The sequence below is a fragment of the Micromonospora sp. CPCC 205546 genome, from assembly GCF_036902715.1.
Taxonomy (GTDB): Bacteria; Actinomycetota; Actinomycetes; order Mycobacteriales; family Micromonosporaceae; genus Micromonospora.
Window position 1 is genome coordinate 57,019 of record NZ_JBAKHL010000009.1, and the last position, 97,936, is coordinate 154,954.

The window sequence follows — 97,936 nt, forward strand, 5'->3', positions numbered from 1 at the left end:
TCGGCGACCGGCCATCCGCAGCACGCCGATGACCGCGTGGTAGAGGTCCTCGGTCTTGATCTGGAACAGCTCGTCGCGCGGGTAGGTCTCCAGGATCTGCAGCAGGTCCTTGCCGGAGTGGCTGCGCTGGCTCAGGCCGGAGCGGTCCAGCACCTCGGCCACCTTGCGGCGGACCACCGGCAGCTCCTGCACGCTGGTGCGGTACGCGGCCGTGGAGAACAGGCCCAGGAAGCGCCGCTCCCCCACCACCTGACCGGCCTCGTCGAAGATCTTGAAGCCGATGTAGTCCAGGTACGCGGAGCGGTGCACGGTGGCCCGCGAGTTCGCCTTCGTGATGATCAGGAGGCGCTTCTCGGTGACCTTGTCGTGCGCCTCGGGCGTCATCGACGACAGCGGTCGGGCCTCCGGGGAGTCCTGGCGCAGGATGCCCAGCCCGGTGCCGAGCACCGCCTCCAGGGCCTGGCCGCTACCGCGCTCCTCGCCCGACGCGCCGGCGTCGACCAGCCGGTACTCGCGGTAGCCCAGGAAGGTGAAGTGGTCGTGGGCGAGCCAGCGGAGCAGCTCCACCGAGTCCGTGATGTCCTTCTCCGGCACCGGCGGCCGGTTGTCCGAGGTCCGCGCGGAGGCCAGCTCGTCGGCGAGGGCGAGGGCCCGCTGGCGCATCTTCGGCCAGTCCTCCACCGCCTCCCGGACGTCGGTGAGCACCCGCTGGAGCTCCCGGCACAGCCGGTCCCGCTCGGCGGGGTCGCGCACCGGGTCGACCTCGATGTGCATCCAGCTCTCGACCAGGTCACCGGCGATGGCGTCGTCGGGCTCCACGTCGGCGGAGACCTCGACCAGCCGGCCCAACGGCTCGCGCCGGACCACCACCAGCGGGTGGACCAGCAGGTGCACGTCCAGGTGGTGCGAGTTGAGCAGGGCGGTCACCGAGTCGACCAGGAACGGCATGTCGTCGGTGACGATCTCGATGACGCTGTGGTGCTGTTCGGCGTCGGGCTCGTGGATGCGCAGCTTCAACTCGCCCGGTACGCGCTGCTGGGCGAGGTCGCGGTGCGCGCGGGCCGCCTCCAGCATCTCCTCGGCGGTGAAGCCGATCAGCTCCTCGTCAGGTGCGAACCGCCAGAAGCGGCTGACCAGGGTCGCCGCGTCGTGGTCGTCGCCCGCCAGCGCGACCGCCTGGGCGACGAGGCGCTCCACGTTGGGAACGGGCTCGTCGAGCTCGTTGTCCTCCACGTCGTCGGCCAGCGCGTCGGCGGGCAGGCCCAGATCGTAGAGGGTGTCGATACTCGAACCGGTCATCCCGGTCACTCCTGTGTCGAGGCGGCCGAAGCCGTCCCCGTCGGTCGCCGAATCGAAGCTGTCGTCCCGGCCGGTGTCATCCTGCCGGAGGTCGGGTCCCGGTTTGATCGCCGGACGCCGGTCCATCGGTGCCACTCCCCTCGACCCACCGCATTGTGGGTCACTCTGCCGCCCAGCCTAGGCCCTGCCGTTCCGCCCCTTGCTCGGCGGACCACAGTGCGGACGTCCGGTTCGGGACTTCGTCCTTTCACCCGTTGCGGGTACGAGGTTGGCCGGTTCGGGAGTACCCCGCCTCCAGTCGTTCATCACCCCGGCGCCGGCTCCTCTTTCCGCACGTCCCGGTGCGGGGGGACGGTGCGAACGGTGCCGTCGTACTAGCGTGCAGGGCAGTGCCGAGATCGGAGATCCGCTCCCATGCGCCTGTCGTACCCCCGTCGCCCCCGCCGCAACCCGTTCCGCCCGCCGCTGGCGCTGCTCACCGCGACCGCGCTCGCGGCCGGCGCCCTCACCGCGTGCTCGGGCGGTGACGGGCCGGAGCGCAGCGTCGACGCCTTCCTCGCCGGCTGGCGCTCGGGCGACCTCCAGGCCGTCGGCTTCGTCGACCCCATGGGCGCCAAGGTGCCGGCGGCCGACGTCGCCCGCGAGCTCAAGGAGCTCTCCGGCGAGCTCGCGGCGACCCCGCCCACGCTGACCCGCCGGGGCGAGGCGAAGGCCACCAAGGACGTCGCGACCGCGGTGGTCAAGGTCGACTGGGCCCTCCCGGGCGGGATCCGCTGGGCGTACGAGCGTCCGGTGCGACTCACCCGTGGCGGCGACGAATGGCGGGTGATCTGGGAGCCGCAGCTGGTGCAGGAGCAGCTCACCCGGGGCGACCGGCTGGGGTTGCGCCGCGACGCCGCCACCCGGGCCGCGCTGTTCGACGACGCCGGTCGGCCGATCGTGGCGCCCCGCCCCGTGGTGCGGGTCGGGCTCCAACCGAGCGAGGTCAGCGACCTGCCGGGGCTGACCCGGAAGCTGGACGCGGCCTTCCGGGCGATCCGACCGGCGATCACCCCACGGGTGGACCTCTCCGACCTGCCCAAGCGGCTCGCCGACGCGGATCCGGGCGCGTTCGTCGAGGTGGTGACCCTGCGCGAGGAGGCGTACCGGCAGATCAAGTCGCGCATCTACGACCTGCCGGGCACGAAGTTCCGCAGCGACAAGCTCGACCTGGCCCCCACCCGCGAGTTCGCCCGGGCGGTACTCGGCTCGGTGGACCCCGCCCAGGCCGACGACCTCGCCCGGCACCCCGACCGCTACGAGGCCGGTGACCTCGTCGGCCACGGGGGTCTCCAGGGCCGTCACGACGAGCGGCTCCGCGGCACGCCGGGGCTGACCGTGATCACCGAGCACGCCGGCCCGGACGGCACGCTGGTGCCCACCGGCACCGAGGTGTTCCGCAGCGAACCGAAACCGGGGCAGCCGGTGAGGACCACGCTCGACGTGGCCACCCAGAACGCGGCCGACGCCGCCCTGCGCGGCGAGAAGCGCCGGGCGGCGCTGGTGGCCGTACGGATCAGCGACGGCGCGGTGCTCGCGGCGGCCAACGGTCCCGGCGCGGCCGGGGAGAACCTGGCCTTCACCGCCCAGGTCCCGCCGGGCTCCACGTTCAAGATGGTCAGCGCGCTCGGCCTGCTCGACCGGGGCGCGGTGACGCCGGACGCGACGGTGGCCTGCCCGAAGACGTTCGTCGTCGACGGGCGGCCGTTCAAGAACTCCGACAACTTCGCGCTGGGGCCGGTGCCGTTCCGCACCGACTTCGCCAAGTCCTGCAACACCGCGTTCACCGCGCTGGCGCCGAAGCTCGGCCCCGACGGGCTGGCCGTGACCGGCCGTTCCCTGGGGCTGGAGGGTCAGTGGGACGTCGGTCTGGACGCCTTCACCGGCAAGGTGTCGGCGAACGGCGGCGCGACCGAGCAGGCCGCCGCCGCCATCGGCCAGGGCACCACGGTGGTCAGCCCGCTGGCCATGACATCGGCCACCGCGGCGGTCGCCCGGGGCCGCTTCGAGCAGCCGAAGCTGGTGCTCGACCCCGCTCCGGCCCAGCCCGCCGCCCCCGGCCCGCAGCTCAAGCCGGAGTCGGTCGAGGCGGTACGGGCGATGATGCGGGAGGTGGTCACGGCCGGCACCGGCAGCGCGTTGCGCGACGTGCCGGGCGACCCGGTGCACGGCAAGACGGGCACCGCCGAATACGACGACGACCCGGCACACACGCACGCCTGGTTCGTCGGCTGGCAGGGCGACGTCGCGTTCGCGGTCTTCGTCGAGAAGGGCGGCGCCAGCACCGCCACCGCCGTCCCGGCCGCCGAGCGCTTCCTCCGCGCACTCCCCCGCTGACCGGAGCACCCGAACGCGCCCTGGCAGCCCGGCTCGCGCAACGCTGTCGAGCTGCCCCCACGGACGGGGCACGCGCGGACACGGCACGCTGTCGAGCCGCCCCCACGGACGGGGCACGCGCGGACACGGTCGGACGCACTGCGCCCGCAGCGGCGGGAGATCCGCACCGGGGACGGCCAGGTCGAATGCCGCGGAGACGGCCGACCCGGCCCGCCCGGCTGCGGCGAACCCGTGGCGCCGCGGCGAGCCCGTGGCCGACCACTTCCGGCCGGGGACGCCCCGGCGGTCAGGCGATGCCGGCGGCGGACGGCGGGGTGCCGTCCTCGGGCGCGGGCAGCGGGTCGTCCGGGTCGAGACCCACGAGCGGCGCCCGGCGCAGCAGGCCCGGGCCGGCGGAGGCGGGCGGGCCGACGGGCTCCGGCACGGGCGGGTGGTCGTGCACGGCAGCCACCACAGTCCCTGTTCCGGCCGCGCGGACCGGCCCGGGCGACCCCACCGCCCCGAGCGACCCCACCGGCCCGGCCGCCCCGAGCGGCCCGGCCGCCCCGGCCGGAGCCTCCTCGGCGCCGCCCGGGGCACTGTCGTCGCCGCCCCGCTCCGAAGCGGGAACGAAGGCAGGTTCGGAGGCGGCCGGGGACGTGATCGGGGCCTCCGGACGACCGGTGCTCCGCCGCGCCGAGGGGACCGACGACGGCAGCAGTCGGGGCGGCGACGCCGTCGGCGCGGAGACCGGGCGCAGCCCGGCGACCACGGTGTTGACGATCTCGGCCGCGTACGCGCCGTCGGGGTCGTAGTCGGGGTCGAAGACGGTCAGCTCGACGCCGAGGCAGTGCGGGGTGTCGACCAGCCCGGCGAGCAGGATCTCCAGCTCGGCGAAGGCGATCCCGCCCGGGTCGGGGGCGTCGACGGCCGGCATCACGGCCGGGTCGAGCACGTCCACGTCGATGTGCACCCAGTAGCCGGCGCAGTCGGCGAGCTGCTCGTGCGCCCACTGGGCCGTACGCGCGGCGCCCTCGGCGCGCAGCGCCGGCACCGGCCGGGTGGTGATCCCGGCGGCCTGGAGGTCGAGGCGGTATTCGTCCTGCGCCCGGATGCCGAGCACCACCACGTCGATGTCCCGGAAGTACGGCCGGCGCCCCTCGATGGCGGCCAGGTCGGCCTGCCCCCGCCCGGTGACCAGCGCGAGGTCCTCGCCGGCCGCCGCGCCCACGTAGGAGGCGTTGCCGGGGTGCCGGAAGTCGGAGTGGCCGTCGACGAAGACCAGCCCGATGCGCCCGCCGACCGCCTCGCCGAGCCGGTGCATGGCCAGGGCCGAGCCGAGCAGGATGGAGCAGTCGCCGCCGAGCACCAGCGGGAACTCGCTGCGGTCGATGATGGCGCCGATGCGCTCCGCGAGCTCGACCGAGTAGTCGGCGATCTCACGGGCGTGGCACACCCCGTCGCCGGGGCGCCAGTCGCCGGGGTCGTAGCGGGGCGCCGTGAGACAGCCTGCGTCGCGGGCCCGCAGCCGGGCGAGCAGCCCCTGGTCGCGCAGCGCGCCGGGGGCCTTTCCACAGCCGGGGACCGACGTGGACGTGGGTGGGCGCAGGCCGAGGTTGCTGGGCGCGTCGAGGACGGCGATCCGGCGCATCATGGGCTCCCGTCCTCGAGGTGTCGGGCGGGCCGGCCGGAAAGCCGGCCCGCGCTGGCGTGCTACGTATTCACAAGCAGGGCGTGGTGCTCAGAACAGGGCGCTGGCCAGGGCCCGGCGCGCCGAGGCGACCGCGGGGTCCTCCGGCCCGGCGACGGTGAAGAGGCTGACCAGGTGCTGGCGTACCTTCTCCCGCTCCTCACCGGCGCTGCGACGGACCAGGCCCACCAGGCGGGCGTACGCCGCCTCGGCCTGACCGCTGAGCACCTCGATGTCGGCGGCCAGGAGCTGGGCCTCGACGTCGTCGGGGTTCGCCTGGGCGGCGGCGACCGCCGCGCCCGGGTCGGCCCCGGCCACCCGGCGGGCGAGCCCGACCTGGGCGAGACCCGCCTCCGCCGCCGCGTCCGCCGGCGACTCGGCGAGGATCTTGCGGTACGCCCGCTCGGCCTCGTCGAGGTCGCCGCTCATCAGGGCGTCGTCGGCCTCGTCGAGGCGCGGGTCCTCCGGCTCGGCGACGCTCACGCCACCGGCCTTCAGCACGGCCTGGATCCACTGCCGCAGCTGCGCCTCGGGCACCACCCCGGAGAAGGCGTCGATCGGCTGGCCGCCGACCACCGCGTAGACCATCGGGATGCCCTGCACCCGGAACATCTGGGCGATCCGGGGGCTGGCGTCCACGTCGACCTTGGCGAGCACCCAGGCGCCGCCACCCTCCGCGGCCAGCCGCTCCAGCACGGGGCTCAGCTGCTTGCACGGCTCGCACCACTCGGCCCAGAAGTCCACGACCACCGGTGTGGTGAGCGAGCGCTCGAGAACCTCCGACTGGAATGTCGCCTCACTCACCTCGATGACGGCGACGCCGCCGCTGGCGGCGGTGCCGGGCAGCTCGGCGGAGGGGGCGGACTGGGCCGGGGTGGCCGGGCGGGCGGGGGTCGGTGCGGGGGTGCGCAGCGCGCTGAGGTCGACCGCGCCGCGGGTGAAGATCGACGAGGTGATCCGTGGGTCGCTCATGGTTACCTAGTCTCGCACGCGACCCGCCGAACTCAGATCAACCGCGACGGCGACAGTTGCGACTGTCACGGCTGCTCCCGCCCCTGGCGCGCCCCTGCCCGCCCTACCGCCCGGGGGCGCGCGACCCCGCACCTGCGCGCCCCCGGCACACGCCGCCTACGCGGAGTGCGCCGGGGGCGCGAGGGTGCCGGATCGTGGGGGTGCGGGAGGAGACCGGTGGGGCCGGAAACGGGTCAGAAGCGGGCGGGTTCGCGGTAGACGCCCCACTCGGCGCGCAGGGCGTCGCAGATCTCGCCGAGGGTCGCCTCCGCGCGGACGGCGTCCAGCATGGCCGGGATCATGTTGCCGTCGGTACGGCCGACGGCGACCATCCGCTCGATCGCGGCCTTGACGGCGGCCCCGTCGCGGCCGGCCTTCCGCTCGGCCAGCACCCGGCGCTGCTCCAGCTCCACCTCGTGCGAGATGCGCAGGATCTCCAGGTCCTTGGCGACCGTGCCGGTGTGGCAGTTGACGCCGACGATCCGCTTGTCGCCCTTCTCCAGCGCCTGCTGGTAGACGAAGGCGGACTCGGCGATGTGGCCGGTGAACCAGCCGTCCTCGATCCCGCGCAGGATGCCCGAGGTCATCGGCCCGATCCGGTGCGGGCCCTCGCCACCGAGCTGCCGGATCCGGGCGAAGATCTCCTCCGCCTCGGCCTCGATCTTGTCGGTGAGCGCCTCGACGTACCAGGACCCGCCCAGCGGGTCCGCCACGTTGGTCACCCCGGTCTCCTCCATCAGCACCTGCTGGGTACGCAGGGCGATCTCGGCCGACTCGTCGGTGGGCAGCGCCAGGGTCTCGTCCAGGGCGTTGGTGTGCAGCGAGTTGGTCCCGCCGAGCACCGCCGCGAGTGCCTCCACGGCGGTACGCACCACGTTGTTGACCGGCTGCTGGGCGGTCAGCGAGACCCCGGCGGTCTGCGTGTGGAACCGCAGCCAGAGGGCCTTCTCGCTGGTCGCGCCGTAGACGTCACGCAGCCAGCGGGCCCAGATCCGGCGGGCGGCGCGGAACTTGGCGATCTCCTCGAAGAAGTCGACGTGCGAGTCGAAGAAGAAGCTCAGCCCGGGGGCGAAGACGTTGACGTCCAGCCCGCGCGAGAGCCCCAACTCGACGTAGCCGAAGCCGTCGGCGAGGGTGTACGCCAGCTCCTGCGCGGCGGTCGAGCCGGCCTCGCGGATGTGGTAGCCGGAGACCGAGAGCGGCTTGTAGCGCGGGATCTCCCGGGCGCAGTACTCCATCAGGTCGCCGATCAGGCGCAGGTGCGGCTCCGGGTCGAAGAGCCACTCCTTCTGCGCGATGTACTCCTTGAAGATGTCCGTCTGCAGCGTGCCGTCCAGCGTGGACAGGTCGGCGCCCTGCCGCTCGGCGGCCACCAGGTACATGCAGAACACCGGCACGGCCGGCCCGGAGATGGTCATCGACGTGGTGACCCCGGCCAGGTCGATGCCGTCGAAGAGCGCCTCCATGTCGGCGGCGGTGTCGATGGCGACGCCGCAGTGGCCCACCTCGCCGAGCGCCTGCGGGTCGTCGGAGTCCCGGCCCATCAGCGTGGGCATGTCGAAGGCGACGGAGAGGCCGCCGCCGCCGGCGCCCAGGATCATCTTGTAGCGCTCGTTGGTCTGCTGGGCGTTGCCGAAGCCGGCGAACTGCCGGATCGTCCAGGTCCGCCCGCGGTAGCCGGTCGGGTAGAGGCCCCGGGTGTACGGGTACTCGCCCGGCCAGCCGATGCGCTCGAAGCCCGGGTAGGCGACCCCCTCCGGCGGCCCGTAGACCGGCTCGACGGGCATCCCGGAGAGCGTGGTGAAGTCGGCGTCCCGCTTGCGCGCGGCGTCGTAGCGGGCCTGCCAGCGTGCCCGTCCGGCTGCGATCTCGTCGGCGTCCATCGGCGGGGCTCCTCCTCGAGTCCTCGACTGCCCTCCGAGTGTAGAGCCCCGACCTGAACGATCGCTAAGTAAGTTCGTACCGGCAGGTAACTACGGCCGCCGGACGCCTCAGGCGACGGGTGCGGCGGGACCGCCCAGCGCCACGTCGTCGACCCTGATGTTGATCTCGTCGACCCGCAGCCCGTACGCCTCGACCGCCCCGGTCACCTGCGCCCGCACCTCGGCGGTCACCTGCGGCACCGGGCGGCCGGCCTCGATGACGATCACCAGGTTGACCACCGCCGCGCCGTTGGTGACGTGCGCCGAGCAGCCCCGCCTGGCGTCACCGACCTGGTCGAGGCCGACCTTGTCGAGCACCGCGTTGAAGAACCGGGCCACGTCCCCGCCGAGTTCGACCACCCCGGGCACGGACCGCGCGGCGGCGACCGCGATCTTCTCGACCACCTCGTCGGAGACGTGCGTCGTACCGCCCGCCACCGCGTCCGGCGTCACCGTCAGTTCCTGCGTCGCCTCGTCGCCCATCGTCTCCCCACTCCGCCGCGCACCGCCCCACGCCGACCGTGGGGCGGTGCGAGCGTACTAGTCGCGGGGACTCCTCAGGGGCCGAGTTGGGCGAGCAGCTCGTCGGCCGCCGCGTACGGGTCGAGGGAGCCCTCGGCCACCTTCGTGGCGAGCGCCGGCAGCTCCGTACCGTCACGCAGGGAGCCGATCCGGGCGCGGAGCACGCCCAGCGCGATCGCCTCGACCTCGGCGGCGGCCCGCGCCTCCTGGCGGCGGCGCAGCTCACCGTGCTCGACGAGCCAGCCACGGTGCTTGTCGATGGCGGCGGCGATGTCGTCGATCCCCTCGCCCCGCGAGGCGACCGCGCGGACCACCTGCGGCCGCCACTGGCCCGGGCCGCGCTCGCCCAGGGCGATCATGCCCTGGATGTCGCGGTAGGTGGCGTCGACGCCGTCCCGGTCGGCCTTGTTGACCACGAAGACGTCGGCGATCTCCAGGATGCCGGCCTTGACCGCCTGGATCGCGTCGCCCATGCCCGGGGCGAGCAGCACCAGCGTGGTGTCGGCCAGCGAGGCGACCTCCACCTCGGCCTGCCCGACGCCCACGGTCTCCACCAGCACCACGTCGCAGCCGGCGCCCTCCAGCACCCGCACCGCCTGCGGCGTGGCCGCCGACAGCCCGCCGAGGTGGCCCCGGCTCGACATCGACCGGATGTAGACGCCCGGATCGGTCGCGTGGTCCTGCATCCGGACCCGGTCGCCGAGGATCGCCCCGCCCGTGAACGGGCTGGACGGGTCGATGGCGAGCACGCCCACCCGGCGACCGCGGGCGCGCAGCGCCCGGACCAGCTCGTTGGTCGTGGTCGACTTGCCGACCCCGGGCGAGCCGGTCAACCCGACCACCTGGGCCTGGCCGGCGTACGGCGCGAGGGCCGCCGCGATCCGCGGCAGCGTCTCGTCGCCCGACTCGACCAGGGTGATCAGCCGGGCCACCGCGCGGGGATCGCCCGCGCGGGCGCGCTCGACCAGCATCGGCACGTCCCGGCTTCGGCGCACCGGGGGTGCGCCCGCCGCCGGGACGTCGTCGACGATCTCGCTCACTGTGCTGCCTCTACGGGATCGGCCGGCCGGCGGTCAGTGACCGCTCTCGCCGGGGGCCGGAACGTGGATGATCAGAGCGTCGCCCTGGCCGCCGCCGCCGCAGAGCGCCGCCGCGCCCGTGCCGCCACCCCGGCGCTTGAGTTCCAGCGCGAGGGTGAGCACCAGCCGGGCGCCGGACATGCCGATCGGGTGGCCCAGCGCGATCGCCCCGCCGTTGACGTTGACCTTGTCCGGGCTGATCCCGAGATCACGGGTGGACTGGATGCCGACCTGGGCGAACGCCTCGTTGATCTCGATGAGGTCCAGGTCCTCGATGCCCAGCCCGCCCTTCTTGAGCGCGTGCTGGATCGCGTTGGACGGCTGCGAGTGCAGGGAGTTGTCCGGGCCCGCGACGTTGCCGTGCGCGCCGATCTCGGCCAGCCAGGTCAGCCCCAGCTCCTTGGCCTTGGCCTTGCTCATGACGACCACCGCGGCGGCGCCGTCGGAGATCGGCGAGGCACTGCCGGCCGTGATCGTGCCGTCCTTGGCGAACGCCGGGCGCAGCTTCGCCAGCGACTCGACGGTGGTGTCCGGGCGGATCCCCTCGTCCTCGCTGATCACCAGCGGGTCGCCCTTGCGCTGCGAAATGACCACGGGGGTGATCTCGTCGGCGAAGTGGCCGTTCTTCTGTGCGGCGGCGGCCCGCTGGTGGCTGGCCGCGGCGAACGCGTCCTGCTCCTCGCGGGTGATGCCGTGGCGGCCGTTGTGCCGCTCGGTGGACTCGCCCATCGCGCAGCTGTCCCACGCGTCGGTGAGACCGTCGAGCGCCATGTGGTCCTTGACCACCACGTCGCCGTACTTGTAGCCGCCGCGCTGGCCGAGCAGCAGGTGCGGGGCGTTGGTCATCGACTCCATGCCGCCGGCGACGACGACGTCGAACTCGCCGGCCCGGATGAGCTGGTCGGCCAGGGCGATCGCGTCCAGGCCGGACAGGCAGACCTTGTTGACGGTCAGCGCCGGCACGGACATCGGGATGCCCGCCTCGACCGCCGCCTGGCGGGCCGGGATCTGCCCGGCGCCGGCCTGGAGCACCTGCCCCATGATCACGTACTGGACCTGCTCGGGAGCGACGCCGGCCCGCTCGAGCGCCGCCTTGATCGCGATGCCACCGAGCCTGGTCGCGGGGAGGTCCTTGAGGTTGCCCAGCAGGCGCCCCATCGGGGTCCGCGCGCCGCTGACGATCACCGAAGCCATGCCTGCCTCCGAGGGGTGCCGACCTGTACGCCTTAACGATTGTTCGGTCAGACTAGCGCCATGGCTGAGAACTCCCCCGTCGAGACCGCTGCCGACTATGTCACAGACATCGGCCTGCGCCGCATCGACCACGTCGGGGTCGCCGTGGCCGACCTGGACGCCGCGATCGACTTCTACCAGCGCACCTTCGGGATGCGCTGCGTGCACACCGAGGTGAACGACGAACAGGGCGTACGCGAGGCGATGCTGGCCGTCGGCCCGGACGCCGAGGGCGGCTGCGTGCAGCTGCTCGCCCCGCTGACCCCGGAGTCGACGATCGCCAAGTTCCTGGACAGGAAGGGCCCGGGCGTGCAGCAGGTGGCGTACACCGTGGCGGACATCGACGTCGCCTGCGCGAAGCTGCGCGAGCGGGGCGTGAAGCTGCTCTACGACACCCCGAAGCGCGGCACCGCCAACTCGCGGGTCAACTTCGTGCACCCCAAGCACGCCGGCGGGGTGCTCGTCGAACTCGTCGAGCCCGCAGGCACGCACTGACATCGATATCCAGGCCCCCGCCACCTGGGCGGGGGCCGGTGCGATCGAAGCCCGCCGAGCGCGTCCCTGCGTGGTTCGACCGCCGCCCGGACACCTCCACGCATCGGCCAATGCAGTTTTTCACAGATGACTTCCGGCCCTAGCTACCGTTCAGTAACGTCCCGCCCCACAGGAGCGCGGCCGGCACCGGATATGTCGGATGCCGACATGGTGGCCGACCGCAACCGACGCCGACGATGGCAGCACCCGGGCCCGCGTGGGCGGGGTGCGGACGAACGGGAGGTCGACGTTGCAGGACATCCTCGAAGCGATCATGGCGGCGGAGGGATCCGACCGACCGGAGCGGGAACTCGCGGCGATCGCCGGCCTGCCGGTACCCGGGGCGTACCGGGGCGTGGTGGTGCGCGCCGACGAGACCCGGATGTTCGACGGCCTGGCCACCCGGGACAAGGACCCGCGCAAGGCGCTGCACGTGCAGGAGGTGCCGACGCCGCAGCTGGGGCCGGGCGAGGCGCTGGTCGCGGTGATGGCCAGCGCGATCAACTACAACACGGTCTGGACCAGCATCTTCGAGCCGCTGCCGACCTTCAAGTTCCTCCAGCGCTACGGGCGGCACTCGGAGCTGACCAGCCGCCACGACCTGCCGTACCACGTGGTGGGCTCCGACGCGGCCGGCGTGGTGCTGCGCACCGGGCCCGGGGTGACGAAGTGGAAGGCCGGCGACGAGGTCGTCGCGCACTGCCTCTCGGTGGAGCTGGAGGACGCGGCCGGGCACGACGACACCATGCTGGACCCGCAGCAGCGGATCTGGGGGTTCGAGACCAACTTCGGCGGCCTCGCCGAGCTGTGCGTGGTCAAGGCCAACCAGCTGATGCCCAAGCCACGCCACCTGAGCTGGGAGGAGGCGGCCAGCCCCGGGCTGGTCAACTCGACGGCGTACCGGCAGCTGGTGTCGCACCACGGGGCGAACATGAAGCAGGGCGACGTGGTGCTCATCTGGGGCGCCTCCGGCGGCCTCGGCGGCTACGCCACCCAGATGGCCCTCAACGGCGGGGCGATTCCGGTCTGCGTGGTCTCCTCCCCCGACAAGGCGGAGCTGTGCCGGAAGATGGGCGCCGAGCTGGTCATCGACCGGGTCGCCGAGGGATTCCGGTTCTGGAAGGACGAGCAGACGCAGGACCAGGACGAGTGGCGGCGCTTCGGCGAGCGGATCCGGGAGCTGACCGGCGGCGAGGACCCGGACATCGTCTTCGAGCACCCGGGCCGGGAGACCTTCGGCGCGAGCGTCTACGTGGCCAAGCGCGGCGGCACCATCGTCACCTGCGCCTCCACCAGCGGCTTCCTGCACCAGTACGACAACCGCTACCTGTGGATGCACCTGAAGCGGATCGTCGGCAGCCACTTCGCCAACTACCGGGAGGCGTGGGAGGCCAACCGGCTGGTGGCGCTGGGCCGGATCCACCCCACCGTGTCGAGGACCTACGCGCTGGAGCAGACCGGCCAGGCCGCGTACGAGGTGCACCGCAACGCGCACCAGGGCAAGGTCGGCGTGCGCTGCCTGGCTCCCTCCGACGGCCTCGGCGTACGCGACCCCGAGCTGCGCTCCCGGCACGAGGAGGCGATCAACCGGTTCCGCGGTCACTGACCCGGCGGATGAGGCGCCGCCGACCATTGCGGTGAACGGCGATTGCCTTTCCGTCGAGGTGCGGCGCGCTCATTCGAGTGACCAGGACCATGACGTGACAAAGGGCCGCGGGGTGGTCCCGCGGCCCTTTTCCGATGTCACTCTCCGTGCCGTCCGACCCGCCCGGGACCTGCCAAGATCGGCGATCCGTCCGGTCGTCGGCGGTGCCACAGTTGACCATGTAAAGAGGACACGAAAGCTCGGTACCGCTCTTGCGAAGCACCCTGGGGAGTCTGCGAGTATGTCCCAATGCCCCAGCAGTCCTCCCCTCTTGCGTTCTTCGATAACGCGAACTCGCAGCCCGATTTCACCGTCGGCCTGCGCGGCTACAACGTCCACCAGGTCGACGACTTCCTGGGCCGGATGACCGCCGCGCTGACCCAGTCCGAGCAGGCCCGCGCCGAGGCCGAGCAGCGGATGAACGACGCCCAGCGTCGGCTCCGCCAGGCCGAGCAGCGCATGAGCGCGCTGGAGCAGAAGCTCGCCGACACCAACAAGCAGCTCGAGGAGAACAGCCGGCCCACCCTCTCCGGCCTCGGCACGCGCGTCGAGCAGATCCTCCGGCTGGCCGAGGAGCAGGCCAACGACCACCGCAACGAGGCCAAGCGGGAGTCGGAGGGCATCCTCTCCGCCGCGCGCCTGGAGGCGCGGGAGATCACCGACAAGGCGCGCGCCGAGGCGGCGGCCATGAAGGCCAACGCCGAGCGGGAGGCGGGCAGCGTCCGCACCGCCGCCGAGCGGGAAGCCGCCGAGGTCCGCGTCCAGGCCCGGCGCGAGGCCGACACGCTGCGCGCCGACGCGGACCGGGAGACCAAGCAGCTGCGCACGGTGACCGCCCACGAGGTCGCCGAGCTGAAGTCGACAGTCGAGCGCGAGGTCGCCACGCTGCGGGCCACCGCCGAGCGGGAGATCACCCAGCAGCGGGCGAAGGCGGCCCGCGAGGCCGAGGAGAAGCGCGCCGAGGCGACCAAGCTGCTCACCGACGCCCGCGACAAGCGCGACAAGGACCTCCAGGCCCTGGAGCTGCAGCTCGCCGAGCGGCGGGAGAAGGCCGAGCGCGAGGAGTCCGAGCGGCACGCCGCGCAGGTCGCCCAGACCCAGAAGCTGGTCAGCGAGGCCGAGCAGCGCGCCCACGCCGCGCAGGAGCGGGCCAAGGAGATCGAGCAGCGCGCGGAGGCCCGCCGGGTCGAGTCCGAGCGCACCGCCAACGAGACGGTCGACAAGGCCAAGGCGCTGGCCGACAAGACGCTCACCGAGGCGAAGGCCGAGGCGAACCGCCTGCTCACCGAGGCGCGCACCGAGGCCGAGCTGACCACCCAGGCGGCCCGCCGCGAGGTCGAGGACCTCACCCGGCAGAAGGACGCCGTCACCTCGCAGCTCGGCCAGATGCTCTCCGGTCTCGCCGGCATCGTGCCGGGCGTGCCCGCCTCGCCGCCGGCCGCCCAGCCCAAGCCGGAGGCGAAGAAGGCCGACGGGGCCGACGAGCGGGGGAGCGCGGAGACGTCCAACTGACCAGAGCGACCCACCCGACCGGGGCATGATTCGCGGCGCGGGGTGACACCGGGTGACCGGTGCGCCCCGCGTCGTATCCGTTTTCCCGCCAGACGAATTGCCCGGGCGTGTCGGCAGTGAAGTAGGTCCTATCCGGGGCGTCCGTATCGCCCCAGCCGGACTGGTCGCGTGTGAGGATGGGGACATGTCGCACGGCGAGGAACTGTTCGCTCTCGGCGGGGACGTGACGACGGAGCCCAGCTTCGAGTCCGCTCTGCGGGGGTACGAGAAACGACAGGTCGACCGGTACGTCGCTCGCGCGGAGCACGAGATCGCGGCCCTGGCGGCCGAGCGGGAACAGGCCTACACACAGATCCACAAGCTGGCCGGCCAGGTCGAGGTCCTCCAGCGGGACCTCGCCCAGGCGCGCAAGTCGTCGTCCGGGGCGCTGGAGAACGTCTCCTACCGGCACCTCGGCCCACGGGTGGAGCAGATCCTCACCCTCGCCGAGGAGCAGGCCGACGCGATCCTGGCCTGCGCCAACGAGGAGATCGAGGCTCGGCGGGCCGCCGCCGAACACATCGTCGACGAGGCCCGCGAGCAGGCCGCCACCGCTTTCAAGGACTTCGAGATCGCGCTGGCCGCCCGCCGGACGGAGGAGGAGCGGCACAGCGCGGCCCGCAAGGCCGAGGCGGAGGCCGCCGTCCGGACGGCGAAGGAGGAGGCCGCCCGGCTTCGCAAGGCCGCCCAGGAGGCGCTGGCGAAGGCACAGCAGGAGGCCACCCAGCTACGGGACGCCGCCAAGGAGATCCACCACCGGGCCCAGCAGGAGGCGGCCAAGCTGCGCGAGGCGGCCAAGGAGGTGCACGCCAAGGCCCAGCAGGAGGCCACCCAGCTGCGCGAGGCCGCCAAGGAGGTGCACGCCAAGGCCCAGCAGGAGGCCAAGCGCCTGGTCGATCAGGCCACCGAGGCGGGCCGGGCCACCCACGCCAAGGCCCAGCGGGACGCCAAGCAGATCATCGACGACGCCGCCGACGCCGGCCGGGCCACCCGGGAGAAGGCCCGCCAGGAGGCGGAGCGGCTCACCACCCAGGCTGCCGAGACGGCCAAGCGCAACCGCGCCGAGACCGAGGCGTACGTGCAGCGGATGCGCACCGAGACCGAGGCGTACGTGCAGCACGCCCGGGCGCAGACGCAGCAGGAGCTGGGCGCCTGGCGGGCCGGGGTCGAGCAGGAGGTCAACAACCGGCGCGAGGCCGCGGACCGGGAGTTGACCCAGCGCCGCGCCGCGGCCGAGGAGGAGTTCACCACCCGCCGCGACGAGCTGGAGAAGCAGTACAAGACCCGCCTCGCCGAGCTGGAGACGCAGCACACGAGCCGGCACGACGAGCTGGAGTCGGAGTTCGCGGCGCGCCGCACCGCCCTGGAGGCGGAGTACGTCGCCCGGAAGAACGAGATCGAGCAGGGTGCCGCCGCCATACGCCAGGCGGCCGAGCAGGACGCCCTGACGATGCGCCAGCGGGCCGAGGAGGAGGCCGCGGCGCTGCTGGGCCGGGCCGAGTCGGAAGCGGCCGAGAAGCGCCGCAGTGCCGACGAGCACGTGGCGACGTCGCGCCGGCAGTTCGAGGAGTACGCGGCCACGACGCAGCAGCACCTGGCCACCACCCAGCAGCACCTCGCCGCCACGCAGCAGGAGGCCGCCTCCAGTCGTCAGCAGCTCGCCCAGGTCATGCTGGAGATCGCCCAGGCCCAGCAGCAGCTGGCCGACCTGCGGCAGGAGACCTGGAAGTCCCGGCAGGAGTCCGACGAGCTCCAGCGGCAGGTGGCGGAGCTGCGGTTGGGCCTGCTCGGCGCGACCGACCGGCCGGGTGGCACCGACGGCGCCGCCGCCATGTCGACGGCCGGCACGCCCGCCACGGCGAACGGCGGAAAGCCCCGCCCCGACTCGGACAAGGCACCGGCGGGCACGGCCGACAAGGCACCGGTCGGCACGGGCACGGCCGACAAGGCACCGGCGGGCACCGACAAGGCCACGGTCGGCGCGGGCGAGAAGCCCGCCGCCGGCAAGGTCGAGCCCGAGGACGCCGGGCAACCGGCCAAGGGCCGGATCGAGCCGGCGGACGCCGGACAGCCGGCCAACGGCAAGGTCGCCACCGTGACCACCGTCGACGGGGGCACCGCCAGTGCCGGCGTGGACGGGGAGCCGACCGTGGCGGCGGTGCCCGGCGAGGGGGGCCGGGACGCGACCCCGACGAAGATCACCAGCACCGGCGAGAGCGGCAAGCGCCCGGCGAAGCCGACCACGGACGAGCGCAGCGCCAAGCCGAGCAAGGTCGTCGTCGAGAAGGACTGACCCCTGACCGCCCGGGTCGCCGGGTAGATCTTGGTAGGAAACGGCCCCTGTAGGGGCCGTTTCCTACCAAGATCTCTGGATTCGGCCCTGCCCATACCGCAGGGGCGCAGGGGCGGTGAGGGGTTCCGGTGGCACACGCCCGACCGGGCTCGGCGGGGTGGGCCGAGACGGATCGGGCGGGTCGGGTCGGCGGCGGGGTCGGCGGGTCGGTTCGGACGGATGGGGTCGGCGGCGGAACGGGACGCGCCGGGCGGATTGGGCGGCGGGTCGGCGGGTCGGCGGGTCGGCGGGTCGACCGAGGTGGGCGGCTCGGGTGCGCGGCGTACGCTCCCGGGTGGAATCGCCGGAGTGAGTCGTGGTCGGGCCCGCCCGGCGGGGATCGATCAGGGAGGTCCGATGGCAGACGACGGACCGACGGCGTCGAGCGGTGACGGTGAACCCGGCAGCGCGCCGGGACCGGACGACGGGAGTCGGAAGCCGGAGCAGGCCACCGCCCCCGGACACGCCGACAGGGCGACGGGCGGCGACGAGCCGGCGACGAACGGATCGAGCAGGTTCGGCACGCCGGGGCGGCCGCTGAAGCACAGCAGTTTCCTGGTCGGTTTCACCGGCGCGGCCGGCGTGCTGCTGGCGTACGCCCTCTATCTGGGCCTGCGCAACGCGGCGGGCATCCTGGTCCTGGTGGTCATCGCGCTCTTCCTCGCGGTCGGCCTGCACCCGGCGGTGGTCCGGTTGCGGACCTGGGGGCTGCCGCACGGGATGGCCGTGACGGTGGTCGCGCTGACGGTCGTGCTGCTCCTCTGCGGCGGCGTGTTCGCCCTGGTGCCACCGGTCGTCACGCAGACCGGGCAGTTCATCGACCAGCTACCGAGCTACCTGCAGGCGTTGCGCCGCAACGAGACGATCAACGACCTGGTGGAGCGGTACGACCTCATGCAGCGGTTGCAGAGCGCCGTCAACGCCGACACGGTCGGCCAGGCCCTCGGCGGGGTACTCGGCGGCGCCCAGCTCATCTTCGGCACGGTGTTCCGGGGGCTCACGGTGCTGGTGCTGACCATCTACTTCCTGGCCTACTTCGACCGGCTGCGCGACCTGGGCTACTCGCTGGTACCCCGCTCGCGCCGGGAGCGGGTGCAGCTCATCGGGGACGAGATCCTGACCAAGGTGGGCGCGTACATGGTCGGCGCGCTCAGCATCGCGGTGCTGGCCGGGATCTCCACGTACGTGTTCGCGCTGATCGTCGGGCTGCCGTACCCGTTCGCGCTGGCGGTGGTGGTCGCGGTGACGGACCTGATCCCGCAGATCGGCGCGACCCTGGGCGCGGTGATCGTCAGCCTGGTCGGGTTCGCCACGGACCTGCCGGTCGGCATCGCCTGCGCGGTGTTCTTCCTGATCTACCAGCAGGTGGAGAACTACCTGATCTATCCCAAGATCATGCGGCGGTCGGTGTCGGTCAACGAGGTGGCCGCCCTGGTGGCCGCCCTGCTCGGGGTCTCCCTGCTGGGCGTGGTGGGCGCGCTGATCGCGATCCCGACGGTGGCCGCGCTCCAGCTCATCCTGCGCGAGGTGGTCCTGCCCCGGCAGGAGTCCCGCTGACCCCGACCGGACCCGCCCGGTCGCCGTGAACCGACCCGCCGAATCCGCGGGGCGGAGACCGGTCGGGTCCGCGGGGCGGAGACCGGGTCAGCCGGCCTGGCCGGCCGGCGGGCCGGGCACCGGGCGGTCCGCGAAGGAGGCGACCGTGCGGTCGGCGTACGCGCTGACGTCGCCGGTCTCCATCGGGCCGTCCCAGGTGGTCGGCAGCGGCACGGCGGCGGCCGGGTTGACCCGGCGGACCACCTCGTCCAGCACGGTCTCGGCGTCGCCGACCCAGAGGTGCTTGGCGCCGGGCACCCCGACCACCTCGGCCTGCGGCACCGCCGCGAAGCGCTCCCGGGCCTCGTCGGGGCGCAGGTAGTCGTCGAACTCGGGCACCAGCGCCGTCAGCGGCTTGCCGGACTCCGCCCAGTGCTCCAGGTCCGCAGGGGCGGAGAAGCGCAGCGGCGGCGAGAGCAGGATCGCCCCGACGACGGCCGGGTCGCAGCCGTACTTCAGGGTCAGGTCGGTGCCGAACGACCAGCCGAGCAGCCAGACGTTCGGCAGCTCGTGGAACTCGGCGTACTCGATCGCGGCGGCGACGTCGAAGCGCTCGCCGACCGCGTTGTCGAAGGCCCCCTCGCTGGTGCCGCGCAGGCTGCTGGTCCCCCGGGTGTTGAAGCGGAGCACCGCCAGGTCGGCCAGGGCCGGCAGTCGCCACGCCGCCTTGCGGAACACGTGGCTGTCCATCATCCCGCCGTGCGTCGGCAGCGGATGCAGACAGACGAGGGTGCCCACCGGCTCACGGTCCAGCGGACGGGCCAGCTCGCCGACCAGCCGCAGGCCGTCGGCGGTGTGCAGCTCGATGTCCTCGCGGTGCCCGGGCAGGATGGAGGACGCGCGGATCGGTGTGCTCACCCCACCAGTCTGGCCGGTGCGCGCGGGAACCGCCGGGCGGGGCGCAGACAGCGTGATCCAGATCGCTCAGCCGTACCGGGGAGCGCCACGGCCGCGCTGCACGGCCGGCCCGCGCCGGTCCCGGGCCCGCCAGCACCCGCTGTGCCAGTGCCGGCGGTCGGTCAGGTCGCCCCGCCCGTCCGCCGGCCACGCCACGAGGTGCGCCACCCCGGGCCGGATCTCCTGGTCGCAACCGGGGCAGCGGTATGTCTTGGTGGAGGCGCCACCGCTGATCCCGCGTACCTGCCAGTCGCCGTCGCGCCACTGCTGCACCGAGGCGACGCCCTGGCGGGCCCGGTCGGGGTCGAGGTGCGCGGCGTCATCGCGGCGGGGTCGGTTGCGACGGGGGCTCACGCTTGCCAAGCGTACGGGCCGACGGCGGGGCCGGCCCGGGGGCGCTCGGGCCGGCCCCGCCGACCGCGGTCAGTCCCAGGTGCGCGGGTCGGCGAGGTCGGCGGCGACCCGCGACCCGCCCAGCACGACGGCGGCGTCCGCCTCGGTGAAGCCGTGGCTCGGCCAGCCGAACCGGGCCGTCAGGTGCGCCTTCCGGAAGCCGAGCAGCTCCAGCTCGTCCCCCTTCGGGTAGAGGTAGGCCGCCCGGTCGCCGATCGTCCGGTTTCCCTCGGCACGGCTGCCAGCCATCTCGCGGTGGTGCTCCAACCGCACCTGCATCCAGCGCCCGCCGGGTCGGGCGACGCGCAGCACGACGTCGAGCGAATCCGGGAAGCCGACCGCGTTCACCGCACAGCCGGCGAGCCAGGCGTCCGGCGGCAGCGCGCCCAGCCGCAGCGGGGACGCGCACCGGTGCGCCGCGTCGAGACGCAGCGCCGACTGTGCCGCCCGCAGCACCGAGTCGTCGTCGGCCACGGTGTACACCCGGGCGTAGAGCCCGGGCACCGGCTGCCAGCGCAGGAACCACCCGGGCTGCGCGCCCGGCCCGGGAGAGGGCACCTGCCGTACCTGACCGTCGAACGCGTCGGCGCCCGCCGACGCGGCCGGGTAGGTCATCCCCTCGTGGCGCATGTCCTCCACCGCCGTCACCGTCCGGGCGAGGTCGAACGCGACCTGCCGGCCACCGCCGAGGTCGAGACGGGCGCCCTCCGCCCCGGCGATGGACTGCCAGGTGAGCCAGCGGGCCCGGGCCGGGTCCACGGTGAAGTGCAGCAGCTGCGGGTCGTTGCCGACGAGGTCGGGCCGGGCGGCGGCGCCGGGCACCCCGGGCACCCGGGCCGGCGCGGCGACGGCGACCGTCGGCTCGGCGCCCGGCCACCGCGGCCCGGGTACCGGCCCGAGAGCGCCCACGGCGGCGGACCCGAGCAGGGCCACGACCCCCAGCGCGCTGGCCGCGCCGATGCGGCGACGTCGGCGGCGGGCACGCCCCAGGGCCACCGCCCGCGCGGTGAGCCGGTCGGTGTCCACCGTTCCCCCGGCGCGTTCCCGCAGCGTCCGTACGATCCGTTCGTCGAGGTCGATCACGGCCGGCTCCCGTTCGTCGTCGGGACGCCGCAGCGCTCCCGGAGATGGTTGAGCGCCCGCATGGCATGGGTGCGGACGGTGACCGGCGAGCAGCCGAGGATCTGGGCGATGGTGGCGTCGTCGAGGTCCTCGTAGTAGCGCAGCACGAGCACCGCCCGCTGGCGGTCCGGCAGCCCGAGGATGAGCCGCCACACGGCGTCCCGGTCGGCGGTCTCGCCGCCCAGGTCGCCGTGCTGGGGTCGTTCGGCGAAGTCAGCGGTGGCCAGTTCCCGGTTCACGCGCCGGCGCCACCAGGAGTTGTTGGCGTTGACGAGCATCCGGCGCACGTACACGTCCGGCCGGTCCGCCCGGGCGATCCTCCGCCAGTGCACGTACGCGCGGGCCAGGACGTCCTGGGTGAGGTCCTCGGCCCGATGTTCGTTCCCGGTCAGCAGCCGGGCCAGCCGGATCAGGGCCGGGCCCCGGCTGCTGACGTACTCCTCGAAGGTCACACCCACCAGACGCCGTCACCGGCGTACGGTGTTGACCCCGTTCATCGACCGGTGTGGTCGCGGAAGCCCCGGCCGCTCTTGCGGCCCAGGTAGCCGGCCGTGACCAGGTGCTCCAGCAGCGGGGCGGGCGCGAAGCCCGGCTCGCGCAGCTCCAGGTAGAGCTCCCGCTGGATGGCCAGCGAGACGTCCAGGCCGACCACGTCGAGCAGCTCGAACGGACCCATCGGGTAGCCGCAGCCCAGCTTCATGGCGTGGTCGATGTCGTCGGCGGTGGAGTAGCTCGCCTCCAGCATCTTCACGGCGTCGTTCAGGTACGGGAAGAGCAGCGCGTTGACGATGAAGCCGGACCGGTCGCCGCAGACCACGCCCGTCTTGCCCAGCGCGGCGCAGACGGCGCGGGCGGTGGCGGTGGTCTCCGTCGAGGTGCGGATGGTCTCCACCACCTCGACCAGCGGCATGAGCGGCGCCGGGTTGAAGAAGTGCAGCCCCACCACGTCGGCGGGCCGCTGGGTGGCCATCGCGACGTCGATCACCGGCAGCGACGAGGTGGTGGTGGCGAGCACGACGCCCGGCTTGCAGATCTCGTCGAGGCTGGCGAAGAGGGCCTTCTTGACGCTGAGCTCCTCGACCACGGCCTCGACGACGAGGTCGACGTCCGCGAGGTGCTCCAGGGTGGCCGACCAGTTGATCCGGCCGAGCGCCGCGTCGCGGTCGGCCTCGCCGAGCTTGCCGCGTACCACGCCCTTGTTGAGCGAGGTCCTGACGGCCTCGAAGACCTTGGCGGACTTCTCCGCGCCCCGGGTCACCGAGACGACCTCGTAGCCGGCCTTGGCGAAGACCTCGATGATGCCGGTGGCCATCGTCCCGGAGCCGACGATGCCCACCTTCGCGATGCCGCGGGCGCCGTCGGCGAGCGCGGCCTCCGTCGCCACCGGCGTCTGCTCGTCGGCTACGACGACCGGGGAGCCCGGCCGCTCGTAGGTGTAGAAGCCCCGACCGGACTTGCGGCCGAGCAGCCCCGCCGTGACCATCTGCTTGATCAACGGCACCGGGGCGTGCCGGCGGTCCCGCCCGCCGCGCCGGTACATGGTGTCGAGGATCTCGTACGCGGTGTCCAGACCGATCAGGTCCATCAGCGCCAGCGGACCCATCGGCAGACCGCAGCCGAGCTTCATGGCGGCGTCGATGTCCTCGCGCGTGGCGTAGTGCGCCTCGAACATCCCGACGGCGTGGTTGAGGTAGCCGAAGAGCAACGCGTTGGCGATGAATCCGGCCCGGTCGCTGATGGTGACGTCGACCTTGCCCAGCCGCTTGCACAGGGCCTCGACGTCGGCGACCACGTCACTGGAGGTGACCACCGTCCGGACCACCTCGACCAGCTTCATCACCGGGGCCGGGTTGAAGAAGTGCATGCCGATCACCTGGTTGGGCCGCGTGGTGGCGACCGAGATCTCGGTGACGCTGAGCGACGACGTGTTGGTGGCCAGGATCGCCTCGGGCTTGCAGACCCGGTCCAGCTCGGCGAAGATCCGCTGCTTCAGGTCCAGGTGCTCGGGCACCGCCTCGATGACCAGGTCCACCGAGTGCAGCGCGTCCATCCCGACGGCGAACCGTACGCGGCTCAGCAGCGCGTCCCGGTCGGCCTCGGCGAGCTTGCCCTTGGCCACGGCCCGGTCCGTCGACCCGGTGAGGATGGCCCGACCGCGTTCCAACGCGCCCTCGGAGACCTCCACCGCGACGACGTCGACCCCGTTGCGCGCGAAGACCTCGACGATGCCGGCACCCATGGTGCCCAGCCCCACAACGCCCACGCTGGTGAAATCGCGCGCCACGACCAGCCTCCTCGATGTTCCGCACGGTCGCGTGAACGACCATTAAGTTTATGCGCGCGAGTCTGCCACGTGACGCTGGGTTGTCGAGGCGCCGTGGGAAATTTCACGAGCCCAGCGGGGCTGCGCGCGCCCGCCGCGGGGCCGGTCGACCCGCCCGTCGCCCGGCGCGCCCGCCAGGCTCACTCCGTCGGCCGGCGCACCGCGTCCGCCAGGCTCAGCAGCTCGGCGACGAACTCGGTCGGCCGCTCCAGGTGCGGGCTGTGCCCGCAGCCGGGCAGCAGCACCTCGCGGTACGCCCCGCCGGCCGCCGCGTACCGCGTCAGCACCGCACGGGTCTGCCCCACCATCGGCTGCGCCGGGCAGGCCGTCTCCCCCGGCCAGCCGGGCAGCACGCCCAGCGAGCCCAGGTGGGCCAGGTCCATCATCGCGGTGTCCGAGACGATCACGTCGGCGTCGCCGTGGATCCAGGTGATCGGCGGCTTGCCGGCCACGGCGACCAGCTCGTCGGCAACGCGGAAGTGCGCCGGGGAGAGGGCGTTGAGCACGCCGCGTCGGCCCGGGGCGGTGCCGGGCCAGTTCGCCGAGGGCGCCGCCGTACCGGGATAGTTGTCGTCGCCGGTCGCGGTGGAGAGCAGGCTGTCCAGCAGCAGCTCCTCGTCGTCGCCGAGCGACGCCGGGTCCGCCACGTAGCTGGCCCGCAGCACCGCGCGGGGGCTGGTCGGCGCGTCCGCGTCCCGGTCGCCGGCGGCCAGCCGCCTGACGAAGTCCAGGTTGGCGGTGCCGCCGCCGGTCCCGGCGAAGTCGGGCGTGGTCGGCGTGCCCGTCAGGTCCCGGGTGCCGCCGTAGCCGTACGGCGAGACGGGCGCGGCGAGCAGCAGCGCGCCCACCCGGTCGGGGTGGTCGACGAGCAGCCGCATGGCCACCCCGCCACCGAGCGAGTGGCCGACGACGACGGGCCGGGCGCCGGGCGCGAAGAGGGACGGATCGTCGAGCAGCGCGGCGACGTCGTCGACGAAGTCGCCCAGGCCCCGGGTGGCGTCCACCGGGGCGGTGGCGGTGAGCCCGTAGCCGCGCAGGTCGGGCGCCACCACGCGGAGGGTGGCCGGCAGCCGTCGCACCAACGGCTCCCAGAAGGCCGCCGACGAGCAGTTGCCGTGGACCAGCAGTACGGGAACGCCGTCCGGCGGCCCGGCCACCCGTACCGCCTGGGTGATTCCGTTCGCCGACACCAGCCGCTGTCCGGTCTCCACCCGCCGGATGTTGCCACGGCGGCGCGGGGCGGGTCCATGGGCCTCCCCGCCACTTTGCGGTGCCGGCAGGTGTGGGCCGGCACCCGCCGCCGCCCGGTCAGGACGGGGCGGGCAGCACCGCCGCGACCGCCACGGGTGGCGGCGCGTGGACACCCGGTGCGGCCGGCGCCGCGATCGGCAGCGGCAGGGTCGGGCGGCGGTCCCGGCGCGGCGTGTTGAAGCTGAACCCGACGGGATCGGTCCGCGCCACACCGGGATCGAAGACGCGCAGCTCGGTGCGGCCGAGCCGGATCACGTCCCCGTCGGCCAGCCGTTCCACGCCGGTTATCCGCCGGTCGTTCAGCCAGGTGCCGTTGGTGGAGCCCAGGTCCGCCAGGGCCGCCCCCTCGCCCGTCAGCCAGACCTCGGCGTGCCGGCGGCTCAGGTGGGCGTCGTGCACCACGATGTCGGCGGTCGGCGCCCGACCGATGACCTGCCGCTCGGGGCCGACGCGGACGCTCAGCCCCCGCATCGACCCACCGGCCACCGTCAACAACGGTCTCAGTTCCGGATGCTCCTCCATGGACAGTCCGCCTCCACCCCGCACGGTCACCCTGTGCGCCAGCCTGCCATCAGAGGGTAGTCGCCCTCCACCGCCGCATGGTCACCTCCGCGCCCCCGGCCGGACATCCCGCGTTCGGCGGTTCGGCGCGCATCGGCGAAGGAATCATCACAAGCCCGGCCGGCGGCCGTCCACCCGGTCCCGGTTCCACGACGCGGCCCACCGGGTCCGCCCGCGGCGTCCGGGGCCCTCCGGCGGCGCGCGGCCGCCGTCGTCGACGACCCGACCGGGACGGGCGTTCGGGGAGGCCGGGGACGCTTCCGCGCGGCCGGTCCGGCGGACGGGACCGACGCCCGCGGCCCTACCGGCGAGTAGTTCTCGGGTCTAGACTTCCGTCATGACGGCTGTGCGTGTCCCGGGTATCCCGGTCATCGAGGACGGGCGGCTGGTCTCGACGAGCCCCGCGACGGGCGCGGAGGCCGGGCGCCTGCCGGTCGCCAGCGCCGAGGACGTCGCCCGCGCCGTCGAACGGGCCCGCGAGGCCGGCGAGTGGTGGGTCGCGCTCGGCTCCGGCGCGCGCCGGGAGCGGCTGCTGCGCTGGCGCGCCCTGCTCGCCCAGCGGATCGAGGAGATCGCCGAGCTGGTGCACGCCGAAGGCGGAAAGCCGGTCGCCGACGCCGTCGTCGAGGTGGTCTCCGCCGTCGAGCACGTCGACTGGGCGGCCCGCAACGCCCGCCGGGTGCTCGGTCCCCGCCAGGTCCGCTCGCGGCTCGTCCTGGCCGAGTTCTCCGCGCACCTCGAATACCAGCCGTACGGTGTCGTCGGCGTGATCGGCCCCTGGAACTACCCCGTCTTCACGCCGATCGGCTCGGCCGCCTACGCGCTGGCGGCGGGGAACGCGGTCGTGCTGAAGCCCAGCGAATACACCCCCGCCGTCGGTCAGTGGCTGGTCGACACGTTCGCCGAGGTGGTGCCGGAGCAGCCGGTGTTCACCGCGGTGCACGGCCTGGGCGACGTCGGGGCGGCGCTCTGCCGCTCCGGGGTCGACAAGGTGGCCTTCACCGGCTCCTCGGCGACCGCCCGGAAGGTGATGGCGGCCTGCGCCGAGTCGCTGACGCCGGTGCTGCTGGAGGCGGGCGGCAAGGACGCGATGATCGTCGACGCCGACGCCGACCTGGACGCCGCCGCCGAGGCGTGCGTCTGGGGCGCGATGACCAACGCCGGCCAGACCTGCATCGGCATCGAACGCGTCTACGCGGTCGAGCCGGTCTTCGACGCCTTCGTCGGCAAGGTGGTCGAGCGGGCCGGCCGGTTGACCGTCGGGCCGGACGACGCGGACATCGGCCCGATCACCATGCCGAGCCAACTCGACGTGATCCGCCGGCACATCGACGACGCGCTGTCGAGGGGCGGCCGGGCCGTGCTCGGCGGCGCGGACGCGGTCCAGGCGCCGTACGTGCGGCCGACCGTGCTGGTGGACGTGCCGGAGGACTCCGCCGCCGTACGCGAGGAGACGTTCGGTCCGACCCTGACCATCAACCGGGTCCGCGACGCCGACGAGGCCGTCGACCGGGCCAACGCCCTGTCGTACGGCCTGGGGGGTTCGGTCTTCGGCCGGCGGCGCGCGGTGGCGATCGCCCGGCGGCTGCGCTCGGGCATGGCCTCGGTGAACTCGGCGCTGACCTTCGCCGGGATGTCCACACTGCCCTTCGGCGGCGTCGGCGACTCCGGTTTCGGGCGCATCCACGGCGAGGACGGGCTGCGGGAGTTCAGCCGCGCCAAGGCCATCACCCGGCGGCGGGCCCGGTCGCTGCTGCCCTCGACGACATTCGAGCGGACGCCGGCCGACGTCGCCCGCCTCGTGAAGGCCATCAAGGTCATGTACGGCAGGTGAGTGTCGGATAACCGATCACGAACGCCCTCGCGTGTGTCCAACGTGGTGGGAGCGGTACATTGCGTTAAATGCGCCCCCATCTATTGCGCTTCCACCTCGTCGACAGCGACCGGTCGTGGAGTGCCCGGCAGCGCCGTCGCCGCGCCGACTGGCTGGCCCGGACCTTCCCCGACCTGGAGAAGATGCACGTCATCGACCTGGGCGGCCGGCTCGGCACCTGGACCCGCGCCGACGTGCGGCCGGCGCGCGTGCACGTGGTCAACCTGGAACGGCCGCCCACGGACGTCCCCGAGTGGGCGGAGGTCGACCGCGCCGACGCCTGCGAACTGCCGGCCCGGATCACCTCTCGCCGCTACGACCTGGTCTTCTCCAACTCCGTGCTGGAACACGTCGGCGGGCACGAGCGGCGACTGCGGTTCGCCGACGCCGTACGCGGCCTCGGCGACCGGCACTGGGTGCAGACGCCCTACCGCTACTTCCCCATCGAGCCGCACTGGATCGCGCCGGGGATGCAGTTCCTGCCCGTACGGCTGCGGACCGCCTTCGCCCGCCGCTGGCCGCTCGGGCACAAGCCGACCCGCACCCACGAGGCGGCCATCCACCAGGTGCTCTGGACGGAACTGCTCGACCGCTCGCAGATGCGGCACTACTTCCCCGACTCGCGGATCCTCGTCGAGCGGGTGGCCGGCCTGCCCAAGTCGCTGATCGCCGTCCGCGCGGACGGTCCGGCGGATCCGCCCCGCTGACGCCCGGACAGGCCGGTCCCCCCTTGCCACCGTCGGACGGAGCGGGCGGGAGGAGTGCGGGCGGCGCCTCAGAAGAGGGTCAGCTCGTCGCGCTCGATGCCGCGCAGCCTGTCGTAGTTCACGACCACGCAGCGGATGCCCCGGTCCATCGCGAGCACGCGGGCCTGCGGCTTGATCTCCTGCGCCGCGAAGACCCCGGCGACCGGGGCGAGCAGCGGGTCCCGGTTGAGCAGTTCCAGGTAGCGGGTGAGCTGCTCCACGCCGTCGATCTCGCCCCGGCGCTTCACCTCGACGGCGACGGTGCCGGACGCGGCGTCGCGGCAGAGCAGGTCCACCGGGCCGATGGCCGTCATGTACTCCCGGCGGATCAGCGTGAAGCCCTCGCCGAGGGTCTCCGGGTTGGCCGCCAGCAGCTCCTGGAGATGCGCCTCCACACCGTCCTTGCGCAGGCCCGGATCGACGCCCAGCTCGTACGAGGTGTCCTGGAAGATCTCCTCCAGGGTGATCCGCAGTTCCTCGCCCGCCTTGTTGACGACCCGCCAGACGCCGGGGGCCTCCTCCAACCGGCAGGGCGGGCTCATCCAGTTCAACGGCTTGTACGCCCGGTCGTCGGCATGGATCGACACCGACCCGTCCGCCTTCACCATGAGCAACCGGGTGGCCGGCGGCAGGTGCGCCGAGAGCCGTCCGACGTAGTCCACCGAGCACTTCGCAATGACCAACCGCACCCGACGAGGGTAGCCGAGACGCCGGCCCACGCCAGCGAGCGGCACTGGCGTGCCGGTGCCATGCTGAGACGGTGCTCGAAGTTCTCACCGGTACCGGACTCGCCGCCTCGGCGGGGCTGAACGCATACATTCCCCTGCTCACCATGGGGTTGCTGGCCCGCTACACCAGCGTGATCGACCTGCCCGGCGGATGGCAGTGGCTGGGCAACGGCTGGGTGATCGCGATCCTGGCCGTGCTGCTGGTCGTCGAGGTCGTCGCCGACAAGGTGCCGGTGGTCGACCACGTCAACGACGTCGTGCAGACCGTGGTCCGGCCGACCGCCGGCGGCCTGGCGTTCGGCGCGGGCTCGTCGTCGGAGACGGTGACGGTCAGCGACCCGGGCAGCTTCTTCTCGTCGAACGAATGGGTCCCCGTGGTGACCGGGGTGGTCATCGCCCTCGGCGTGCACCTGCTGAAGTCCGCCGCCCGACCGGTCATCAACGCGACCACGGCCGGCGTCGGCGCTCCCGTGGCCAGCACCGCCGAGGACGCCACCAGCGTGGTCATGTCGGTGGTGGCGATCATCCTGCCGGTGCTGGTGCTGGCGTTCCTGCTCGGCCTCGTCGCCTTCCTCTTCTGGTTCCTGCGCCGCCGCTCCGACCGCCGCCGGGAACGTCAGGCGGCCCGGGCCGCCGGCTTCCGCGTCTGACGACTCCGGACATGCGTCTGGCCGGCACCCCGGGTGGGGTGCCGGCCAGCGGCGTTCATTCATTGCTGTCAGCTGTTCCAGTGTTCGGCGACGAGGTCGGCGGCCTGCTGCTCCCACTGGGCGTAGTGGTCGGGGTACACCGACACCTGCACCGTCTGCACAGGTTTCGCGGCACGGCAGTCAGCGGGAAGCGTGCGCGGCGAAAGAATCGGACGCCGAGCGTGGTCGAACTTCACGATCAACGAGACGTGCAACGGTAGGGCGGGTGGGCGGTGGCGGTGGCGGTGTCAGTCTGGGGGGCGGTTGCGGGCGAGCTTGATGAGCAGCACCACCAGCAGACCGATGCCGAAGAACACGATCAGGCAGCAGTCGAAGCCACCGAACCCGGCCTTGGCGGGGCGTGCGTTCTGTCCCGCCCGCACCACGATCTCGCCGCTGCCCGACGACGCCCAGGCCGCGACCGGTATGAACACCGAGAGCCCGACCGCACCGAGGACCGCGCCCAGACGGCCCCGCCACTTGTTCCACGCAGACATGGCCCCATCCTCGCCGGGACCCGCAACCGGAGCGCGGCGGACCACACCGGGCCTGCACGGCACGCACAGGCCGTCCAGACGCCGAACTGGCCGGGGCCCCGAGGTGCGGGGTCCGGCCAGTCGGGCGTTGGTTCTCACCACGGGGGTACGGGTCAGCTGTTCCAGTGCTCGGCGACGAGGTCGGCGGCCATCTGCTCCCACTGGGCGTAGTGGTCCGGGTACGCCGACACCTGCACGGTCTGCGCCGCCTTCGTCAGGGGCATGTCCTGCCACCCGTCGACCTGCTTGAGGCCCTTCAGGAACGCCGTCGTCGAGTACTCCGGGTCGGTGATCTGCTCCACGGTGCCCCAACCCGAGGACGGACGCTGCTGGAACACAACCGGCGCACCGGCCCCGCCGGCACCTCCGAGATCTTGGCAGGTAAACGCCCCTCAGGGGGCCCTTACCTACCAAGGTCTCCCCGAGCACCCGGGCAGGCGGGCAGGCGGGCAGGCGGGCAGGCCGGCAGGCCGGCAGGCGTCGATCATGCAGTTGTGGCGCCCAAAGAAGGGCGCAATTCAGGGCACGACGCCCACCACAGCTGCATGATCGACCCCGGGCGGAGCGGGGCACGGCGGGCCACACCCACCCCACGACGCACCGCACACCCACCCCACGGACGCACCGCCCCCACCACGACGCACCGCACATCCACCCCACGGCGGCCACACGACGCAGCGCAACCACCCCACGGCGGGCACACAGGAACTGTCGGGCGCTGACATCATCTCCCGGTGCACGTGAAGATCCCCCGCGTTCCGCTCGTCGCGACCGTCGCCGCCGTGGTCGCCGCCGCGGCCCTCCTCGCCGCCCCGGCACCGGTGCGTACGCCGGCCAGTGCCGGCATCGTCCGCGTCGCGGCAGGGGGCCGAGCCCCGCAGACCTCACCCGCCCCGCAACCGACGACCGCGGACCCCGCCCCGCAGCCGACGGTCACGGACCCTGCCGCGCCCGCGGCGACGGTCCCCGGCGCGACTCCGGTCGGGACCAGGCCGCCCGTCGTCGACCACGGGCCGCGTACGGGGAACAAGGTCGCGCTCACCTTCGACGCCGACATGACGGACGCGATGCGGTACCAGCTGCGCAGCGGTGCCGTGCGGTCGTACGCGAACCTGAAGATCATCGACCTGCTGGAGCGGGATCGGGTGCCGGCCACCTTCTTCCTCACCGGCAAGTGGGTGGAGCAGTACCCGGACGTGACCCGCAGGATCGCCGGCAACCCGCGGTTCGAGTTGGCCAACCACACGTACGGGCACCTGGCCTTCACCCCGGACTGCTACGGCCTGCCCCGCATCGCGGAGCGGGAGATGACCGCGGACGTGGCCCGGACGTTCGACGTGGTGGCCGCGTACGGGGGGCGACAGACCCGGTACTTCCGCTTCCCCGGGCTGTGCCACGACCGGAAGGCGCTGGCCGCGCTGGCCCCGCTGGGGGTGACGGTGGTCGACGGCGACGTGGTCAGCGGGGACCCGTTCGCGAAGTCCTGGCGGCCGGTGGTGCGGGCGGCGCTGGACGGGGTGCGTCCCGGTTCGGTGATCGTCCTGCACGTGACGGAGGCGAACGCGCCGATGACGGACGAGGCGCTGCCACACATCCTGGCCGGGCTCGCCGAGCGTGGCCTTGAGCCAGCTCCGCTGTCGGAGGTGCTCGGGGTGGGCTGAACCGGGTTCGGCAAAACCTACAAAAGCCTAAAATCGGGGCAAGACTCTATAGGAGGTCACCATGACCGCAGCAGTGGAGATGCCCCGCGTCCAGGAATGTGTCGTGGCGGCGTGCTCGTACAACCACACCAACGACTGCCACGCCTTCGCCATCACCATCGGCAGCCCGGACCACGCGCACTGCCACACCTTCATCGAGATGCCGTCGGTGCGTGGCGGGGTGGACGGCGGCATGACCGCACAGGTCGGCGCCTGTCAGCGCGCGGACTGCCGACACAACGAGCAGCTCGAATGCCACGCGCCGTCGATCAAGGTCGGTCCCGACAACGACATGGCCGACTGCATGACCTACGTCAGCCGCTGACCGGGCACGGGGCGCGCCGGGTCGGCGCGTACCCCGGGCGAGGCCGCACCATTCGACGGACAGGGCCCCTGGCGACGCACCTCCTCGCCGGGGGCCCTCCTTCAGCGCAGGCCGTTGGCCTCCCGCACCACGGTGACCAGCTCGTCGATGATCCCGGTCAGGGCGAAGTCCTTGGGCGTGAAGACCCGGGCCACCCCGGCGGCGCGGAGCTGCTCGGCGTCGCCGGCCGGGATGATCCCGCCGACCACCACCGGCAGGTCCGCCCGGCCGGCGGCGCGCAGACCGTCCAGCACCGCCGGCACCGCCGCCAGGTGCGAGCCGGAGAGCACCGAGAGGCCCACCAGGTCCACGTCCTCCTCCACGGCGGCGGCGACGATCTGCCCGGCGGTCAGCCGGATGCCCTGGTAGATGACCTCGAAGCCGGCGTCGCGGGCGCGTACCGCGATCTGCTCCGCGCCGTTGGAGTGCCCGTCGAGCCCCGGCTTGCCGACGAGCAGCCGCAGCCGGCCGCTACCCAGCTCGCGGGCGGTGGCGGTGACCCGCTCCCGGACGGCGACCAGGGTCGCGTCGCCACCGGCCCCGGCGGCCCCGGTCAGGCCGGTGGGCGCCCGGTACTCGCCGAAGACCTGACGCAGCGCCCCGGCCCACTCGCCGGTGGTCACCCCGACCCGCACGCACTCAAGCGTCGCGGGCATCAGGTTCGTCGTGGTCGCGGCGTCCGCGCGCAGCCGGGCCAGCGCGGCGTCGACCGCCGCGTCGTCCCGACCGGCTCGCCACCGGCGTACGGAGGCCGTGGCCGCCGCCTCGACGGCCGGGTCGACCTGCTCGACGGACTCGGCGCCGGCGGCGGTCAGCGGCGACGGTTCGGTCTCGGTGAACCGGTTGACGCCCACCACCACGTCGGCGCCGGACTCCATCCGGCGACGCCGCTCGGCCAGCGAGGCGACCAGCGCGCTCTTGAGGTAGCCGGACTCGACGGCGGCCACCACGCCGCCCATCTCCAGCACCTTCTCCAGCTCGACCCGGGCGCCGGCGACGATCTCGTCGACCAGCGCGGTCATCACGTGCGAGCCCTCGAACAGGTCCGGGTACTCCAGCAGGTCCGACTCGTACGCGAGCACCTGCTGCATCCGCAGCGACCACTGCTGGTCCCACGGCCGGGGCAGGCCGAGCGCCTCGTTCCAGGCGGGCAGCTGGACGGCGCGGGCGCGGGCGTCGCGGGAGAGGGTCACGCCGAGCATCTCCAGCACGATGCGCTGGATGTTGTTCTCCGGCTGCGCCTCGGTCAGGCCCAGCGAGTTGACCTGCACGCCGTAGCGGAACCGCCGCTGCTTCGGGTCCCGCACCCCGTAGCGCTCGCGGGTGATCTCGTCCCAGAGCGCACCGAAGGCGCGCATCTTGGCGATCTCCTCGACGAAGCGCACCCCGGCGTTGACGAAGAAGGAGATCCGCTGCACGACGTCGCCCATCCGGTCCGCGGGCACCTGGCCCGAGTCGCGGACCGCGTCGAGCACGGCGACGGCGGTGGAGAGCGTGAAGCCGACCTCCTGCACCGGCGTCGCGCCGGCCTCCTGCAGGTGGTACGAGCAGATGTTCACCGGGTTCCAGCGGGGCATCTCGCGCAGCGTGTACGCCACGACGTCGGCGGTCAGCCGCAGCGACGCCGCCGGCGGGAAGATGTGGGTGCCCCGGGAGAGGTACTCCTTGATGATGTCGTTCTGGGTGGTGCCGGAGCAGCGGGACAGCTCGGCGCCCTGCTCCGCGCCGACGGTGCCGTAGAGGGCGAGCAGCCACATGGCCGGCGCGTTGATGGTCATGGACGTGTTCATGTCGGCCAGCGGGATGCCGTCGAAGAGGGCCCGCATGTCGCCGAGGTGTGCCACCGGGACGCCGACCCGGCCCACCTCCCCGGCGGCGAGCTCGTGGTCGGGGTCGTAGCCGGTCTGCGTCGGCAGGTCGAAGGCGACCGACAGTCCGGTCTGCCCCTTCGCCAGGTTGCGGCGGAAGAGCGCGTTCGTCGCGGCCGCCGAGCTGTGCCCGGCGTACGTGCGCATCACCCAGGGGCGGTCGCGCTCGGGCAGCCGGCCGGGGGAAGCCTTCTCGTCCATGGCGGGAGTCTAAGTTACCGTTCAGTCACCAGAGCTGTGGAAAACCACACAGCTCCATGGAGTGGAAACCCGGGTGCGAAGCACCCGACATGGGCGCGACCACCACACCCCGGCCGGCCCGCCGCCGCGGCCAGGTCGCACACTTGACACATGCATGACGAGCTGGCGATCTCCGTACGGGGGCTGCGCAAGGCGTATGGCGAGAACGTCGCCGTGGCGGGCGTGGACCTCGACGTCCACCGCGGCGAGGTCTTCGCCCTCCTCGGCCCCAACGGCGCCGGCAAGACCACCACCGTGGAGATCCTGGAGGGCTACCGGCGGCGCGACGCCGGCGAGGTCGACGTCCTCGGCAGCGACCCGGCCCGTCCGGCAGCCGACTGGCGTTCCCGGGTGGGCATCGTGCTCCAGGGCACCGGCGAGTTCGACGAGCTGACGGTCGCCGAGGTGGTGCGCCACTTCGCCGGTTTCTACGCCGACGCGGACGATCCGGACAAGGTCGTCGAGCGCGTCGGGCTGGCCGGCAAGGCCAAGGCGCGTACGCACACCCTCTCCGGCGGGCAGAAGCGCCGGCTCGACGTGGCGCTCGGCATCGTCGGCCGCCCCGAGCTGCTCTTCCTCGACGAGCCGACCACCGGCTTCGACCCGGAGGCGCGCCGCGAGTTCTGGGAGCTGATCCGCGACCTGGCCGCCGCCGGCACCACCATCGTGCTCACCACCCACTACCTCGACGAGGCCGAGGCCCTCGCCGACCGGGTCGGCGTGATCGCAGGCGGCCGGGTGGTCGAGGTGGCCCCGCCCGACCAGCTCGGCAACCGGCGGGAGGCCCTGGCCACGGTCTCCTGGCGTACGCCGGAGGGTGCGCGACGGACGGCGGAGAGCGCGACGCCGACGGCGCTCGTGGCGGAGCTGGCGGCGCGTTTCGGCGGCGAGGTCCCGGGCCTGACGGTGACCCGGCCGACCCTGGAGGACATCTACCTGCGCATGATCGGACACCGATGACCACCACGACGAAGCCGGCCGCGCCGGCCACCACGGCACCGGCCCGGCGCCCCGGCCCGGTCACCCTCAGCCTGCGGCAGAGCCGGCTGGAGATCACCCAGTTCCTGCGCAGCCGGGAGTCCGTCGTCTTCACGATGGGCTTCCCGATCATCATGATCCTGATCTTCGCGGCGATCTTCGACGACGAGATCGCCCCCGGGGTCAGCTACACCCAGTACTTCATCACCGGCATGATCGCCACCGGCCTGATGACGGTCAGCTTCCAGAACCTCGGTATCTGGATCCCGATCGAGCGGGACCGGGGGGTGCTCAAGCGCTACCGGGGCACGCCGATGCCGAAGTGGGTGTGGTTCGCCGGCAAGGTGATCATGGTGGTGGCGATCGGCATCGCCGAGACCGTGCTGCTGCTCGCCGTCTCCGTGGCGCTGTTCGACCTGGAGCTGCCCGCCACCGCCGCGAAGTGGCTGACCTTCGGCTGGGTGTCGGTGCTCGGCGTCACCGCCTGCACGCTGTGCGGCATCGCCATCTCGTCGCTGGCGCGCACCGCCCGCAGCGGCTCAGCGGTGGTCACCCCGGTCGCGCTGGTGCTCCAGTTCATCTCCGGGGTCTTCTTCGTCTTCACCGAGCTGCCGACGTGGATGCAGCAGGTGGCGGCGATCTTCCCGCTCAAGTGGATGTGCCAGGGCCTGCGCTCGGTCTTCCTGCCGGCGGCCTTCGGCGCCCGCGAGCCCGGCGGCTCGTTCGAGCTGGACCGCGTCGCCCTGGTCCTCGTCGCGTGGTGCGTGATCGGCCTGGTGCTCTGCCTGACCACGTTCCGCTGGACCACCAAGCGCGACGGCTGACCCGGACGGGCAGCCCGCACCGCCGGCGGCCGGGCGACCCCGCTCACCCGCCGGCGGTGAGCGCGTCGCCGAGCGACGTACGCCAGTAGAGCACCTCGCGCCCGGACCGCCGCTTGCCGACGGCGCCCGCGTCCAGCAGCACCCGCAGGTGGCCGCTCACCGTGCCGAGGGACAGCCCGGTCACCACCCCGAGCTGCGAGGTGCTCAGCGGCGTGTCCAGCCTGGCCAGGATGTCGGCCCGGTTCGCGCCGATCAGCCGGGCGAGCCCGTCGGGTGCCGGTGAGATGGGATCGACCAGGATCCCGCGCACCGGGTACACCATCCCGAACCGGGTCGGCTTGTCCCAGACCACCCAGCCCCGACGGCAGTGTGCTGGGAGGAAGACGAGCTGCTCGGCCTCGTCCAGCGACAGCGGCGGCTCCGGGTAGTCGTTGACCTGGAGCCGGCCGTCGCCCAGCCAGCGCACGTTGCGGTTGAGGTCGGCGAACACCCCGGCCCAGCCGCCCGTGCTCAGCGCGGCGGTGCGGGCCACGATGTCCGCCCGCAGCCGGCGTTCCCGCTCCGGCCACTCCGGCTCGACGGTGTGCGTCCAGACCCAGTCGAGGAGCTCCACGACCTGCCCGGCGAGGCCGTCGGCCAGCAACTCGGCGGCGAGCGGCTCCGGGCGGGTGGCGCGCAGGTCGGTCCGGATCCGCTCGTCGGAGAACCGCCCGACGGCCGCCAGCTCCGCCGCGAACGTCGGTTCCGGCGAGGCGGGCGCGACGGTGAGGAAGTCCGCGGTCCACCGGGGGTGGAACGACGCGGGCAGCAGCGCCCGGGCCACCGGTCGACCGGCCAGCATCCGTAGGAACGCCGCGACGTGCAGCTCCCGCCAGGCCCGCTGCCACGGGTTACGCGGGTGGTACAGCGCGCGCAGCGCGGCGACCGTGTCGACCATCGGCGAGACCGTGAAGCGGCTGCGCGCGAGGAGATCCGACGGCACCTGCCAGACGGCCATGTTTCGCCTCCAGACGTAACTCTAGGAGATCCACCCGGCACCCCACACGCTCGTGCCCGTGAGAACGTACGCAGACCTGTTCGCGGTCCGGGAGTTCCGTAACCTGTTCCTGGCCAACTGCGCGGGAATCGCGGCGCACACGACGTCGGCACTGGCGCTGGGCTCGCTGACCTACGCGTCGACCGGCTCGGCGCTGCTCACCGCGCTGAGCATGTTCGGCGCGCCCCTCGCCGGCGTGCTCGGCAGCCTGACGTTGCTGTCGGCCGCGGACAGCCTGCCGCCCCGCCGGGCGCTGACCTTCGCCGCCGTGCTGGTCGCCGCCGGAGCGGCACTCCAGGCCGTGCCCGACCTGCCGCTGTGGGCCCGGTTCGCGATCATCTTCACCGGCGCGTACGTCAGCTCGATCACGTCCGGGGCCCGGTGGGCGCTGCTCACCGACATCCTGCCGGCCGACGCCTACGTGCTGGGCCGGTCCACCATGAACACGAGCGTCGGGGCGATGCAGATCGCCGGCTTCGGCCTGGGCGGCGTCCTGTTGGTCTGGCTGGACCCGTACGAGGTGTTCCTGCTCGCGGCGGTGCTGCGGACGGTGGCGGCGGCAATCGGGTGGTTCGGGATCTCGGAGCGCCCGGCCCGGGCCACCGCCCGGACGACGGTGGGGCGCACGCTCCGGGTGAACCGGGAACTGTGGACGGATCCCGGCCGCCGCTCGCTCCTGCTCAACCTGTGGCTGCCGCCCGGCCTGGTCGTCGGCTGCGAGGCGCTGTTCGTGCCGTACGCCGGGGACCGCGCCGGCTTCCTCTACGCCGCCGCGGCCCTCGGCATGCTGGCGGGCGACGTCGTGGTGGGACGGTTCCTGCCGCCGGCCCGGCGCAACCGGCTGGTCCCCGCCCTGCGGCTGCTGCTCGTCCTGCCCTACCTGGTCTTCGCGCTGTCGCCGACGCTGCCGCTGGCCATGCTGGTCGCGGTCGTCGCCTCGGTGGGATTCGCCGCCGGGCTGCCGTTGCAGGAGCGGCTGGTCGCCCACTCGCCTGCGGAGAGCCGGGGCCAGGTGCTGGGCCTGCACCACAACGGGATGATGGCCGCGCAGGCGTTGTGTGCCGTGCTCGCCGGCACGGTCGCGGACCTGGTCCCGGCGGGCTGGGCCGTCGCGCTGCTCGCCACGGCGGCGCTGGCGGCCACGCTGATGCTCACCGCCGGGCTGCGACGGACCGCCCCCGCGCCGGCGGAGGCGGTCCGCTGAGCGGCCGGGGGACGTCGCACCCCCGGCTGCCCGTCAGTACGTGTAGAAGCCCTTGCCGCTCTTGCGGCCCAGGTCGCCCGCGGTGACCATGCGCTGGAGCAGCTCCGGCGGGAAGAACTTCTCGTCCGCCGTGTCGGTGTAGATGTTCTTCGAGGCGTGCAGCAGCACGTCCACGCCGGTCAGGTCCGTGGTGGCCAGTGGCCCCATGGCGTGGCCGAAGCCGAGGCGGCAGGCGGTGTCCAGGTCCTCGGCCGACACCACGCCCGACTCGACGAGCTTGACCGCCTCGACGACCAGGGCCGCGATCAGCCGGGTGGTGACGAAGCCCGCGATGTCGCGGTTGACCACCACGACGGTCTTGCCGATCTCCTCGGCGAACGTCTTCACCGTCGCCAGGGTCTCGTCGCTGGTCTTGTAGCCGCGCACCAGCTCACAGAGCTTCATCATCGGCACCGGCGAGAAGAAGTGGGTGCCGACGACCGCCTCCGGGCGCTCGGTCACCGCGGCGATCTGCGTCACCGGGATGGCCGAGGTGTTGGTCGCGAGCACCGCGTCGGCCTTGCAGATCTTGTCCAGCGCGCGGAACACCTCGTGCTTGATCTCCAGCCGCTCGAAGACCGCCTCGACCACGATGTCCGCGTCTGCCGCCGCCTCCAGGTCGGTGGTGGGGGTGATCCGGCCCATCGTCGCCTCGACCTCGGACGCCTCGATCCGGCCCTTCTCGGCGAACCTGGTCAGCGACTTCCGGATGCCGTCCATGCCCCGCCCGGTGGCCGCGTCGTCCAGGTCCCGCAGCGTCACCTGCCAGCCCGCCTGCGCCGCCACCTGGGCGATGCCCGAGCCCATCAGCCCGGCACCGACGACCGCGAGTCGACCCGCCATCTGCTTCTCCCTCGCCTGATTGAGTGTCTGCCAGCACCCTAGTCGGCGGGCCTGAACGGATGCTAAGGCGTGTGGCCGGAGGTGACGGCCCCGGCGGGATCCCCGAGCCCCGGATGGCGAGGTGCCGGTCGGGCGCGACGGCTCAGATGGTCAGGTCCGGCTCCTGCGGCGCGGTCCCCCGTTCCACCTCGACCCCGAGCGCGCGCAGGTCGGCGGCGAAGTCGGGGTAGCCCCGGTCCACGTGGTGCACGTGGGACACCTCGGTGACCCCCTCGGCGCAGAGCCCGGCGATGATCAGCCCGGCGCCGGCCCGGATGTCGGTGGCGCGTACGGGCGCGCCGGAGAGCACCTCCCGGCCCCGGACCACGGCGTGGTGGCCGTCGGTCTTGATGTCCGCGCCCAGCCGCATCATCTCGTTGGCGAACATGAACCGGCCATCGAAGATGTTCTCGGTGATCAGGGAGGCCCCGTCGCTGACCGCCGCCAGCCCGATCGCCATCGGCAGCAGGTCGGTGGCGAAGCCCGGGTAGGGCAGCGTGACGACGTCCACCGCCTTCGGCCGGTCGTCCATCCGGATCCGGAACGCGTCGCCCCGGGTCTCCACCAGGCCCCCGGCGGAGACCAGCTTGTCGAGCGCGACCTCCAGGAACGCCGGCTCCACGCCGGTCACGGTCACGTCCCCCCGGGTCATCGCCGCACCGAACGCCCAGGTGCCGGCCACGATCCGGTCCCCCACCGTGGCGTGGCGCACCGGCCGCAGCCCCGGCACCCCCTCGATGTGCAGGGTGGAGGTGCCCGCGCCGGAGATCCGCGCCCCCATCTGGTTCAGCATCGTGCAGATGTCGACGATCTCCGGTTCGCGGGCGGCGTTGTCGATGAGGCTCGGCCCCCGGGCCAGCACCGCCGCCATGACCAGGTTCTCCGTCGCCCCGACGCTGGGGAAGTCGAGCACGATCTCCGCGCCGTGCAGCCCGTGCGGCGCCGACGCGATCACGAAGCCGTGCTCGCCGGAGATCTCGGCGCCCATCCGGGTCAGCCCGGAGACGTGCATGTCCAGGCCCCGCGAGCCGATGGCGTCGCCGCCCGGGTGGGCCACCCGCACGTACCCCCGGCGGGCCAGCAGCGGGCCCAGCACGCAGATCGAGGCGCGCAGCCGGCGTACGAGGTCGTAGTCCGCCTCGGCGCCGGGCCGCTCGGGCACGTCGATGACGACCGACCTGGACCGGGCCACCCTGTCGTACGCGACCATCGGGTCGACCGGTTCGTCGGCGTCGAACCGGACGCCGCAGCCGAGCCGGCGCAGCACCTCGCCCATGATGGCGATGTCGGTGATCCGCGGCACGTTGGTGATCACGCTGCGCCCCGGGGCGAGCAGCGCGGCGGCCATCAGTTTCAACGCCGAGTTCTTGGCCCCGACGACGTGCACCGTGCCGGCGAGGCGCGCGTCACCGCGCACCCGGATGACGTCGAGGTCGTCGACCGCCGGGTCCCGGGCGTCGCCGGGGCCCGTTGCGACCGGTCTGAGGGCGGCGCCCCCCGGGCGCTCCGGGATCGTCAGGTCCGCTGTCCGTAGGCTGTGCGTCATGGCCGTCCACCTCACGCGCATCTACACCAAGGCCGGCGACGCCGGCATGACCAGGCTGAGCAACAACGAGCAGGTGCCGAAGAACGATCCGCGCATCTCCGCGTACGCGGACGTCGACGAGTGCAACGCCGCTATCGGCGTGGCGCTCGCCCTGGGGCAGCTCGACGACGAGCTGCGCGCCGTCCTGGCGTCGATCCAGAACGACATGTTCGACGTGGGAGCCGACCTGGCCACCCCGGTCGAACCCGATCCGAAGTACCCGCCGCTGCGGGTCACCGAGGCGTACGTCGAGCGTCTGGAGGGCTGGTGCGACGAGTACAACGCACGCCTGAGCAACCTCGACTCCTTCATCCTCCCCGGCGGCACCGCGGGTGCGGCGCTGCTGCACGTCGCGCGCACGATCGCCCGGCGCGCCGAGCGGGCGGCGTGGGCACTGGTCGCGCACGACCCCGATCGGACCAGCTCGCTCCCGGCAAAGTATCTCAACCGGCTCTCCGACCTGCTCTTTATCCTGTCAAGAACGGCAAATCCGGACGGAGATGTGCTATGGGTGCCCGGCGGTAACCGCTGACCATACGGCCCTCGTGCCCGCCGGAGACCCCGGTGGGCACGCTGCACCACGTCGAGGTCTGGGTGCCCGATCTGAACGCCGCCACACGCGGCTGGGGCTGGCTGCTCGGCGAGCTGGGCTGGACGCCGTTCCAGGAGTGGCCGACCGGCCGCTCCTGGCGGCTCGGCCCGACGTACCTGGTGCTGGAGCAGTCGCCGGCCCTGCGCGGGCGGCGGCACGACCGGTTGGCTCCCGGCCTCAACCACCTGGCCTTCCACGCAGGCCCGCCGACGGCCGTGGACCGGCTTGTCGAGGCCGCGCCGGCACACGGTTGGACGCTGCTCTTCCCCGACCGCCATCCGCACGCTGGCGGCACCGACACGTACGCCGCCTACCTCACTGACAACCAGGGGTACGAGGTGGAACTGGTCGCCTCCCCGAACCGGTAACGGTGCAAGCTCGAACCCCGCCCGTCCGACGGACCGCAACACGGAGAGGGTTTCCGCCGGGGCCCGCTCGCGGAGGGATCAAGCCTGACCGCCCGGAGCGAGTGGGCCCCGGCGGAAACCCCGACGGCGAGGCACGGTCAGGCGGCGGGCCAGTCCTGGGAGGCCATACGCGGCGAGACCGCCCCCGGAGGGGCGGCCTCGAGCCAGGAGAGGAACCCGGTGACGGTCGACCGGGCCATGGCGATCTCCACCGGAGCGTGCTCGCTCGTACAGCGGAGGATGACCCAGTCGGCGGGCATCGAGAGGCGCTCCTGCCCCTCGGGGAGCCTTCGCCGCTCCACGGCCAACTCCTTGCGGGAGAGCACGCGGGTGGGCCGGATGGCGAAGCTGAACAGCCGGTACCAGCGGAGTTCGTCGCCGACGAAGCGACCGAAGCCAGGAGACCAACCGCGGCCGTCGAGCATCGTGGAGGTCCGGACACCGAGCCGGATGATGCCCCCGCTACGGGTGACGACGGCCCGCCGGGCGAAGAGGATCAGAAGTGCGCCGAGGATGACGGCGACGCCGATTCCGATCCCCTCGACGATCTCCATCGGCGCTTCGGCTCAGCGGCTCTGCGCGGCGGACACCGGAGTGGCGCTCTCGGCCAGGACGGTGACGCCCTCGCCGGTCACCGACAGGAATCCGCCGGCCACCTCGTAGGAGACCTGCTCGCCGCCGGGAAGCTTGATGCGCACCTGGCCGGGCTCGGCAAGCTGGCCGAGCAGGGGCGCGTGCCCCGCCAGCACACCCAGCTCGCCCTCGGTCGTGCGGGCGACGACCATCTCGGCCTCGCCGGACCAGACCTTCTCCTCGACGGCTACGAGCTCGACGTGAAGCTGCTTTGCCACGCTGTCTCCTTGCTGCGGCGGCGGATTGTCGAAAGTCTAGTCGTGCCGCCGGTGCGTCCCCAACGCGGGTGGCGAGACCTGCGCCACGGCTACTTCGCCTTGTTCTGGAAGTCGGGGTGCTCCAGCAGGAACGCGTCGAGCTGCCCCTTCTGCAGGGCGGCGAAGAAGTCGTCCACGGCCGGCTGGAAACGTTCGCCCCGGTACTTGCCGTTCTCGGTGACCGAGCCGCCCGGCAGCTTGACCATCTGGATCGTCTCCGGGCGGATGTCCTTGAGCGCCAGGCCGAAGTCGACCACGCTGTGGCCCCGGCCGCTGAAGATCAGCGACTCCCCGGCCGCCCGCAGCACCCGGTCCAGCTTGACCGGGTTGGTCACCACGTCGGCGCTGAGCGCCTGACCGGCCATCGCCTTGACGAACTGCTGCTGGTGGCGCTGCCGGCCGTAGTCGCCGTCGGGGACGCCGTTCTTCGGGTAACGCTGTCGGACGTAGTCCAGCGCCTGCCAGCCGTTGAGGTGCTGGTTGCCCTTCCTGTAGACCGCCTGCGGGCCGACGTAGCCCTCGCCGTTCGGGTTGCCCTTGCGGTGCTTGCCGTCCGGCTCGCGGTGCTCGGAGCGCACCTCGCGTTCGATGTACATGTCGACGCCGCCCATCGCGTCGACGATCTTCTTGAAGCCGTTGAAGTTGATGATCGCGCCGGCGTCGAAGCGCGTGATGCCGGTGACGTTCTGCACCGTCGTGGCCAGCAGCTCGAAGCCGCGCGCCGCGTCCGGGTTGCCGCCGGGCACCCGGCTGCCGTACGACATGGCCGCGTTGAGCCGGTCGGTGCCGCCGCCGAACTCCGCGCGACTGAACTCCGGGATCTCCACGATGAGGTCACGCGGCATGGAGAAGAGGTAGGCGCGGTCCATCCCCGCCGGCACGTGCAGCACCATGACCGAGTCGGCCAGCGGCGGCATCTCCGGACTGCGCGGGTCGATGCCCACCAGCAGGATGTTGAGGGGACCCTTGATGTCGCTCTTGCGTTCCTTCGCCCCGGCCGCCTGGTCGCCGAAGAGGTCGGCCTTGCCGACGGCGCCCTCGTAGCGGGCTATCAGCGCCTCGGCGCCGACCAGCACCGCGCCGCTGAGCAGCATCAGGACGGCACCGAAGACGGTGCAGACCCGGGCCCAGCGCGGCACGCCCGCCCATCTGGACGGCCCGCCTCCGCCCTTGCCGGCCTTACCCACGATCATCTCCGTTCGTCACGCCCACGATCAGGAGACGGGCGCACGCAGCCGATCCGTTGCGGATCGACGCCCACGTGAGTGGGCGGATCGACGGTACCTCGGGTACGGCATGATCACCGACCACGCGGAACCGGGCAGCGGCGATCTTCGACACCCGAAGACGGACGAAAGGCCGCCCCGGCGTTGCCGGGGCGGCCTTTTCCGTTCAGGGCTGACAGGTCAGCTCTTCATCAGCTCCGCAGCCTTGCGCTCCAGGTCCTCCAGGCCACCGCACATGAAGAAGGCCTGCTCGGGGAAGTGGTCGTACTCGCCCTCGCTGATCTTCTTGAATGCCTCGATGGTCTCCTCGATCGGAACCGTCGAGCCCGGCACACCGGTGAACTGCTCCGCCGCGTAGGTGTTCTGCGACAGGAAGCGCTCGATCCGCCGCGCGCGCTGCACGGTGATCTTGTCTTCCTCGGAGAGCTCCTCGATACCGAGGATGGCGATGATGTCCTGCAGGTCCTTGTACTTCTGCAGGATCCGCTTCACCTCGGTCGCCACCGCGAAGTGCTCGGCGCCGACGAACTCCGGGGCGAGGATCCGGGACGAGGACGCCAGCGGGTCCACGGCCGGGTAGATGCCCTTGTCGGAGATCGACCGCTCCAGGTTGGTGGTCGCGTCGAGGTGGGCGAACGTGGTGGCCGGGGCGGGGTCGGTGTAGTCGTCCGCCGGCACGTAGATCGCCTGCATCGAGGTGATGGCCTGGCCCCGGACGGAGGTGATCCGCTCCTGGAGCTCGCCCATCTCGTCGGCCAGGGTCGGCTGGTAGCCCACCGCGCTCGGCATCCGGCCGAGCAGCGTGGAGACCTCCGAGCCGGCCTGGGTGAAGCGGAAGATGTTGTCGATGAAGAGCAGCACCTCCTGCTTCTTGACGTCGCGGAAGTACTCCGCCATGGTCAGCGCCGACAGGGCGACCCGCAGCCGGGTGCCCGGCGGCTCGTCCATCTGGCCGTAGACCAGCGCGGTCTTGTCGATGACGCCGGACTCGGTCATCTCGGCGATGAGGTCGTTGCCCTCACGGGTGCGCTCCCCCACGCCGGCGAAGACCGAGGTACCACCGAAGTTCCGGGCGACACGGGTGATCATCTCCTGGATGAGCACCGTCTTGCCCACGCCGGCACCGCCGAACAGGCCGATCTTGCCGCCCTTGACGTACGGGGCGAGCAGGTCGATGACCTTGATGCCGGTCTCCAGCATCTCGGTCTTCGGCTCCAGGTCCGCGAAGGCCGGGGCCTTGCGATGGATGCCCCAGTGGTCGTCGGGCTGGAGCGTCTCGCCCTCGGTGAGGTTGAGACACTCGCCGATCGCGTTGAACACGTGGCCCTTGACCGTGTCGCCCACCGGAACGGTGATCGGCGAGCCGGTGTCGCGCACGTCGGTGCCGCGGACCAGACCGTCGGTCGGCTGCATCGAGATGGCGCGGACCATGTTGTCACCCAGGTGCTGGGCGACCTCCAGGGTCAGCGTCTTCTCGCCGCCGGAGAGCGTCACGTTGACGTGCAGGGCGTTGAACAGGGCCGGCATGGCGTCGCGCGGGAACTCGGCGTCGACGACCGGGCCGATGACCCGGACCACGCGACCCGTGGCCGTCTTGGTCTCTACTGGGGCAGTCATCACACTTCACTTCCCGACGCGGCGAGCGCGTTCGCGCCGCCGACGATCTCACTGATCTCCTGGGTGATCCCGGCCTGGCGGGCCGAGTTCATCTCACGCGTGTACTTCTCGATCATCTCTTCGGCGTTGTCGGTGGCGCTCTTCATCGCCCGCCGACGGGCCGCCGACTCGCTCGCCGCCGACTCCAGCAACGCCGCGTAGATCCGCGTGTTGATGTACTTCGGCAGCAGCGCGTCGAGCAGCGCCTCCGCGTCCGGCTCGAACTCGTAGGCCGGCAGCGCGCCCTCGGAGCGCGGCCGGTCCTCCACCTGCATGGGGCCCATGATCCGGGTGACCGGGGTCTGGGTCATCAGGGAGTGGAACTCGGTGTAGACGATGTGCAGCTCGTCCACGCCGAGCACCCCGTCCGCCCCGGCACCGCCGTCGACGTCGTCCGCACCGGCGGTGAACGCCTTGATCAGCGTCTCACCCACGGCGCGGGCGTCGGCGAAGGTCGGCTGCTCCGAGAATCCGGTCCAGTTGGCCTCGATCGGCCGGTCGCGGAACCGGAAGAACCCGACGCCCTTGCGCCCGATGACGTAGAGCACCGGCTCCTTGCCGTCGGCCCGCAGCCGGGCGATCAGCGACTCGGCCATCCTGATGGCGTTGGAGCTGTAGCCGCCGGCGAGGCCGCGGTCGGAGGTGACCAGCAGGACGCCCGCCCGCCGCACCCGCTCGCGCGGGGTGAGCAGCGGGTGGTCGATCCGCGCGTTGGACGCCAGCGCCGTGAGCACGCCGGTGACCGCCTGGGCGTACGGCAGGGACGCCTCCACCCGGGCCTGTGCCTTGGCGATCCGGCTCGTCGCCACGAGCTCCATCGCCTTGGTGATCTTCTTCATCCCCTTCGCCGAGCGGATCCGTTGGCGAAGAACGCGAACCTGGGCCGCCATGAATCAGCCCTTACCGCTTCTCGGCCGGGCGGTCGCCCGTGCCGTCACGGAAGCGGCTCACCGTCTCGCGGTCCTGCTCGCCCTCGAGCGGCGCGGCCGGCGCGTCGTTGATCCGCCGCTCGTCCTCCTTGCCGAGGAAGACCTGCTTGAACTCGGCGATGGCGGAGTCCAGGGAGTTGATGATGTCGTCGTTCCACTGGTGGTCGGCGATGCTCGCCAGGACACCCTCGTGCTTGTGCCGGAGGTACTGCAGGAACTCCGACTCGAAGCGACGGATCTCGCCGACCGGGACGTCGTCCAGCTTGCCCTCGGTGCCGGCCCAGACCGAGACGACCTGCTCCTGCACCGGGTACGGCGAGTAGTTCGCCTGCTTGAGCAGCTCCACCAGGCGGGAACCGCGGTCCAGCTGGGCGCGGGAGGTCTTGTCCAGGTCGGAGGCGAAGGCGGCGAACGCCTCCAGCTCGCGGAACTGGGCCAGGTTGAGCCGCAGCGAGCCGGCGACCTTCTTCATCGGCTTCACCTGCGCGGCGCCACCGACCCGGGAGACCGAGGTGCCGACGTTGATGGCCGGCCGGACGCCCTGGTTGAACAGGTCGGTCTCCAGGAAGATCTGGCCGTCGGTGATGGAGATGACGTTGGTCGGGATGAAGGCCGAGATGTCGTTGGCCTTCGTCTCGATGATCGGCAGGCCGGTCATCGAGCCGCCGCCCATCTCGTCGGAGAGCTTCGCGCAGCGCTCCAGCAGGCGGGAGTGCAGGTAGAAGACGTCACCCGGGTACGCCTCGCGGCCCGGCGGGCGGCGCAGCAGCAGGGACACGGCGCGGTACGCCTCGGCCTGCTTGCTCAGGTCGTCGAAGACGATCAGGACGTGCTTGCCGCCGTACATCCAGTGCTGCCCGATGGACGAGCCGGTGTAGGGGGCGAGGTACTTGAAGCCGGCCGGGTCGGAGGCCGGGGAGGCGACGATGGTGGTGTACTCCATCGCGCCCGCCTCCTCCAGGATGCCCTTGATCGAGGCGATCGTGGAGGCCTTCTGGCCGATGGCGACGTAGATGCAGCGGACCTGCTTCTTCGGGTCGCCGGAGCGCCAATTGTCCCGCTGGTTGAGGATGGTGTCCAGCGCGACGGTGGTCTTGCCGGTCTTCCGGTCGCCGATGATCAGCTGACGCTGGCCACGGCCGATCGGGGTCATGGCGTCGACGGCCTTGAGGCCGGTCTGCAGCGGCTCGTCGACCGACTGCCGGGCCATCACGTTCGGGGCCTGGAGCTCCAGCTCGCGGAAGCCCTCGTTGGCGATGTCGCCGAGCCCGTCGATCGGCTGGCCGAGCGCGTTGACCACGCGGCCGAGGAAGGCGTCGCCGACCGGCACGGAGAGCACCCGGCCGGTGCGCTTGACGCGCTGCCCCTCTTCGAGCTTGGCGGAGTCACCGAGAACGACGACACCGATCTCCCGGACGTCGAGGTTCAGCGCCACACCCAGCGTGCCGTCCTCGAACTCCAGGAGCTCGTTGGTCATGGTCGAGGGGAGGCCCTCGACGTGGGCGATGCCGTCGCCGGTGTCGGCGACGGTGCCGACCTCCTCGCGGGAGAGTTCGGACGAGTAGGAGGAGACGTAGCGCTCCAGGGCGCCGCGGATCTCCTCCGTCGAGATGGTCAGCTCGGCCATCCTCTGCTTCCTTAAGTATCAGGGGCCCGGGATACCTAGTACCGACCGGTCCGAATGGCGTCTATGTCACAGGCACTGGGCGGCGCTGCCGCCTCAGCGCTTCGCGAGCGCGTTGCGGCTCTCGTTGAGGCGGCGCAGGACGGTGCCGTCGTACAGGTCGGAGCCGACCCGTACGCTCACGCCACCGAGAACCGAGGGGTCCACCGTCTGCTTGACGGAAACCTCTCGACCGTATATCGCGGAGAGGCTGGCGCCCAACCGGCGCTCCTCCTCTTCACTCAACGGGGCCGCGGCGGTCACGTACGCCACCTGCCGGTCCCGCCGCTCGGCGGCCAGCTCGACCAGCCGGCTGAGCGCACCGGAGAGGTTGCGTCCACCGAAACCGGCGAGCGCGACCCCGATGAGGTAGCCGGTGATCGGCCGGGTCTTGCCGGCGAGCAGCTGGTCGACCAGCGTGGCCCGCCTCTCGGCGGGAACGCCCGAGTCGGAGAGCGCGCTGGACAGCTGCGGCGAACCGGCGACGACCTGCCCGAAGCGGAACAGCTCGTCCTCCACCTCGCCCAGGTCGCCGGCGGAGTCGGCACTCGCCAGGAGCGCGTCGATGCCCAGCTGCTCGGTGGCGCCGAGCAGCTCCGACGGCACCGACCAGCGGCCGGCGACCAGGGAGGCGACCAGGTCCAGCGCCTCGGCGCCGACCTTGCCGCGCAGCACCTCGCCGAGCAGCCCGGCACGGTCGGCCCCGGAACGGGCCGGGTCGGAGAGCGCGCGGCGCAGCCGCGGTTCGCGCCGCAGCAGGTCGGCGACGGAGAGGATGTCGCCGGCGGTGGTGGCCACCGCCGACGGCTCCGCGCCGCGGACGTACGCGTCGAGGTGCTCGACCGCGACCTTGTACGACTCCCGGCTGGCGGCCTGCATCAGCGGGCCCCCGCGCTCTCGAGGTTGCTCAGGAACCGGTCGACGGTGCCCTTGCGACGCGCCTCGTCGGCGAGCGACTCCCCGACGATCTTGCTGGCCAGGTCGACCGCGAGGGTGCCGACCTCGGTGCGCAGCTCGCGCACGATGGTGGCGCGCTCGGCGGCGAGCTGCTCCTTGCCGGCGGCGACGATCCGTTCGGACTCCTCGCGCGCCTTGGCGAGGATGTCCTGGCGGATGCCCTCGGCGTCGGCCCGGGCGTCGTCCCGGATCCGGGCCGCCTCGGTGCGCACCTCGGCGAGCTGGGCCCGGTACTGCTCGAGCACCTGGTTGGCCTCGGCCTGAGCGGCCTCGGCCCGCTTGAGCCCGCCCTCGATGGCGTCGACCCGCGCCTGGTACATCGCCTCCATGCGGGGCATGACGAACTTCAGCAGGACGAAGCAGAGCAGGGCGAAGGCGATGGTCCCGACGACCATCTCCTGCCAGATGGGCAGGATCGGGTTGTGCTCCACACCTTCTGCGGCGATGAACATGTCAGACCTCCGGGTCGGAAGAAAGCTCTCGTCAGCCGCCGACAGCGAAGGCGAGCACCAGGCCGAAGAGCGCGAGCGCCTCGACCAGGGCGAAGCCCAGGATCAGCCAGGTGCGGTTGTAGCCGGCGGACTCCGGCTGGCGCGCGCTCGACTGGATGTAGGCCGCGAAGACCAGGGCGACACCGATACCGGGGCCGATGGCGGCGAGGCCGTAGCCGATGGTGTTGACGCTACCGCCGATCTCGGCAAGAACAGTCATTGCGGGTATTCCTCCTGTTCGACGCGTGAGGTCTCACGCGTACGCGGGTCGGTACCAGAAGCTTGGTCGGGCCGGGTGGCCCGCCGAGCCCGATCAGTGCTCGTCGGCGAGCGAACTTCCGATGTAGTTCGCGCTCAGCGTGACGAAGACGTAGGCCTGCAGCACGGCGACCAGCACCTCGAAGAAGGCCATCACGATCGCCATCAGGAAGGAGAAGACCGAGGTCACCTGGATGAACAGGCTGCTCGAGTTGAGCATCACGAAGCCGCCGATGGTGAAGACCAGCAGCAGCAGGTGGCCGGCGAACAGGTTGGCGAAGAGCCGCAGCGCCAGCGTGACGGGCCGGACGATGAACGTCTGCATGAACTCGATCGGGATCAGCAGGATGTGCATGGGCCACGGCACGTTCGGGATGATCAGGCTCATCTTGAGGTACTTGCCGAGGCCGTGCTTGCGGGCGCCGATGTAGAGGTACATCACGTAGGAGACCGCGGCGAGCACGATGGGGAACGCGATGTGCGAGTTCGGCGAGATCTGCAACCCGGGCACGATGGCGAACAGGTTGGTCAGCACGATGAAGCTGAACAGCACCGTGAAGTAGGGCGCGAAGCGGATGCCCGCGTTGCCCATCTGCTCGCGGGCGATGTTGTCCCGGACCAGGCCGTAGACCGACTCGGCGTACCACTGGGCCTTGCCGGGGACCAGCTTGGGCTTCCGGTAGGCGAGCATGAAGAAGACGATCAGCAGCGCGACCGCGAGCCAGATCATGATCCCGAACTTGGTGACCCAGGGGCCAGCCACGTCCGGCGGGTAGAAATCTCCGACGCTGGGGGGCCAGGGAAGCCCCTCGGCGGCGACGAGCTGTCCACTCACCGTGTCATCCTCCGCACTCGACAGACCCGGGCGTGCTGGCACTCAAGCACTGAGCCTCTTCATGATCAGGTAAATCGCTCCGGCCGCGCCGAAGATCATGCCGAGGGCGACCCCGACGCCGGTTCGCAGATCGAGAAAGCGCTCCGCCAACCACCCGAGGAAGCCCCACACCACGATGCCGGCGAGTAGGTAGCCCAGAACGGCCCCTGCCGCGCCTTCCGACGAAGGGTCGTCGGACCTGCGGGGGTGTGGGTCTTCGGCCATGACGTGGCGAACAATATCAGCAGGCACGCGCCGGAGTGTGCGGCACCCCCCACACTGCGGACAGCGTGCGGGCCGTGGTGCGGGCGCGAAAGTCGTTGGTCAGGTTACTCCCGTGCGGCCCGCGGCGGCAGCCCGAAATGCCGGACACGGATCCGACAGAACGCTCACTCACCGCGTCGCTCGAATGTGGGCAGTGGCGAGCGCAGGGCCCAGGTGAGGTGGGCGCCGGTCCAGACCACCACGGCCGCGATGATCGCCACCCCCATGTCGGGCAGGCCGGGCCAGCCGGTGGCCGCCACGGCGGCCATCGCCACCCCGAGCACCACGATCTTCGTGGCGTAGGTGACCAGCCCCACCGACATGATCATCCGTGGATTGACGGCGTCGGCCCAGGCCACCGAGACGCCGGAGACCAGGTAGCTGACGACGACCAGCGCGATCCCGGCGGCCACGCCCGCCGCCCCGGTGCCGCCGCGCAGCACCGCCGCGGCCGGCACCGCGACCAGCGCGAGCACCGCGCAGGCCAGCAGCGGCAGGCGGAGGTGCGGCAGCCGGGCCCGGATGGCGCCGGGCTCGCCCGCGCGCGGCTCGCTCATCGGGGGTACGCCGGGAAGGCGGCGGCCAGTTCGGCGACCTCGCCGGCGATCCCGGCGAGGGTGTCGGCGCCCCCGGGAGCGGCGGGATCGGTGCGCACGGCGCGGGCGATCAGCGCGGCGACCTGGCGCATCTCCGGCTCGCGCATGCCCTGGGTGGTGACGCTCGGCGTGCCCACCCGGATGCCCGAGGCGACCATCGGCTTCTGCGGGTCGTACGGGATCGCGTTCTTGTTCAGGGTGATGGTGGCGGCGTCGCAGCGCGCCTCGGCGTCCGCGCCGGTCACCCCGACCTCGCGCAGGTCGATCAGGGCGAGGTGCGTGTCGGTGCCCCCCGAGACCGGGCGCATCCCCTCGTCGGCCAGCCCGGCGGCGAGCGCCCGCGCGTTGGCCACCACCCGCTCGGCGTAGGCCCGGAACTCGGGCTGGGCGGCCTCGTGCAGCGCGACCGCCTTGGCGGCGACGGCGTGCATCAGCGGACCGCCCTGGGTGAACGGGAAGACCGCCTTGTCGATGCGCTGGGCCAGCGACCCACGGCAGAGGATCATGCCGCCGCGCGGGCCTCGCAGCACCTTGTGCGTGGTGAGGCAGACGACGTCGGCGTGCGGCACCGGCGACGGGACGGCCTTCCCGGCGACCAGCCCGATGAAGTGGGCGGCGTCGACCATGAGGTACGCCCCGACCTCGTCGGCGATCTCGCGGAACCGCGCGAAGTCGATCAGCCGCGGGTACGCGGTCGCGCCACAGATGATCATCTTGGGGCGGTGCGCGAGGGCGAGGTCGCGTACCTCGTCGTAGTCGATGAGCTCGGTGTCGCGCCGGACGGTGTAGCCGACGGTGTGGAACCACTTGCCGGAGAAGTTGACCCGGCTGCCGTGGGTGAGGTGGCCGCCGTGCGGCAGGTCCATCGCGAGCACCGTGTCCCCCGGCTGCACCAGCGCGGCGTACGCGGCCAGGTTGGCGCTCGCCCCCGAGTGCGGCTGGAGGTTGGCGTGCTCCGCGCCGAAGAGCTCCTTCGCCCGGGCGATGCCGATCTCCTCGGCCCGGTCGACCTCGGCGCAGCCGCCGTAGTAGCGCCGCCCCGGGTAGCCCTCGGCGTACTTGTTGGTCAGGGTGGAGCCGAGCGCGGCCAGCACCGCCGGCGAGGTCAGGTTCTCGCTGGCGATCAGCTGCAGCCCGCCCCGGAGCCGGTCCAGCTCGCCGAGCACCACCGCGGCGATCTCCGGGTCGGTCCTGTGGAGCTGCGCGAAGTCCGGCCCCCAGAAGGTGCTCGTCTCAGTAGCCACAGCGCCAGAGTCTATTGGGCCGCACACTGGAGACCGTGAGATGCCTGGTCACCGGAGCGACGGGTTACATCGGCGGGCGGCTGGCGCCCCGACTGCTGGCCGAGGGGCACACGGTGCGCTGCCTGGCCCGCAAGGCGGGACGGCTGCGGGACGTGCCGTGGGCGACGCGGACCGAGATCGCCGAGGGCGACCTGCGCAGACCGGAGACGCTGCCCGCCGCGTTCGCGGGCGTGGACGTCGCCTACTACCTGGTGCACTCGCTCGGGCAGGCCGGCTTCGAGGCCGCCGACCGGGAGGCCGCCACCGGGTTCGCCGAGGCCGCGCGGGCCGCCGGCGTACGCCGGATCGTCTACCTCGGCGGGCCGGAGCCGGCGGCGGACCGGGAGGTCCCGTCGGCGCACCTGCGCTCCCGGGCCGAGGTCGGGCGGATCCTGCTCGACAGCGGGGTGCCGACGGCGGTGCTTCGGGCCGCGGTGATCATCGGCTCCGGGTCGGCGTCGTTCGAGATGCTGCGCTACCTGACCGAGCGGCTGCCGGCCATGGTCACCCCGCGCTGGGTCCGCAACCGGATCCAGCCGATCGCCGTCCGGGACGTGCTGCGCTACCTGACCGGCTGCGCCGACCTGCCGCCGGAGGTCAACCGCGCGTTCGACATCGGCGGGCCGGACATCCTCACCTTCGAGGAGATGATGCAGCGGTACGCGCGGGTGGCCGGGCTGCGCCGGCGGGCCATCGTGCCGGTGCGGCCGCTGACGCCCTCGCTCTCCTCGCACTGGGTCGGGCTCGTCACGCCGGTGCCGAACGCGATCGCCCGGCCGCTGGTGGAGAGCCTGGTGCACGAGGCCGTCGCCCACGAGCACGACATCGCGACGTACGTCCCCGACCCGCCGGAGGGGCTGACGGGCTTCGACCAGGCGGTCGCGGCGGCCCTGACGAAGGTGCGCGACGGCGAGGTGGAGACCCGCTGGTCGACCGCGAGCGGGCCCGACGCGCCGGCCGAACCGCTGCCCAGCGACCCGGAGTGGTCCGGCGGGACCGCCTACACCGACGTCCGCGAGCGGGCCGTGCACGCCCCGCCGGAGGACCTGTGGCGGGTCGTCGAGGGCGTCGGCGGCGAGCACGGCTGGTACTCGTTCCCGCTGGCCTGGTCCGTGCGGGGCTGGCTGGACCGGCTGATCGGCGGCGTGGGGCTGCGCCGCGGCCGGCGCGACCCGCACCACCTCCAGGTCGGCGAGGCGCTGGACTTCTGGCGGGTGGAGGAGATCGTGCCCGGCGAGCTGCTGCGGCTGCGCGCCGAGATGCGCCTGCCGGGCCGGGCCTGGCTGGAGATGCGCGTGGTCCGGGTGAACGGGGAGAGAAGCCGCTACCAGCAGCGGGCGGTGTTCCTGCCGCGCGGGCTGCCCGGGCACGCGTACTGGGGTGCGGTGGCGCCCTTCCACGCGGTGGTCTTCGGCGGAATGGCCCGCAACATCGCCCGCCAGGCCGAGCAGTCGGCCCGCCGGCCCCTCGCCCCGTTCCTGCGCCGCTGAGCCGCCGCCTGCGCCGGGCCCGGGTCCGGTCGTCGGCGGCGCGGGCTCGGCCGTCGCCGCGGGCTCAGTTGCCGCCGCGGGAGCCGGTGAGCTGGAAGGCGGTCGCCTCACCGGGCGGCACGAAGTCGCGCACCGGCTCGTCGCGCAGCGCGAAGGCGAGCACCTCCCCCACCGCCTCGACCAGCTGCCGCTGCACCCGCTGACCGACCGCGTCGCGCGGGTCGTCGGGGTTGGCGGCGATCGAGGCGACCGCGAGCTGCGGGGTGAAGGCGACCACGGTCTCCGTCGCGTACCCGTCCGAGCTGCCCGTCTTGCCCGCCACCGGCCGGCCGAGCTGCTGGCGCAGCCCCTCGGCGGTGCCGACGCTGCACTCCTGGTACATCGACTGGTCGCCCACGGGGCAGCGGGCCGCGTCGGCCGCCGCCCGGGCCACGTCCGCGTCGACCACCTGGCGGCAGTCCGGCCGCGCGGCGGCCACCGGTCGGCCGGCGCCGTCGGCGATCGAGACGACCGGCAGCGGCGCGCACCACGAGCCCTCGGCCGCCACCGCGGCGTACGCGCCGGCCAGGTCGAGGGGGGTGGTGGCGGAGACGCCGAGGGTGAACGGACCCCACTCGCGCGCACCGTGGCGGGCCAGCCGCGCGTCGTCCTCGGAGCGGAAGACGATGCCGAGCCGCTCGGCCATCTCCACCACCCGGTCCGCACCGACCCGCCCGGTCAACCAGGCGAAGTACGTGTTGACCGACTCGCCGAAGGCGGTCCACATGGTGTGCCGGCCGTCCATGGAGGCGCTGGCGTTGCGCGGGCACCAGTACCCGTCGCAGCTCGCCGTCGCCTCCGTCACCGAGTAGTCCGTCACGATCCGCTCCGGCGCGTCGAACTCCGTGGCCAGCGGCAGCCCGGACTCCAGCGCGGCCAGCATCGTGAAGAGCTTGAACGTGGAACCGGCCTGGTAGCCCTCGATGGCTCCGCCCCCGGCGACCAGTTGGTTGACGGTGTTCGGGTGGTTCTTCTGCCCGTCCGGGTTGGCGGCCACGCCGTAGTTCCGGTTCACCGCCATCGCGAGCACCCGGCCCGTACCCGGCTGGACCACCGCCGTCGGCGCCGCCCGCCGGTCCTGGACCGGGTAGACGCGGCGGACCTGCTCGGTGGCCGCGCGCTGCACCGCCGGGTCGAGCGAGGAGACGATGGAGAAGCCGCCCCGGCGCAGCGTGAGCTGCCGCTCGTCGACCGTCGCGCCGAACGCCGGCTGGTCGTTCCACCACCGGGTGAACCAGTCGCAGAAGAAGCCCCAGTCGTTGTGCTCCGCCGGCACCGCCGTGCAGTCGTTCGGCGTCTGGCTGGGCCGCAGCCTCAACTGCTCCGCCCCGGCCCGGGCCGCCGCCTCCGCGTCGACCTGCCCGGACTCCACCAGCCGGTCCAGCACGTACCCCCGGCGGGCGAGCGCCGCGTCCGCGTCGCCGTTGATCGGATCGTCGGTGTGCGGGGAGCGGACCAGCCCGGCCAGCAGCGCCGCCTCGGCCAGGGTGAGCTCCGCCGGCGGCTTGGAGAAGTAGCGTCTGCTGGCGGCGGCCACCCCGTACGCGCCCGCGCCGAAGTAGGCGATGTTGAGGTAGCGGGCGAGGATCTCGTCCTTGGTGAGCTCCCGCTCCAACGCCAGCGCGTACCGCATCTCCTGGATCTTGCGCGCGGTGGTCAGCTCGGTGGCGGCGGCGCGCTGCCGCTCGCTCAGCCGCGGATCGTTGCTGAGCACGTTGCGGACGTACTGCATGGTCAGCGTGGACGCGCCCTGCCTCGTCGTCCCGTCGCGTTGGTTGACCGTGAAGGCCCGCACCACGCCGCGCAGGTCGACCCCGCTGTGCTCGTGGAACCGGGTGTCCTCGGCCGCGATGATCGCCTGCCGCATCACCGGCGCCACCTCGGTCAGCGGCACGTCCACCCGGTCCTCCTGGTAGAAGGAGGTGATCAGGGTGGTGCCGTCGTTGGCGTAGAGGTTCGAGCGCTGGGCGGTGGGCGGCGTGCGCAGCGTGTTCGGCAGTTCCGAGTACGGCCCGGCGAGCGCCGAGAACCCGATCCCGAAGACCAGCGCGGCCGGCAGGGCCGCCACCGCCAGCACCAGGCCGGCCAGCACGCCGGCGATCAGCACGGTGAACAGTTTGTCGAGGCGTGCCCGGGTCATCAGCTCTCCCCGCAGGAGCCGGTCAGGACCCACCCAGAATGACCTGAAAGTCCCTCTTGACCGTCCCTTTCCCCCAAACCCGCAGGAAACTCACGCGCGGGGGTACCCCGGGCGGGTTACGGCAGGAGCACGGCGGCGAGGGGGTGGACGGTCTCCTCGATCTCGTCGGCGACCCGGCTGAAGCACTGGTCGCCGCGGCCCCACGGGTCGTCGAGATCGTCCGTGGGCAGCGTGCCGGCGCCCAGGCGGGCGGCGTGGGCGGCCTCCACCAGGGCCACGCCGCGCGCGTACACCCCCTCGGGGGTCGCCTCGGCCGCCGGCAGCCCGGCGGCGTCCACCCCGGCGAGCAGCCGGCCGAACTCGCCCAGCACGAACGTGCGCGACGCGGCGTCGGGGCGCAACGCCACCACGTAGTCCTGCTGGTCGGCGGTGGCGGTGAGGACGAGGTCGGCGGCGTCGATGTGGTCCGACCGCAGCTTGCGCGCGGCGAAGCCGTCGGCGCTGCCGCCCCGCGAGGTCACCTGGCGCGACGCCGGCGGGTTCATCTCCTCACCGGCGTGCCAGCCGCCGGTGCCGGCGCTGTGGCTGTGCAGCAGCTCGTCGGCACGCCCCGGGTCGACGTCGCGGCGGGCCAGCCGTTCCCGGACGGCGAGGGCCAGCAGCCGCTCGGCCATCGGGGACCGGCAGATGTTGCCCATGCACACGTGCAGCACGGTGAACGGAGGCACTCAGACCCCCTGGTTCACGAGGATGTCGGGCACCACGTCGCGCAACTTCTCCAGCCCGACGGCGCCCTGGCGCATGACCTGCGGCACCTCACCGGTCAGGTCCACGATCGTGCTCGGCACCGGTTCCGGGCAGGGCCCGGCCTCCAGGTAGGCCCGCACCGAGTAGGAGAGCTGGTCGCGGGCCTCCTCGGCGGTGAGCGCCGCCGGCTGGCCGGTCTTGTTGGCCGAGGCGACCGCCATCGGGCCGGTCTCGCGCAGCACCTCCAGCGCCACCGGATGCAGCGGCATCCGCACCGCCACCGTCTGCGAGGAGTCGCCGAGGTCCCAGCGCAGGCTGGGCGAGTGCGTCACGATGATGGTCAACGCCCCGGGCCAGAACGCCTCGACGAGGTCCCGGGCCGCCTGGGGCAGCGAGTAGACCAGGCCGTCGAGGGTGTGCCGGGAGCCGATCAGCACCGGTGGCGGCACCTGACGGCCGCCCTTGGCGTCCAGCAGGGCCGTGACCGCGTAGGGGGTGAACGCGTCCGCGCCGATCCCGTAGACCGTGTCGGTCGGCAGGACGACCAGCTCGCCGTTCTTGACCGCCTCGATGGCAGCGGCGATGCCGCGGTCCCGGTCGGCGGGCGACCGGCAGTCGTAGAGCATCACGAGGAGTCAGTCTGCCACGTCGCCCCGGCGGGGGCGTGCTGGCCGTCCGCCCGGCGGGACGCGGTCGCGAAGCGGGGACGCCCGGTCAGGTCCGGATGGTCGGCGACCGCCTCGAACCGGCCGTCCGCGGCGAGCAGGTCGGACACCGCCGTGGCGTGCGTGTCGTCGTGCTCGACGCCGAGCACCCCGCCCGGACGCAACAGCGCCGCCGCCCGGGCGAGGACCGGGCGGATCACCGCCAGGCCGTCCGTGCCGCCGAAGACCGCGTCCGCCGGGTCGTGCCGGCCCACCTCCGGGGGTACGGCGACGTCCGACGGCACGTACGGCGGGTTGCACAGCAGCACGTCGACGCGGCCCACCAGGTCGGCGAGCAGGTCGGCGGCGGTGACGTCGGCCGCCACCACCTCGATCGGCCGGTCCCCGGCGGCGGCCCGGGCCGCCGCGTTGCGCCGCAGCCAGGGCAGCGCCGCCGCCGACCGTTCCACCGCCACCACCCGGGCCGTCGGCAGTTCCTGGGCGACCGAGAGGGCGATCGCCCCCGAGCCGCTGCACAGGTCCACCACCAGTCCGGCGCCCAGCCGTCGGCCCTGCGCGATTCCCCAGCCGGCGAGCAGCTCCGTCTCCGGCCTGGGCACGAAGACGCCCGGCCCGACGGCCAGCTCCAGGTGCCGGAAGCCCGCGCTGCCCGTCAGGTGCTGCAACGGCTCCCGTCCGGCGCGCCGCGCGACCAGCGCGTCGAGGCGGTCGAGCTGCTCGGCGGTGAGGTCGTCGGCCAGCGCCAGCCGGCCCCGGGGCACCGCCAGCACGTACGCGGCCAACTGCTCCGCCTCGGCCCGGGCGGAGGCGATCCCGGCGTCGGCGAGGGCCCGGGACGCGCGGGCCAACGCCACGGAAGGTCGCTGCCGTCTCGTCCCTTCGGACGGGTGTTGCGGCACGGTGGTCACGAGATAATCATGGGGCGTCGCGCTGGACATCACGAGCGGATGCGTCCGGACGCACACCGACAGGAGGTCGCGGTGGGTTGGCTCGACCGGGTCACCGACCAGGTTGACGCCCTGACGCGCGCGCGGGCCCTCCAGGAGTCCAGCCGCTCCGCCGAGGCGTACGCGATCCTCGACCGGGTCGCCGCCACCACCACCGACCCGTACGCGCGCGCCGACGCCCTGGTCCAGCGCCTCTCCGCGGTGATCAACCTGGGCCGCACGGCGGAGTACACCCGGGCCGTCGAGGAGGCCTCCACCGCCGCCCGCGACCTCGCCGAGCCCTACCTGCTCGGGCACCTCAACGCGCTGGCCGCCCTCGCCGCGCACCACCAGGGCGCACCGGACCGCTGCGTCACCCACCTCGTGAAGGCGGCCCGGGCGCTGGGCGCGGTGGCGGACCCGGACCGGGACACCGCGTGGGGCTGGCACGACCTGGCAATGGCCTACTCGTACCTCAGCTTCCACGGCTACGCTCTCGGCGCCATCGAACGCGCCCGCCAGCTGGGCGGCGCCGCCGACATCCCCGAGGAGACCTTCGCCGCCCCCGGCATCCGGCTGCGCAACGCGGTGGCACTGGACCACAACGGCGACAGCGACGGCTGCCTGCGGGTGCTGCGGGACGTCGCCGCCGACCTCGACCGGTTCCTGCGCAGCGGGCGGGCCGGCAGGCTGCGCCCGAGCAGCCTGGCCGCGTACGGCTACGCCGCCGCCCGCCGGGCCGCCCTCGGCGACCGGCTGGACGTCGACACGGAGGCCGCCCCCGCCCGGCTGCTCGGCCACGGCGGCGACAGCGCCCGCGCCCGCGACATGCGCCAGCTCGGCCAGGTCTGCCTGGCCGTCGCCGAGGGACGGCCGATCGAGGCCGTCGCCCGGCTGGACACCGTCCAGGTCTCGACCGAGACCCTGGGCGCGGCCGAACCGGCCCGGCTGCGCAGCATCGCCCTGGCCCGCGCCGGCGACCACGCCGGGGCGCACCGGGCCGACCGGCTGGCGTTCCGGCTGGCCGCCCAGCGCAACGACCGGCTCCGGGACGTCTACATCGACGGCATCGCCGCCCGCATCGACCACGAGGAGATGCGCCGGGAGGCGGCCCGTTTCGAGGGCGAGGCGTTGACCGACCCGCTGACCGGGCTGCCCAACCGGCGGCGGCTGGAGCGCTACATCGCCACCGTGGTCGCCCACGGCGACCGGGTGGTGATCGGCGTCTGCGACCTGGACGGCTTCAAGGCCGTGAACACCCGGCACGGGCACCACTCCGGCGACCTGGTGCTCCAGCGCGTCGCCGGGGTGATCAACCGGGTGATGCGCCGGGGCGACTTCGTGGCCCGCTACGGCGGGGACGAGTTCGTGGTGGTGCTGCCCGGCGCCGGGATGGCCGAGGCGGCCGAGGTGGGCCGCCGCATCGACGCGGCGGTGCGCACGGAGGACTGGGAGTCGCTGGTGCCCGGCACCCCGGTCGGGGTCAGCGTCGGCTTCGCCGAGGTGGGCGCCACCGACCCGGGCCTGCGCGACGCCCTCGGCACCGCGTTCGAGGCCGCCGACCGCGAGATGCTCCGCGCGAAGACCCGCCCCCGCGCCTCCTGACCGCGCGCCGTGGCGCGCGGGGTCAGCGGCGGGTCAGCTCGGTGTCGCCGGCCAGGCGGGCGGCGCGGTCGGCCTCGGCGAGGGCGTCGAGGACCCCGTCCAGGTCGCCGGCGAGCGCCAGGTCCAGGTTGTACGCGGTGTAGCCGATCCGATGGTCGGTGATCCGGTTCTGCGGGTAGTTGTAGGTGCGGATCCGCTCGGAGCGGTCCACGGTGCGCACCTGCGCCTTGCGGGCGTCCGAGGCGGCCGCGTCGGCCTGCTCCTGGGCCGCCGCCAGGAGCCGGGCGCGCAGGATCCGCATCGCCTGCTCCCGGTTCTGCAACTGGGACTTCTCGTTCTGGCAGGAGACCACGATGCCGGTCGGGACGTGCGTGATCCGGACCGCCGAGTCGGTGGTGTTCACCGACTGACCGCCCGGCCCCGACGAGCGGAACACGTCGATCCGCAGCTCGTTCGGGTCGATGGTGACGTCGACGTCCTCGGCCTCCGGGAGCACCAGCACGCCGGCGGCGCTCGTGTGGATGCGGCCCTGCGACTCGGTGACCGGTACGCGCTGCACCCGGTGCACGCCGCCCTCCCACTTGAGCCGGGACCAGACGCCGTTGCCGCCCTCGGGCACGCCCTTGGTCTTGATCGCCAGCGAGACGTCCTTCACCCCGCCCAGGTCCGAGTCCTGGGCGTCGAGCACCTCGGTGAGCCAGCCACGCCGCTCGGCGTAGCGCGTGTACATCCGCAGCAGGTCGCCGGCGAACAGGGCGGACTCCTCGCCGCCCTCGCCCGCCTTGATCTCGACGATCACGTCCTTGGCGTCGTGCGGGTCGCGCGGGATCAGCAGCTCCGCCAGCCGTTCCTCCAGCGCCGGCAGGCTCGCCGCGATCGACTCCGCCTCGGCGGCGAAGGACGCGTCCTCGGCCACCAGCTCGCGGGCGGCGGCCAGGTCGGCGCGGGCCTGCTCCAGCTCCCCGGCCGCCTTGTGCAGCGGCACGAGTTCGGCGTACCGGCGGCCGATCCGGCGGGCGGCGCCCTGGTCGGCGTGGATGGCCGGATCCGCCAGCCGCTTCTCCAGCTCGGCGTACTCGTCGAGGAGGGCGGCCAGACGCTCGCTGCTCATGCGGGGGAGGCTCCTTCGACGACGTGGGCGGGACCGGGGGAATACGGACGACGCCCGCGTCCGGCACGAGACCGGGCGCGGGCGCCGAACGAGGAGCTACTTGGCCTTCTTGGCCTGAACCTTGGCGTACTTCTGCTGGAACTTCGCCACCCGGCCCGCGGTGTCCAGGACGCGCTGCTTGCCGGTGTAGAACGGGTGGCAGGCGCTGCAGGTCTCGACGTGGATCGAGCCGCCCTTGGCGGTGCTGCGGGTGGTGAACGTGTTGCCGCAGGAGCAGCTGACCTCGGTGGTCACGTACTCCGGGTGGATGTTGGACTTCATCTCGCCTCGGTCCTCTCGTGGGTGGTCGCCGGGTCGCCGTCGGTTGTCCGTCGCGCGTGCGCGACGGGCTCGGGCGTGAACCGGAACCGGTGGCCGATTGACCAGTGTGCCATGGGCGCGCGCCGACCCGGCAGTCGGGCCGTACGGCTGGTCCGGCATCGACAACGCACGCCGCACCTCCCGCATTCCCGCCGCGTGGCCGGGCATTCACCCCGGCACGGCCGCCGTCCGGACGTGCCCCGTGCGGGGCACGGCCCGGGTGGCGGAGGGACCACCGACGACGTCCGACCCGGAGGAGCCGATGGCCCGCCTGATCGCCACCCGGGGGCTGCCCGCCTCCGGCAAGACCACGTTCGCCCGGACGCTCCAGCCGTCCGTGGTGCGGATCAACCGGGACGACCTGCGCCGGATGCTGCACGGCGAGCGGCTGTTCACCCAGTGGGCGGAGTGGCAGGTCACCGTCGCGCAGCGGGCACAGGTCGAGGCGCTGCTGCGGGCCCGGGCCGACGTCTGCGTCGACGACACCAACCTGCGCTCGCGGACCCTGCGCGACTGGGCGGACCTGGCGGCGCGGCACGGCGCCGATTTCGAGGTGCACGACTTCACCGACGTGCCGCTGGCGGAGTGCCTGCGCCGCGACGCGGCCCGCCCCGAGGCCGACCGGGTCGGCGAGGCGTGGATCCGCCGGCTGCACGAGCGCTACCTGGAGGGTCGTACGCTGCCGCTGCCCGTGCCGCAGGCCCGCACGGGGCGGCCCGCCACGGTGCACGCCCCGTCGACCGAGCCGCCGGAGATCGTGCTGGTCGACATCGACGGCACGGTCGCGCTGAACGTCTCGCGCAGCCCGTACGACATGACCCGGGTCGGCGAGGACGAGCCGAACCCGGCCGTGATCGCGGCGGTCCGGGCGATGCACGCCGCCGGGTACGGGGTGGTGTTCTGCTCGGGCCGGGACGCCACCGCCCGCGCCGCCACCGAGGCGTGGCTGGCCCGGCACGTCCGCGTCCCCTACCTCGGGCTGCACCTGCGGGCCGTCGGCGACAGCCGCAGGGACTCCGTGGTCAAGCGGGAGATCTACGAGCGCGGGATCGCCGAGCGCTACCGGGTGGTCGGTGTCTTCGACGACCGTCAGCAGGTGGTGCGGATGTGGCGCGCCCTCGGCCTCACCGTCTTCCAGGTGGCCGAGGGCGACTTCTGAGGCCGGCACCGGGCTGCCGGTGCGTGCCCCTGGGCACCGGTGCGGGCCCCGCGACAGCAGGAGGGCCCCTTCCCCGGTGCGCCGGGGAAGGTGCCCTCCTCGTGCCTCAGGCCGCGGGAGCCGCGGCGGCGGCCGTCAGGGTGACGGTCGCCTCGGCGCGTGCGCCGTTGACGGCGACGGCGAGCTTGACCTGCGCGCCGGGGCGCAGGGCGGTGAGCTTGCCGGTGGCCGGGTCGAGGCGGGCCACGTGCCAGGGCTTCAGCCCGAGGATCGAGCCGACGTGCACGTTCGGCGAGGCGGACCAGTCCGCGCTCACCGGCGCGGCCACCGGCACCGTACGCCCGCCGGGTTGGGTCACCGTGGCGGTGACCGTCGCCGGGGCGCCGACCGCGACGCTGGCCGGGGCGGCCAGCGCGAGCGCGTCGACGTGCGCGTGGAACTCGACGGCGACCCAGCGCGGGCCCTCGACGAGGGGGTTGCGCCGGGCCCGGTCGGCCTCGGCCGGGCTCACCGGGTCCACGCCGAACTCGGTCCACCCGGTGAAGCCGCCCTGGTCGGCCGGGGTGGAGGGGTTCTTGCCCGAGTTGCCGTTGATCAGGTACGGCACCCCGTCGACCCGGTCGGCGTGGAAGGTGCCGACGTGCCCGCCGACGAACGCGGCGCCCTTGCCGGTGCGGTGCTGGAAGTCGGCCAGCCACTGCTCCAGCAGCGCCGCCTCCTTCCGGTCGCCGAGCTGGCTGGCCTTGGCCGGGCTCGGGTCGCGCGGCGGGTGGTGGTGCAGCACGACCACCGAGCCGACGGCCGGGTCACCGGCCGCCGAGTCGAGCGCCTCGCGCAGCATCCGCACCTGGTCGAAGCCGCCGCCGCGCAGCGAGCCGGTCGACGAGTTCAGCGTGACGAACCGGGTGCCCTTGTGGTCGAAGGTCCGCTCGGCGTCGCCGAAGGCGGCCCGGAAGTTGGCGATCGGGGCACCCATGATCTCGTGGTTGCCGGGCACGTAGTAGTACGGCAGTTCCCCGCCGAGCTCCTCGTCGAGGATCCGCCTGGCCAGCGCGAAGTCGGCCGGGTAGGCGGTGTCCACGAAGTCGCCGTTGATCACCAGGAAGTCCGGCTTCGCGGCCTTGACCTCGCGCAGCGTACGGCGGGCCTGGGCGACCAGGTCGCTGTCCGGGTTCGCCGCGACGAACTGCGCGTCGGACAGGACGGCGAAGCGCCAGGGCGCCCCGTTCACCGTGCCGTCACGCAGCACCACCCGGTCGGTACGCGGCTTCTCGGCCGGCGCGTCGACCGTCGGCGGCACCTTCGCCACCAGGTCGTCGATGACCACCTCGCTGCGGTACTGCGCGGCGGCGTTGGTCTCCGCCACGTAGAACCGGCGGACGCGCACCGGGTACTGCACCCCGGCGGGCACGGCGAACTCGACGTACTTCCAGCCCGTCCAGGTGATCAGCGGGCCCCGCAGCACGTGCTGGGTGTCCTGCGCGTCGTGCAGGTGCAGGCTGGGCCACTCTCCCGTGCCGTTGCCGTGGATCCACATGCCGAACGCCTGCGGCTGGCCGGGCACCTCGATCCAGGCGGGCGGGTCCGCGTACGCGGCCCGGGTGCCGGTGGACTGGCTGAAGTCGTACGTCATCTTCAGGCCCGTGCCGGTGCGACCCGGCGCGGGCGCGACGGCGCCGCTGGCCCGGGCCTGGCTGAACTTCCAGGCCGCCGCGTCGTCGAAGCCGGCCACCGGCACGTCGGTGAGCCCGACGGTGACCGGCAGGACGGTGCTGCTCCGGCCGACGTGGACGGTGACGAGCGCCGAGCCGGTGTCCCGCAGGGCGGTGACGGCGAGGTTGCCGTCGGCGGTCGGGGCGATCTTCAGCAGGTCCCTGTCGTAGTCGAGCTTCAGGTCGGCCGGCTCGATCGGGGCGGTGTTGCCCTCGGCGTCGTAGCCCACGACGCCGAACAGCGTGCTGCCCTGCGCGCCGGTCAGGCCGACGCGGTCCACGGTGGAGTCGATGCGGGCCAGCGGCCCGAGCACGGTCAGGTCGAGGGTGCCACTGGCCCCGCCCCGCGAGGCGGTGACCGTGGTGCTTCCGGGCAGGAGCGCCCGGAAGCGGCCCTCGCTGTCGACGACGCCGTGCACCGCCGGATTGGCCCGCCACTTCGGCGCGCCGGCCGCCGGGCCGTACGTCTCGTCGTGGCCGGCGGCGGTGAGCCGCCGGGTCAGGCCGGGAAAGACGCGGTCGGGCCGGCCGCCACGCACCGGCGCGACCCCCGGGGCGGTGGTCGGGTCGCTGGCGGTCTCCACCCAGTACCCGGTGAGCCGGCCGCTGCCCTCGGGCGCGTAGATGGCCAGGCCGTTGGGCACGGCACGCTCGGTGCCGTCGGAGGGGCTGTTCTCCACCTGCACGGCCGCCGCGCCCGGCTCCCGGGCGAGCAGCGTCGAGGAGCCGCCACCGTCGAGGTTGAGCGCGTGGTGCGCACCGAGCTCGGCCATCATGCGGCCCATCTCGGTCTGGGTGACGCCGCGGCTGTCGACCTGCCGGCCGTCCACGGTCAGCATGATCATGCGACGCCCGTCGGCGGAGAATCCGACGGACGTGCGCGGGGCCAGCGACGCGTCGGCGATGCTCTGCACCACCCCGTCGCGGACCAGCACGTTGCCGCCGCCGACCGCCGCGTGCAGGCTGCTGCCGTCGGCGGGCTTGGGCTGATAGGCGACGGTCACCGGGTCGCCGGGTCGCAGCCCGGCGAGGGCGTCCGCGCCGGCGTCGCGGCCGAGCAGCACGGTGGTGCCGGCCGGGATCGCCCCGCTGCCGGCCGCGCCGCCGACGGTGGCCACGCGGCCGTCGACCACCGTGACCTCCGTGACGCGGGCGGCGCCCTCGACCGCGCGTTGCCGGGTGTACGACCCCCAGAGCGCGGTGAACACGCCGATCCCGTTCGCCTGGATCATGTTGTTGAACTGGGTCAACGTCACCGGCCCGGTGGGCAGGGTCGCGGTGCCGTCGAAGTTGACCTCGATCACCCGGCCGAGCCCCTCGGTGGTGATCGCGACCGCGTTGCGGTGCCCGCTGACCGCTGACTGGACCAGCCGCCCGTCCCGGATCCCGACGCCCTGCGCGGCACCGGAGTTGTTGATGTCGAAGAAGTCACCGTTGACCGCGGCGACCGCGCGGGCCGCGTCGACGGCGCCGCGCAGCGGCTCGGCCCGGCTGACCGCGCCGGAGTTGACGTAGTCCACGGTGAGGCCGCCGGCGAGGTCGGCGGTGAGCGCGTCGGCGCGCAGCCAGCCGTCGGCGTCGTACCGGTCGAAGGAGGTCAGTTCGAGGCCCGGGGCGACCGGGCGGGTGGTCTTCGTGGTCTCCAGCCCGCCGGCCGGCTCGACGCCGGTCCGGGCCGCGGCGGGCGACGTGCTCGCGGCCGGATCGCCGGCGAGCGTCACCGAGCCCGTGGAGTACGAGGACGCACGGGGGGCGTCCTCGGCGGCGGTCAGGGAGGGGTCGGTGGCCGGAGCCGGCGCACCGGCCGTCGCCGGCAATGTGCCGGCCATGGTGAGCAGCGGCGTCAGCAGCAGGACGCCTGCGAGCCGGGCGGATCGTCTGCGGGTACGCATGGGCGACAGTCAACCGGACGATGAATAGAAGTTTCAATAGCTGCCAACCAAAGCGAAGGAAAACTCCGCTCGTACGCCCGCCGCCCGCGCGGTGCCGACGCGCGCCCGCAGCCCCGCCCCACGCTGCCGACCCGCCTCAGCCCCCGCCCCGCGTCGGCGCGCGGTCGCCCCCGCCGGCGCGCGCCGGGATCTCCGCCGCCGCGACGGGTCGCCGCGGCGTTCACGGGCGGTGACGAGGCGGGCGTGTCGCCGCCCTCCCCCTCCCCGCCCTCCGTCCCGTTTGCTCTGCAGCCATATCCGCACCGGACACGCGGCGTAAGCGGTGCGCATGTGGCTGCAGAGCAAAGGGGACGTGGCGCACGCTGCGATGGGACCCGACCTCACGAAGAACTACCTGGTCAGAGCGTTCCGGCAGCGGCGGATCCGGCGGCAAGCTCGACACCCGCCCGGACACCGTCACGCACTGTGACATCGGAGGTCGGGGCGGAGGCTGATGACCGACCGTGACCGGATGCGCGCCGACGACGCGGAACGCCCCGGGCGGCGCGGACCGACCGGCACCAACGCGGGCGTGACGGGCCGGAGAAGCGGGAAGGGCACGGCCGCGTGGCCGTGCCCTTCCCACTCGTCTCACCCGGCGAGGGTCACTCCCCCGGCGTCGACTTGGCGATCTGCATCAGGAACTCGATGTTGGTGCGGGTCTGCTTCAGCTTGTCGAGCAGCAGGTCCAGCGCCGCCTGCGAGTCCAGCGAGTGCAGGACCTTCCGGAGCTTGTGGATGATGGCCAGTTCCTCCGGCGCGAGCAGGATCTCCTCCTTGCGCGTGCCGGACGGGTGGATGTCGATGGCCGGGAAGATGCGCTTGTCGGCGATCTTCCGGTCCAGCTTCAGCTCCGCGTTTCCGGTGCCCTTGAACTCCTCGAAGATGACCGTGTCCGCCATGGAACCGGTCTCCACCAGCGCGGTGGCGAGGATGGTCAGCGAGCCGCCGTTCTCGATGTTGCGGGCCGCACCCAGGAAGCGCTTCGGCGGGTAGAGCGCGGTGGAGTCGATACCACCCGACATGATCCGGCCGCTCGCCGGCGCCGCCAGGTTGTACGACCGACCGAGCCGGGTCACCGAGTCGAGCAGTACGACCACGTCGTGGCCCAGCTCGACCAGGCGCTTCGCCCGCTCGATCGCCAGCTCGGCCACCGTGGTGTGGTCCTGCGGCGGACGGTCGAACGTCGCCGCGATGACCTCGCCCTTCACCGACCGCTGCATGTCGGTGACCTCTTCGGGCCGCTCGTCCACCAGCACCACCATCAGGTGGCACTCCGGGTTGTTGTGCGTGATCGCGTTCGCGATGGCCTGCAGCACCATCGTCTTGCCCGCCTTCGGCGGCGACACGATCAGCGCGCGCTGGCCCTTGCCGAGCGGCATGACCAGGTCGATGACCCGGGTGGTGAGGATGTGCGGCTCGGTCTCCAGCCGCAGCCGCTCCTGCGGGTAGAGCGGGGTGAGCTTGTAGAACTCCGGCCGGCGCTTCGCCTCGTCCGGCTCCATCCCGTTGATGGTGTCCAGCCGCACCAGCGGGTTGTACTTGTCCCGCCGCTGCTCGCCGTCGCGCGAGGCGCGCACCGCACCGGTGATGGCGTCGCCGCGCCGCAGACCGTACTTCTTGATCTGGGACATGGAGACGTAGACGTCGTTCGGGCCGGCCAGGTAGCCGGTGGTCCGCACGAAGGCGTAGTTGTCGAGCACGTCGATGATGCCCGCCACGGGGACGAGCACGTCGTCCTCGCCGACCTGCGGCTCGCGCCCGCCGTCACGACCGCCATCACGACCGCCGTCACGACCGCCGTCGCCCTCGGCACGCTCGCCGCGACCACGACGGCGGTCCCGGAACCGGCTGCGCCGACCGCGCCGGCCGCCGCCCTCGTCGTCGTCGTCGTTGTCACGCTCGACGACCCGCTGACCCCGGTCACCGCGCTCGTTGCGGTCGCGGTCGCCGCGCTCCGCACGCTCGCCCCGCTCGTTGCGGTCGCCGCGGTCACCACGCTCGGCACGCTCGCCGCCCCGCTCGGCACGCTCGCCGCCCCGCTCACCGCCCCGCTCGGCACGGTCACCGCGCTCGGCACGCTCACCGCCGCGCTCGGCACGGTCGCCGCGCTCACCGCGCTCGGCACGGTCACCGCCACGCTCGGCACGCTCACCGCGCTCGCCGCCCCGCTCGGCGCGGTCACCGCCGCGCTCGGCGCGGTCACCGCCGCGCTCACGGCCACGGCTCTCGCCACGGTCGGCGCGCTCGCCGGCCTCGGCCTCGTCCGTACGCGTCTCCGCCGAAGGCGCCTCCGCCGCACGTGCCTCGGTCTGACGGGCCTCCGCCGGACGGGCCTCCGTGGCCCGGGCCTCGGAGGTGGCAGCCCGGCTACGCCGGGTCCGGGCACGCGGCTCGGTCTCGACCGCCGCCGGCTCCGCCGGGGCGCGCTCCGTGCGGCGCTCGGCAGCCGGCCGCTCAGTGGTCTCGCGGACCTCGGCGTGGGCCTCCTCACGGGCGGGAGCGGCCGAAGCCTCGGCCCGCGGTCGAGGGGTCCCGGCGGCGGCACCGCCCTGCCGCTCGGAGATCGCGCTGATCAGCTCGCCCTTGCGCATGCGGGCCGTGCCCGAGATGCCGAGCGACGCGGCCAGGCTCTGCAGCTCCGGCAGGAGCATTGCCGACAGGCCGGTGCCGCTGCGCCGACGACGGGCGGGGGCGGCGGCGGTGGTGGCATCGCCAGCGACGTTGGAAACATCCGACGTCACGTCGGTGGTGTCGCTCAATGGATTCCTTCCCTCGATAGGCCGGGACTGCCCGGAGTCGACGAACAAGGTGGCCGGGCGGCCTCGGTGCACCCGCCTCGCATGGACGCGTCGCGGGAGTCTGTGACACAGCAGCCGGTCGGTTTCCCGACTCACCAAACGTCGGTGAGCAGGTCTCGCCGTCTGCGGCGACCTGTGAAGACTGCGGTGCGGCGTGGGCCTAGGCAGGGGTGACGGGCTGACCGCCGATAGCTTCGGGGGTGCGCCGACCCGCAGGGAGATCGCATGCTTCGCGGCTGTGCTAAGTCTAGAGCGTAATCAACTCTTCCGACCTGCGGCAACAGGGTCCCGCTCTGCGTGTCCCAGTCTACCCCGGGCAACCTGGGCTCCGCGCCCGTCTGGAGCCAACCGCCAGACCTGCCAACCTGTTCCCGCCTCGAAGCCCTCGGCCGGCTCGGTCAGGGCCAGCACGGTCGGGCCCGCACCGCTCACCACAGCCGCCACACCGGCCTCACGCAGCGCTTTCACCAGGCCGGCGCTGCGCGGCATGCCGCCGGCGCGGTAGTCCTGGTGCAGCCGGTCGACCGTGGCCGGCAGCAGCAGCCCCGGTTCGACGGTCAGCGCGTGCACCAGCAGGGCGGCACGGCCGGCGTTGAGCGCCGCGTCGGCGTGGGGGACGGTGGCCGGCAGCGCGGCCCGCGCCGTCGCCGTCAGGCCGCGTTCCGCCGGCACGAAGACCGTCGGTCGTACGCCGTCGGCGACCGGCAGCGACACCGCCCGGGCGCCGGACGGCTCCGTCCAGGCCAGGGTGAAGCCGCCGAGCAGGCACGGCGCCACGTTGTCCGGATGGCCCTCGATGTCGGCGGCGAGGCGCAGCGCGGCGGCGTCGTCGAGACGGGCCTCGCCGTCGGTGACCAACGCGCGGGCCAGCAGCACGCCGGCGACGATCGCCGCGGACGAGGAACCCAGCCCTCGGGCCTGCGGGATGCGGTTGACGCACTCCACCGCGAGGCCGGGCGGCTGCCCGCCGAGCACGTCGAAGGCCGCCCGCATGGCGCGGACCACCAGGTGTCGCTCGTCGGCCGGCAGCTCCCCGGCACCCTGCCCGGCCACGGCCACCGTGACGCCCTGCGCCGTCACCTCGACGGCCACGTCGTCGTGCAGCGTCAGGGCGAGCCCCAGGGCGTCGAACCCGGGCCCCAGGTTGGCGCTGGTGGCGGGGACCCGCACCCGGACCGGGCCGGAGGTGAAGTTCGTCGGCACGGGCTCATGGTAGGGGTGCGCACCGACGGGCCGGGCTCCGCCCGTCGGCTGGGACGGGGCCGGGCCGCCGCCTCGCCGGCCGGTGCCGTCCCCACCGGTCCGTTAGCCTGACCCGACCTACGGCGGGTGGAGGCAGAGATGCGCGAGTTCGAGTACCTGGCGACCACGGCCGCCTTCCAGGCACCCACGGTGCTGGTGCTGCTGGTCGGACTCGTACTGACCACGACGGCCGGGCAACGGCTGCCACGCAGGTCCCGGCTGCTGGCGCTGTCCGGGCTCGGCGTGCTGCTGGTCAACCAGCTGCTCGGCACCGCCTGGACGCTGCTGCTGCCCCGCCTCTTCAGCTCCGACTTCGGGCGGTCGAACTTCCAGCTGCTGAACCTGGCCCACGGCGGGGTGCTGGCCCTGGCGTACCCGATCGGGTTGGGCCTGCTGATCGCGGCGCTGCTGGTCGGGCGGCGGCCGGGCGGCGCGGAGGCCGGTCCGTTCGGCGGCGGCGCACCCGTGTCGAACGGCTGGCCGGCGCCGCCGACCGACCCGGCACGGGACGCGACGGGCGGCGCCCACGTGCCGGCGCAGTGGGGCGGCCGGTCCGGGCCGGACGCGCCGACGGACGGCGGGACGGATCGGCCCTGAGCGGCGGGCGGGTCAGCGGGCGGCGGCGGGGGCCGGCTGCCCGGCCGGGTCGGTGAGCGAGAGCCGGCGGGTCGCGATGCGCCAACCGACCGCGTAGACCACCGTGACGAGGCCGCAGCTCGCCAGCACCACCCGCTCGTCCACGGTGTCCACCACGGCGGCCACCGCGAGTTGGCTGACGGAGACCGCGAGGGTCGCCAGCATCATGTCGGTGGCGAAGACGCGGCCCCGCAGCCGGTCCGGCACCTCGCCCTGGAGGGCGAAGTTGGACATCACCCAGTTGCTGCCGCCCGCGAAGTGGGCGACGAAGACGAGGGCCAGCACCAGCGGGAACCAGCGGGCGACCGAGGTGCCGACGTAGGCCAGGCCGTAGAGGGACATGGACACCGCCAGCCCGGGCAGCAGCCACGCCCGGTTGGTCAGCACCCGGCGCATCAGGATCGGACCGACGAGCGCCCCCGCCCCGCGGACCGCGAAGAGCAGCCCGGTGCCGATCGGACCCGCGCCGTACACCGCCGCGAGCAGCGGGAACACCGTCAGCACGCCGTTGCCGAGGCCGACCGCCGACTTCACGGTCACCAGCGCCAGCACCCTCGGCCGGTGCCCGATGTAGCCCAGCGCCTCCCGGATCGCCGGCCAGGTGCGCTGCACCGGCAGCTCCGCGTCGCGGGGGGCCTGCAACGGCCGGCGGATCAGCGTGGCCAGGCCCGCGGCGACCACCAGGCTCACCGCCGCCACCCAGAAGCAGGCGTACGGGCCGACGGCGGCGCTGAGCACGCCGCCCAGGGAGGCGCCGACGACGGTCATGGTGCCCCAGGCTGAACCCGCGACGGCGTTGCCGGCGGCCAGCTCGTCGGGGTCGAGCACGTTGGGCAGGGCGGCCTGGGCGGCCGGGGAGTAGAACGCCTTCGCGACCGCCACCACCCCGATCCCGGCCATCGCCAGCCAGGCGGTCCCGGCACTGCGGACCCCGAGCAGCAGCAGCACGCCGAGCAGGGCCGCCACGTTGGAAATGATCATGATCTTGCGCCGGTCGAACCGGTCGGCGATCGTGCCCGTGTACGGCAGCAGCAACGCCACGATCCCGGTGTCGACGGCGAGCACCAGCGCGCCCCACACGCCGCTGCCGGTCAGGTCCGGCAGCAGCACCAGCAACGGCACCATCACGAACCAGTCGGCCCCGAAGACCACCAGTTCCGCGAGGAAGAGATTGCGGAAGTTCTGGTTGCGGGTGAGGACCGAGACGGTGGACGGCACGTCCGGATACCCTACCGGGCGACCAGCGGCGGGTCGGGCGTACGGCGGGTACCTGACCGAACGCGAACGCCCCCGGCGGGCGGGACCCGTCGGGGGCGTTCGCGACCGTGGCGCTACTCGCCCGGCGGCAGCGGCGACCTGCGGCTCTTCGGCAGCCGCAGCACCTCGAACTGGTCGGTGCCGTCGACCAGCGCGCCCGACGGCGCCGGCCTGGACGCGGGAGCGTCGGCAGCCTCGGCGCCGGTGCTGGGCGGGGAGCCCGCGGCGGTCACCGGGACCGGCTCGGCGGCCGGCGTCCCGCCGTCGTCGCCGGCCGGCTCGCCGTCGCCCTGCCGGATGTCCGGGGCCGTCCGACCGGACCGGCGGGCCCGGCGGGACCGGAACGACTCCTTGGTGTTCTCCGCCATCGCGTAGAGCGTCGGCACCAGGATCAGGGTGAGCAGCGTCGAGCTGAGCAGGCCGCCGATCACCACGATCGCCAGCGGCTTGGAGATGAAGCCGCCCTCCCCCGTGAGGCCGAACGCCATCGGCAGCAACGCGAAGATCGTGGCGACCGCGGTCATCAGGATGGGCCGCAGCCGGCGCCGGCCGCCCTCGACCACCGCCTCCTGGACGCCCATGCCCTGGGCCCGGTACTGGTTGACCAGGTCCAGCAGCACGATCGCATTGGTCACCACGATGCCGACCAGCATGAGCACGCCGATCAGCGCCGGCACGCCCAGCGGGGTGCCGGTGGCCAGCAGCAGGCCGATCGCGCCGGTCGCCGCGAACGGGATGGAGACCAGCAGGATCAGCGCCTGGACCAGGCTGCGGAACGTCGCCACCATGATCAGGAAGACGATCGCGATGGCGGCGAGCACGGCCAGGCCCAGGTCGGCGAAGGCCTCCTCCTGGTCGGCGCTGACGCCGCCGATGGCGAAGGTCGCCCCCGGCACGTCGATGCCGTCCAGCTTCTTCTGCAGTTCCTGGGTGATGGCGCCGAGGTTCGAGCCGGTGGCCGTACCGGTGACGGAGACGCTGCGCTCGCCGTCGATCCGGCTCACCTGCTGCGGGCCCTCGGTCTGGGTGACCTCGGCGATGTCGTCGAGCTTCACCGGCCCGACCGGCATCGCGCGCAGCTCCGCCACCGTGGTCGGCGGCTTGCCCGCGAACCGCAGCACCACGTCGCGCTGCCCGTCGCCGAGCGTGACCTGGCCCAGGGGCGCGCCCCGGAACGCCTGGGCCACCACCTGGCCGACGGCGGCCTCGGTGAGCCCGACCCGGCTGGCGGCGACCCGGTCGACGGTGACGTCGACGCGCGGCACCCGCGTGGCGAGGCTGGTGGAGACGTCCTCGACGCCCGCCAGCCCGGCCATCGCCGAGCGGACCTCCTCGGCGGCCCGGGCCAGCGTCTCCGGGTCGGTGCCCTGCACCACGACCTCGATCTGGTTGGCCGCCGCGCCGCCCTGCCCGGCGCCGAAGCTGACCTCACCGACGCCCGGGCCGAGCGCGTCGAACTCGCGGCGCAGCTTCTCCCGCATCTGCTTGGCGTCGGTCCCGTCGCCGAGGGCCAGCGACCAGTTGGCGACGTTGTTGCCGCCGCCGCCGAACGGGTTGTCCCCGCCGCCCGCCGTGACCTGGTACGTCTCGACGTCCTCGGTACGCTCCAGCACCGCCTCGATCTGCCGGGCCGCCGCGTCGGTGCCGGCCAGCCCGGTGCCGGCCGGCAGCTCCTGGGTGACGCTCAGGGTGTCCTGGCCGGAGTCGTCGATGAAGTTGGTCTCCAGCTGCCGGGACAGGCCGAAGGTGCCGAACAGCACGAGCATGCCGAGCCCCAGCGTGATCCACCGGGTGGCCCGCTTACGGGTCGCGAACCCGATCACCGGCAGGTACGCCCGCTGCAACGGGTTGCGCAGCTCCTTCTCCTCCGCCGCCCGGCGCACCGCGGCGTCGTCCGCCGTGCCCACGGGAGGCTTCAGGAACCAGTACGCGAGCACCGGGATGACGGTCAGCGACACCAGCAGCGAGGCGAGCAGCGCCACCGTGACGGTGATCGCGAACGGCGCGAAGAGCTGCCCGACGAAGCCGCCCACCAGCGCGATCGGCGCGAAGACGGCGACCGTGGTGAGGGTGGACGCGGTCACCGCCCCGGCCACCTCGCGGACGGCGGTCAGGATCGCCTGCCGCTTCGGCTCGCCGTACTCCAGGTGTCTCTTGATGTTCTCCAGCACGACGATCGAGTCGTCGACCACCCGGCCGACCGCGATGGTGAGCGCGCCGAGGGTGAGCAGGTTGAGCGAGTAGTCGCCGATCCAGAGGGCGATCAGGGCGACCACCACCGAGAGCGGGATGGAGACCGCGGTGACCACGGTGGAGCGCACCGACAGCAGGAAGACCAGGATGACCACGACGGCCATGACCAGGCCCAGCAGGCCCTCGGTGGTCAGGCTCTCGATCGACTTCTCGACGAACGGCGCCTGGTCGAAGACGACGGTCAACTCGGCGCCGGAGGCCTCCCGCAGTTCGGCGAGCCGGTCGCGGATCTCGTGGGAGATCTCCACGGCGTTGCCGTCGGGGGAGGCGGTGACCGCGATGCCGAGGCTGTCCTTGCCGTTGGTGCGGGTGATCGCGGTGGCCGGGGCGAGCTGCTGCTCGACGGTGGCCACGTCGCCGAGGCGCACCGGGGCCGCCCGGCCCGTCGCCGGCGCGACCACGACGCCACGCAGGTCGTCCAGCGTGGCGAGCCGGGTACCGACCTGCACCGGGAGCGCGCGGGTGCCGTCGGTCACCGCACCGGCCGGCACCGTCACCCCGTTGGTCTTCAACGCCGCGCCGAGATCGGTCGGCTGGAGCTTCGCCGCCGCCAGCTTCCTCGGGTCCGGCACGACCACCACGACGTCGTCGCGGGCGCCGGTCAGGTCGACCGTCCGTACTCCCTCGATCGCCTCCAGTTCCGGCACGACCGTGGCGCGCAGCTTCTCCGCGAGGACGCGCTGGTCGTCACCGCCGGAGGCGGCGAGCACCACCGCCGGCAGGTCGTCGGTGCTACCGGCGATGACCTGCGGGTCGACCCCCTCCGGCAGCTGCGCGTCGATCCGGTTGAGCGCGGTCTGCATCTTGTTGACCACGTCGTCCAGGTCGGTGCCGAACTCGTACTGGACCTGGACGGTCGTGGAGCCCTCGCGGGAGGTCGATGTGACCTGGTCCAGCCCGGGAATGCCCTGCAGGGCGTTCTCGATCGGCTCGGTGACCTGCGACTCGACCACCTCGGGACCGGCGCCGGGGTAGACCGCGACGATGAACGCGGCCGGGAACTCCAGCGACGGCAGGAGCTGCTGCTTCAGTGACGGTACGGCGAACGCCCCGAACAGCGTGGTCACCACCGCGATGAGGGCGATCAGCCCTCGGTTGGCGAGGCTGAATCTGGCGAGCAGCGACATCGGCGTGACTCACTCCTGGAAAAGGCGGTTTGGCGGGGGTACGGATTCTCCCCCACCCCGCCCGGGCGACCCCGCTCGCCCCTGCCCCGGTCCGGTGCACAGGACTCGCGTCCGCCGCCCCTCGTCGCGTCGGCCGGTGCCGTCGACCACCGGCCGGCCCCGCGTCCGGCGTCGCCGGTCGCCCGGTGCCGTCGCCCGGTGCCGTCGCCGTCGATTCCGACCGGCGCCGGTCGCCCGCGGGCTCAGGCCAGGTCGAGACAGCGGGCGGCGGCCAGGGGGTCGTTGGCGATGGTGATGGGCACGGGCGCGGTGGAGATGGCCCACTCCGGGTCCTTGAGGCCGTGGCCGGTGACCGTGCAGACCACCGTCGAGCCGGCCGGGACCCGCCCCGCGGCGGCCTGCTGGAGCAGGCCCGCCACGCTGGCCGCGCTGCCCAGCTCGACGAAGACCCCCACCTCGCGGGCCAGCAGCCGGTACGCGGCCAGGATCTCCCGGTCGGTGACGGCGGCGATCAGGCCACCGGAGGAGTCCCGGGCGTCGAGCGCCCTGGTCCAGCTCGCCGGGTTGCCGATCCGGATGGCCGTGGCGATCGTGGACGGCTCGCGGACGACCTCGCCGTTGACGATCGGGGCGGCGCCGGCGGCCTGGAAGCCGTACATCTTGGGGGTGCGGGTGGCGTTGCCGTCCCGCCGCTCCTCGCAGTAGCCCATCCAGTAGGCGGAGACGTTGCCGGCGTTGCCGACCGGCAGGCAGTGGATGTCGGGGGCGTCGCCCAACGCCTCGACGATCTCGAACGCGGCCGTCTTCTGGCCGTGCAGGCGGTCGATGTTGACCGAGTTGACCAGGGCCACCGGGTAGTCCTGGGCGAGCTTGGCGGCCAGCGACAGGCAGTCGTCGAAGTTGCCGGTGACCTGCAGCAGCTTCGCCCCGTGCACCAGCGCCTGGGCGAGCTTGCCCAGCGCGATCTTGCCCTGCGGCACGAGCACCGCGCAGGTCAGGCCCGCGCGGGCCGCGTACGCCGCGGCCGAGGCGCTGGTGTTGCCGGTGGAGGCGCAGATGATCGCCTTGTTGCCGGCCTCGACCGCCTTGGAGACCGCGAGCGTCATGCCGCGGTCCTTGAACGAGCCGGTCGGGTTGGCGCCCTCCACCTTCAGGTGCACGTCACAGCCGAGCCGGGCGGAGAGCACCGGGGCGGGCAGCAGCGGGGTGTTCCCCTCGTGGAGGGTCACGACCGGGGTGGCGTCGGTGACCGGCAGCCGGTCCCGGTACGCGTCGATCAGACCCCGCCACATGTCGTTCTCCCTCGCCTCTGCCGCCCCCGCCGTGCCGGGCACGCCGCCAGCCTGGACCAGTCTCGCCGGGTCGCCGCCGGCGCACCCGCAGTTAACCACCAGGCGAGACGCGCAGGCGCCCGCCCCGCCGAGGGCCGTGGGCCGGCCGGTCAGAGACCGCCCTCGACCCGCAGCACGCTCGCCACCGAGCGGACGATGTCCAGCCCGCGCAGCTCACCCACGGTGGCGGCGAGCGCCGCGTCCGGCGCCACGTGGGTGACGATGACCAGGTCGGCGTCCTCGCCCCGGCCGGCCGGGCCGCCACCGGCCGGGCCCTGCCGCACGGTGGCGATCGACACGTCGTGCCGGGCGAACACCCCGGCCACCGCCGCCAGCACACCCGGCCGGTCGGCCACGTCCAGGCTGATGTGGTAGCGGGTCAGCGCCTCGCCCATGGGCCGCACCGCCAGGTCGGCGTACGCGCTCTCGCTGGCCGACCGCACCCCGGCGAGCCGGTTGCGGGAGACCGCCACCACGTCGCCCAGCACCGCGCTGGCGGTCGGCGCGCCGCCCGCGCCCCGGCCGTAGAACATCAGCGGCCCGGCCGCCTCGGCCTCGACGAAGACCGCGTTGAACGCGTCACCGACGCTGGCCAGCGGGTGGGCCAGCGGGATCATCGCCGGGTGCACCCGCACGCTGACCGTCTCCCGGCCGGCGGCGTCGGCGCCCCGGGCGGCGATGCAGAGCAGCTTGATCGTGCAGCCCATCGCCTTGGCGCTGGCCACGTCGGCCGCGGTGACCTCGGTGATGCCCTCCCGGTGCACGTCGGCCGCGCCGACGCGGGTGTGGAACGCCAGCGAGGCGAGGATGGCGGCCTTGGCCGCCGCGTCGAAGCCCTCCACGTCGGCGGTCGGGTCGGCCTCGGCGTAGCCCAGCTCGGTGGCCTCCTCCAGGGCCTCCGCGAAGCCGGCGCCGGTGGCGTCCATGGCGGAGAGGATGAAGTTGGTGGTGCCGTTGACGATGCCGGTGACCCGGTTGATCCGGTCGCCGTGCAGCGACTCGCGCAGCGGGCGCAGCAGCGGGATCGCCCCCGCCACGGACGCCTCGTAGTAGAGGTCGCCGCCGCCCTCGGCGGCCGCGTCGTGCAGGGCGGCGCCGTCCTCGGCGAGCAGCGCCTTGTTGGCGGTGACCACGCTCTTGCCGGCCCGCAGCGCCTCCACCAGCCAGCCGCGCGCCGGCTCGATGCCGCCGACCACCTCGACGACCACGTCCACGTCGTCGCGCTTGATCAGCCCGAGGGCGTCGGTGGTGAACAGCGACGGGTCGACCGGCAGGTCGCCCCGGGCGCGGCCGAGACGGCGTACGGCGATGCCGGCGATCTCCAGCGGGGCGCCGATCCGGGCGGCGAGGTCGGCCGCCTGCTCGTGCAGCAGCCGGACCACCTCGCTGCCGACCGTGCCGCAGCCGAGCAGTGCCAGGCGCACAGGTGATGTCATCCCACGTCCAATGCCAGCAGGTCGTCTTCGGTCTCCCGCCGGACGATCAGGCGGGCCCGGCCGTCGCGCACCGCGACCACCGGGGGGCGGGGCACGTGGTTGTAGTTGCTGGCCATGCTCCGGCAGTAGGCACCGGTGCCCGGCACCGCGACAAGATCTCCGGGCTGCACGTCGGCGGGCAGGAATTCATCCTTCACCACGACGTCCCCGGACTCACAGTGCTTTCCCACCACGCGGGCGAGCAGCGGCTCGGCGGCCGACGCCCGGGAGGCCAGCGTCGCGGAGTAGGAGGCGTCGTAGAGGGCCGTACGGATGTTGTCGCTCATCCCGCCGTCGACGCTCACGTACGTCCGGATCCCGTCGACGTCCTTGACCGTGCCGACCTCGTAGAGGGTGAACACGGCCGGCCCCACGATCGCCCGGCCCGGCTCGACCGACAGGTGCGGCACCGCCAGCCGCTCGACGGCGCACTCGGACTCGACGATCCGGCGCAGCCGCTTCGCGAGGTCCTGCGGCGTGGACGGATCGTCCTGGGTGGTGTACGCGATGCCGAAGCCGCCGCCGAGGTCCAGCTCGGGCAGCTCCACCCCACGCGCGTCACGGATCTGCGCCTGCAGACCCAGCACCCGGCGGGCGGAGACCTCGAAGCCGTTGGCGTCGAAGATCTGCGAGCCGATGTGCGAGTGCAGGCCACGCAGCTCCAGCACGCCCTCGTCGAGCACCCGGAAGGCCGCCTCGGCCGCCGCCCCGCCCGCCAGGGAGAAGCCGAACTTCTGGTCCTCGTGGGCGGTGGCGATGAACTCGTGGGTGTGCGCCTCGACGCCGACGGTGACCCGGATCATCACCCGGGGGCGCACGCCCCGCTCGCGGGCCAGCGCGGTGAGGCGGCCGATCTCGTCGAACGAGTCGAGGATGATCCGGCCCACCCCGGCGTCGAGCGCCCGGCTCAGCTCGGCCACCGACTTGTTGTTGCCGTGGAAGCCGATCCGCCCGGGCGGCATCCCGGCCGAGAGCGCCGTGGCCAGCTCGCCCCCGGTGCACACGTCGAGGTGCAGGCCCTCCTCGGCGATCATCCGGACCACCGCCCGGCAGAGGAACGCCTTGCCGGCGTAGTAGACGTCGAGGCCGTCGAACGCGTCACGGAAGTCGCGGCAGCGCGAGCGCAGGTCGTCCTCGTCGAGGACGTACGCCGGGGTGCCGAACTCGGCCGCGATGTCGCGGACGCCGAGCCCGGCCACCGCGAGCACGCCGTCGCCGTCGCGCGTGACGGTGCGCGGCCACAGCTGCGGCACCAGGGCGTTGACGTCGACCGGGGGACGCAGCCACGCCGGCCCCCGGACGCCGATGTCGCCGTGCAGCGCACCGGCCTCGTGAGCGCGCATTACCGGTCTTCGCTTCGCGACTGCGGGGCCCGCAGGCTCACTACTCGCGCTCGCACGGCGCTCACATCCTCTCCGGGGCCGAGACGCCGAGCAGGCGCAGGCCGTTGGCGATGACGGTGCGGGTGGCGTCGTTCAGCCAGAGCCGGGCCCGGTGCAGGTCGGTGACCTCCTCGTCGCCGCGCGGCAGGATCCGGCACTCGTCGTAGAACCGGTGGTAGGCCCCGGCCAGCTCCTCCAGGTAGCGGGCCACCCGGTGCGGGCCGCGCAGCTCGGCCGCCGCGGCGACCACGGCGGGAAACTCGGCGAGCGCCTTGAGCAGCTCGTTCTCCTTCTCGTGCCCGAGCAGCTCCGGGCGGAACGCCTCGGCGTCGCCCCGGGTCAGCCCCACCTCGGCGGCGTTGCGGCCCACGCTGGCCGTCCGGGCGGCCACGTACTGCACGTAGTAGACCGGGTTGTCGCGGGTGGCCCGGGTCCACAGCTCGACGTCGATGTCGATCGGGGAGTCGCTGGAGTAGCGGGCCAGGGCGTACCGGGAGGCGTCCACGCCGATCGCGTCGACCAGGTCCTCCAGGGTCACCACGGTCCCGGCCCGCTTGCTCATCCGGACCGGGGCGCCGTCGCGGACCAGGTTGACCATCTGGCCGATCAGGATCTCCAGGTTGCGCTCCGGGTCGTCGCCGAAGCACGCCGACATCGCCCTCATCCGGCCGATGTAGCCGTGGTGGTCGGCGCCCAGCATGATCACGACCCGGTCGAAGCCGCGCTCCCGCTTGTCGAGGTAGTAGGCGCAGTCGGCGGCGAAGTAAGTCCACTCGCCGTTGGACTTGCGCAGCACCCGGTCCTTGTCGTCGCCGAAGTCGGTGGTGCGCAGCCAGGTCGCGCCGTCGGACTCGAAGACCCGGCCCTGCTCGCGCAGCCGCTGCAGGGCCAGGTCCAGCTCGCCCCGGTCGTGCAGGTCCTTCTCGTTGAAGTAGGTGTCGAACTCGACCCCGAAGCCGCGCAGCGAGGACTTGATCTCGGCGAACATGAGCTGCACGCCCTCGACCCGGAAGACCTCCTGGGCCGCGTCGTCGCCAAGCTCCGTCACGTCGGGGCGGACCCTGCGGACGGCGTCGACGATCTCGGAGATGTAGGCCCCGGCGTAGCCGTCCTCGGGGGCCGGCTCGCCCCTGGCCGCGGCGAGCAACGAGCGGGCGAACCGGTCGATCTGGGAGCCCGCGTCGTTGAAGTAGTATTCCGTGCCCACCTCGGCGCCCGTGGCGCGCAGGAGCCGGCTCAGCGCGTCGCCGACGGCCGCCCAGCGGACGCCGCCGATGTGCACCGGGCCGGTCGGGTTCGCCGAGACGAACTCCAGGTTCATCTTCTGGCCGGCGAGCCGGTCGCTGCGGCCGTACGCCTCGCCCGCCTCGACGATCACGCGGGCCAGCTGGCCGGCGGCGGCCGCGTCGAGCCGGATGTTGAGGAAGCCCGGGCCGGCGATCTCCACCGACTTGACCCCCGGGGCGCGGCCGAGCTGGTCGGCCAGGGCCGTCGCCAGCTCGCGCGGCGGGACGCCCACCTTCTTGCTGAGCTGCAGGGCCAGCGTGGAGGCGTAGTCGCCGTGCTCGGGGTTGCGGGGTCGCTCGACCACCGTCCGCTCCGGCAGGGCGGAGCGGTCGAGGCCACGCTCGGTGAAGACGGCGTGGGCTGCGGAGAGGACGACCTCGGCGAGTTCTGCGGGAGTCACCGATCCATGTTATCGGGGGTAGACTCGGCACCCGCGGCGGCGACCCAGTGTGTGAGACCGGCCCGCCGGATCCCCTGACCGACCGACCTGACGAGGCACGATGAGCATCAGCACACCGGGTGGCGGCCCCGAGCGGCGCCCGAACGTGGTCAGCACCGGCAAGAAGCCGGCGGCGGGCCGGCCGGCAGCAGGCGCCAAGACCGGGTCCGGCGGCACCAAGCCCGGGTCCACCGGCGCGAAGACCGGGTCCGGCAAGCCGACGGGCACCCGCCCCGGCGCCGGGGGCAAGGGCCGCAAGCCCATCGCCCCGGTGAAGGTGAGCCAGGGCCGCTCCTGGGGGCCGATCGCGCTCTTCGTCGCCGTGGGTGTGCTGGCCGTGGCGATCATCGGCTACGGCGCCTGGGCGACGTTCCAGGGCGCCAAGCCCTGGGAGGACCGGGCGGACGCGATCGACGGCATCGTCAACTACCGCGAGAAGGACAAGGACCTCGTGGCGGGCGGCAACCACAAGACGGGCCCCATCACCTACACGGTGCTGCCGCCGGTGGCCGGCCCGCACAACGCGGCCTGGCAGAACTGCATGGGCGACGTCTACCCCGCGCAGATCGCCAACGAGCACGCGGTGCACAGCCTGGAGCACGGCACGGTCTGGATCACCTACCGCCCCGACCTGCCCGCCGACCAGGTGACGAAGCTCGCCGACAAGGTGCGGGGCAAGGAGAAGCTGATGCTCAGCCCGTTCGAGGGGCTGGACAAGCCGATCTCGCTGCAGGCGTGGGGCTACCAGCTCAAGGTCGACAACGCCGACGACGGCCGCATCGACGAGTTCATCAAGACGCTGAAGGTGAACGCCTCGGTGGAGGGCCCCACCGCGCTGTGCAGCCAGGGCATCACCGCCACCGGCACCCAGCCGCGTGACGACGCCCCGCAGATGCCGCAGGGCTGAGGAGAGCGATGAGCATCCCGACCATGACCGAGACCAGCGAGCCGGCCAGCCCGGCTCCGGAGCAGCGGCGGTCTCCGGCCCGCTGGGGCACGGCCGCGCTGGCCCTGGCCGTCGTGGTCGGGCTGCTCCTCGGGTACGCCGGCGGCCTGCTGACGCCCCGGCTGACCCGCCCGGGCGACGCCTCGGCGGAGGCGGGCTTCGCCCGGGACATGATGACCCACCACGCGCAGGCGGTGGAGATGGGGCTGGTCGCCTTCGACAAGGGCACCGACCCGGAGGTCCGCAGCATCGGCGGCGACATCGCCACCGCCCAGCAGGGCGAGATCGGCACCATGCACACGTGGCTGCGTTCGTGGGGGCTCGACCCGACGGGCAGCGAGCCGTCGATGTCGTGGATGTCCGACGGCGCCGGCCTGGTCAGGAACGGCCTGATGCCGGGCATGGCCACTCCCGGGGAGATGGCGAATCTGCACGCGGCGCAGGGCCGGGAACTGGACGTCCTCTTCCTGCAACTGATGATCAAGCATCACCTGGGCGGCATCCACATGATCGACGGGATCCTCGAGGTGAGCGACGAGCCCGACGTGGTCAGGACCGCGCAGACCATGAAGAACACCCAGCAGAACGACCTCACCAACCTCCAGAACGCCCTGGAACGCCTGGGCGGCTGACCCCGCGCGCCGCACCGCTGCCCGTCGAAGAGGTCCGCGTCACCGCCGGTTTCCCGGCCGACGCGGGCCTCTTCCGCTCCCCGGTCGATACGGTGCGACGTCGCCAGCCGGGCTACCCTGTCCGGTTTTTCCGGCTAAGTGACATGACAGGCCTTACAGCCGATTACAACCCTAAGAGAGTTTTCTCCACACATATCGTGACCAGTTGCGATTCGGGCTCGTTGCGCAGGACGTGGGGGTTGCACTGAGAGACGCACGGCGTTCGGTCACCAGCTGGTGCCGACGCCACACCATCGGCGGTGACGGGGCGGTGGCAGCCGTCCGTCGCGGACAGCGGCAGGGCGAGCCGGGAACGCTCAGCCGCGAACAGGAGCTCGAACTCATCGACGTCCTGCGGGGCGTCTACCCCGACGAGCTGGGCCTGGACGAGGAGCTGTGGACGCGACAGAGTCTGCACGCCCTCATCCAGCGCCGCTTCGAGGCGCCCATGGACGCGGGCGCCGTCGGGGCGTACCTGCGGGCCTGGGGGTTGGGTCCGAGGGAGCCCCGGGAGCGGGCCTGCGGCCTCTGCGTCGGCGCGGTGGAACGCTGGGTGCGCAGCGCGTACCCGGCCATCACCCGGGCGGCGCAGGAGCACCTCGCCGAGGTCTACTGGATCGGCCGGGTACGCCTGCGCGGCACGATGCCGGCGGCGGACGTCATCTCCGCCGTCTCGTCCCGAGGCCGCGTACGCTTCATGGTCACCACCCCGTCGGTCGACCCGCCGCTCCCCCGCGACTTCGTGCTACGGCTCAGCGGCGAGGAGCAGCGCACCGTGCACCTGATCGTGGACGGGTCCTGGCCCCGCAACGAGTGGCCCAGGCGCCTGCCTCGTCGCATCGTGCTGCACCCGCTGCCGAGCTGCGGCCGCGCCGTCGCCGCCTGACCGCCGGCGACCGCACCGCACCCCCGACCGTCGGGTGCGCCGGGCGGGCGCGGGCGGCACCGGGCAGGGCGACACGAGGGCGGGCACCGGATACCGATTCGGCGTTCCGGAGAGGCGTTTGCTAGTCTTCTCCAGTCGCTGAGCCCCCGTAGCTCAGGGGATAGAGCACCGCCCTCCGGAGGCGGGGGCGCAGGTTCGAATCCTGCCGGGGGCACCACGGACAAGCAGAAAGGCCGCCGACCAGGCAATCGGGTCGGCGGCCTTTCTCATGCGTCCAGCCCCACCCGCCTGCGCCGTGCGCCGACGGTTACGTCAGGTCCTGGGCGCGCTCGCGCGCGCCCAGCGCAGCAGGGCGGTGAACGCCAGCGCGGCCGTCACCGCCCCGCCCACCAGCCGCACCCGGTGCCCGGCGACGAACTCGGCCGCGACCTGACGCAGGTACTCCGGGGAGTGCGTACCGACCGGGTCGCCGAACATGATCTCGTTGCGCGGCCAGAAGAAGAACACGGAGAACAGGAACTCGCAGGCGACGTAGACCACGGCCGCGCCGGCGACCCACCAGCGCAGGCGCCGGTCGCGCCAGGTCAGCACCGCCGCGGCGAGGCAGGCGAGCACGACGGTCGCGCCGAGCGGCGGGAAGTAGTCGCTCGGGCCGCCCGCCACCAGGAACTCGCGGGCCCGGTCCAGCGACGCCGGCGGGTCGCCGAAGACGTTGGGGTAGAGCATCACGGTCTCGGCGGCGACGCCGCCGAACGACATCATCGCCGTCCACACCAGGGCGATGAGCACCGTCCAGGTCAGCCTGTCGCGGGTCATGGGTCCTCCTGCCGGTCCAGTCGACGCCGTGCCGGCGCCGTCCGCTGGGGTTGCCGTCGACGCTAGGTCGGGCACCGCCGCCCGTCTGCCGCCCGGCGGCGCGGACGCGGGGTCGACTCCGGACGTACGGCGGCACCGACCGGTCGCCCGCCCGCGCGTCGGCCGTCGCTTCCCGACGTAGCCCGGGGTGGCCGACGGGCATGGTGGAGGGACGGCCCAAGGCAGGCGGCGCGGCCGCCAGGCGACGGAGGGCCGACGGGTGGCCGGCGACCGGCGACGGGGGGCGGTGCGCGTACGTCAGCCGGCGGCGCGGCGGGCGCGGGCCCGGCGCTTGCCCTCGTGCATGGCCTGCACCCGCGCGACCGGGATGGTGTGCCCCTCCGCGACCAGGTCCGCCGGGAGTCGCTGCGGCGCCGGCAGCCGCTCGGCCCAGGGGTCGCGCTCGGCGACCAGCGCCGGGACGGTACGGATCGTGAAGTCCGCCGGGGCCACGTCGCCCAGGTCGGCCCAGTCGACCGGGAAGGAGACCGGCACGCCCGGTCGCAGCCGGGGGCTGTAGGCGGCCACCACCGTGGCCCCGCCGGCCCGGGTCGAGTCGACGAACACCTTGCCGCCCCGGTCCTCGCGGATGAAGGCCGTGGTGGCCAGCGCCGGGTCCAGCCGCTCGGCGCGGGCCGCCACCGCCCGGGTCGCGGCGGCCATGTCCTCCACGGTGGCGCCCCGCGCCACCGGTACGAAGACGTGCACGCCCTTGGCCCCGCTGGTCTTCACCGCGCCCGCGAGTCCCGCGTCGGCGAGCGCCTGCCGGACCAGCCGCGCGGCGGCGACCGCCAGCGCGAAGGAGTCCCCCTCCGGCGGGTCGAGGTCGAGAACCAGGTGGGTGGGACGGTGCAGGTCGTCGACCGTGGCCAGGGTGGGGTGGTACTCGACCGCGCGCTGGTTGGCGAACCAGAGCAGGGTGCGCCGGTCGTCGCAGAGCGCGTACGAGATCTCGCGGTGCGACGCCTCCGCCCAGACCGGCGTGCGGGGCACCCAGTCCGGGGTGTACTTCGGCAGGTTCTTCTGCATGAAGGACGGCTGCCCGGGCCGGACGCGGACCACCGACAGCGGCCGGCCGCGCAGCGGTGGCAGGATCCGCTCGCGCACCGCGTCGAGATAGTCGACCAGGTCCCGCTTGGTCGCGTCGGCGCCGTCGAACAACGGCTGGTCGAGGTTGGTCAGCGACACCCCGTCGCGGGTCTCGTCAGCGCCACTCATCCGACCACCTTCGCGGCCCGGGCGTCGACGGTCAACCGGACGCGGCGGGGCGAACCGCGGCGAACGGATCGCCGCCGGACCGGACGACGTCGAGCAGTCGCTGGGTGCCCGCCGGACCGGGCCGACGGCCACCCGGGCCGTAAACCTCACACCCGTGTGGGGAACGCCACGCCGCTGATCTGACCGATCGGTCAGGGTCTGACCGATCGGTCAGGCATCCTGGTCGGGGAGGTGGGCCGGCATGGCGCGGATGGTTCCGGAGACGCACGACGAGATCCTCGTGGCGGCGGCTCGGCGCTTCGCGGCGACCGGCTACCGGGGCACCTCGCTGCAGGACATCGCCCGCGAGGTGGGCTGCTCCAAGGCGGCGGTGCTCTACCACTTCGCCAACAAGGAGGCCATCCTCACCGAGCTGATGGCCCCGGCGATCGACGTCCTCCAGGCGCTCGACCATCGGATCTCCGCGCACCGTGGCGCTGCCGCCCAGCAGGTCGCCGCCGAGGGCTTCGTCGACCTCGCGGTCCGCTTCCGCCGCGAGATCGCCCTGCTCCGGGGCGAGTTCCCCGAACTGCTCCAGCAGCCCGCCTTCGCGCACATCCAGCGGATCTCCGAACGACTGGTCGACGCGCTCGCCGGACACCCGGGACGCCCGGCCGCCCGGATCGCGGCGCTGGTGCTGCTCGCCGGCATCTCCGAGACCTGCGGGGAGTTCGCCGACGTCGCCGACGAGGAGCTGCGCGCCGCCCTGCTGGCACTCGCCCGACGGGCGCTGGAGCCCGTCGACTGATCCGTCCAACCCAACACGACCGAGGACAAGGAACTCATGGCCACCCTGCTCTACCGGCTCGGCCGGGGCTCGATGCGCCGGCGGCGACTCGTCGCGGCGATCTGGCTCGTCGTACTCGTCGGTCTCGGCCTCGCCGCCGCGACCCTGCGCGGCCCGATAGCCGACAACTTCACCATGCCCGGCACGGAGTCGCAGCGCGCCCTCGACCTGCTCGCCGAGCAGTTCCCGGCGGCCAGCGGCGCGACCGGCACGATCGCGGTCAAGGCGCCGACCGACGGCGCGCTCGCCAGCCCGCAGGGGCAGGCCGTGGTGAAGGAGATCACCCAGGAGGCCGCGACGCTGCCCGGCGCCGTCGGCGCCGTCGACCCGTTCCAGGTGGGAGCGGTCTCCCCGGACGGCCGGTACGCGCTGGTCCAGGTCCAGTTCGCCACCGGCGCCGACGAGGTGACCGACGCCCAGCGCGACGCGTACGAGAAGGTCGGCGCGCGGGCCGAGGCCCAGGGCTGGGAGGTCGCCCCCGGCGGCGAGGTGCTCAGCAGCGTGCCGGAGGTCGGCTCGACCGAGGCGATCGGTGTGGCCGTCGCCGCGCTCGTCCTGGTGATCACGTTCGGCTCGCTGGTGGCGGCCGGGATGACCATGCTCAACGCGCTGATCGGCGTGGGCGTCGGCATGGCGGGCCTCTTCGCGATCAGCAGCGTGGTCGACCTGAGCAGCACCGCGCCGATCCTCGCGCTGATGCTCGGCCTCGCGGTCGGCATCGACTACTCGCTCTTCATCACCTCCCGCTACCGGCAGAACCTGATGGAGGGGCTGCCGCCGGACGAGGCGGTGGGCCGCGCCGTGGGCACCGCCGGTTCGGCCGTGGTCTTCGCCGGCGCCACCGTGGTCATCGCGCTGGCCGGGCTGGCCGTGGTGAACATCCCGTTCCTGACGGTGATGGGTCTGGCCGCCGCCGGCACGGTCACCGTCGCGGTGCTGGTGGCGATCACGCTCCAGCCCGCCCTGCTCGGCTTCGCCGGCCGTCGGGTGCTGCCCCGCAAGCTGCGCTCCACGGCGCCGGCCGGGGATGGGGCAGCCGACGCCACCCCACCCGCCGAGGACCGGTCGGGCTTCGGGTTCCGCTGGGCGGGCCTCGTCACCCGTTTCCGGGTGCCGGTCATCCTGGTCGGGCTGATCGGGCTGGGGCTGCTCGCGCTGCCCGCGCCCGACATGCGGCTGGCGCTGCCCGACGCCGGCACGGCACCGGTCGGCTCGCCGGCCCGCGAGTCGAACGACCTGATCACCGAGGGCTTCGGGCCGGGCTTCACCGGCCGGCTCGCGGTGGTGGTCGCCGGGGACACCCCGCAGGCGACCTCGGCCGCCATCCCGCAGGTCACCGCACTGGTCCAGCGCACCGAGAACGTCCTCGCGGTGGCCCCGCCGCAGCTCAGCCCGGACGGGCGCACCGCGCTGCTCGGGGTGGTGCCGAAGACGGGCCCGACCGAGGAGGCCACCGAGACCCTGGTCAACGACGTACGCGGTGCGGTGGGCGAGTTCCGCGACGTCGACGTGCTGCTGACCGGGGCGACCGCGATCGGCATCGACGTCTCCGAGAAGCTCTCCGACGCCCTGCCGGTCTACCTGCTGCTGGTGGTGGGCCTCTCGGTGCTGCTGCTGATGCTGGTCTTCCGCTCGCTGCTGGTGCCGGTCAAGGCCGCGCTGGGCTTCCTGCTCACCGTCGCCGCCACCTTCGGCATCACCGTGGCGGTGTTCCAGCAGGGCCACCTCGCCGACCTGGTCGGCCTGGACACGCCCGGCCCGCTGGTCAGCTTCCTGCCGATCCTGCTGATCGGCATCCTGTTCGGCCTGGCGATGGACTACGAGGTCTTCCTGGTCTCCCGGATGCGGGAGGACTTCGTGCACGGTGACACCGCGCAGCAGGCGACCATCAACGGGATGGGGCACGGCGCCCGGGTGGTGACCGCCGCCGCGCTGATCATGATCTCGGTCTTCGGCGGCTTCGTCTTCCTCGACGACCCGGTCATCAAGTCGATGGGCTTCGCGCTCGCCGTCGGCGTCGCCATCGACGCGTTCGTGGTGCGGATGACCATCGTGCCCGCCGTGATGTCGCTGCTCGGCAAGCGGGCCTGGTGGCTCCCCCGCTGGCTGGACAAGATCCTGCCCAACGTCGACATCGAGGGCGAGGGCCTGCGCGCCCACCTGGACGACAGGTCCCCCGCCCGCACCTGACCCCGCCCGCTCGGATCGATCATGCAGTTGTGGTGCCCCGCACAGCCGGCGAATCCGGCCGCAACGGGCACCACAACTGCATGATCACCGAGGCGGAGGTGGGGAGGGGCGGGGCGGGTCAGACACCGGCCGGGTAGGTCTCCATCTCGCCCGGGGTGGTCAGGGCCGGCAGGGGGTGCAGGGCCGTCGTCTCGTCGCACCAGACGAAGGCGTCGTAGCGCTCCCCCAGCCGCGTCGGCACGTAGTTGCCCCACGACTCGAACGACGGGTCGTAGACCACCCCGATCGCCCGGTGGTCGGCGGTCCCGGTGACCCAGCCGGGCTGGTCGTCGCCGCCGAAGACCAGTACGGCCCGCTCGGGCATCAGCTCGTGCAGCCGGTGCTCGACCGAGCCGGCGCGGGCCGGCGGCACCACCATCGCCTCGGCCGGCGAGCCCCAGCGGGGCGCGGCGATCACCGTGCCCCGGTAGCCGCCGAAGCCGACCAGGACAACCTCCTCGGCGCCGTGCCGCTCGCGGGCCAGCTGGCCGATGTTGACCATCCCGTCGGCGGCCATGTCGGTGGCCCGGGCGTCGCCGACGTGCGTGTTGTGCGCCCAGACGACGCCCCGCGCGCCCGGGCCGTAGCGCTCCAGCAGCCGGTCCAGGGTGTCCGCCATGTGCGTGTCCCGGATGTTCCACGAATCCGGCCCGCCGCGCACCATCGCCCGGTAGTAGCGCTCCGCGCCGGCCACCACCTCCGCGTTCTGCCAGGCCGAGAAGCTGTCCGGGCCGTCCACGGCGGCCTGTTCGCGGGTACGCGCCAACAGCCGCACGACCTCCTCCTCGCAGCGGGCGGAGACGAACCGGCTCGCCATGCCGTACTCCTCGACCCGCTTGCCGTACGGCTCGAAACAGCGGTACGCGTCCTGCGCCGCCTCCAGCGAGCCCGGGTCCTCCTCGCCGAGATAGTCGAAGATCGCCTGCATGGACTCCCAGAGGCTGTAGACGTCCAGGCCGTGGAAGCCGGCCCTGGCGTCCTCGGGCCGCTCCACGTTCCACGCCCGCAACCAGGAGCAGAAGCGGGCCACCTCGGCGTTCGCCCACATCCAGGTCGGCCAGCGCTCGAAGCGCTCCAACGCGGTACGCGGGTCGGCGGCCCCGCCCGGGGCGGCGGTCACCGAGCGGTGCACCCGGTCGCAGTCGGGCCAGTCCCCCTCCACGGCCACGAAGGAGAACCCGCACTCGGCGATCAGCCGCCGGGTGAGCTGTTCGCGCAGGCGGTAGTAGTCGTAGTTGCCGTGCGTCGCCTCGCCGATCATCACGATCCGGGCGTCCCGGACGCGCTCCAGCAACGGGTCGAAGTCGCTCGGCGCGCCGAGCCGCTGAACCAGCATGGCGGGCGGCTACCCGGCGCGCCGTCGGACAAACCGCCGAGCGTCGATCGGCGGGCGGTGTGCGGGCGGGCTGAGCGGGTAGCCCGCCGGCATGACCGTCACCGGCGCGCAGTTGCAGGAGTACCTGGCCGGACTCGACTACCCGGTCTCCCGCGAGGACCTGGTCCGCTGGGGCCAGGAGAACGGGGTCAGCACGGAGATGCTCCGGACGCTGCGGGCCCTGCCGGCGGAGGAGTTCGGCTCCCCCGCCGAGCTCAGCGAGGCCCTGAACACGCTGGCCTGACCGGGCGGCGGACGGAGCCGGTCCTCGCGTACGCGGCGGTCGCCGGGCCCTGCGCCTCAGGGCGGCAGCCCTCGACGCGGGCGGTCCCGCCGGACCCCTGCGCCTCGGCGGGGACGGTGCCCTCAGCGGGGCAGGTCGACGGTGCGGCCCTCGGCGCGGGCGGTCTCGGCGGCGGCGAGCACGGCGACGACCTCGCGGCCGAAGCGCACGTCGCAGTGGTGGTCCCGGGTGCCCGAACCGATCTCCTCCAGCAACTGGTCGATCGCCACCCCGAGCGCCGTCGCCGCGTCTCCCCCGCCGGCCGGCACGGTCTCGACGCCGTTCTCGCCGTAGAAGACGAACTCCCGGCCCACCGCCTCCTGCGGGGCGTCCAGGGTCAGCGACACCGTGCTGGTCGCGCCCCCGTCGTGGGTGAGGAGCAGGTGGACGAGCCCGCGCGGCCCGTCCATCGCGGCGACCCGGGCGACCCGACCGAGGACCGGCACGATGAGGGACAGCGCGTGCGGTCCGATGTCCCACAGCGCGCCGTGCTCCCGGCGCCAGGGCGAGGCCTCGTACGGGCTGCCGGGCTGGAAGATGGACGCGAACCGGATCGCCTTGGCGGTGTGCCACCCGCCGACGGCGGCCGTCGCGGCGAGGAAGGCGGCGACGTCGGGCCGGAAGCGGCCGGTGAAGAAGACCACCGAGGCGACGCCCGCCGCCTGCGCGGCGTCGACCACCCGATCGGCGTCGGCGACGCTCAGGGCGAGCGGCTTGTCCAGCAGCAGGTGCCGGCCGGCGGTGGCCGCGCGGACCGCGATGTCGGCCTGGACGTCCGGCGGCAGGGCCACGGCGACCGCGTCGCAGGCGTCGACGAGCGCGTCGGCGTCGTCGAAGGCCGGCACCCCGTAGCGCTCGGCCAGGGCGGCGGCCTTGCGCGGATCCCGGCCCCACACGCCGACGAACGCGACCCCCGGGTGCGCGTGCAGCGCCGCGCCGTGCGTCTCGGCCGCCCAGTGACCGGTACCGAACAACCCGAACCGCACCACGAGCACCTCCACCGTCGTCGTCACATCACGGTACCCGCGGCCAGGAGCCACACCGGGGCCCGTGTCGGAAGTCGTGGTCGCGCCCAGCCCCCTGTCCGGGCCGAGCGCGTTCACCCCGCCGGGCACGGCCGCCACCAGGGCCCCGTCGTCGGGGCCGTGGCTGGCGGCGCCCGCCGGCGGTGGGGCCGGACGGGCGTCGGCGGGAAGGGTCGTCCCGCTCAGACCCGCAGGGTGTCGGTCAACCGCTTCGCGGCGACCTGCGCCGCGTCGGTGCGTACGACGGCGGCAAAGGCGCGGGCGCGGGCGGCCACCTCGGGCCGCAGGGCGGCGGCGAGAGCCGTGGTCAGCGACTCGACGGTGGGCACCGCGCCGGGGTGTGCGCTGCCGATGCCGAGCGTGGACACCCGCCGCGCGAAGTAGTGCTGGTCGTAGACCTGCGGTATGACGACCTGCGGCGTCCCGGCGCGCGCGGCCGTGGTCGTGGTGCCCGAGCCGCCATGGTGGACCACCGCGGCCACGTCCTTGAACAGCGCCTGCTGGTTGACCTCGCCGACGACCAGGCAGTCGGGTGCCCGGTCGCCCCGCGTGAGCGGGGCCCAGCCCCGGGAGACGACCAGACGGCAACCGAGCGCGCGTACCGCCTGCACGGCCGTCTCCAGCAGGCCCGGTGGCGCGGCGACACTGCCGAATCCGACGTAGACGCACGGCCCACCGGCGTCCAGGAAGGACCTCACCTCGGTGGGCAGGGGCCGCTCGTCCGGCAGGAGCCAGGCACCCGGTTGATAGACGGCCGGGTCGGCGGCGTCCGGCCAGGGCGCCAGGGTCGGATCGGTGGCCAGCCACGGCTGGTCGGTGTGGATGTGCTCGCTGACGTCGTCGACGGGGGCCAGCCCCACCCCCGCCCGGAGCGCGTTGAGTGGCACACCGAAGGTGTCGTTGACCTGCCGCAGGTTGGCGGCCCACAGTTCGCCGTTGTCGGCCGACGCGGGCGCCGGCGCCTGCCCGAGGAGGGGCAGCGGCAGCGGCGGGTGGTGCGGTGAGGGAAGGGCCGCCGGGCAGAGTGCCGCGTAGACGTACGGTATGCCGCGCTTCTCCGCCACCGTACGGGCGGCGACCTGAAGGCCGGTCGACGCGACGAGGACGTCGCAGTCCCGCGCCGCCGCCGAGAGCACCTCGAACTGGATGCCGATGGAGGACTCGGCCAGCTTTCGTACCTGTGCCGGTGAGGGTCGGGGCACGGCGGCCCGCGGCCTGGGCGCCGCCGACCTGCGCCAGGGCGGGCCGACGGGCACGAAGGAGATCTTGAAGGTGGCCACCCACCGGGCGAAGTCCGGTGGGGCGCAGAGGCGGGCCTGCAGGCCGAGAGCCTTCAACCGGGAGGCCAGCGCCACCAGTGGTTGGACGTCGCCACGCGACCCGAGAGTCGACAGCAGTACGCGCATGATATTCGCCTTTCCGTCACTAACGGCGGAATACGGGCACGGCGGCACAGGCCCTGACACCGATGTCGGCCTGGTCGCACCGTCGATCTGCTATCCCGGCGTCGGGGAGCGCCCGGGCGCCAGCGCAGCGGGCCGCGCTCCGGCGACGGCCTGGGCGGGCGCCCGGCGCACGGCGCCGGTCACGGGCCTGCGGGGCCGCAGGGTCAGCACGTCGCCGAGCCCTTCGACCGCGTGCAGCTCGGTTGCGTACTCGGTGGCCTGCGTCTGGCGCAGGTAGCCCAGCGTCTGCGGGTCGGCGGCGCACATCCCCGGCGTCGCGTCGGCGGTGGCGACCAGGTGCACCTCGCCGGCCAGCGTCAGCGACGCGGAGATGAACTGGCAGAGTTCCGGCCACAGCAGGTACCGCCAGAAGTCGACGCTGACCACCGCGTCGAGGCTGCCCGGCGGCATGGGAGGGGCGACGCCGAGCAGATGGAAGTTGGTCGGCCCGATGGGAGCGGCGTAGTCGAAGGTCAGCGCCGAGGCGGGCAGCCCCGATTCGGCGCGACCGGTGCCGATCCAGAGCGCCCTGGGCCCCCGCAACCGGCCGGCGAGGCGCGCGGCGGCAGGGCCGATGGCACACGCCGACCGCTCGACGCACTCGGCGATGAGCGCCCGGTAGTGCAGGATCCGCCGGATCGCCTCGTAGCCCATCACCGCCGTGAGGAACTCCCACTCCAGGCAGGGGTACGTCCTGGCGGCCTGCTGGAAGTTGGCCTTCATCTCCATCCAGTTGCGGGTGATGTTCTTGTGGTGCGGGAGGTGGACGACCCGGGCCTCGTCGTCGTAGCCGAAGTTGACGCCGTCGGGCAGGCTCCGGTCCACGCGGTAGAACAGCTCGACGTCCTCCACGCCGTAGCTCAGACCGAACGCCTCGCGGTAGCCGCCGACCTGGGCGAAGAGCGAGCTGGAGAGCGAGATGTTGTGCGTGTAGGCGAGCACCCAGCCGGCCCGGAGCCAGTCGTCGTCGTCCGGAAGTCCCGTGCTGAAACGCAGGTCGCCGCCGTGCGGGAAGGCCCGCGCGATCGCGTGCGACTCGCCGGCCAGCACGGCGGGCAGATCCGCGAGGCCGATCTCGTCCCGCCGGCCGATCAGCACCGCCGCGTTGCCGGGTGTGCCGTGCCAGGCCAGGTGCCGCTCCAGCAGGTCGGGCGCCGCCCACGAGTCGGCGTCGAGGAAGACGAGCAGGGGCGCGGAGGCCCGCCGGGCCCCTGCGTTGCGGGCGGCGGAGCGGCCCTTGCGCCCGGCGAGTTCCATGACCCGCAGGCGGAGCCCGGCGCCTTCGGCGAGCGCCTCGGGGTACCCGTCGAACGAGCCACCGTCGCGGACCACGATCACCTCGAAGCGGTCCGGCGGCAGCGTCTGGCGGGTCAGCGCCCGGAGGGTCAGCGCCAGGCACTGCGGATCCTGGTAGGTCGGCATCACCACGCTCAGCGCCGGAGGGCTGGTGGACAACGACATGGGGATCCTCTCCGTCAGACGAACGTGCCGTCGGAGGTCAGATGACTGGAAACAAGAATAACTTTCAGCGACGATTTCGTTACTCATGAATAGGGGTCGATAGGGGTCGCGACTGTCCTCTACCGACAGTCACGCCGCCCCGCGCCCGCCGACCCGGCAGACGCCCCGTGCCGGCCCGGGTGGACGACGCGCCCCCGGGACGGGGCGGCGGGTGCCGGGATGTACTACGCGGGTTAGTAGGCTGTGCCGGTGACCGAACCGCACTCCGGATGGCCCCGGTGACCAGTGCAGCGACGGCGGGTTCGCCGGTGGACGGGCTGCTCGCGACCGCCTCGATCGTGTTGTCGCTGCTCGTGGCGGCCTGGGCGCTGGTCGCCACGCTGCGGCACCGGGCACCGGACCGGGTGCAGTTCGCCGGCCTGGCCGTGCTGGAGGTGGCGCTGCTCGCGCTGGCGGCGACGGCGCTGGTCGCCCTCGGTGGCGGGGAGCGCCCGGGCGAGCCGGGAGCCTTCTTCGGATACCTGGTGACGCTGGTCTGCCTGCCGCCGCTGGCCTGGGTGCTGGCCCGGATGGAGCCGACGCGCTGGGGCTCGGCGATCGTCTGCGCGGTCTGCCTGGTCACGCCCGTGGTCGCCGTACGGCTCCAGCAGACCTGGGAGGTGCTGGGTGGCTGACGTGCGCGCCCCGGAGGTGAAGCGGACCAACGCCGGGCCGGGCCGGCTGCTGATCGCGGTCTACCTGCTCTTCGCGATCGCCGCGACGAGCCGCGCGGGTCTCCAGATCGCCACGAAGTTCGACGAGGCGCCCGTGGCGTACCTGCTCTCGGCCCTCGCCGCGGCCATCTACATCGTCGCGGCGGTGGGGCTCGCCCGTGCCGGCGCCGCCGGCCGCCGCGTCGCGCTGGCGTGCTGCGCCGTGGAGCTGGTCGGGGTGCTCGGCGTCGGGGCCCTCAGCCTCGCCGACCCGCGGCTCTTCCCCGACGAGACGGTCTGGTCGCGGTTCGGCAGCGGGTACGGCTACATCCCACTGGTCCTGCCGGTGCTCGGCCTGCTCTGGCTCTGGCGCACCCGGCCCGCCGCCTGATCCCCGGCGGGCGGGTGCCCGCCGGGGCGTACGCGGGGGTCAGTCCTTCGGGCCGCCGGCCACGTAGACGACCTGCCCGGAGACGAAGGAGGCGCCCTCGCTGGCCAGGAACGAGATGGTGTGCGCGACGTCCTCGGGGCGGCCGACCCGGCGCACCGCGATCTCCGACTCGGCGTGCTTCTGCAGCGCCTCGAAGTCGACCTTCATCCGGGCGGCGGTGGCGGCCGTCATGTCGGTGACGATGAAGCCGGGCGCGACCGCGTTGACGGTCACCCCGAACGGGCCCAGCTCGATGGCGAGGGTCTTGGTGAAGCCCTGGAGGCCGGCCTTCGCGGCGGCGTAGTTCGCCTGGCCCCGGTTGCCCAGCGCCGAGGTGCTGGAGAGGTTGACGATCCGGCCCCACTTCGCCTCGACCATGTGCTTCTGGGCGGCCTGGCTGAACAGGAACGCGCCGCGCAGGTGCACGCCCATGACCGTGTCCCAGTCGGCGTCGGTCATCTTGAACAGCAGGTTGTCGCGGAGCACGCCGGCGTTGTTGACCAGCACCGTCGGGGCGCCCAGCTCGGCGGCGACCCGCTCCACGGCCGCCTCGACCTGCGCCCGGTCCGACACGTCCGCGCCGACGCCCAGCGCCCGGCCGCCGGCCGCCGCCACGGCGTCCACGGTCTCCTTGGTCGCGGACTCGTCGATGTCGACCACCGCGACCGCGAGGCCGTCGGCCGCCAGCCGCCGGGCGGTGGCCGCCCCGATCCCCCGCGCCGCCCCCGTGACGATGGCGACCCGCTGCTCCTCCGACATGCCTACCTCCCGGTAACCTGCGCTCGATCGAAGGAGCTTAACCCAGCCGTACGCCGTGGTCCCCCGGCGCGGACGCCGCCTTCGAGCGCCGGCCTACTACTCTCGCCGCGTGCAGGCAGAGGAGATCGAAGCACCCGTCGTCGGCGTCACCGTCTATCCGGACCGCGCCCGGGTCACCCGCCGGGGCAGCACCCGGCTGCCCGCCGGCGAGCACCGGGTACGCGTCGCACCGTTGCCACTGGGCGTGCGGCGCGACTCGCTGCGGGTCGGCGGCCGGGGCGCGGTCACCGTGCTCGGCGTGGACGTCGCCACGTGGCGGCAGCCGCGCAGCACGGACGCGCAGGTCCGCGCGCTGGAGCAGCGCAGCCGTGAACTGGCCGACGAGCTGGCCGAGGTCGACGACGCGCACGAGATCGAGGTGCAGCGGGGACAGTTCCTCACCCGGCTGGCCGACCGGGCCGGTGGCACGTACGCCCGCGCGCTGGCCTGCGGCGACGCCGTCCCGACCGACGTGGCCGCCTTCGCCGACTCGGTGGCCGGCCAGCTCGCCGACTCGCAGCGCCGCCGGCGCGAGCTGGTCCGGCGGCGCACCGACCTGGCCGAGGAGATGGCGGCCGTCGAGCGGGAACTGTCGGCCGCGAGCGGCAAGCGGGCACCGGACCGGCTGGCCGCGGAGGTGACCGTGTCGGTCGACGCCGACGACGCCGAGCTGGACCTGGAGCTGACCTACCTGGTCGACGGGGCCCGCTGGCAGCCCTCCTACGACCTGCGACTGGTCGACGACACCATGACGGTGACGTGCTTCGGCCTGGTCAGCCAGGACACCGGCGAGGACTGGCCGGAGTGCGTACTCGAACTCTCGACGGCCCGCCCGGCGGCGGCGACCGGCGTACCCGAACTGGCGCCCTGGTATCTCGACCGGGTCCGGCCGCTACCGCCGTCCATGCCGATGGCGGCGGCGAGCTTCGGCGCGATGCCGGCGCCCGCGGCCCCCGGCGCCGCGCCCGCCGGCGCGGCGGCCCGCTC

The 97,936-nt window shown here is 73.3% G+C and carries 82 protein-coding genes, 1 tRNA gene and 3 pseudogenes (1 of these 86 cut by a window edge); 30 read left to right on the forward strand and 56 right to left on the reverse strand.

The genetic code is table 11. The annotated features are described in order from the left end of the window. A protein-coding gene (locus V6U77_RS07725; protein ID WP_334605530.1) for an NAD-glutamate dehydrogenase crosses the window boundary here: on the reverse strand, positions 1 to 1,425 show its start. 3,645 nt of this gene lie to the left of the window's left edge; the window shows 1,425 of its 5,070 coding nt (coding positions 1-1,425); it begins with the start codon at positions 1,423 to 1,425; its stop codon lies off the left edge, out of view. A 288-nt stretch (positions 1,426 to 1,713) separates the two neighbouring features. On the opposite strand from V6U77_RS07725, the gene V6U77_RS07730 reads away from it, so the two are divergent. After that, the gene (locus V6U77_RS07730) at positions 1,714 to 3,675 is read left to right on the forward strand and encodes a penicillin-binding transpeptidase domain-containing protein (protein ID WP_334605531.1); all 1,962 of its coding nucleotides are present in this window, start codon (positions 1,714 to 1,716) and stop codon (positions 3,673 to 3,675) included. Between the two features lie 451 nt (positions 3,676 to 4,126). Here V6U77_RS07730 and V6U77_RS07735 read toward each other — a convergent pair. The 6 genes and pseudogenes from V6U77_RS07735 to V6U77_RS07760 form a co-directional block, all read right to left on the reverse strand. Further along, positions 4,127 to 5,308: pseudogene (locus V6U77_RS07735) on the reverse strand (arginase family protein); the annotation flags it as partial. 87 nt (positions 5,309 to 5,395) lie between these two features. After that, positions 5,396 to 6,316 (reverse strand): tetratricopeptide repeat protein, encoded by a 921-nt coding sequence (locus tag V6U77_RS07740; RefSeq protein ID WP_334605532.1) that lies wholly within the window; start codon positions 6,314 to 6,316, stop codon positions 5,396 to 5,398. Positions 6,317 to 6,549: 233 nt separating this feature from the next. Continuing rightward, the gene (locus tag V6U77_RS07745) at positions 6,550 to 8,238 is read right to left on the reverse strand and encodes an acyl-CoA mutase large subunit family protein (RefSeq protein ID WP_334605533.1); all 1,689 of its coding nucleotides are present in this window, start codon (positions 8,236 to 8,238) and stop codon (positions 6,550 to 6,552) included. 108 nt (positions 8,239 to 8,346) lie between these two features. Continuing rightward, positions 8,347 to 8,760 (reverse strand): Asp23/Gls24 family envelope stress response protein, encoded by a 414-nt coding sequence (locus V6U77_RS07750; protein ID WP_334605534.1) that lies wholly within the window; start codon positions 8,758 to 8,760, stop codon positions 8,347 to 8,349. A 74-nt stretch (positions 8,761 to 8,834) separates the two neighbouring features. Beyond that, a complete protein-coding gene (gene meaB, locus V6U77_RS07755) occupies positions 8,835 to 9,770 on the reverse strand; it encodes a methylmalonyl Co-A mutase-associated GTPase MeaB (RefSeq protein WP_442934395.1) in 936 nt (311 codons plus the stop codon). A gap of 102 nt (positions 9,771 to 9,872) precedes the next feature. Next, positions 9,873 to 11,072: an acetyl-CoA C-acetyltransferase gene (locus V6U77_RS07760; protein ID WP_334605536.1), complete on the reverse strand. Its 1,200-nt coding sequence runs from the start codon at positions 11,070 to 11,072 to the stop codon at positions 9,873 to 9,875. A 60-nt stretch (positions 11,073 to 11,132) separates the two neighbouring features. Here V6U77_RS07760 and mce point away from each other — a divergent pair, with 60 nt between their 5' ends. From mce to V6U77_RS07785, 5 genes are all read left to right on the forward strand, one after another. Continuing rightward, positions 11,133 to 11,606, forward strand: a complete 474-nt coding sequence (gene mce / locus V6U77_RS07765; protein WP_334605537.1) for a methylmalonyl-CoA epimerase — start codon at positions 11,133 to 11,135, stop codon at positions 11,604 to 11,606. Positions 11,607 to 11,895: 289 nt separating this feature from the next. Continuing rightward, complete coding sequence (gene ccrA / locus V6U77_RS07770; RefSeq protein ID WP_334605610.1) at positions 11,896 to 13,251, forward strand: crotonyl-CoA carboxylase/reductase; 1,356 nt, start codon at positions 11,896 to 11,898, stop codon at positions 13,249 to 13,251. 288 nt (positions 13,252 to 13,539) lie between these two features. Further along, on the forward strand, positions 13,540 to 14,802 hold the full coding sequence (locus V6U77_RS07775; RefSeq protein WP_334605538.1) for a cell division protein DivIVA: 1,263 nt from the start codon (positions 13,540 to 13,542) through the stop codon (positions 14,800 to 14,802). A gap of 184 nt (positions 14,803 to 14,986) precedes the next feature. Further along, positions 14,987 to 17,134, forward strand: a complete 2,148-nt coding sequence (locus V6U77_RS07780) for a hypothetical protein (RefSeq protein WP_334605539.1) — start codon at positions 14,987 to 14,989, stop codon at positions 17,132 to 17,134. A 396-nt stretch (positions 17,135 to 17,530) separates the two neighbouring features. Next, entirely contained in the window at positions 17,531 to 18,730 is a 1,200-nt protein-coding gene (locus V6U77_RS07785) for an AI-2E family transporter (protein ID WP_334605540.1), read from the forward strand. An 87-nt stretch (positions 18,731 to 18,817) separates the two neighbouring features. On the opposite strand, the gene V6U77_RS07790 is transcribed toward V6U77_RS07785, so the two are convergent. The 7 genes from V6U77_RS07790 to V6U77_RS07820 all read right to left on the reverse strand — a co-directional run bounded on the left by V6U77_RS07790 (position 18,818) and on the right by V6U77_RS07820 (position 25,277). Continuing rightward, positions 18,818 to 19,627 (reverse strand): alpha/beta hydrolase, encoded by an 810-nt coding sequence (locus V6U77_RS07790; protein WP_334605541.1) that lies wholly within the window; start codon positions 19,625 to 19,627, stop codon positions 18,818 to 18,820. A 66-nt stretch (positions 19,628 to 19,693) separates the two neighbouring features. Further along, positions 19,694 to 20,020, reverse strand: coding sequence for a hypothetical protein (locus V6U77_RS07795; protein ID WP_442934392.1), 327 nt, complete (start codon positions 20,018 to 20,020; stop codon positions 19,694 to 19,696). A 69-nt stretch (positions 20,021 to 20,089) separates the two neighbouring features. Next, positions 20,090 to 21,142 carry a hypothetical protein gene (locus V6U77_RS07800; protein WP_334605542.1) on the reverse strand — a complete coding sequence of 351 codons (1,053 nt, stop codon included), beginning with the start codon at positions 21,140 to 21,142 and terminating at the stop codon, positions 20,090 to 20,092. Next, positions 21,139 to 21,633 (reverse strand): SigE family RNA polymerase sigma factor, encoded by a 495-nt coding sequence (locus V6U77_RS07805; protein WP_334605612.1) that lies wholly within the window; start codon positions 21,631 to 21,633, stop codon positions 21,139 to 21,141. The genes V6U77_RS07800 and V6U77_RS07805 overlap by 4 nt, the downstream gene beginning before the upstream one ends. A 41-nt stretch (positions 21,634 to 21,674) precedes the next feature. Further along, positions 21,675 to 23,465, reverse strand: a complete 1,791-nt coding sequence (locus V6U77_RS07810) for a 3-hydroxyacyl-CoA dehydrogenase family protein (protein WP_334605543.1) — start codon at positions 23,463 to 23,465, stop codon at positions 21,675 to 21,677. 179 nt (positions 23,466 to 23,644) lie between these two features. After that, positions 23,645 to 24,715 (reverse strand): alpha/beta fold hydrolase, encoded by a 1,071-nt coding sequence (locus V6U77_RS07815; RefSeq protein ID WP_442934393.1) that lies wholly within the window; start codon positions 24,713 to 24,715, stop codon positions 23,645 to 23,647. Positions 24,716 to 24,812: 97 nt separating this feature from the next. After that, on the reverse strand, positions 24,813 to 25,277 hold the full coding sequence (locus V6U77_RS07820) for an FHA domain-containing protein (RefSeq protein ID WP_334605544.1): 465 nt from the start codon (positions 25,275 to 25,277) through the stop codon (positions 24,813 to 24,815). A 376-nt stretch (positions 25,278 to 25,653) separates the two neighbouring features. On the opposite strand from V6U77_RS07820, the gene V6U77_RS07825 reads away from it, so the two are divergent. Further along, complete coding sequence (locus V6U77_RS07825) at positions 25,654 to 27,150, forward strand: aldehyde dehydrogenase family protein (protein ID WP_334605546.1); 1,497 nt, start codon at positions 25,654 to 25,656, stop codon at positions 27,148 to 27,150. Positions 27,151 to 27,218: 68 nt separating this feature from the next. Beyond that, positions 27,219 to 27,896 (forward strand): methyltransferase domain-containing protein, encoded by a 678-nt coding sequence (locus V6U77_RS07830; protein ID WP_334605547.1) that lies wholly within the window; start codon positions 27,219 to 27,221, stop codon positions 27,894 to 27,896. Positions 27,897 to 27,964: 68 nt separating this feature from the next. On the opposite strand, the gene nucS is transcribed toward V6U77_RS07830, so the two are convergent. Continuing rightward, positions 27,965 to 28,624 carry an endonuclease NucS gene (nucS, locus tag V6U77_RS07835; RefSeq protein ID WP_334605548.1) on the reverse strand — a complete coding sequence of 220 codons (660 nt, stop codon included), beginning with the start codon at positions 28,622 to 28,624 and terminating at the stop codon, positions 27,965 to 27,967. Positions 28,625 to 28,695: 71 nt separating this feature from the next. Between nucS and V6U77_RS07840 the strand changes: the two genes are divergently transcribed. Further along, positions 28,696 to 29,313: a DUF4126 domain-containing protein gene (locus V6U77_RS07840; protein ID WP_334605549.1), complete on the forward strand. Its 618-nt coding sequence runs from the start codon at positions 28,696 to 28,698 to the stop codon at positions 29,311 to 29,313. 287 nt (positions 29,314 to 29,600) lie between these two features. Here the strand turns inward: V6U77_RS07840 and V6U77_RS07845 are convergent, their stop codons facing one another. Together V6U77_RS07845 and V6U77_RS07850 are read right to left on the reverse strand one after the other, a co-directional pair. Then, positions 29,601 to 29,849: a hypothetical protein gene (locus tag V6U77_RS07845; protein ID WP_334605550.1), complete on the reverse strand. Its 249-nt coding sequence runs from the start codon at positions 29,847 to 29,849 to the stop codon at positions 29,601 to 29,603. 152 nt (positions 29,850 to 30,001) lie between these two features. Further along, positions 30,002 to 30,226: pseudogene (locus tag V6U77_RS07850) on the reverse strand (hypothetical protein); the annotation flags it as partial. A gap of 396 nt (positions 30,227 to 30,622) precedes the next feature. Here V6U77_RS07850 and V6U77_RS07855 point away from each other — a divergent pair. Together V6U77_RS07855 and V6U77_RS07860 are read left to right on the forward strand one after the other, a co-directional pair. Further along, on the forward strand, positions 30,623 to 31,549 hold the full coding sequence (locus V6U77_RS07855; protein WP_334605551.1) for a polysaccharide deacetylase family protein: 927 nt from the start codon (positions 30,623 to 30,625) through the stop codon (positions 31,547 to 31,549). 61 nt (positions 31,550 to 31,610) lie between these two features. Next, positions 31,611 to 31,913 carry a DUF1540 domain-containing protein gene (locus tag V6U77_RS07860; protein WP_334605552.1) on the forward strand — a complete coding sequence of 101 codons (303 nt, stop codon included), beginning with the start codon at positions 31,611 to 31,613 and terminating at the stop codon, positions 31,911 to 31,913. A gap of 101 nt (positions 31,914 to 32,014) precedes the next feature. On the opposite strand, the gene V6U77_RS07865 is transcribed toward V6U77_RS07860, so the two are convergent. Then, positions 32,015 to 34,021: a protein meaA gene (locus V6U77_RS07865; protein WP_334605553.1), complete on the reverse strand. Its 2,007-nt coding sequence runs from the start codon at positions 34,019 to 34,021 to the stop codon at positions 32,015 to 32,017. Between the two features lie 150 nt (positions 34,022 to 34,171). Here V6U77_RS07865 and V6U77_RS07870 point away from each other — a divergent pair, with 150 nt between their 5' ends. Next, positions 34,172 to 35,020, forward strand: a complete 849-nt coding sequence (locus V6U77_RS07870; RefSeq protein ID WP_334605554.1) for an ABC transporter ATP-binding protein — start codon at positions 34,172 to 34,174, stop codon at positions 35,018 to 35,020. Then, the gene (locus V6U77_RS07875) at positions 35,017 to 35,862 is read left to right on the forward strand and encodes an ABC transporter permease (RefSeq protein WP_334605555.1); all 846 of its coding nucleotides are present in this window, start codon (positions 35,017 to 35,019) and stop codon (positions 35,860 to 35,862) included. Before V6U77_RS07870 ends, V6U77_RS07875 begins: the two co-directional genes overlap by 4 nt. 43 nt (positions 35,863 to 35,905) lie before the next feature. Here V6U77_RS07875 and V6U77_RS07880 read toward each other — a convergent pair whose 3' ends face one another. Continuing rightward, positions 35,906 to 36,859, reverse strand: a complete 954-nt coding sequence (locus V6U77_RS07880; RefSeq protein WP_334605556.1) for an ArsR/SmtB family transcription factor — start codon at positions 36,857 to 36,859, stop codon at positions 35,906 to 35,908. Positions 36,860 to 36,917: 58 nt separating this feature from the next. On the opposite strand from V6U77_RS07880, the gene V6U77_RS07885 reads away from it, so the two are divergent. After that, positions 36,918 to 38,102: an MFS transporter gene (locus V6U77_RS07885; protein ID WP_334605558.1), complete on the forward strand. Its 1,185-nt coding sequence runs from the start codon at positions 36,918 to 36,920 to the stop codon at positions 38,100 to 38,102. A gap of 33 nt (positions 38,103 to 38,135) precedes the next feature. Here the strand turns inward: V6U77_RS07885 and V6U77_RS07890 are convergent, their stop codons facing one another. Both V6U77_RS07890 and murA read right to left on the reverse strand, forming a co-directional pair. Continuing rightward, the gene (locus V6U77_RS07890; protein ID WP_334605559.1) at positions 38,136 to 38,984 is read right to left on the reverse strand and encodes a 3-hydroxyacyl-CoA dehydrogenase family protein; all 849 of its coding nucleotides are present in this window, start codon (positions 38,982 to 38,984) and stop codon (positions 38,136 to 38,138) included. A gap of 142 nt (positions 38,985 to 39,126) precedes the next feature. Beyond that, entirely contained in the window at positions 39,127 to 40,569 is a 1,443-nt protein-coding gene (gene murA / locus V6U77_RS07895; RefSeq protein WP_334605560.1) for a UDP-N-acetylglucosamine 1-carboxyvinyltransferase, read from the reverse strand. Between murA and V6U77_RS07900 the strand changes: the two genes are divergently transcribed. Both V6U77_RS07900 and V6U77_RS07905 read left to right on the forward strand, forming a co-directional pair. Further along, the gene (locus V6U77_RS07900) at positions 40,568 to 41,140 is read left to right on the forward strand and encodes a cob(I)yrinic acid a,c-diamide adenosyltransferase (protein ID WP_334605561.1); all 573 of its coding nucleotides are present in this window, start codon (positions 40,568 to 40,570) and stop codon (positions 41,138 to 41,140) included. The genes murA and V6U77_RS07900 overlap by 2 nt on opposite strands. A 32-nt stretch (positions 41,141 to 41,172) precedes the next feature. Continuing rightward, positions 41,173 to 41,568, forward strand: coding sequence for a VOC family protein (locus V6U77_RS07905; RefSeq protein ID WP_334605562.1), 396 nt, complete (start codon positions 41,173 to 41,175; stop codon positions 41,566 to 41,568). A gap of 137 nt (positions 41,569 to 41,705) precedes the next feature. Here V6U77_RS07905 and V6U77_RS07910 read toward each other — a convergent pair whose 3' ends face one another. The 13 genes from V6U77_RS07910 to glyA all read right to left on the reverse strand — a co-directional run bounded on the left by V6U77_RS07910 (position 41,706) and on the right by glyA (position 52,655). Beyond that, positions 41,706 to 42,161 carry a DUF2550 domain-containing protein gene (locus tag V6U77_RS07910; RefSeq protein ID WP_334605563.1) on the reverse strand — a complete coding sequence of 152 codons (456 nt, stop codon included), beginning with the start codon at positions 42,159 to 42,161 and terminating at the stop codon, positions 41,706 to 41,708. 12 nt (positions 42,162 to 42,173) lie between these two features. After that, positions 42,174 to 42,458 carry a F0F1 ATP synthase subunit epsilon gene (locus tag V6U77_RS07915; protein ID WP_121399587.1) on the reverse strand — a complete coding sequence of 95 codons (285 nt, stop codon included), beginning with the start codon at positions 42,456 to 42,458 and terminating at the stop codon, positions 42,174 to 42,176. Between the two features lie 89 nt (positions 42,459 to 42,547). Continuing rightward, the gene (locus V6U77_RS07920; protein ID WP_334605564.1) at positions 42,548 to 43,690 is read right to left on the reverse strand and encodes an LCP family protein; all 1,143 of its coding nucleotides are present in this window, start codon (positions 43,688 to 43,690) and stop codon (positions 42,548 to 42,550) included. A 213-nt stretch (positions 43,691 to 43,903) separates the two neighbouring features. Continuing rightward, complete coding sequence (gene atpD / locus V6U77_RS07925) at positions 43,904 to 45,340, reverse strand: F0F1 ATP synthase subunit beta (protein WP_334605565.1); 1,437 nt, start codon at positions 45,338 to 45,340, stop codon at positions 43,904 to 43,906. Continuing rightward, complete coding sequence (locus V6U77_RS07930) at positions 45,340 to 46,269, reverse strand: F0F1 ATP synthase subunit gamma (RefSeq protein ID WP_334564291.1); 930 nt, start codon at positions 46,267 to 46,269, stop codon at positions 45,340 to 45,342. The genes atpD and V6U77_RS07930 overlap by 1 nt, the downstream gene beginning before the upstream one ends. Positions 46,270 to 46,279: 10 nt before the next feature. Then, positions 46,280 to 47,935 (reverse strand): F0F1 ATP synthase subunit alpha, encoded by a 1,656-nt coding sequence (gene atpA / locus V6U77_RS07935; RefSeq protein ID WP_334605566.1) that lies wholly within the window; start codon positions 47,933 to 47,935, stop codon positions 46,280 to 46,282. Positions 47,936 to 48,028: 93 nt separating this feature from the next. After that, positions 48,029 to 48,850, reverse strand: coding sequence for a F0F1 ATP synthase subunit delta (locus V6U77_RS07940; RefSeq protein ID WP_334605568.1), 822 nt, complete (start codon positions 48,848 to 48,850; stop codon positions 48,029 to 48,031). After that, on the reverse strand, positions 48,850 to 49,380 hold the full coding sequence (locus V6U77_RS07945; protein ID WP_334605569.1) for a F0F1 ATP synthase subunit B: 531 nt from the start codon (positions 49,378 to 49,380) through the stop codon (positions 48,850 to 48,852). The genes V6U77_RS07940 and V6U77_RS07945 overlap by 1 nt, the downstream gene beginning before the upstream one ends. Positions 49,381 to 49,411: 31 nt before the next feature. Continuing rightward, entirely contained in the window at positions 49,412 to 49,639 is a 228-nt protein-coding gene (gene atpE, locus V6U77_RS07950; protein ID WP_088998660.1) for an ATP synthase F0 subunit C, read from the reverse strand. Positions 49,640 to 49,732: 93 nt separating this feature from the next. Next, positions 49,733 to 50,554, reverse strand: a complete 822-nt coding sequence (gene atpB, locus V6U77_RS07955) for a F0F1 ATP synthase subunit A (RefSeq protein WP_334605570.1) — start codon at positions 50,552 to 50,554, stop codon at positions 49,733 to 49,735. Then, positions 50,555 to 50,776 carry a hypothetical protein gene (locus V6U77_RS07960; protein ID WP_132231195.1) on the reverse strand — a complete coding sequence of 74 codons (222 nt, stop codon included), beginning with the start codon at positions 50,774 to 50,776 and terminating at the stop codon, positions 50,555 to 50,557. A gap of 164 nt (positions 50,777 to 50,940) precedes the next feature. Then, on the reverse strand, positions 50,941 to 51,372 hold the full coding sequence (locus V6U77_RS07965; RefSeq protein ID WP_334605571.1) for a hypothetical protein: 432 nt from the start codon (positions 51,370 to 51,372) through the stop codon (positions 50,941 to 50,943). Beyond that, complete coding sequence (glyA, locus tag V6U77_RS07970; RefSeq protein ID WP_334605572.1) at positions 51,369 to 52,655, reverse strand: serine hydroxymethyltransferase; 1,287 nt, start codon at positions 52,653 to 52,655, stop codon at positions 51,369 to 51,371. Before glyA ends, V6U77_RS07965 begins: the two co-directional genes overlap by 4 nt. 35 nt (positions 52,656 to 52,690) lie before the next feature. Here glyA and V6U77_RS07975 point away from each other — a divergent pair, with 35 nt between their 5' ends. Further along, entirely contained in the window at positions 52,691 to 54,184 is a 1,494-nt protein-coding gene (locus tag V6U77_RS07975) for an SDR family oxidoreductase (protein WP_334605574.1), read from the forward strand. Positions 54,185 to 54,248: 64 nt separating this feature from the next. On the opposite strand, the gene V6U77_RS07980 is transcribed toward V6U77_RS07975, so the two are convergent. The 4 genes from V6U77_RS07980 to prmC all read right to left on the reverse strand — a co-directional run bounded on the left by V6U77_RS07980 (position 54,249) and on the right by prmC (position 58,674). Continuing rightward, positions 54,249 to 56,363: a transglycosylase domain-containing protein gene (locus V6U77_RS07980; protein ID WP_334605575.1), complete on the reverse strand. Its 2,115-nt coding sequence runs from the start codon at positions 56,361 to 56,363 to the stop codon at positions 54,249 to 54,251. Between the two features lie 116 nt (positions 56,364 to 56,479). After that, the gene (locus V6U77_RS07985; protein WP_334605576.1) at positions 56,480 to 57,091 is read right to left on the reverse strand and encodes an arsenate reductase/protein-tyrosine-phosphatase family protein; all 612 of its coding nucleotides are present in this window, start codon (positions 57,089 to 57,091) and stop codon (positions 56,480 to 56,482) included. Beyond that, positions 57,092 to 57,736, reverse strand: coding sequence for an L-threonylcarbamoyladenylate synthase (locus V6U77_RS07990; protein WP_334605614.1), 645 nt, complete (start codon positions 57,734 to 57,736; stop codon positions 57,092 to 57,094). Continuing rightward, entirely contained in the window at positions 57,736 to 58,674 is a 939-nt protein-coding gene (gene prmC / locus V6U77_RS07995; protein ID WP_442934396.1) for a peptide chain release factor N(5)-glutamine methyltransferase, read from the reverse strand. Before prmC ends, V6U77_RS07990 begins: the two co-directional genes overlap by 1 nt. 81 nt (positions 58,675 to 58,755) lie before the next feature. Between prmC and V6U77_RS08000 the strand changes: the two genes are divergently transcribed. Continuing rightward, entirely contained in the window at positions 58,756 to 60,306 is a 1,551-nt protein-coding gene (locus tag V6U77_RS08000) for a GGDEF domain-containing protein (protein WP_334605615.1), read from the forward strand. A 22-nt stretch (positions 60,307 to 60,328) separates the two neighbouring features. Here the strand turns inward: V6U77_RS08000 and prfA are convergent, their stop codons facing one another. Then, positions 60,329 to 61,417, reverse strand: a complete 1,089-nt coding sequence (gene prfA / locus V6U77_RS08005; protein ID WP_334605579.1) for a peptide chain release factor 1 — start codon at positions 61,415 to 61,417, stop codon at positions 60,329 to 60,331. Positions 61,418 to 61,513: 96 nt separating this feature from the next. After that, positions 61,514 to 61,738, reverse strand: a complete 225-nt coding sequence (gene rpmE / locus V6U77_RS08010; protein ID WP_088998650.1) for a 50S ribosomal protein L31 — start codon at positions 61,736 to 61,738, stop codon at positions 61,514 to 61,516. 301 nt (positions 61,739 to 62,039) lie between these two features. On the opposite strand from rpmE, the gene V6U77_RS08015 reads away from it, so the two are divergent. Continuing rightward, entirely contained in the window at positions 62,040 to 62,936 is an 897-nt protein-coding gene (locus V6U77_RS08015; protein ID WP_442934397.1) for a phosphatase domain-containing protein, read from the forward strand. A 106-nt stretch (positions 62,937 to 63,042) separates the two neighbouring features. Here V6U77_RS08015 and V6U77_RS08020 read toward each other — a convergent pair whose 3' ends face one another. The 3 genes from V6U77_RS08020 to thrB all read right to left on the reverse strand — a co-directional run bounded on the left by V6U77_RS08020 (position 63,043) and on the right by thrB (position 70,583). Continuing rightward, the gene (locus V6U77_RS08020; RefSeq protein ID WP_334605580.1) at positions 63,043 to 66,540 is read right to left on the reverse strand and encodes a phosphodiester glycosidase family protein; all 3,498 of its coding nucleotides are present in this window, start codon (positions 66,538 to 66,540) and stop codon (positions 63,043 to 63,045) included. A gap of 644 nt (positions 66,541 to 67,184) precedes the next feature. Further along, positions 67,185 to 69,341 (reverse strand): transcription termination factor Rho, encoded by a 2,157-nt coding sequence (gene rho / locus V6U77_RS08025; protein WP_334605581.1) that lies wholly within the window; start codon positions 69,339 to 69,341, stop codon positions 67,185 to 67,187. Between the two features lie 297 nt (positions 69,342 to 69,638). Then, positions 69,639 to 70,583, reverse strand: a complete 945-nt coding sequence (gene thrB / locus V6U77_RS08030; protein WP_334605582.1) for a homoserine kinase — start codon at positions 70,581 to 70,583, stop codon at positions 69,639 to 69,641. Positions 70,584 to 70,721: 138 nt separating this feature from the next. Between thrB and V6U77_RS08035 the strand changes: the two genes are divergently transcribed. Continuing rightward, positions 70,722 to 71,219, forward strand: a complete 498-nt coding sequence (locus V6U77_RS08035) for a hypothetical protein (RefSeq protein ID WP_334605583.1) — start codon at positions 70,722 to 70,724, stop codon at positions 71,217 to 71,219. 12 nt (positions 71,220 to 71,231) lie between these two features. On the opposite strand, the gene V6U77_RS08040 is transcribed toward V6U77_RS08035, so the two are convergent. The 6 genes from V6U77_RS08040 to argS all read right to left on the reverse strand — a co-directional run bounded on the left by V6U77_RS08040 (position 71,232) and on the right by argS (position 81,770). Further along, on the reverse strand, positions 71,232 to 72,476 hold the full coding sequence (locus V6U77_RS08040) for an MFS transporter (RefSeq protein WP_334605584.1): 1,245 nt from the start codon (positions 72,474 to 72,476) through the stop codon (positions 71,232 to 71,234). A gap of 113 nt (positions 72,477 to 72,589) precedes the next feature. Next, entirely contained in the window at positions 72,590 to 75,895 is a 3,306-nt protein-coding gene (locus V6U77_RS08045) for an efflux RND transporter permease subunit (RefSeq protein WP_334605585.1), read from the reverse strand. A gap of 242 nt (positions 75,896 to 76,137) precedes the next feature. After that, a complete protein-coding gene (gene thrC, locus V6U77_RS08050) occupies positions 76,138 to 77,187 on the reverse strand; it encodes a threonine synthase (protein WP_334605586.1) in 1,050 nt (349 codons plus the stop codon). 149 nt (positions 77,188 to 77,336) lie between these two features. Continuing rightward, on the reverse strand, positions 77,337 to 78,650 hold the full coding sequence (locus V6U77_RS08055; RefSeq protein ID WP_334605617.1) for a homoserine dehydrogenase: 1,314 nt from the start codon (positions 78,648 to 78,650) through the stop codon (positions 77,337 to 77,339). 8 nt (positions 78,651 to 78,658) lie between these two features. Further along, the gene (gene lysA / locus V6U77_RS08060; RefSeq protein WP_334605587.1) at positions 78,659 to 80,044 is read right to left on the reverse strand and encodes a diaminopimelate decarboxylase; all 1,386 of its coding nucleotides are present in this window, start codon (positions 80,042 to 80,044) and stop codon (positions 78,659 to 78,661) included. Positions 80,045 to 80,105: 61 nt separating this feature from the next. Further along, complete coding sequence (argS, locus tag V6U77_RS08065) at positions 80,106 to 81,770, reverse strand: arginine--tRNA ligase (RefSeq protein ID WP_334605589.1); 1,665 nt, start codon at positions 81,768 to 81,770, stop codon at positions 80,106 to 80,108. A gap of 100 nt (positions 81,771 to 81,870) precedes the next feature. Here argS and V6U77_RS08070 point away from each other — a divergent pair, with 100 nt between their 5' ends. The 4 genes from V6U77_RS08070 (at position 81,871) to V6U77_RS08085 (ending at position 84,529) form a co-directional block, all read left to right on the forward strand. Next, a complete protein-coding gene (locus V6U77_RS08070; protein ID WP_334605590.1) occupies positions 81,871 to 82,716 on the forward strand; it encodes a DUF3105 domain-containing protein in 846 nt (281 codons plus the stop codon). 8 nt (positions 82,717 to 82,724) lie between these two features. Then, positions 82,725 to 83,387, forward strand: coding sequence for a DUF305 domain-containing protein (locus V6U77_RS08075; RefSeq protein WP_442934394.1), 663 nt, complete (start codon positions 82,725 to 82,727; stop codon positions 83,385 to 83,387). Positions 83,388 to 83,619: 232 nt separating this feature from the next. Further along, complete coding sequence (locus V6U77_RS08080; protein ID WP_334605619.1) at positions 83,620 to 84,312, forward strand: winged helix-turn-helix domain-containing protein; 693 nt, start codon at positions 83,620 to 83,622, stop codon at positions 84,310 to 84,312. Between the two features lie 142 nt (positions 84,313 to 84,454). Then, positions 84,455 to 84,529, forward strand: a tRNA-Arg gene (locus V6U77_RS08085). Positions 84,530 to 84,624: 95 nt separating this feature from the next. On the opposite strand, the gene V6U77_RS08090 is transcribed toward V6U77_RS08085, so the two are convergent. Further along, the gene (locus V6U77_RS08090) at positions 84,625 to 85,128 is read right to left on the reverse strand and encodes an anthrone oxygenase family protein (RefSeq protein ID WP_334605591.1); all 504 of its coding nucleotides are present in this window, start codon (positions 85,126 to 85,128) and stop codon (positions 84,625 to 84,627) included. A gap of 297 nt (positions 85,129 to 85,425) precedes the next feature. Beyond that, entirely contained in the window at positions 85,426 to 86,385 is a 960-nt protein-coding gene (ligD, locus tag V6U77_RS08095; RefSeq protein WP_334605592.1) for a non-homologous end-joining DNA ligase, read from the reverse strand. Between the two features lie 241 nt (positions 86,386 to 86,626). Between ligD and V6U77_RS08100 the strand changes: the two genes are divergently transcribed. Beyond that, positions 86,627 to 87,172 (forward strand): TetR/AcrR family transcriptional regulator, encoded by a 546-nt coding sequence (locus tag V6U77_RS08100; protein WP_334605593.1) that lies wholly within the window; start codon positions 86,627 to 86,629, stop codon positions 87,170 to 87,172. A 36-nt stretch (positions 87,173 to 87,208) separates the two neighbouring features. Continuing rightward, positions 87,209 to 89,401, forward strand: a complete 2,193-nt coding sequence (locus tag V6U77_RS08105) for an MMPL family transporter (protein ID WP_334605594.1) — start codon at positions 87,209 to 87,211, stop codon at positions 89,399 to 89,401. 118 nt (positions 89,402 to 89,519) lie between these two features. On the opposite strand, the gene V6U77_RS08110 is transcribed toward V6U77_RS08105, so the two are convergent. Next, positions 89,520 to 90,776, reverse strand: a complete 1,257-nt coding sequence (locus V6U77_RS08110) for an erythromycin esterase family protein (RefSeq protein ID WP_334605595.1) — start codon at positions 90,774 to 90,776, stop codon at positions 89,520 to 89,522. A gap of 91 nt (positions 90,777 to 90,867) precedes the next feature. On the opposite strand from V6U77_RS08110, the gene V6U77_RS08115 reads away from it, so the two are divergent. Next, positions 90,868 to 91,059 (forward strand): DUF2795 domain-containing protein, encoded by a 192-nt coding sequence (locus tag V6U77_RS08115; protein ID WP_334605596.1) that lies wholly within the window; start codon positions 90,868 to 90,870, stop codon positions 91,057 to 91,059. 122 nt (positions 91,060 to 91,181) lie between these two features. On the opposite strand, the gene V6U77_RS08120 is transcribed toward V6U77_RS08115, so the two are convergent. From V6U77_RS08120 to V6U77_RS08130, 3 genes are all read right to left on the reverse strand, one after another. Further along, the gene (locus V6U77_RS08120; protein WP_334605620.1) at positions 91,182 to 92,087 is read right to left on the reverse strand and encodes a Gfo/Idh/MocA family protein; all 906 of its coding nucleotides are present in this window, start codon (positions 92,085 to 92,087) and stop codon (positions 91,182 to 91,184) included. A gap of 218 nt (positions 92,088 to 92,305) precedes the next feature. After that, positions 92,306 to 93,529: a glycosyltransferase gene (locus V6U77_RS08125; RefSeq protein WP_334605597.1), complete on the reverse strand. Its 1,224-nt coding sequence runs from the start codon at positions 93,527 to 93,529 to the stop codon at positions 92,306 to 92,308. A 90-nt stretch (positions 93,530 to 93,619) separates the two neighbouring features. Continuing rightward, on the reverse strand, positions 93,620 to 95,029 hold the full coding sequence (locus tag V6U77_RS08130; protein ID WP_334605598.1) for a glycosyltransferase family 2 protein: 1,410 nt from the start codon (positions 95,027 to 95,029) through the stop codon (positions 93,620 to 93,622). 269 nt (positions 95,030 to 95,298) lie between these two features. Between V6U77_RS08130 and V6U77_RS08135 the strand changes: the two genes are divergently transcribed. Then, on the forward strand, positions 95,299 to 95,703 hold the full coding sequence (locus V6U77_RS08135; protein ID WP_334605599.1) for a hypothetical protein: 405 nt from the start codon (positions 95,299 to 95,301) through the stop codon (positions 95,701 to 95,703). Beyond that, positions 95,696 to 96,179, forward strand: a pseudogene (locus V6U77_RS08140) (hypothetical protein). Before V6U77_RS08135 ends, V6U77_RS08140 begins: the two are co-directional and overlap by 8 nt. Here V6U77_RS08140 and fabG read toward each other — a convergent pair. After that, entirely contained in the window at positions 96,152 to 96,910 is a 759-nt protein-coding gene (gene fabG / locus V6U77_RS08145; RefSeq protein ID WP_334605602.1) for a 3-oxoacyl-ACP reductase FabG, read from the reverse strand. The pseudogene V6U77_RS08140 and the gene fabG sit on opposite strands and share 28 nt — an antisense overlap. A gap of 109 nt (positions 96,911 to 97,019) precedes the next feature. Here fabG and V6U77_RS08150 point away from each other — a divergent pair. Further along, the coding region (locus V6U77_RS08150; RefSeq protein WP_334605603.1) for a mucoidy inhibitor MuiA family protein at positions 97,020 to 97,936 on the forward strand (917 nt) is incomplete at its 3' end.

Coding starts and splice junctions, on each gene's coding strand:
- V6U77_RS07730 (WP_334605531.1), top strand. CDS start 1,714: ATGCGCCTGTCGTACCCCCGTCGCCCCCGCCGCAACCCGTTCCGCCCG.
- V6U77_RS07740 (WP_334605532.1), bottom strand. CDS start 6,316: ATGAGCGACCCACGGATCACCTCGTCGATCTTCACCCGCGGCGCGGTC.
- V6U77_RS07745 (WP_334605533.1), bottom strand. CDS start 8,238: ATGGACGCCGACGAGATCGCAGCCGGACGGGCACGCTGGCAGGCCCGC.
- V6U77_RS07750 (WP_334605534.1), bottom strand. CDS start 8,760: ATGGGCGACGAGGCGACGCAGGAACTGACGGTGACGCCGGACGCGGTG.
- meaB (WP_442934395.1), bottom strand. CDS start 9,770: ATGCTGGTCGAGCGCGCCCGCGCGGGCGATCCCCGCGCGGTGGCCCGG.
- V6U77_RS07760 (WP_334605536.1), bottom strand. CDS start 11,072: ATGGCTTCGGTGATCGTCAGCGGCGCGCGGACCCCGATGGGGCGCCTG.
- mce (WP_334605537.1), top strand. CDS start 11,133: ATGGCTGAGAACTCCCCCGTCGAGACCGCTGCCGACTATGTCACAGAC.
- V6U77_RS07775 (WP_334605538.1), top strand. CDS start 13,540: ATGCCCCAGCAGTCCTCCCCTCTTGCGTTCTTCGATAACGCGAACTCG.
- V6U77_RS07780 (WP_334605539.1), top strand. CDS start 14,987: ATGTCGCACGGCGAGGAACTGTTCGCTCTCGGCGGGGACGTGACGACG.
- V6U77_RS07785 (WP_334605540.1), top strand. CDS start 17,531: ATGGCAGACGACGGACCGACGGCGTCGAGCGGTGACGGTGAACCCGGC.
- V6U77_RS07820 (WP_334605544.1), bottom strand. CDS start 25,277: ATGGAGGAGCATCCGGAACTGAGACCGTTGTTGACGGTGGCCGGTGGG.
- V6U77_RS07825 (WP_334605546.1), top strand. CDS start 25,654: ATGACGGCTGTGCGTGTCCCGGGTATCCCGGTCATCGAGGACGGGCGG.
- V6U77_RS07830 (WP_334605547.1), top strand. CDS start 27,219: ATGCGCCCCCATCTATTGCGCTTCCACCTCGTCGACAGCGACCGGTCG.
- V6U77_RS07845 (WP_334605550.1), bottom strand. CDS start 29,849: ATGTCTGCGTGGAACAAGTGGCGGGGCCGTCTGGGCGCGGTCCTCGGT.
- V6U77_RS07860 (WP_334605552.1), top strand. CDS start 31,611: ATGACCGCAGCAGTGGAGATGCCCCGCGTCCAGGAATGTGTCGTGGCG.
- V6U77_RS07865 (WP_334605553.1), bottom strand. CDS start 34,021: ATGGACGAGAAGGCTTCCCCCGGCCGGCTGCCCGAGCGCGACCGCCCC.
- V6U77_RS07870 (WP_334605554.1), top strand. CDS start 34,172: ATGCATGACGAGCTGGCGATCTCCGTACGGGGGCTGCGCAAGGCGTAT.
- V6U77_RS07875 (WP_334605555.1), top strand. CDS start 35,017: ATGACCACCACGACGAAGCCGGCCGCGCCGGCCACCACGGCACCGGCC.
- V6U77_RS07880 (WP_334605556.1), bottom strand. CDS start 36,859: ATGGCCGTCTGGCAGGTGCCGTCGGATCTCCTCGCGCGCAGCCGCTTC.
- V6U77_RS07890 (WP_334605559.1), bottom strand. CDS start 38,984: ATGGCGGGTCGACTCGCGGTCGTCGGTGCCGGGCTGATGGGCTCGGGC.
- V6U77_RS07900 (WP_334605561.1), top strand. CDS start 40,568: ATGGCCGTCCACCTCACGCGCATCTACACCAAGGCCGGCGACGCCGGC.
- murA (WP_334605560.1), bottom strand. CDS start 40,569: ATGACGCACAGCCTACGGACAGCGGACCTGACGATCCCGGAGCGCCCG.
- V6U77_RS07910 (WP_334605563.1), bottom strand. CDS start 42,161: ATGGAGATCGTCGAGGGGATCGGAATCGGCGTCGCCGTCATCCTCGGC.
- V6U77_RS07920 (WP_334605564.1), bottom strand. CDS start 43,690: ATGATCGTGGGTAAGGCCGGCAAGGGCGGAGGCGGGCCGTCCAGATGG.
- atpD (WP_334605565.1), bottom strand. CDS start 45,340: ATGACTGCCCCAGTAGAGACCAAGACGGCCACGGGTCGCGTGGTCCGG.
- V6U77_RS07930 (WP_334564291.1), bottom strand. CDS start 46,269: ATGGCGGCCCAGGTTCGCGTTCTTCGCCAACGGATCCGCTCGGCGAAG.
- atpA (WP_334605566.1), bottom strand. CDS start 47,935: ATGGCCGAGCTGACCATCTCGACGGAGGAGATCCGCGGCGCCCTGGAG.
- V6U77_RS07940 (WP_334605568.1), bottom strand. CDS start 48,850: ATGCAGGCCGCCAGCCGGGAGTCGTACAAGGTCGCGGTCGAGCACCTC.
- V6U77_RS07945 (WP_334605569.1), bottom strand. CDS start 49,380: ATGTTCATCGCCGCAGAAGGTGTGGAGCACAACCCGATCCTGCCCATC.
- atpE (WP_088998660.1), bottom strand. CDS start 49,639: ATGACTGTTCTTGCCGAGATCGGCGGTAGCGTCAACACCATCGGCTAC.
- V6U77_RS07960 (WP_132231195.1), bottom strand. CDS start 50,776: ATGGCCGAAGACCCACACCCCCGCAGGTCCGACGACCCTTCGTCGGAA.
- V6U77_RS07965 (WP_334605571.1), bottom strand. CDS start 51,372: ATGAGCGAGCCGCGCGCGGGCGAGCCCGGCGCCATCCGGGCCCGGCTG.
- V6U77_RS07980 (WP_334605575.1), bottom strand. CDS start 56,363: ATGACCCGGGCACGCCTCGACAAACTGTTCACCGTGCTGATCGCCGGC.
- V6U77_RS07990 (WP_334605614.1), bottom strand. CDS start 57,736: ATGCTCTACGACTGCCGGTCGCCCGCCGACCGGGACCGCGGCATCGCC.
- prfA (WP_334605579.1), bottom strand. CDS start 61,417: ATGAGCAGCGAGCGTCTGGCCGCCCTCCTCGACGAGTACGCCGAGCTG.
- rpmE (WP_088998650.1), bottom strand. CDS start 61,738: ATGAAGTCCAACATCCACCCGGAGTACGTGACCACCGAGGTCAGCTGC.
- V6U77_RS08015 (WP_442934397.1), top strand. CDS start 62,040: ATGGCCCGCCTGATCGCCACCCGGGGGCTGCCCGCCTCCGGCAAGACC.
- V6U77_RS08020 (WP_334605580.1), bottom strand. CDS start 66,540: ATGCGTACCCGCAGACGATCCGCCCGGCTCGCAGGCGTCCTGCTGCTG.
- V6U77_RS08035 (WP_334605583.1), top strand. CDS start 70,722: ATGCGCGAGTTCGAGTACCTGGCGACCACGGCCGCCTTCCAGGCACCC.
- V6U77_RS08045 (WP_334605585.1), bottom strand. CDS start 75,895: ATGTCGCTGCTCGCCAGATTCAGCCTCGCCAACCGAGGGCTGATCGCC.
- thrC (WP_334605586.1), bottom strand. CDS start 77,187: ATGTGGCGGGGTCTGATCGACGCGTACCGGGACCGGCTGCCGGTCACC.
- lysA (WP_334605587.1), bottom strand. CDS start 80,044: ATGCGCGCTCACGAGGCCGGTGCGCTGCACGGCGACATCGGCGTCCGG.
- V6U77_RS08070 (WP_334605590.1), top strand. CDS start 81,871: ATGAGCATCAGCACACCGGGTGGCGGCCCCGAGCGGCGCCCGAACGTG.
- V6U77_RS08075 (WP_442934394.1), top strand. CDS start 82,725: ATGAGCATCCCGACCATGACCGAGACCAGCGAGCCGGCCAGCCCGGCT.
- V6U77_RS08090 (WP_334605591.1), bottom strand. CDS start 85,128: ATGACCCGCGACAGGCTGACCTGGACGGTGCTCATCGCCCTGGTGTGG.
- ligD (WP_334605592.1), bottom strand. CDS start 86,385: ATGAGTGGCGCTGACGAGACCCGCGACGGGGTGTCGCTGACCAACCTC.
- V6U77_RS08100 (WP_334605593.1), top strand. CDS start 86,627: ATGGCGCGGATGGTTCCGGAGACGCACGACGAGATCCTCGTGGCGGCG.
- V6U77_RS08105 (WP_334605594.1), top strand. CDS start 87,209: ATGGCCACCCTGCTCTACCGGCTCGGCCGGGGCTCGATGCGCCGGCGG.
- V6U77_RS08110 (WP_334605595.1), bottom strand. CDS start 90,776: ATGCTGGTTCAGCGGCTCGGCGCGCCGAGCGACTTCGACCCGTTGCTG.
- V6U77_RS08115 (WP_334605596.1), top strand. CDS start 90,868: ATGACCGTCACCGGCGCGCAGTTGCAGGAGTACCTGGCCGGACTCGAC.
- V6U77_RS08125 (WP_334605597.1), bottom strand. CDS start 93,529: ATGCGCGTACTGCTGTCGACTCTCGGGTCGCGTGGCGACGTCCAACCA.
- V6U77_RS08130 (WP_334605598.1), bottom strand. CDS start 95,029: ATGTCGTTGTCCACCAGCCCTCCGGCGCTGAGCGTGGTGATGCCGACC.
- V6U77_RS08135 (WP_334605599.1), top strand. CDS start 95,299: ATGGCCCCGGTGACCAGTGCAGCGACGGCGGGTTCGCCGGTGGACGGG.
- fabG (WP_334605602.1), bottom strand. CDS start 96,910: ATGTCGGAGGAGCAGCGGGTCGCCATCGTCACGGGGGCGGCGCGGGGG.